Raw genomic sequence first — 113,485 nt, 5'->3', positions numbered from 1 at the left:
ATCAACGCGCCGACCTGGGTGAACGCGGTGATCAACGCGATGGGCGCGGTGCTGTTCCTGCTCGTGCTGTACGTCGCCTTCCGCAGCCCGCGCGGCAAGGAGCTGCTGAACCCCGAGGACGAGGCGAAGCTCCGGACCCTGCTCGACAAGCAGGGCGAGCGGGACTCCCTCGGCTACTTCGCGCTGCGCCGGGACAAGGCCGTGATCTTCTCCCCCAGCGGCAAGGCGGCCGTCACCTACCGGGTGATCGGCGGGGTGTCGCTCGCCTCGGGCGACCCGATCGGCGACCCGGAGGCCTGGCCGGGGGCGATCGACGCCTGGCTCGCCGAGGCCCGCGAGCACGCCTGGGCGCCGGCCGTCATGGGTGCCTCCGAGGAGGCCGGCGTGATCTACGCCCGGCACGGGCTGGACGCGCTGGAGCTGGGTGACGAGGCGATCGTCGAGCTGGACGAGTTCTCGCTGGAGGGCCGGGCCATGCGGGTCGTCCGGCAGGCGTACAACCGGGTCAAGCGGGCCGGGTACACCGTGCGGATCCGCCGCCACGAGGACATCTCCGAGGCGGAGATGGAGCGGCTGGTGGCCAAGGCCGACGAGTGGCGCGACGGCGCGACCGAGCGCGGCTTCTCGATGGCGCTCGGCCGCCTCGGCGACCCGGCCGACGGCCGCTGCGTGATGCTGGAGTGCCACGACGGCGACGGCGAGCTCAAGGCGCTGCTGAGCTTCGTGCCGTGGGGCCCGGACGGGCTCTCGCTGGACCTGATGCGCCGGGCCCGGGACACCGAGAACGGCCTGGTCGAGTTCATGGTGATCGAACTCCTCCAGCGCGCCGACGAGGTGGGGCTCAAGCGGGTTTCGTTGAACTTCGCGATGTTCCGTTCCGTTTTCGAGCGCGGTTCGCGGCTCGGGGCCGGCCCGGTGCTGCGGCTGTGGCGCTCGGTGCTCGGTTTCTTCTCGCGCTGGTGGCAGATCGAGTCGCTGTACCGCGCCAACGCCAAGTACCGGCCGATCTGGGAACCGCGTTACCTGCTCTTCGAGAAGAGCAGCGAGATTCCGCGGATCGGCATCGCGAGCGCCCGTGCCGAGGGCTTCATCGTCGCGCCGAGCATGCCCGCCCTCTTCCGGCGCCGGCACTCCGGGTCCGCCGTGGTGGCGCCCCGGGTGCCCGTGGGCGCGCAGCAGGGCGAGGAGTAGTCCTCCGCCCGCTCTCCGCCGGGGGCGGGGGGCGGCGGACGGCCGGATGGGGGTGCCCTAGGGGGGATCCCCTCCCCCCTGAGGATGACCCTTATCCCCATCCATGCCGATGTGGATTTGTTAAGAGGCTTCTAATGTTGAGGTAGCTGAGAAAAGACTCAACGGTTCGGGGATTCGGGAGAGGACGGCTGTGATTCACAGGACCCACGCGGGGGGCGTGCGAAAGGGGCCGCTGGCGACAGCCAGAGCGGCCGCTGTCGCCGAGTGGGGGACGTTGTTCGTGACGGTCCGCGACCAGGTGGTGCGCAAGAAGTTCGCCGCCGTTCCGCTGGCCACCACGGCGACGTTTCTGATCCTGCTGTTCAGCATCGTGCAGCACCTGCCCGGCGGCGAGCGCTTCGTCAACCACATCGGTGTGGTGAAGGCCGCGCTGCCGCTGGACGTCTCCCTGCTGCGCACCCCGCTGTCGCTGTACGTCCCGGCGCTGGACCTGCCGGTCTGGGGGGCGCTGGCCCAGGTCTTCCTGGTCTTCGGCATCGCCGAGATCGTGCTCGGCCGTCGGATGACGCTGGTGGTGGCCTACGCCTGCACCCTGGCGGGCACGCTGTTCGCCCGGTTCGGCGTGGCGATCGGGCCGGACCACCTGTTCGGCTTCCCGAAGTGGGTCGCCTACGTGCGGGACACCGGGCCGTCGGCCGCGGTGGTGGCGCTGGCGATCTGCATCGCGTTCCGCTGCCGGGCCTGGTTCACCGCCGGGCTGGTGGTGGTCCTGATGGTCGGCGAGGCGGTCGTCCTGCCGAACCTGGCCGGTCTGGAGCACGTCGTCGCGGTGATCACCGCGCTGCTGATCGCCGTCTCGGTCGAGGTGTTCGGCGACTTCTGGCCGCGGGTGCTGGCCGGGGTCGGGGCCGCCACCTCGGTGGCGACGGCGGCCTCCCGCGAGGTCGCGGTGGAGGCCCGGCGGCGGACCTCGGCGGGCGCCGTCATCCCGTAGGGAGCACGGTTGCGGCCTTGAGCGGCCGGGTACCGGGCAGCGCGCCCGGTGCCCGGCCGCTCAGGCTTTCCGGGGGCCGTGGGGCAGCGGGAGCTCGAACCAGACGACCTTGCCGACCGCCTTGCGGGCGGTGCCCCAGCGCTCGGCGAGCTTGGTCACCAGGGTGAGGCCGCGGCCGGTCTCGCCGAGCTGCTCGGCGGGCTCCAGCGAGGGCAGGTTGTGGTTGTCGTCGCTGACCTCGACCAGGAGCTTGTCCACCCGGATCAGCTGCAGCCGGACCCGGTCCCTGGCCACCCGGACGGCGTTCGTCACCAGCTCGCTGACCAGCAGCTCGGTGGTGTCGCTGAGCGCCTCCAGGTGCCAGGCGGCCAGCTGCTCGCGGACCAGGGCGCGGGCCCGGCGGACCTCGCGGTGGTCGACGGTGAGGTCCCAGGTGGCCACCTCGGACGGGGCGACCCCGTCGAAGCGGGCCACCAGGAGGGCGACGTCGTCCTTGCGGTCGTCCGAGTGCAGGCGCTCCAGCACGACGTCGCAGGCCTGCTCGGGGCTCTGCCGCGGGTCGATCAGGTTGCCGCAGAGCGCGGCCAGGCCCGCTCCTATGTCGCCGCCCCTGACCTCGACCAGCCCGTCGGTGCAGAGCACCAGCATCGAGCCGTCCGACACGTCGATGGTCTTGGCGACGAACGGCACCCCGCCGACCCCGATCGGCGCGCCGGCCGGGATCTCCAGCAGCTCGCCGGTGCCGTCCGGGTGCACCAGGACCGGCGGGACGTGGCCGGCGCTGGCCAGCTCGCAGGTCCGGTTGATCGGGTCGTAGACCGCGTACAGGCAGGTGGCGAGGTGGTCGTCGCCGAGCTTGTGGGCCAGGTTGTCGAGGTGGCGCAGCAGCTGGCCGGGCGGCAGGTCGAGGGCGGCGAGGGTCTGCATCGCGGTGCGGAAGCGGCCCATCGCGGCGGCCGAGTGCAGGCCGTGGCCCATCACGTCGCCGACCACCAGGGCGACCCGGCTGCCGGGCAGCTGGATGGCGTCGAACCAGTCGCCGCCGACCTCGGCCTTCGGGTCGCCGGGCAGGTAGCGGTGGGCGATCTGCACGCCGGGGATCTGCGGCGGGCGGGTCGGGATCATCGAGCGCTGCAGCGTGGTGGCGACCCGGGACTCGGCGCGGTGCAGCCTGGCGTTGTCGAGCGACAGGGCGGCGCGGACGGCCAGCTCCTTGAGGGTCGCGGCGTCGCTCTCGTCGAAGGGGGTGCGGTCGGGCAGCCGGAGCAGCTTGAGGATGCCGAGCACGGTGCCCCGGGCGGAGAGCGGGACGACCAGCATCGAGCGGCCGGAGACCACCGGGGCCAGCCGGACGCCGCCGAGCGCGATGGCGTAGTCGACCGCGACGTCGTCGCTGACCACCGGGACGAGGACCGGCTGGTTCAGCTGGAGGGCCATCCCGGGCGGGGTGCGGCGGGGCATGCTGACCAGCGCGCCCTCGGACAGGACGTGGTCCCAGGCACCGCCGGTCTCGTTGTAGACCAGGGCGACCCGGCGGAGCATCGTGTCGTCGTCCGGCCGGGCGGCGGGCAGCTCCGAGTCGGAGATCAGCCCGTCCACGAGGTCCACGCAGGCGAAGTCGGCGACCCGGGGGACCAGCACCTGGCAGAGCTCGTGGGCGGTGAAGCCGAGGTCCAGGGTGGTGCCGACCTTGCCGCCGACCTCGTTCAGCAGGGCCAGCTGCTCGCCGGCGTGGCCGTTGGTCAGGAACGGGCCGAGGCGGCCGCCGTGGGGCGGGCCGTCGGCCCCGGCGGGGGCCGGGACGGCGGACGCGGTGGTGTCCGGGGCGGTGCCCGGGGACTGGTCGCCGCGGGCGCTCCGCCCGACCGGGGCCGGGGCGAGGGCCTGGTGCCCGTTGGCGGACGATTCGACGGCGGCCGGCTCGATGGCGGCGCCTCCTCCGGTGGGGGACGGGACGGACAGGGCGGCCGGCCTGGCGGCGGGCCGTTCGGCGCAGTCGCGCTGGCCGGGCAGCGGGCCGGCCGGGCGGCCGCGGACGGTCCGGGACGCGCCGGCCTGCTCGGGCTGCGGCGGCGGGCCCACCCGGGCGGCGCGCTGCTGGGCGGTGGGGTAGCGGCGGCCGATCCCGGCGGCGGCGTGCGCGGCGCCGCACTGCGGGTCCGAGGGCAGCACCGGGAGCACGGTGGCCGCGTCCAGCCGCAGGGCGGGCAGCCCGGCGAGCTCCAGCGCCGCCACCAGCGGTGCGCGGTGGGCGGCGGGCAGGAGCCGGGCCAGCGCCGACGCCGCGGCGGAACCGGCGGGTGCTCCGCCGGGCGGGGTGAGCGCGGCGACCAGCCCGTGGAAGCCGCCCCGGGCGGCGGGGGCGGGCGCGAACGGCAGCAGCCGCTCGCCCAGCGCGAGGCGCGGTCCCGAGGTGCGCAGCGGGCGGGCGTCCGCGGCCAGGGCGAGCAGGCCGCCGGACGGGCCGGGCAGCGGGTAGGCCCACCACAGCACGTCGCGCAGGCGGTCCTCGCGGTCGGTGACGGGCATCTGGCCGGCCCAGGGCCGGCCGTCGGCGGTCAGCGCGGCCAGGGTGTCGAGGGCGTCGCAGCGGCGGCGGGCGCAGGTGGCGCCAGCGGATCCGCGGGGCTCCATGGCGGGCAGCAGGCCCGAGGCGGGGCGGTCGCGGGCGACCTCGGCCCGGTGCCCGAAGAGCTCCTCGGCGGCCCGGCTCCACTGGGCGATCCGTCCGGCCCGGTCGACCAGGACGAGGGCGAGCCGGACCAGGGCGGCGACACCCGCCGGGTGGCCTCCCGGAACGGCCTCGGCGCCCGCCGGACGCGGTGTGGAGTTGGGCTCGTCCACCATGGATTCGGTCTGCTCCCGCCTGGCCGCCACGCCTGGAGGCGGCCGTCTCTCCGGAGGAAGGCACGCTGTGCGGATACCAGCGAAGCACGGACCGGGCCGGGCTCGATAGCGAAACGGGGAGATTCATCAGGATCGGTTGCACGCCGCTTGCCTCGCGCCGGTTCGTACCCCCCTTCCGCCCGGTTGACGCTTCCCGCGCGGGGGTAGGGTGGCAGGCCGGGCCGCCCGGCGGCCGAACGCAGTAGGGACGAGACAGAGGCGAGAAGTGACCGCGCAGATCCCCGTCCGCTGGACGGACCCGGAGCAGCAGGAGCTGGAGGAGCGGGTCGCCGCCGCCGAACTCGCCTGGCTGAGCATGGACGTCGACGTGCAGACGCTGCGGGTCGAGATCGACAACTTCGCGCTGATCCACCATCAGCTGCTCGGCCCGCTCTACGCCCGGCTCGACGAGCTGGACGCCCTGGTCGCGGAGGCCGTCGCGGCCACGACCGGGCGCCCCGAGGACGTCCGGCGGGCCGCCGAGGCCAGGCAGCAGGTCGAGGAACTCCCCGACCTGGACGCGCTGTTCGACTCCGTCCAGGCGGTCCGCGAGGAGCGCGGCGGCGAGGAGGAGGCCGTCCCGCCGCCGCCCGCCGCCCCGGCCAAGGTCCGCCCCGGACGGGAGGCCCAGCGGATCTACCGCGACCTCGTGCGCCGCGCCCACCCCGACCTCACCACCGACCCGGCCGAGCAGGAGCGCCGGGCCGCGTTCCTCGTCCGGGTCAACGAGGCCTACGCGTTCGGCGACGCCGGCGCGCTGGCCGGCCTGGCCGCCGAGTGGTCCACCGCGCCCGAGGCGGCCCCCGCGCCGGACGCGCCGGACCGGCTGGAGTGGCTGCGCCGCCGACTGGAATGGCTCACCGCGAAGATCGCCGAGACCGCCGCCGAGCAGGTCCGGCTGGAGCGCACCCCGATGGGGGAGCTCCTCGCGCTCGCGCCGCAGGACCCGGACGGGCTGCTGGAGCAGCTCGCCGAGGAGCTGCTGGCCAAGGCCGCGGACCGGCAGGCCGAGCTGGCCCGGCTGCTCGGCGATCCCCGGCCCCCGGTGGGCGACAATGGCACGGACCCGATCGAGCCCCAGGAGACCCACACGATGTTCCCGCAGATCCCCTCCGCCGACGCCGCCTCCGTGCCCGCCGATGCCGTCCTCCTGGACGTCCGCGAGCAGGACGAGTGGGACGCGGGCCACGTGGACGGCGCCCTGCACATCCCGCTCGGGCAGGTCATCGCCCGGCTCGGCGAGCTGCCGGACGACAAGCTGTACGTGCTGTGCCGCGTCGGCGGCCGCTCGGCGCAGGTCGTCCAGTACCTGGTGCAGCAGGGCCGGGACGCGGTGAACGTGGACGGCGGCATGTACGCCTGGGAGGGCGCCGGCCGGCCCATGGTCAGCAGCACCGGCCAGGACGCGTTCGTCCTCTGAACCCCGCTCCGACCCGTACGCACCCTTTGGCCCGGTAGGGCAGGATGGGCGCGCGACCGACCCGGGACGGGCCCGGCGGCGCCCGTCCGGCAGGGGGAGTGCGCATGGCGGACAGCACGGACACACCGGCCGGCGCGCGGGTCTGGTCGCGGCCCGCGCAGCTCGTTCTGGGCCTGGCCGCCGTGGTGCTGCTCACCGGGACGGGACTGTTCCTCGGCGCGGTGTTCCTGCACGTCGCGCCCGCCAACACGGTGTCCCGGCAGTACCGGGAGCAGATCGACGGGGTGGTCTACCCCGAGTTCGAGCAGAACTGGAAGCTCTTCGCGCCCAACCCGCTCCAGCAGAACGTCAGCCTGGACGCCCGGGTGCGGACCGTCGCCGGCGGCGGCGCCACCGAGACCCACGACTGGCTCGGGCTGACCGCCCGGGACATCGCCGCGATAAGGGGCAACCCGGCGCCCAGCCACGTCGACCAGAACCTGCTGCGGCGGGCCTGGGACTTCTACGACGGCTCGCACAACCCGCAGGACGAGACGCTGACCAACAGCCGGGGCAAGCTCGCCGAGGAGTACCTGAAGCGCATAGCGCTCCAGCGGATCGGCCGGAGCGTGGACGGCGAGCGGATCCTGGAGATCCAGTTCCGGGTGACCTCGGCGACCGTCCCGCCGCCGTCCTGGAGCGGGGAGGCCCCGCCGCCCGAGCCGAAGACGCGGGAGCTGCCCTGGTGGCCGGTGGACGACGCGGACTTCCGGGGGCTCGGGTGAACGAGGTGTCGCAGCCGGAGGTCTCGCCGTCGGGGGTCTCGCCGTCCGGTGTCGAACAGCCGCGGGAGGTCTCGCCGCCCGGTGTCGAACAGCCGCGGTTGGACGGGATCCCGCGCCAGGGCGGGCAGCAGGTCGTTGCCGTGTCCGCACCCGAGTCCGTGCCCGCGCCGGCCCCGGGTCCGCTCGCACGCGTCGGCCGGGCGCTGGAGGCGTTCACCGGGCGGGTGCTCGGCCGCCACCAGGCGGCCGTGGTGCGGATCGGCTTCGGGCTGGTCTGGCTCGCCTACCTGCTGCGCGAGTGGCCGAACCGGCGGGTGCTGTACGGCGACCGGTCGCCCTGGTCCCTGGACCTCGCCCGGCAGCTCCTCGCCGACAACGGGGCCTTCACCGTGCTGCCCTGGTTCGACGGGCGGCTCTGGTTCGAGGCGGTCTACCACCTGGCGGTGCTCGCCGCCCTCGCCGTGGTGCTCGGCTGGCGGACCCGGGCGAGTACGGTGCTCTTCCTGGTCACCGTGCTGTCGCTGCAGAACCGGGACGTCTTCCTCGGCGACGGCGGCGACAACGTCGTCCACCTGATGGCCGTCTACCTGGTCTTCACCCGCTGCGCCGAGGTGTGGTCGCTCGACGCCCGGCGGGGCCGTCCCGGGTGGGGCGGCGTCGTGCTCTGGGCCGTCCTCGGGGCCGTGCTGGCGGTCTGTCAGCTCGGTGGCTTCTCCGGGGACAGCCTGACCTGGACCTCCGCCGCGTTCCCGTACCTCGGGTGGGCACCGCTGTTCTGGGGGCTCTGGGCGGTGGCCGGGCTCTGGTGGGCGCTCGGCCGGCTGCGGCCGGACGGCGAGGTGCGGGCGGTGCTCGACGGGCTCGCGAACACGGTGCACAACTGCGCGATGCTGGTGATCGCCGCCGAGGTGGTGCTGATCTACGCGACGGCCGGCTGGTACAAGGTGCAGGGCACGCGCTGGCAGGACGGCACCGCGCTGTACTACCCGCTCCACCTGGACTACTTCGCGCCCTGGCCGGCGCTGTCCGCGCTGGTCGGCTCGGCGCTGGTGCCGGTGTTCCTGATCTCCTACGGCACGGTGATCGTGCAGGTCGCGTTCCCGTTCACGCTGCTCGACCGGCGGGTCAAGAACGTCCTGCTGGCGATCATGATGGCCGAGCACCTCGGGATCGCGGTGGTGCTCGGGCTTCCGGTGTTCTCGCTCGCGATGGTCGCGGCGGACGCGGTGTTCCTGCCGACCGGCGCGCTGCTCTGGGCGGAGCGGCAGGTGCGGCGGGTGCGGCGGGTGCGGCCGGTCCGGCGGGGCGGTGCGGTCCCGCGGGAGCGGGAGCGAGAGCCGGTGGGAGCGGACGAGCCGCTCTAGGATGGCGCTATGTCCTGGTTCGCCGCGCTACGTGACACCGCGCGGACCGGACTCACCCTCGACCGGGCGCTGACCGACCCCAAACGGGCGGCGCGCGGGGCCGTCGCCGTGGGGCTCGTGCTGTTCCCGACCCTCGCGCTCGGCGGGCCCTCGCTCGCGACCTCGGCCGCGATGGGCGCGTTCATCGCCGGGACGGCCACCTTCCAGCGCAGCTTCCGGCCCCGGGCCAGCCTCGCCGTCGCCGCCGGGATCGGGCTCGGCACCAGCACCTTCCTCGGGTACCTGGCCGTCGGCGTCTTCGGGCTGTTCCCGGCGCTGCTCGCGGTGTGGGCCTTCGCCGCCGGACTCGCCTGGGCGATCGGGCCGACCGCCGGGGTGGTCGCGGCCAACACCGTCTCGGTGATGCTGATCGTCGTCCAGCTCCCGGTCGGCGTGCTCGCCGCGCTCGGCCACGGACTCGTCGCGGCCCTCGGCGGCGTCGTCCAGGCCGCCGTCATCACCCTGTGGCCGATCGGCAGTTGGACCGCCCAGCGGGCGGCACTCGCCGACACCTACGCCGAACTGGGCGACTACGCACGGCGGTTGCGGCAGGACCCGACCGCGCACATCGACCCCGCGCCGTTCATGACCGCCCGGCACGCCGCCGCCCTCACCCCCTGGCAGGACCGCCACCGGCCGCCCGAACTGCGCGGCCTGCGCGGCATCGCCGAACGCATCCGCCCCACCCTCGCCGCGCTCGCCGACCCCAAGGTCGGCGCGCCGGCGGAAGGGCCGCAGCGCGACCGCGCCCGGGAGGTCCTCGCCGCGTCCGCCGAGGCCATGGACGCCCTCGCCCGGGCCATCAGGACCGGTGATCCCGTCCGCCTCTCCCGCACCGCGCCCGTCTACGCGCTCGCCGCACCCGTCCCGCTGGCCGCACCCGAGGCGGACGGGCGGCTGCGGGGTGCGGCCAAGCGCTCGGCCCGGCGGCTCGGCGGGCTGCTGCGCAAGGCCGCCGACACGCTGGACCGCGGCGACGTGGACACCGTCACGGTGCCCGTCGTCGGGGCCGGCGGCGCCCTGCACAAGCCGCCGCTGTTCCGGATGCTGCCCGCCGCGCTGCGGGCGGTGCGGCGGCAGGTCCGGCCGCGATCGGCGGTCTTCCAGCACGCCGTCCGGCTCACCGGGGTCGTCACGGCCGCGTACCTGCTGGCGCGGGCCGCCGGGTTCGAGCACGGCCACTGGGCGCCGATGACCGCCGCGATGGTCATGCGGCCCGACTTCGCCCAGACCTACAGCCGGGGCGTCGCCCGGCTCGCCGGGACGGTCGTCGGGGTCGCCGTCTCGACCCTCATGGTCCAGCTGGCGCACCCGGGCGAGTGGGTGCTCGCGGCGCTGGCGGTGCTCTGCATCGGCGGGGCCTACCTGACGCTGCGGACCGGGTACGCGCTGATGACCGTCGGCATCTCGTCGTACGTCGTCTTCCTGCTCGGACTGCAGCCGGGCGACCCGCTGACGACCGCCTTCGAACGGGTCGGGCTGACCCTGCTCGGCGGATCCGTCGCGCTCGTCACGTACGCGCTCTTCCCGACCTGGCAGACCGCCCGGCTCGGCGAGCGGCTCGCCGAGTGGCTGGCCGCCGCCGGGCGGTACGCGGCGGCGGTGATCGACGGCTACGAGGACCCGGCGGCGCCGCGCGGACGGGACGTGCGGACGGCGCTGCTGGACTCCCGGGAAGCGCGCTCCGAACTGCTCCAGGCGATGGAACGGGCCGACGCCGAACCGGGACGGCACGCGTCCGGACTGCCCGGGGTGAGCCGGCGCCGGATCGACCGGGCCAGGGCCGCGGTCGGACGCCTCGGGCGGGCGGCCGTCCTGCTGGAGGCCCACCTGCCGGCCGGCGACGCCGAGCCGGTGCCGGGGGCGGCCGGGTTCGCCGAGGAGCTGCGGCTCGGGACGGCGCTCGCGGCGGGGGCGCTGCTGACCGGGCGGCCGGTGGACTTCGGGGCGGTGCGGGGGGCGCAGGCGCAGTTGGAGAAGCGGCTGGCGGAGGTGCCGGAGGGGGTGCAGCGGGATGTGCTGTGGGCAGGGGTGCGGTTGCTGATGCAGGCGTTGAAGGAGCTGGAGCGGGCTTTGCGGGGGCGGGAGGACGTTCGGGGGGTGGACGCGGGTGGCGGTGAGCCCGCGGACGGCGGGGTGGAAGCATGAACGCCATGAACGGCATGAACGGCGTGGACAACGTGGACGACGTGGTGCGCGGCTGGCGGGCGGTGGAGCGGGAGCCGGGGACGGTCCTGCTGGACGGGTTCCACCCGCTGAAGCACGCGCTGCGCTTCGGCGGGGAGGTCCGGCAGGTGCTGACCGCGGACCGGGCCGCGCTGCTGGCGCTCGCCGCCGAGCTGGCCGAGGACGTCGGGCCGGCGTTGGCCGGGCTCGCGGTGGAGGTGCCGGAGACCGCGCTGCGGACGCTGGCGCCCCGGCTGCACCCGACCGGGGTGATCGCGCTGGCGGTGCGGCCGTCCGCCGGGGCGAACCGGGCCGCGCTCGGGCACCGGCCCCGCCGCGCGCCGGTCGTGCTGCTGGAGAACCCGCGCAACCTGGGCAACGTCGGCGCGGTGATCCGGCTCGCGGCGGGCTTCGGCGCCACCGGGGTCGTCACCACCGGCGACCTCGACCCCTGGCACCCGACCGTCGTGCGCGGCAGCGCGGGCCTGCACTTCGCGACCGCGGTCGAGCGGCTGGCCCTGCCGGAGCTGCCCGCCGGGCCGCTCTACGTGCTGGACCCCGAGGGCGCGGACATCCGCACGCTGGCGTTCCCGGACGACGCGCTGCTGGCGTTCGGCACCGAGCGGCACGGCGTCTCGGCGGAGCTCAAGGCGCGTGCGGACCACCTGGTCGCGGTGCCGATGCAGCCGGGGGTGTCCAGCTTCAACCTCGCGACGAGCGTCGCGATGGGGCTCTTCCACTGGATGTCGGGGCGCCCGCCCGGCCGCGGCTGAGCGGGCGGGCGCCGGGGCGTCAGGAGAACAGCCGCCGCCACGTCTCCGGGCCCGGGTAGCCGTCGGCGTCGGTGCCGCTCCAGCCCTGGGCCTGCTGGAAGGACTGGACGTTGGCGCGGTCGCCCTCGCCCCACTGCGGGCCGGGGCCGATGGTGTAGGCGGCGCCGAAGCCCTTGCGGACGAGCTGCTCGCCGAGCTGACGGACGGAGTCGTTGTTCGCGCCGGGCCCGAACCGGTCGGCGCCCGGGTACGCGGGTGCGCCGCTCGCGGGCGGGGGCGGGGGTGGCAGTGGGGCGCCGGCGTCGATGTTCCGGCCCTTGCCGTTGACCAGGTAGTCCCAGGTGTCCTTGCCCGGGATGCCGTCGGCCTCGCCGCCGCGCCAGCCCTGGGCGAGCTGGAAGGCCTCGGTGGCCTTGCGGTCGGCCTCGCCCCACTGCGGGCCCGGGCCCTCGGAGTAGAACCGGGTGCCACCGCGCTGCACGAGCATCCGGCCGAGCTCGGTGACGTACGCGTTGTTCGCGCCGGGGCCGAACTTGTCGGCGCCGGGGAAGGCCGTCGAGGGGGTGCCGTCGTTGCTGCCGCCGGAGAGGCCGGTGTAGCGGTACGGGACGTACGAGCCGGGGTTGTTCCAGTACGCGTACGGCGTGCTGCGCTTCGTCGTGCCGGGGGCGGTCTGCTCGTAGGCGACGTAGCGGGTGCGGGTGGAGTCGGTCCAGCCGCCGAAGATCGTCGCGTGCGAACCGGCCTGCGGGTTGGCCGGGTTGTTGTAGATCAGGACGTCGCCGGGCTGGAGGTCGGCCTTGCCGATCCGCTCGGCGAAGTTCGGCAGGGTCCAGGTGGTCTGGCTGCCGTCCAGGCCCCAGGCCATCGAGACGAAGCCGGAGCAGTCCTGCCGGTAGCCGTCCGACCAGTAGCGGCCCATGCCGTACGGCACCCGCTGGTCGACCCAGCTCTGCGCGCGCTGGATGATCCGGGCCCTCGTCACCGGCTGGGCGGAGGTGCGCGGGGTGGTGTCGGTGCCGCCGTCGTCCTCGCCGTAGAGGCTGCTGACCTCGCCCTGCGGGTTCTGCGGGGTGGCGCTGCTGCCGCCGCCCGGGTTGGGCGCGGGGGCGGCGACCGCCGCCGTCGCCGCGGCCGCGCCGCCGCCCATCGCGGTGCCGACGGCGGCCACCAGGACCGCCGCCCGGCGGCGGACGCTGCGGGCCGCGGCGTGCCCGCCCTCGTGCACTGGTGCGGCGTGCAGCCGGGCGCGGCGGCGGGCGTTGCAGCCCCCGCATATGCAGTCGTCGCCGGGTTCGACCTCGACGAACTCCAGCAGCGGGGACGGGTCGGCGCCGGTCATGGTCCACCTCTTCCTGGTCGGTCTGACGGTGTGGCAGGACTGACCTTCCCGGGCCGGTTCCGCGTGGTACCGGGACCAAGGTCCCAAAGCGGGCGGGCCGCGGCGCGGCGGGCTGGGCCGCGCGGGTGACGGCCGTTCGGCGGCCTGGGCGTGGCGGGGGTGGAGGGGAGACGGTAGTGCCGGCACCGGAGCTGACGGCGGCTCGGCCGGTCGGCGGGGTCAGTCGGCGGCTCGGTCGGCGGGGTGCGGGTTGGCCGGGGAGTACTCGGGGTCGGTCCAGGCCAGCGGGGTGGCGTCGGCGAGTTCGACGACGCCGGTGACGGCCAGTTCGACCATCCGCTGGGCGCCGGGCACGCCCGCGCGGGCCCCGGGGGACCAGTCGGTGCGGGCCTCGCCGGTGACGAGCAGGGCGCCGCCGGTCTCCCAGTCGGGCAGGAGGAGGCCGGCCCGCGGGTCGAGCTCCAGGTTCCCGAGCGTCATGAACATGCTGTTGCCCTGGTACTCCGGCCAGACCAGCCGGTCGGGGGCCGCGGCCCGCAGGAAGCCGGGGAAGCCGCCCCGGTGGGACGCGTCCACGCTGCCGTCCGGGCCGACGGTGGCGACAAAGAACGTGTCGGTGGTGGCGGCGGTCAGCCGCTGAGCGGTGGAGAGCGCCGGCCCGGCGGACACGGCGCGCGGGGCGCCGGCGGACGGGCGGTCGAGCGGGGTGCGGCGCTGGATGTACTTCGGGCAGTTGGAGACGACCTGGTCGGCGGTGATCACCAGGCCGTCCCGGCGGTCCGGCACCGAGCGGCCGTTGAGCCGCATCCGGCGCCGTCCGGCCGGGTCGAGGGCGATGGTGCCGACCCGGGCGGGGCCGGCCAGGGCGGCGGCCAGCGGGTCGTCCCCGGCGGGGCGCGCGGCGACCGTCATGGTCCGCTCGTCGCCGGCCTGGAGGAAGCCCGGGGCACCGGCGAGCTGGGTGGCCCAGACCCGGCCGTCCGGGTCGGCGGCGCCGACCACGAGCGTCCGGCGCTCGGTGAGGAAGCGGGCGGCGACCGGCGGGATGGTGCCGCGGATCGCCCGGCCGGCGTGGTCGGCGCGCTCCCGCACGCCGGCCAGCGCCTGGGCGGCGAGCTCGCCGGGGTGGTAGGGCGTGACGGGGGTGGTCACGGCGGCCTCCGGCCTAGAAGAAGCCGCAGGTCGGGGCGTCCGCCGTGGGCGCTGCGGCGCCCGTCGCGGCGACTCCGGTGCGGGCGTAGATCTCCAGCCGGATGCCGTCGGGGTCGGTGAAGAAGATGCCGCCGGAGTCCGAGCCCTCGCCGTGCGGCACGACCCCGTCGTACGCGAACTCGGCGCCGAGCTCGCGCAGTCGGTGCTCGGTGGCGCGGACCTCGTCGAGGCTCTCGACCTCGAAGGACAGGTGGTGCAGGCCGGGGGAGGCGGTGGCGAAGGTGCCGGTGCTCTGCTGCCAGAGGGTGACCACCAGGCGGCCGTCGCGGCCCATCAGGGCGTAGCGGCGCTCGGCGTCGGTGCCCTCGTGCGTCACCTGGACGCCGAGGACGGCGCGGTAGAACGCGATCGAGCGCTCCAGGTCGGTGACGTTGAGGCCGACGTGGCCCGTCTTCAGGGTGTGGATCAGGGCGGGGCTGGACATGCCTGGACGCTCCCGTGGCTGGGTGGTCCGGAGGGGCTCGTGCCTAACCGGTACTCATGAAGTTAGTGGTTAGGTGATGGAGCGTCAACCAGTATCAGGGCATGCAGGGGTTAGGTGGTGGCGGCATGAGGGCGCGGCGGTGTGAGGGCGCGAGGGCGCGAGGGCGCGACTGAGCGGGAAGGGGGGAACGGGAGTGGGGAGCCGCGCGGCGGCTACTCCCACTCCCACCGGATGCCGATGTGGCCCGGCTGCTGGTCCGGGGAGAGCACGTGGGCGCTCGCGGAGGCGCCGATCCACAGCTGCTCGCGGCGGCTGTCGACGTCCTCGCCCGGGTCGCGGTCGTACCGCTCGCAGTGCACCGGGACGGCCGCGGGGTCGAAGTGGACCTGGAGCACGTACTCGCGCACCTGGGTCGCGAAGCGGCGGCTGTACTCCAGCGTCGGGCCGCCGGGCGGGATCTCCACCTCGTACTCGAAGACCGTGCTGTCGCCCAGGCCGAGCGGGCGGTCCAGCATGATCTCGCCGACGGTCAGCCCGGCCTCCGGGCGGCGGCGGACGCGGCCGAGCCGGCCGTGCCGGACCGAGGTGATCTCGGGGCAGCCGGTGGCCTCCTCGTCGGCCTTGTGCACGACCAGGCAGCGGCCGACGCCGGCGACGGTGGCGCGGACCACCTGGCGCATCCGCAGCAGGTTGCCGCGGCGATGGGCGTCGACGTAGTACGAGTCGTGGATGCTCAGCCGCTCCAGCTCGCCGGCCGGCGGGGCGTCCAGCTCGGCGAAGATGTCGGCGATCTCCTGCTCGCCGGGCCAGACGTCCTCCAGCCCGAGGTGGCAGGTGTTGGCGGCGGCGGCCCAGCGGCCGCGCGGGCGCGGCGGGCCGAGCAGCGAGGACAGCGAGCTGTGCGGCAGGCCGAGCAGTTCCTCCAGCAGGTGGACGGCGCGCAGCGAGCTGGCCCGCTCGGGCTGGCTGCGGCCGCGCCGCCAGTAACTCAGCGTCGTGACGCTGACCCTGACGCCGCGTTGGGTGAGCGCCGCCCGGATCCGGTCCAGGCTGAGGCCGCTGGCCTCGATCGCCAGGTGCAGGGTGTCCGCGAAGCCACCCGCGGTGGCGGGCCGGCCGGCGGCCGGCGATCCGGCGGGCGGCAGGGCCGCCGGTACCGGCGCGGGCGCGAGTACGGGCGGGCCGGTGCGCTCCGGGCGCTCTTCGACCAGCCGGAGTCGCGCGGCGTCCTGGGGCTGCTGTGCGGCCATGCGGTAACCCTCCCCACCAGGTGAGTTCGGCGGGACCGGGTCGGCGCCGGGGCGCGCCGCCAGCGGCTTCACCGAGCTTTGGGGAACCCTATGCACGGTCGAGAGGCTACGTCATCCGTCGTGCGTATGACAGTGGTCACGGGAGGTGAACCGCAGGGTTAGCGATCTTGAAACATTGCGGAAACACGCATCGTCCCAGGTGGTGACGTATAACACACCGCCGGGGCGGGCCCTGACGGCGCCGCCCCGGCGGGGTCTCGGTTACCAGAAGGTGATCAGCCGACGTTCAGGGCGACGTCGTCGATCACGAAGCTGGTCTGGTTCGAGCCGTCCTCGGTGCCGGTGAACTTGAGGGTCACGGTCTGGCCGGCGAAGGAGGTCAGGTCGACGGTGCGCTGCACGTAGCCGGCGGCCGCGTCCACGTTGGACCAGGTCTTCAGCGTGGTCGAGTTCGCCTGCAGGGTCAGCGTGTCGTACGCGGTGCTGCCGCTCTCGGCGGTGTCGATGTGCAGCCAGAACGTCAGCGACGCGGACGTGCAGCCGGCCGGGATCGAGACGGTCTGCGACAGGGTGTCGGTGTGCGAGCTGCCGTAGCCGTCCAGCCAGGCCTTCCAGCTGCCGCCGTGGGCCGGCTGCGAGCTGCTGTTGTCGACCACGCCGCTCGACGTCGTCCACGGGGCCGCGGTGCCGGACTCGAAGCCGCCGTTGCCGATCAGCTGGGCCGCGGTGCAGCCGCCGGTCGGGGGCGGGGTCGGGGTGCCGCCGCCGCCGAGCAGGGCGGTGGTCAGGGCGTCCGCGACCGGGGAGCCCCAGCCGGTGACCTGGTCGTAGCCGGTCTTGGCCGGGAAGTCCTGGTTCGAGCCGGTCTTCACGTCGTGGAACGTGCTGCCGTAGCTGCTGCTGTTGGCGACGGCGTACAGGCGCGGGCTGGCCTCACCGAGGGCGGACTGCCCGGCCGCCTTGGCCTTCTGGTTGAACTGGGCGGCGTAGCCGGACCACAGCGGGGCGGCCGCGCTGGTGCCGCCGTAGACCTGCCAGGCGCCGGCGGTGTAGATCGCGAAGCCGCTCGCCGGGTCGGCGTTGGAGGCGACGTCCGGGACGGTGCGCATGGTGCCGTTGACGCCGGTGCCGGTCTGCCAGGTCGGCTTGCTGAAGACGGTGGACACGCCGCCGCCGGCGGTGCTCCAGGCGCTCTCCGAGGAGTAGGCGTTGCCGGAGACCTTGAGGTTGGTGCCGCCGACACCGGTCTGGTGCGGGCTGGAGGCCGGGAAGTCGACGGCCTTGACGGTCGAGCCGCTGGTCGAGCGGGTGCAGTCGCGCGAGCCGTCGTCGCCGGAGGCGGAGAAGATCGAGATGCCCTGCGCGGCGGCCTGCTTGAAGGCGTTGTCGACGGCGGTCATCGAGGCGGCCGTGGTGTCCGGCTCGCAGGAGCCCCAGGAGATCGAGATGACCGAGGCCTTGTTGTCGGCCACGATCTTGTTGGCCATGTCGATCTCGCCCTGGTCCGAGTTCGGGGCCTCGTAGATCAGCTGGGTCGCCTTGGGGGCGGCACCGCGGACGATCTCGCTGTCCAGCTCGACCTCGCCCTGGCCCTGGCCGGGGGCGGAGTCGTAGTTGGCGCCGTCGACCGAGACCGTGGAGACGGCCGGGCCGGAGAGGCCGTACTGGCTGTCGTAGGTGGTCAGGTCCGAGGACGTGTAGCCGTCGAACTCCCAGAGGGCGACGGTGACGCCGGTGCCGTCGGCGCCGGTCTTGTCCAGGTTGTAGGCGCCGTCGTACTGGGCCGGGCCCACGCCGTTCGGGGTGGCCGAGGCCGCGTTCGGGGTGACGGCGTGCGGGGTCGCCAGGCGGTTCTTGCGGACCGCGTGGTTGTCCAGGCCGTGCACGCCCTGGACGACGTCGGCGAGGTCGGCCGGGACGGAGGCGGCCGCGTCGTTCGCGTAGAACGCGCGCTGCAGCTGCGGGTCGACGTAGGAGCTCTCGTGGGTGCCGAAGGCCTGCGAGACCTGGTCGTTGGTACCGCGGGCGCTGACGACCTGGCGGTTGGCGCTCACCTCGGTGACCGTCAGGCCCTGGCCGGCGAGGTAGGCCTTGACCTGGTCGACGGCGGCCTGGGTCGGGCCGAACCGCTGGTTGAACTGCTCCGGCGTCAGGTAGTGGCCGTACTCCGGGGTGCCCGGGGTGGTGACCGCCGCGAGGAAGCGCTCCAGCTCGTCGGCGTTGCGGAGCTTCAGGCTGACGGCGACCGAGATCTGCTGCTCGGCGGGCACGTCGCCCTTCTTCTCCGAGTGGGCCACCGCGGGGTTCACGGTGTTCGGCAGCTCGATGCGGGGAGCGGCGTGGGGGGTGGACGCGGCCTGCGCGGTCGTGACGCCGAGCGAGACGGCGGTCAGCGGCAGCACGGCTATGGCGGCCGCGAGGGCGAGGGTGCGGGGGCGCAACGGATCCTCCTCTGGCCGGATGTGGGGTCCGGCAAGGGGCACTTGACGCTCTGGGGTAGAACGCTGGCTAGAACATGACAGAACAACTCCGGGGATTGGCTCATGGTCAGGCAATTCGTTGCTAAAAAACAGTCAAGTGTGGAACGCCGGAACGGCAGGTGTTTCATACAGTGAATGATCGGAAATTCGGCGGTGGTCCACACCAGTTGGGGCTTCCGAGACGGCCGTAGAATCGCGTGGAGCCGAGGGAGAACGATGACTGACGTGAAGGCGGACCCGAGGGACCCCCGCCCGCTGATCGGCGAGCCGCTGGCGCTCGACCTGCTCAACACGCGCTGGGCCGGCACCCCCCTCAACGACCTGCTCGGCGAGCCCGACGGGTACGGGATCTGGCTCTCCTCCGCCGGGCTGGGCGAGCGCTGCGAGGCCGACGCCGCCGGGCTGGCCGCGGTGCTCAGGGCCCGTGAGGTGCTCGGGGCCGCGGTGCGGTCGCTCAGTGAGAACGGGGAGTTGGGCGGGGCCGCGCGGGCCGGGCTGGACGAGGTGCTCGCCCACGGACGGATCCGGCGGACGGCCGGCGCGGGCGGCGCGGAGGACCGGATCGAGGTCGACGAGCCGCAGTGGCTGGCGGCCTGGCTCGCGGTGGACGACTTCCTCGGGCTGGTCGCGCAGGGGGCGCACCGGGTGCGGCAGTGTGCGCACGACGCCTGCATCCTGCACTTCTTCGACGCGTCGCAGAACGGGCGGCGGCGGTGGTGCCGGATGGCCGTGTGCGGGAACCGGGCGAAGGCGGCCCGGCACTACGTGAAGGCGAAGGGCTAGCGCGGCGTTCTCCCGCGCCCCGTACGGGGCGCGGGAGAACGAAGGGTCCTCAGTTCGTCGTCGGGGCGCCGAGGTGGGCGGTGAGGGCCTCGGTGACGTCGCGGTGGCCCGGGTCGACGGCGGCCCAGGCGGCGTAGCCGTCGGGGCGGATCAGCAGGACGGTGTCGCGCAGCTTGCCGTGCGGGTCGGCGGGGGCGGTGGTGACGAGCCGGCCGGCCCAGGGGGTGGCGGCGCTCTGGACGTCGTTGCTGACCAGGACGAACTTCCCGGCGCGCAGCGCCTCGTAGAGCCGCTCGGGTGCGGCGGGCTCGTCGTCGCGGGGCTTCTCGATCGCGGTCAGCCGCAGGTCGGGGACGCGCTTGCCGACCAGCGGGTGGGCGTCCTTCGGGGCGGGGTAGGCGATGTCGATCCCGGAGACCAGCCGGGCGCCGCGCTCGGTGACCGGGTCGAGGTGGCCGCCGAGCGCGGTGAGCGCGCCGCGCAGGGCGCGGGTGGGCGCGGACTCGGCGAGGGCGAGCCGGATCAGGGCGCCGGAGGTGCGCAGGACCATCTTCCCGACCGGGTGGCGCTCGGTCTGGTAGCTGTCGAGCAGCGCGTCGGTGGCGTGGCCGCGCAGCACGGCGGCGAGCTTCCAGGAGAGGTTGGCGGCGTCCTGGAGGCCGGTGTTCATGCCCTGGCCGCCGGCCGGCGAGTGGCAGTGCGCGGCGTCGCCGGCCAGGAAGACCCGGCCGGAGCGGTAGTTGGGCACCTGGCGCTCGTCGCTGTGGAAGGTGGAGGCCCAGCGGGCCTCGTGCATGCCGAAGTCCTCGCCGATGGCGGCCTCGGTGATGGCGGCGATCCGCTCCAGCGAGGGGGTGGTGCCGTCCGGGACGCGCTCGGTGCGGTCCCAGGCGATGACGCGGTGGTAGCCGTCGCCGAAGGGGGCGAGGAAGGCGAAGCCCGCGCTGCCGGCGCCGACGGTGATGGTGTTCTCGGGCTCGCGCTCCAGCCGGACGTCGGCGAGCAGGACGGAGTCGACCACGGACTCGCCGGGGTACGGGACGCCGAGCAGCTCGCGGACGGTGGAGCGGACGCCGTCGGTGCCGACCGCGTAGCGGGCGCGGTGGGTGGTGCCGTCGGCGGTCTCCAGCGTGACGCCCTCGGCGTCCTGCCGCAGGCCGGTGACCTCGCTGCCGCGCACGATCGTCGCGCCGGCCCCGACCGCGCGCTCGTGCAGCAGCCGTTCGACGTTGTACTGCGGGGTGATCAGGACGAACGGGAAGCGGGTCGGCAGGTTGCCGAGCTCGACGCCGAAGCGGTTGAACATCTTCAGCGAGGTGAGCGGCCGGCCGGTGGCGATGAGGTCGTCGGCGAGGCCGCGGGCGTCGAGCATTTCGAGCGTGCGGGCGTGCACGGCGAAGGCCCGGGTGAGGTTGGACTCGGCGCCGCGCTTCTCCAGGAGGGTGACGGCGAGGCCGGCGGCGGCGAGGTCGCCGGCCAGCAGCAGGCCGGTCGGTCCGGCGCCGACGATCAGGACGTCGGTGACGGTCTGCTTCGCGGTCATGTGTCAGCTCCCGGTGGTCGGAGGGCGGTTGGACGCGTCGTTCGGCGTCCCTCCAGCCTCCATCATCCCCCGGCCCGGGCGCGGGGTGTGAACCGCCGGGCCCCGGCGGTCGGTGACCGCCGGGGCCCGGTGACGTGCCGGAAGGCTCAGCCCTGCCGGCGGATCTCCACCGTGCGGAACCGGTTGGCGACGAACGCGCCGTCGCAGTAGGCGGCGTTGGCGGCCGGGTTGGCGCCGGTGCCGTGCAGGTCGGAGAAGGCGGCGGTCTGGTTGGGGAAGACGCCGCCGGTCAGGTTGAGCGAGAGCGAGACGCCGGCGTCCAGCACGGCCTCCACCAGCAGGGCCTCGACCTCGGGGGAGGTGGTGTAGCCGGTGGCCGTCATCGCGCCCTTCTCGCGGACGGTGGTGCGCAGCAGCTCGACCGCGGCGGCGGTGGACTCGACGGCGACGGCGAAGGAGACCGGGCCGAAGCACTCGCTGCGGAAGACCGCGCGGTCGTCCGGCTTGTCGGCGTCGAGCTTGACCAGGGCGGGGGTGCGCACGGTCGCGCCGGGGAACTCGGCGCAGACGACCGCGCGCGGGGCGAGGACGAGTTCGCCGTACTCGCCGCCGGCCGCGGCGGCCGAGCGCTGGAGCACGCCGGGGTTGACGACGGCGCCGAGGACGGCGGCGGCGCGGGCGTCGTCGGACAGCAGGCCCTCGATCGCGCCGGCGAGGTCGGCGACGACCTGGTCGAAGGACTTGTCGCCCTGGTCGGTGCCGATGCCGCCGCGCGGGATCAGCAGGTTCTGCGGGGTGGTGCACATCTGGCCGCTGTAGAGCGAGAGCGCGAAGGCCAGGTTGCCGAGCATGCCCTTGTAGTCGTCGGTGGAGTCGATGACGACGGCGTTGACGCCGGCCTTCTCGGTGTAGACCAGGGCCTGCCTGGCGTGCTCCTCCAGCCAGTCGCCGAAGGCGGTGGAGCCGGTGTAGTCGATCATCCGGATCTCGGGGCGGACGGCGAGGTCCTTGGCGACGGTGCCGCCCTCGTGCTCGGCGGCCAGGCAGACCAGGTTCGCGTCGTAGCCGGCCTCGGCGAGCACCTCGCGGGCGATCGCGACGGTCAGCGCGAGCGGCAGGACGGCCCGCGGGTGCGGCTTGACGAGCACCGGGTTGCCGGTGGCCAGCGAGGCGAACAGGCCGGGGTAGCCGTTCCAGGTGGGGAAGGTGTTGCAGCCGATCAGCAGCGCGAGGCCGCGCGGGACGACGGTGAACTCCTTGCTCATCACCAGCGGGTCGCGCTTGCCCTGGGGCTTGGTCCAGCCGGCCTGCCGGGGCAGCCGGGTCTGCTCGGCGTAGGCGTAGGCGACGGCCTCCAGGCCGCGGTCCTGGGCGTGCGGGCCGCCGGCCTGGAAGGCCATGCCGTAGGCCTGGCCGGTGGTGTGCATGACGGCCTGGGCGAACTCGTGCGAGCGGGCGTTGATCCGCTGCAGGATCTCCATGCAGACGGCGGCGCGCTCCAGCGGGCTCGCGGCGGCCCAGGCGGGGCGGGCGGCGCTCAGCGCGGCGATCAGCGCGTCCGGCCCGGCGTGCGGGTAGGTGATGCCCAGCTCCACGCCGTACGGGGAGGTCTCGCCGCCCACCAGGTCGCCGTCGGTGGGGTGGCCGTCGAGGGCGAACGGGGCGCCGAGCAGCGCGTCGAACGCCGCCTTGCCGTCCGCGGGGCCGCTCTCGCCGTACGCCTTCGGGAACTCGGGGTAGGGCGACCAGTAGTCGCGCTTGGCGGCGGCGTCGAGCGCGGCGTCCAGGGTGGCCTGGTGGCGCGCGACCAGCTCGCTGACGAGGGGGTGGGTGACCGCGGACATCTGTTCGCTCCTCAGAGAGCCTCGGGGAGGAAGACGGGACACGTCACAGAGTAACCGAACGATCGGTCGGCTCAAGAGGGGGAAGGGATTTGGTTCCGGAGAAGAGAACGGGGGCGCGTCCGTGGCGGACGCGCCCCCGGAAGCGGGGAGGACGGGCGGTCTACGGCACGCCGAGCTCGAAGATGACGTACCCGGCGTACCAGCCGGACGCCGCCGCCGCGGTGCCCAGCACCGTCGCCAGCACCGGCCAGCTCAGCTTGCGCATGCCGATGGCGAGCGCGATGAACAGCGGGAACGCGGGCAGCAGGTAGCGCGAGACGTTCCCGAAGATGCCCAGGCTGCCGAGCACCGAGACGATCGTGGCGAGGGTGTAGGCGGTGAGCACCAGCGGCGGGCGCAGCCGGACCAGCAGCACGATCAGGGCCGGCAGGGTCAGCACGATCAGGGTCGCGAAGAGGTCCGGCAGGGCGAAGGCGAACGGGTAGTCGTTGCGGCCGAGCATCACGCCGCGGATCGCGTGGAAGGTGCCCTGGCCCCAGTCGAAGTAGTGCAGCCAGGCGTCGTGCTGGAGGCGGAAGTAACCGCCCCACTCGCCGGTCCGCCACCCCACCCAGCCGACGTAGCCGAGCAGGCCGAGCGGGGCGAGCAGCATCGCGGCGAGCGGGCGCAGGACACCGCTCTCCCGCCGCCACAGCTCGACCAGCGCGGCCAGGCCGACGGCGCCGATCAGGGCGGCCGCGGTCGGGCGGTTGAGGCCGGCGAACAGGGTGATCACGCCGGCCGCGACCCACTGCCTGGTCATCACGCAGTAACAGGCCCAGGCGGCCAGGGCGACGAACGTCGAGTCCGAGTAGAGCGCCCACTCGGCGCCGGAGCCGGGGGCGACGGCCCAGATGCCCGCCGCGATCACGCCCGCGCGGGGGCCGGCCAGCCGGTCCACCACGGCGTAGATGCCGGCGGCGGCGAACAGCGAGGCGACCACCGACACCAGCATCCCGGCGCCGTACAGGCCGAGGCCGGTGACGTCCGAGGTCAGCCGCATCAGGCCCGGGTAGAGCGGGAAGAACGCGGCCGAGTTCTGCTCGATGCTGAAGCCGACCTGGCCGCCGGGGACCGGCACCAGCGCCGGGTGGTAGCCGAACTGCGCCACCTGCTGGTACCACCAGCCGTCCCAGCTGGCGAGGACGTCCCAGGGGTTGGCACCGCCGCCGAAGCGGGGGTGCTTCCTGGCGTACTCCCCGGAGAACGACAGCAGCTTCATGAAGACGGTGAAGCCGATCAGCTTGAGCACCGCGTAGCACCACACGGCGGGCCCGAAGCGGACGGCCAGGGCGCGGGCGCGTCCCTGCCAGCCGGCGGCGGGTGCGGCCGGTTCGTCGTTGCGCTGTTCTGGCACGTCGGACTCGACTGCCGGTATTGCGGTCATCGGACTGGACCCACCCTGCTGGCCGTGGACGATCGTCCGGAGATTCTAGGGCCTGGCGCCCACCTCCCGTCGTGCCCGAAGGGCGCCTGGCGGCGTTGGGGTGCGTGGATCGCAAGGCGGAGGAGGGAGGCGATGCGGAGCATCGGGCGACCGACGACAACGCGGTGAGGCGCGTGCCCCGGCGCCGCCAGGCAGGCGGGAGGTGGGCGCCAGGCGCTAGGGGCCTGTGCCCATCCTCCTGGTGCGGACCAACGAGGCGGCTGCGGCCGGGCGGAGACCCGATCGCGTGGGGCCGGGTGGGGCCGGGGATACTCGGGGGATGGCCGATCACACCACGCGTCCCGCCTACACCGTCGAGTCGCTGCTCGCCGTGACCGTCGACGTGTTCAACGAGCGCGGGTACGACGGCACCTCGATGGAGGACCTCTCGCGGGCCGCGGGGATCTCCAAGTCCTCGATCTACCACCACGTCCGCGGCAAGGAGGAGCTGCTGCGGCTCGCGGTCGGCCGGGCGCTGGACGGGCTGTTCGCGATCCTGGCCGAGCCGGCCGCGGTCACGGGTCCGGCCGTGGTGCGGCTGGAGCACGTGGTGCGGCGCACGGCCGAGGTGCTGCTGGCGGAGCTGCCGTACGTCACCCTGCTGCTGCGGGTGCGCGGCAACACGGCCACCGAGCAGTGGGCGCTGGAGCGCCGCCGGGAGTTCGACCACCAGGTCGCCGAGCTGCTGCGGGCGGCCGTCGCGGACGGCTCGCTGCGCGCGGACGTCGAGCCGCGGCTGGCCACCCGGCTGCTGTTCGGCATGATCAACTCGATCGTCGAGTGGTACCGCCCCGGCCTCAAGGCCGCGGACGGCGTGGCCGACGCCGTCGTCCACCTGGCCTTCGACGGGCTCCGCGCGCGGTAGCCCACTGGGGCGTGTCTGTCGGGTCAGGCCGGGTGCCGCGACGCCAGGGCACGCCCTAGTCCGGCGGAACCTGGTCGGTCTCCTCGAACACCAGCATCGTTCGTGTGCCGAGCACCTGTGGGATGGACTGGATGCGGTTGAGCACGAGCTCCCGCAGGGCGTGGTTGTCGGCGGTGTGCACCAGCAGGAGGACGTCGAAGTCGCCGCCGACGAGGGCGATGTGCGCGACGCCCGGCAGCTCCAGCAGCTGCTCCCGCACCGTGCGCCAGGAGTTCTGGACGATCTTCAGCGTGATGTACGCGGACGCGCCCTGACCGGCCCGTTCGTGGTCGACCCTGGCCGTGAAGCCGCGGATGACGCCGTCCTCGACCATCCTGGAGATCCGGGCGTACGCGTTCGCCCGGGACACGTGCACCCGCTCGGCGACCGAGCGGATCGAGGCGCGACCGTCCTGCTGCAGCAGCCGCAGGATCGACCGGTCGACACGGTCGAGTCTGGACATCTGTTCAGCCGACATGACCCCCCACCCTCACCGATTGGACGCACTGCCACCAGTCGACCTCCGCTCAGGCCGAATGTCCACCACCTTGTCACGCTTCTGGTCAAGATGAACAGACGACCGAACAATCGGTAGGGAGCCCCCACCACCCCCGGAGGTGCCCGAGATGACCGTTCTCGACCACAGACACTCCACGGCGGTGCCCGGCTGGATGCCCGGGGCCACCGCCCCCCGCACCGACCCGGCCCCGTTGCTGCCGGACGCCTCCCCCGTCCGCGTGCTCGGCACGCCGGCGCTGGAGAAGCAGGACCCCGCCCTGCTGCGCGAGCTCTACCGCCGGCTCGTGATCGGCCGCCGCTACAACCAGCAGGCCACCACCCTGACCAAGCAGGGCCGGCTCGCGGTCTACCCGGCGTCGGCCGGCCAGGAGGCCTGCCAGATCGCCGCCGCGCTGGCGCTCGGCGAGCAGGACTGGCTGTTCCCCAGCTACCGCGACACCCTCGCCGTGGTCTCCCGCGGCGTCGACCCGCTGGAGGCGCTGACCCTCCTGCGCGGCAACGCCCACACCGGGTACGACCCGCGCGCCACCCGCACCGCCCCGCTCTGCACCCCGCTCGCCACCCAGGCCCCGCACGCCGTCGGCCTGGCGCACGCCGCCCGGCTGCGCGGCGAGCCGGTGGTCGCGCTCGCCATGCTCGGCGACGGCGGCACCAGCGAGGGCGACTTCCACGAGGCGCTGAACTTCGCCGCCGTGCTGCGCGCCCCCGTGGTCTTCCTGGTGCAGAACAACGGCTACGCGATCTCCGTCCCGCTCACCGCGCAGTCCGCCGCGCCCAGCCTGGCGCACAAGGCCGTCGGCTACGGCATGCCGGGCCGCCTGGTGGACGGCAACGACGCGCCCGCCGTGCACGGCGTGCTGGCCGAGGCCGTCGAGCGGGCCCGCACCGGCGGCGGCCCGACCCTCGTCGAGGCGCTGACCTACCGGATCGACGCGCACACCAACGCGGACGACGCCACCCGCTACCGCACCGACGACGAGGTGGCGGCCTGGCGCGAGCACGACCCGATCCTGCTGTTGGACCGCGCCATGCGCGAGCTCGGGATCCTGGACGACGAGCTGGTCCGGCGGGCGGCCGACGAGGCGGAGGAGCTGGCGGCCCGGATGCGGGCCGAGTTCCACGCCGACGCCGAGCTGGACCCGATGGCGCTGTTCGCCCACGTCTATGCCGAGCCGACCCCGCAACTGCGCGAGCAGGCCGCCCAGTTGTCCGCCGAGCTGGCCGCCGAGGCCGAGGTGCAGCACTGATGAACTCCGCCCACCCGTCGCCCGCCCCCACCCTTGGCCGAGCTGCTGCGCAGCGCACCTCTGGCCCGCGCACCGCCTCCATGGCGCAGGCGCTCAACACCGCGCTGCGGGACGCCATGCGCGACGACCCGGCGGTGCACGTGCTCGGCGAGGACGTCGGCGCGCTCGGCGGCGTCTTCCGGATCACCGACGGGCTGACCGCCGAATTCGGCCCGGACCGCTGCCTGGACACCCCGCTGGCCGAGGCCGGCATCCTCGGCACCGCCATCGGCATGGCGATGTACGGGCTGCGCCCGGTCGTCGAGATGCAGTTCGACGCCTTCGCCTACCCGGCGCTGGAGCAGCTGTTCTCGCACGTCGCGAAGATGCGCAACCGCACGGCGGGCAGGCTCCCGCTGCCGATCACCGTCCGCATCCCGTACGGCGGCGGCATCGGCGGGGTCGAGCACCACAGCGACGCCTCCGAGGCGTACTACACCAGCACGCCCGGCCTGCACGTCGTCACGCCCGGGACGGTGGCCGACGCCTACGGGCTGCTGCGCGCCTCGATCGCCTCGGACGACCCGGTCGTGTTCCTGGAGCCCAAGCGGCTCTACTGGGGCAAGGACGGGTTCGACCCGACCGCGCCGGTGGAGCCGATCGGCCGGGCCGTGCTGCGGCGCACCGGCACCTCGGCCGTCCTGATCACGTACGGGCCCTCGCTGCCGGTCTGCCTGGAGGCGGCCGAGGCGGCGAAGGCCGAGGGCTGGGACCTCGCGGTGCTGGACCTGCGCACCCTGGTGCCGTTCGACGACGAGACGGTCGCCCGCGTGGTGCGCTCGGTCGGCCGGGCCGTCGTGGTGCACGAGGCGAGCGGCTTCGGCGGCACCGGCGCGGAGATCGCCGCCCGGGTCACCGAGCGCTGCTTCCACCACCTGGCCGCGCCGGTGCTGCGGGTGACCGGCTTCGACATCCCGTACCCGCCGCCGATGCTGGAGCACCACCACCTCCCCGGGGTGGACCGGATCCTGGACGCGGTCGCCCGGCTGCAGTGGGAGGACTGAGGATGATGCCCGTCGTGCGCGAGTTCACCCTGCCCGATCTCGGTGAGGGACTGACCGGGGCGGAGGTGGTGCGCTGGATGGTCGAGGTCGGCGAGGTGATCGCCGTCGACCAGCCGGTGGTGGAGGTGGAGACCGCCAAGGCCGTGGTGGAGGTGCCCTGCCCGTACGGCGGGGTGGTCACCGCGCGGTACGGCGAGCCGGGCGAGGAGATCGCCGTGGGCGCGCCGCTGGTCACCGTCGCGGTGGCCGCCGCGGGCGGGCCGGCGGACGCTCCCGTCGCCGCGCCGTCCGCCGAGGTGGAGCGCCCGCTGGTCGGGTACGGGGTGGCGGAGTCCCGGGGCGCACGGCGTCGCCGGGTGGGGGCTTCCTCGGCTCCGGCTCCGGCTCCCGTTCCCGTCCCCGTTGCCCCTGTGGTGGTCGCCGCGGCGCCCGCCGTGGTGCCGGTGATCTCGCCGCTGGTGCGGCGGCTGGCCCGGGAGCAGGGGGTCGACCTCGCGGCGGTCGCGGGCAGCGGGCCGGACGGGCTGATCGTGCGGGCGGACGTCGAGCGGGCGGTCGCGGCCAAGGTCGCCGCTCCGGTCGCCGCTCCCGCCGCGGTCGCCTCCGCCGCGGTCGAGGGCGTCGTCCCGCTGCGCGGGCTGCGCAAGGCGGTGGCGGAGAAGCTCAGCCGCAGCCACCGGGAGATCCCCGCCGCGACCTGCTGGGTGGACGCTGACGCCACCGAACTGATGTCGCTGCGACGGCAGTTGAACGCCACGCCCGGTCCGAAGGTGAGCGTGCTGGCGCTGCTCGCCCGGATCTGCACGGTCGCGCTGGCGCGCTTTCCCGAGCTCAACTCCAGTGTGACGGAGGACGGTTCGGGCATCATCCGGCACTCGGTGGTGCACCTTGGCTTCGCCGCGCAGGGCGAGCGCGGGCTCGTCGTCCCGGTGGTGCGGGACGCGCACGCGCGGAGCACCGAGCAACTCGGCGAGGAGCTCGCCCGGTTGACCGAGTCGGCCCGGAACGGCTCGCTGACCCCGGCCGAACTGACCGGTGGCACCTTCACGCTGAACAACTACGGCGTGTTCGGCGTGGACGGCTCCACCCCGATCCTCAACCACCCCGAGGCGGCGATGCTCGGCGTCGGCCGGATCGTCGCCAAACCGTGGGTGCACGAGGGGCAGTTGGCGGTGCGCGAGGTGACGCAGCTGTCCTTCACCTTCGACCACCGGGTCTGCGACGGCGGCACGGCGGGCGGGTTCCTGCGGTTCGTCGCGGACTGCGTGGAGCGGCCCGGGATGTTGCTGCGGCAGCTCTGACCGGGCCCTTCTCGAACCGCGGTCGCCCTGAATAGACGGGGGAGCCACTCAGGGCGACCGTGGAATGAGTGACACTAGCGCGTTCCCGGGCCGGGCGTCCGGGCTTCGCGTGATTTGTCGGATGAGCACTTCGGGCGTGCCACGCTGCCTAGGCGTCAACAGGGACAAGCCAGGTGGTGGCGTAGGCCGGCCGGAGGCGAAACGATTCTCTTGGGTACTCGAAACGTTGCGGTGAAGCCCCGCAGAACACTTCTGGTCCGCACCGGGCACGGCTCGGCGGGGGTCTCCTCCGTCCCGGGCCTGCCGGAACTCCCCCCGGACCACCCGGCCCCCGGACGGGCGCAGGCCCCCGTGCCTCCCCCGATGCCGCTCGACCCGCCGGACCTCCCGCCTGTGGAGGCGCCGACGGCCGTCCTGCCGGTGCTGCCGGACCTGGTCACCGGGCCCGTGCGGCCGGCGAGCCCCGAGCCTGCGGCCCCGCTCGCCGCGCCGCCCGCGGCCCCGCCCGCCGCCCCGCCGTTCCGGCCGCTGTTCGCCGACGCTCCCGGCCTCAACTGGGCCGGACCCGGAGACAGTTGGAGCCAGGCCTGGGCCGTGCAGGCCCTCGCCGAGGGCGGTCCGGCGCCCGCCGCGCTCGCCGGCGGCACCTGCTCGGCCGCCGAACTACCGCCCACCGCACGGGACATCGAGCTGATCCGGGCCAGTCTGGCGGTCGTCGAGCCGGTCGCCGACCGGGCCACCGCGCACTTCTACGCGCTGATCTTCCTGCACCACCCCGAGGTCCGCGCCCTCTTCCCGGCCGCCATGGACGTCCAGCGCGACCGCCTCTTCCGCGCCCTGCTGGCCGCCGCCCGCGGTGCCGACGACCCGGCGGCCCTGCGCGCCCACCTGAGCGCGCTCGGCCGCGGCCACCGCCGCTACGGCACGCTGACCGGCCACTACGGCCCGGTCGGGGAGTGCCTGGTGCAGGCCCTGGCCAGGTACGCGGGCAGCCGCTGGGACGCCGCGACCGAGCTGGCCTGGCGCCGGGTCTACCGCCTGGTCTCGTCGATCATGATCGAGGCCGCGGAGGAGGCCGCCCGCACCTCGCCGCCGTGGTGGCACGGCGAGGTGGTGCGGCACGAGCGCCGCACCCGGGACGTCGCGGTGATCACCGTCCGCCCGGACCAGGCCTACCCGTTCCGCGCCGGGCAGTACACGAGCCTGGAGACGCCCTGGTGGCCGCGGGTGTGGCGGCACTACTCGTTCGCCTCGGCGCCGCGGCCGGACGGGCTGCTGACCTTCCACGTCAAGGCCGTCCAGGCGGGCTGGGTGAGCAACGCGCTCGTCCACCGCGCGGCGCCGGGGGACGTCCTGCGGCTCGGCCCGGCGGCCGGGGCGATGACCGTCGACCACGGCTGCGGCACCGACCTGCTCTGCCTCGGCGGCGGCACCGGCATCGCGCCGATCCGGGCGATGGTCGAGGAGGTCGCCGAGCACGGCGGTCCCGGCCGCCGCGTCGACGTGTTCTACGGGGCCCGCAGGCCCGCCGAGTTGTACGACCTGGACGGGCTGCGCGAACTGGCCGGGCGGTGCCCGTGGCTCACCGTGCGCCCGGTGGTCTCCGGCACCGGCCCCGCCGGGGGCGCGCTGGCCGGTGAACTCCCCGAGGTGGTGGGCCGGTTCGGACCGTGGGCGGGCCGGGAAGCGGTGCTCAGCGGGCCCGCCGCGATGGTCCGCCGGAGCGTCGGGGCGCTGGTGCGCGCCGGGGTGCCGGTGGAGCGGATCCGGCACGACCTGGTGGGGGACCTGGCCGCGGGCTGAGGCGCCGCCGGCCGGGCTCAGCCGAGGTCGGGGGCGAGCAGGGCGCGGATGCCCTCGATGTTGGCCGCCAGGTAGGCCCGCAGCCGGGGCGGGACGACGTTGACCGACGTGACGCCCTCGCGCGTGAACGGCAGCCGGACCACCTCGTACTCGCCGTTCGGGTCGTCCACCTCGGGCCCGTGCCGGCGGCTGAGGTCCATCGAGGCGAGCCGGCACACGAAGAAGTGCTGCACCTTGACCCCGTGGGGGTGGAGCAGCGTGCCGTCGTCGTGGTGCGTGTGGCTGATGGTGTCGACGAACGCGGGCACGACGTCGACGACCTTGCCGCCGAGCTCCTCGTCCACCTCGCGGTGCAGCGCCTCGACCACCGTCCGGTCGCCGCGCTCCACCCCGCCGCCGGGAGTGATCCAGTACGGGTGCGGGGAGCCGGGGCGGACCCGGCGGATCACGACGAGGCTGGCCGGGCCGTGCGGGTCCGCCGGGTCCAGCTCCAGCAGGATCGCCCGGGCGGTGCGCTTGACGACCGGGCGGGGTGGCGGGGTGCGGTTGTCGGGACCCATGGCCACCTCCGGGACGCGAGCGTTGTGCGGGAGTCTGCCGCAGCCGGGCCGGGACGAAACGCCGACCCGCCGGGGTGCCTCCGATCGGGGCGCGGCGGCCCGGGGCGGCCGGAGAAGGGGGAGGGCCCGTCCCCGGTGAACCACCCGGGTACGGGCCCTTCCCACGACGCGGCGGCCGCTGCGCTCAGTCGTCGTCCAGGGCCAGGTGCAGGCCCCACGAGACCAGGCTGATGATCAGCGAGCCCAGCAGCGCCGGCACGAAGCCGGTGACGTGGAAGTCGAGGCTGAGCCGCCCCGACGCCCACGAGGTCAGCAACAGCATCAGGGCGTTGATCACGAAGGTGATCAGGCCCAGGGTCAGGATGAACAGCGGGAACGAGAACAGCTTGACGACCGGCTTGACCAGCCAGTTGACCACGCCGAAGACCAGCGCGACGGCCACCACGGTGATCGCCTTGTGCTGCCAGTCGGTGTTGGCGTCGGTGAGTTGGATGCCGGTGACGATCCAGGCGGCGACCCAGATGGCCACCGCGTTGATCAGCGTTTTGAGAACGAAACCCTTCATGGCGACCAGCCTGGCAGGCCGCCGGGGGCGCAGGGAAGCTCCCGCCGGGCATGTTGGTGTTGAATGCCGGTGGTCCCGGAGGTGGACGGAGAAGGGAAGACGGCACCGGTGAAGCTGTTCCGGCTGGACGAACTCGACGCCGAACGCGCGGCCAACGACGGCGCGTACCTGCGGTTCCTGCGCGAACCGCGGATGTCCGCCGGGCTGTACGCGCTCTCCCCCGGCGCCACCGACCCGCAGACCGCGCACGACCAGGACGAGATCTACCAGGTGATCAGCGGCCGGGCCGAGCTGACCGTGGGCGGCGAGACCGCGACCGTCGGGCGCGGCACCGTCGTGTACGTGCCGGCCGGGACGCCGCACCGCTTCCACCACGTCACGGAGGAGCTGCGGGTCCTGGTGGTCTTCTCGCCCCCGGAGGACTGACCGGCAGGCTTTAGGGTCGGACGCATGCGTCTCACCGAAGAGCTCTGGTCGGCCATCGAGCCGGTCTACGCCGAGATCCTGGCCCACCCCTTCATCGGCGGCCTCACCGACGGCACCCTGCCGCGCGAGGCCTTCCGCCACTTCGTCGTGCAGGACTCGCACTACCTGCGCGACTACGCCCGCGCGCTCGCCGTCTGCGCCGCCAAGGCGCCCGGCGAGGAGGACGTGCGGGCGTTCGCCGCCGACGCGGTCGGCGCGATCGCGGCGGAGCAGGGCATGCACGCCGAGTTCATGACGGCCTTCGGGGCCAGTGCCGAACAGGCCGCCGAGGAAGCGGTGCTGCCGACCACCCGGGCCTACACCAGCTACCTGCTCGCGACCGTCTACGGCGGCTCCTTCGCGGAGGCGCTCGGCGCGGTGCTGCCCTGCTACTGGATCTACGCCCGGGTCGGCGAGGCACTGCTCGCCCAGGGCTCGCCGGATCCGCTCTACGCCAAGTGGATCGCCACCTACGGCGACGAGGCGTTCCAGTCGGTGGTGCGGCGCGTGCTGGCGCTCGCGGACCGGATCGGCGAGGAGCTCTCCCCCGTCGAGCGCCGCCGGGTGGTCGAGCACTTCACGACGACCTCGCGCTACGAGTGGATGTTCTGGGACGCCGCGTGGCGCGGTGAGCGCTGGCCGGTCTGACGCTTCCGGGGCGGTTCACCAGGGTCATCCCCGGGGGCCGGGGTCGGGGTGATCTCGGGGTTCTCTCCGGGCCGTTGGGCCTCGTTCCGGCACTGGCGCCCCCGTACGATCGACGTATCGAAAGCAAGCGGGATGCGGCACCGAAGGGGCGGCCGGCCCGAGGGGAGAGAAGGAACGGACATGGCTGAGCTCTGGAAGTCGCTGCCCTCCTGGGTGCGCAACATCGTCGTGCCGGTGCTGGTCCTGGTGCTGGCCTGGAACGTCGTGACCTTCGTGTTCGGCGTGGTCGGCGCGCTGCTGGGCCTGCTGATCAAGCTGCTGGTCGTGGTCGGCATCGGGGCGGCCGTGGTCATCCTGGTGAAGAAGGCGGCGAAGCTCTGACGACGCTCCGGCGTCGACGCCGAGGCCCGGCACCCCGTCGTGGGGGTGCCGGGCCTCGGCCGTCGCGGTGCGGGACCGCGCCGGGTCACTCCTCGATGCGGACCTGCTGCACCACCGGCGCCTTGGCGTCGGCCGGCGCGTCGGCCGGGGCCTCCTTCATGGTGCTCAGCAACTGGCGGGCCAGGCCGAGGCCGGTGCCGCCCATGGTGAGCGCCTTCGCGAACATCTCGCCCATGCCGTCCGCGCCGTTGAGCAGCACCATGTGCTCGACGTTGCCGAAGGACTCGGCCGCGGCCCGGACGATCTCCGGCCACTTCTCCGCCAACTCCTGCGCCACGACGGCGTCCTGGTTCTCGGCGAGGGCCGCGGCGCGGGCCCGGATGCCCTCGGCGTTGGCCAGCCCGAGCGCCCGGGCCGCCTCGGCGTCCGCCAGACCGCGGGCCTCGACGGCCGCGGCCTCCGCCTGACCGGTGGCCCTGGTCGCCTCGGCGGCGGCCAGGCCGCGCAGCTTGGTGGCCTCCGCCTCGGCCGCCGCGGCGATCTTCACCTGGCTGGCGTCGGCCGCCGCCCGCAGCTCGGTCTCCCGGGCGTGCGCCTGGGCCGAGGAGATCCGGGCGTCGCGGTCGGCGTCGGCCTTGGTGCGGGTCTCGTACGCCTTGGCGTCGGCCGGCTTGCGGACGTCGATCTGGAGCTGCTGCTCCTTGCGCTGGGCCTCCAGCTCGGCGACCTTCGTCTCCTGGACGACGACCTCCTGGCGGGCGGCCGCCTCGGCGAGCGGTCCGGCCTGCCGGGCGCGGGCGCTCGCGGTGTCCATCTCGGCCTGGTAGGAGGCCTGCTGGATCTCGCTGTTGCGGGTGGCCTCGGCCTTGCGGGCGAACGCCTCCTGCTCCGCCTCGGTGGCCTCGCGGTCGGCGGCGGCGGCCGCGATGCGGGCGTCGCGCTGGACGGCCGCGGCGTGCGGGGCGGCGAGGTTGCGGATGTACCCGGTCGGGTCCAGGATCTCCTGGATCTGCAGCGAGTCGATGATCAGACCGAGCTTCTCCATCTCGGCGCCCGAGGCGGCCCGGGTCTCGCCGGTCAGCCGATCGCGGTCGCGGATCATGTCCTCGACCGTCAGCCCGCCGACGATGGAGCGCAGGTGACCGGCGAACACGTTGTGCACCCGCTGGCCCATCATCTTCTGCTGGTCCAGGAAACGCCGGGCGGCGTTGGCGATCGACACCGAGTCGTCGCCGACCTTGAAGATGACGACACCCTTGACGTGCACCGGGATGCCCTGCTGCGTCACGCACTCGACGTCCAGCTCGGCCTCGTTGAGGTCCAGCGACAGGCGGCGCACCGCCTGCATGCCCGGGACGACGAAGGTGCCCCGCCCGGTGACGATCCGGAAGCCCAGGCCGTCCCCGTGCTTCGACCCGGAGATGATCAGTGCCTCGTTCGGCTCGGCGACCCGCCACATGAGCTTGAACAGGATGATCACAACGATGATGGAGGCCACCACGGCCCCCGCGACGACGCCGATAACCATCGGCCGACTCCCCCTTCAAGGCACACCGCTCCGTGGCTGCGCGTGGTTGTGCAGGAGTGCGCGGACGCGGTGGCAGCGGAGATTCTGCGCCTGTTCGTGCGCGTGCGCCAGTAGGTGACGTCGTGACTTCGTCCCGGTCCTGTCACGGGCCCCGTGACGAGGGAGGATCGTCCGTCAGAGCGGCGACACGAACACCGTGCGCGGCGCCTGGTACTCGACCACGATCACCTGCGTGCCCGTCGGCAGCGGATCCCCCGGCACCGCCAGGTACGCCAGGAACGCCTCCGTCCCCTGCCGCTCGGGCACGTGCACCAGCACCTCCCCGACCAGGCCCGCGCCGACCTTCCCCGTGACCCGTCCCGTCAGTCCGATCATGGGCTTCAGTCTGCGCCCGCCGCCCGCCCACCGGAAGCCCTCTGGACCTGCGGCGATCCTCTCGCTACGGTGTTGGGCGTCATGTGCAGGCAACACCGCCTGCGGACGCGGGAGCTCGGAGCACCGGGCTGAGAGGGCGCTGAACGGTCCGTCGACGGACGGCCGGGACGCTGCGCCGACCGCAGGAACCTGGACCGGGTAATGCCGGCGTAGGGAGTGAAGGTCAGATGACCACGTTCGACGCACAGCCGCAGTCTGCCCAGAGCGCCCCCAGCAGCGAGCGCACCGGCTACCCGACCCCGGCCTGGCGCAAGGCCCACCGCGAGGGATCCCGCCCCGATCTGCGGGTCCCGTTCCGCGAGGTGGTGCTCACCAACGGCAAGACCGTTCCGCTGTACGACACCTCCGGCCCGTACACCGACCCCGCCTACGAGCCCGACGTGCGCCGCGGCCTGCCCGCCCTGCGCGACGCGTGGATCCGCCAGCGCGGCGACGTCGAGGAGTACGACGGCCGCGAGGCCCGCCCCGAGGACGACGGCATCAAGCACACCTCGCCGCGCGGCGGGAACCTGCGCAACCTCGACGCCGTCTTCCCCGGCCGCCCCCGCCGCCCGCTGCGCGGCCGCGGCGGCGCCGCCGTGACCCAACTCGCCTACGCCAAGCGCGGGATCGTCACGCCGGAGATGGAGTTCGTCGCCCTGCGCGAGGGCCTGGCCCCCGAGTTCGTGCGCGACGAGGTGGCCCGCGGCCGGGCCGTCATCCCGGTGAACGTGAACCACCCCGAGGTGGAGCCGGCGATCATCGGCACCAACTTCCTGGTGAAGATCAACGCCAACATCGGCAACTCCGCCGTCACCTCCTCGATCGAGGAGGAGGTGGAGAAGATGACCTGGGCCACCCGTTGGGGCGCCGACACCGTCATGGACCTCTCCACCGGCCGCAACATCCACACCACCCGCGAGTGGATCCTGCGCAACTCCCCCGTGCCGATCGGCACCGTGCCGCTGTACCAGGCCCTGGAGAAGGTCGACGGCAGGGCCGAGGAGCTGAGCTGGGAGGTCTACCGGGACACCATCATCGAGCAGTGCGAGCAGGGCGTCGACTACATGACCGTCCACGCCGGCGTGCTGCTGCGGTACGTCCCGCTGACCGCCCGCCGCAAGACCGGCATCGTCTCGCGCGGCGGATCGATCATGGCCGCGTGGTGCCTCGCGCACCACAAGGAGAACTTCCTCTACACGAACTTCGAGGAGCTCTGCGACATCCTCGCCGCCTACGACGTCACCTTCTCGCTCGGTGACGGCCTGCGGCCCGGCTCCATCGCCGACGCCAACGACGAGGCGCAGTTCGCCGAGCTGCAGACCCTCGGCGAGCTCGGCCGGATCGCCCGCGAGCGCGACGTCCAGGTGATGATCGAGGGCCCGGGCCACGTCCCGATGCACAAGATCAAGGAGAACATGGATCTCCAGAAGGAGATCTGCGACGAGGCGCCGTTCTACACGCTCGGCCCCCTCACCACGGACGTCGCCCCCGGCTACGACCACATCACCTCCGGCATCGGCGCCGCGATGATCGCCTGGTGGGGCACCGCGATGCTCTGCTACGTGACGCCCAAGGAGCACCTGGGCCTGCCCAACCGGGACGACGTCAAGACCGGCGTGATCACCTACAAGATCGCCGCCCACGCCGCCGACCTCGCCAAGGGCCACCCCGGCGCCCAGGCCTGGGACGACGCCCTCTCCGACGCCCGCTTCGAGTTCCGCTGGGAGGACCAGTTCAACCTGGCCCTCGACCCGGAGACCGCGCGCGACTTCCACGACGAGACCCTCCCCGCCAAGCCGGCCAAGACCGCGCACTTCTGCTCGATGTGCGGCCCGAAGTTCTGCTCCATGAAGATCTCGCAGAAGATCCGCGACGAGCACGGCGACGGCTCCACGGCCGTCGGCACCGAGTTCGACGCCGAGGCGCTGGCCGGCATGCAGGCCATGTCCGAGGAGTTCAAGGCCCACGGCAACAAGGTCTACCTGCCGATGGCGGACTGACCGCCGCCGCCCCAGAGCCGGCCCGCGTTCCTCCGGGGGGAGAGCGCGGGCCGTTTTCCTTTCCACCCGGCGGCCTCGGACGGGTTCCGGCCTTTGCCGCCACGCCGTCGTGCGTCCGGGGGAAATCGGAGGCACCCTGGGGGGAAGGCCGACCAAGGAGGCAGCGATGGGCAGCCCGATCAAGGGGACCGATCCGAGCGACGAGACGAACCGGGACGCCAAGGCGTCCCCGCGGCAGCTGTACAGCGGTGGCGAGCGGCCCTTCGACCCCGAGGACCTGGTCATGGCGTCCGGGCAGGACGTCACGCCCGAGCGCCTCGCGTGGGCCAGGCGGCAGATCGACGAGAAGGGCGCGGCGGCGCTCGAACGCTACCTGCCGTAGCGGCCGCTCCGGGGTCCTGCGCGCTGCCCCGGGCGTGGCCCGGGGCAGCGGTGCGTCAGCCGACCTCGTCGGGGCCGGTGAAGCCCGGCGGGGTGTAGCCGGGGGTGCTGAAGTCGGGCGGGGTGAAGGCGGCGGGGCGGGAGGCGCGGCCCTCGGGGTCGGTGAGGCCGTCGGGGCCCGGGCCGGTGAAGCCCGGCGGGGTGTAGCCGGGGCTGGTGAAGTCCGGGCGCTGGGCGGGGACGGCCGGGAGGCCGGCGTGCAGGTAGGGGAGGAGGCCGCGGTCGCGCAGGGCGGTGCGCCAGGCGCGGCGGGCGGCGGCGAGCTCGGCGGCGAGGTCGGGGTCGGTGCCCGCGGGGGCGCCGGAGCCGTCGCGTAACGCGGTGAGGACGAGCCCGACGAGGCCGACGGTCATCGCGACGATCCCGGCCGCGAGCGCGATCCAGCCCGCGGTGAGCAGGGAGCGGGCGAGGACGAGCCCGGGGTCGGCGGCGCGCAGGGCGTACCCGAGGAGCAGCAGGACCAGCGCCGCGGCCCAGGCCAGGATCGGGGTGAGCACGGTGAGGACCGGGAAGAGCCCGGCGCCGCCGTCGGCGGAGCGCAGCTGGGAGAGCAGGCCGGGGGCGGCCGGCTCGGCGCCCTCGGCGGGCGGGGGCGTGCTGCGCAGGCTCTCGCGCAGCCCGGTGTAGTGCTCGTACTCGGTGGCGGCCGCGGCGGCGATGGCGTCGGCGTCGCGCAGGGCGCGGGCGCGCAGCTGGTCGGCGGTGAGTGCGCCGGGCGCGCGGAGGGCGGTGCGGACGGTGCCGTCGCGGAGGGCTTCGGCGAGGAGGCGCTCGTACTCCGGGCGGTCCTCGGCGAGCAGCGGCGGGGGGTTGGTCATGGGGACCCCGTTCATGCGGACCCCGGTTCGCTCCGCCTCGCGGGCTGGGTGGGCCCGCAGGGGCGCCGAATCGGGCGCGGAGGCGGGCCGCCGGACGGGCGGCCGCTCGTGGTGTGCCTCATGGTAGGGGCGGGTGCGCCCGCGCTGACAGTCCGATTCCGGAATTTCGCGCCCCGGGCCGCGCGCGTGCGACGGCCCGGGCGCCGGGAACACCCGTGCGACGGGTGGGCCGGCGGGTGACGTCAGTTGACGGGCAGTCGGGCGATGAGCAGGCGCCCTTCCATGGTGACGCCGCCGTCCATGGCGACCGCTAGGTCGTCGGCGTACACGTACGGCCCGGGGATGTGCGGCGGGGCGCCGTCGTCGGCGTGCACCGCGCCGGTGAGGTACGGGATCGGGCTGTGGCCGTGCACGATCCGGCTGCCGCCGTAGGTGTCGAGGAGCTCGTGGACGGCCGTCGGGCCGGCGTCGCCGCGGAAGGCGAAGCGCTTGGTGAAGCGGCGGAAGCAGTCCCACCACTCGTCCACGCCCTCGTCGGCGAGCAGGCTGTGCACCGCGTCGTTGACGTCGGGGATGGACTCGCCGTACTCCAGGTAGGCGGTGGTGTCGGAGTGCAGCAGCAGGTGGCCGTCCTCGATGGCGATGGCCGGCAGCCGGGAGAGCCAGCTGATGTGGTGCGCCTGGAGCCGGTCGAGGTCGTGCTGCTGGCCGCCGTTGAGCCGCCAGGCGGCGAGGAAGGAGGCGGTGCCGGCGGTGGACTGGACGGGTTCGTCCCCGTACCTGGCGGCGCCGAGGAAGAGCAGTTCGTGATTGCCCATCAGGGCCCGGCAGTAGCCGCCCGCGGCGGCAGCCTCGGCGGCGAGCTGCATGACGAGGTCGATGACGCCGATGCCGTCGGGGCCGCGGTCGGTGAAGTCGCCGAGGAACCAGATCCGGGAGCGGCCGGCGCACCAGTGGCCGTCGGCGTCGATGATGCCCTGGTGGCGGAGTTCGGCGACGAGTTCTTCCAGGTAGCCGTGGACGTCGCCGACGACGTAGAGCGGGCCGGGCGGCTCGTCCGGGCCGGGGGCCGGGTACGGGTAGCTGGGCACGGGCTCGGGCAGCGGCGGGCCGAGCTCGATGGTCGGCGGGTCGTCGCGGCCGGGGAACTGGTCGGCCGGCCGGTCGGGGTGTCCGTCGGCCAGGGGGTCGGGCACCGCGTCGGGGAACTGGAGGGCCGGCGAGGGCCGGTCGGGCAGGGTCGGCTCGTAGCCGGGGTGGTCCTGGTGGTTGAACGCCGGCGCCTGCCCGGGGGCGTGCATCGTGTGTCCGTGCGCCTGGCTGTCGGCGGGCCAGTGCTGTTCGAGGTAGCGGGCGCCGCCGTAGCCGCTGTAGGTCTCCGCTTCGTACGGCGTCCCGGCGTAGCCGGCGGGTTCGGGCTCGTAGTAGGTGCCGTACGGCAGCACGTCGAGGTCCGGCTGGTGGCGGGGGCCTGAGGAGGGGTGTTCAGGCCCGGGGAAGCGGTCCTCGGGTGTCATTCGCCCATCATAGGAAGACCACTCTCCCGGCGTCGTCACCTGGTGGGTATCCAATCCTCCGGAGCGTCAGCCGGGCCGTCCCGCAAGGTCCGTTTTGTCCCGGCTCGGTATGGTCTAGACCTCGCCCGGGGGTCGGGGAGGACTGACGGTGGTGCGCGGACTGCGGCGCTGCGAGGAGGCCCGGACGATCAGCTCGGTGGGCATCAGGGTGCCGGGCGGCGGGCCGGTTCCGGCGGTGCGGAAGCGGGGCGGGAAGAGCCGGGCGATGTCGACGCCCGTCCCGGAGTCGACGCCCTCGATGGCGTCGATGAGGAGGTTGACGACGGTCGTGCCGATCCGGCGGGGCTTCAGTGAGAGCGTGGTGATCGGGGGCTCGGTGGCGGCGTAGACGTCGCTCTCGCTGCAGCAGACCAGCAGGAGGTCGTCGGGCACCCGCAGCCCGTAGCGGCGGGCGGCGGCGAGCAGGTCGGTGCCGTTGGGGTCGAACAGGCCGTAGACGGCGTCGGGGCGGTCGGGGCGGGCGAGCAGCCGGTCGGCGGCGACGGCGCCGGCGGCCGGGTCGTGCGCGGGGTAGGCCTCGTACACCGGCTCCTGGCCGACCTTGGCGCACCAGCCGAGGTAGGCCTCGGTGGAGAGCCGGGTGTAGGTGTCGGTGCTGGTCCCGGTGAGCAGGCCGATCCGGCGGGCGCCGGCTTCGGAGAGGTGGTCGAGGATGCCGAGCACGGCGGCCTCGTGGTCGTTGTCGACCCAGGCCGTGACCGGGCAGTTGCCGGGCTTGCCGTCGCTGACCACCGGGACGCCGGACCGGTAGAGCTCGCTGACCAGCGGGTCCTGGTCGGGCGGGTCGATCACCACGGTGCCGTCCAGGGCGATGTTGCCCCAGACGTCGTGCCGGGAGGACGCGGGCAGCACCACCAGCGCGTAGCCGCGGCCGAGGGCGGCGCTGGTGGCGGCGCGGGCCATCTCGGCGAAGTACGCGAACTCCGTGAAGGTGAACGGCTCCTCGCCGTAGGTCGTGACGGTCAGCCCGATCAGGCCGGACCGTCCGGTGCGCAGGGTGCGGGCGGCCGCGGAGGGGCGGTAGCCGAGGCGCTCGGCGACCTCGCGCACCCGGCTGCGGGTCTCGTCGGGCAGGCGGCCCTTTCCGTTCAGCGCGTCGGAGACGGTGGTGATCGACACTCCGGCGGCTGCTGCCACATCCCGGATGCCGGCCCGCTCCAGACGCCGTGAGGTGGTGGGTCGCCGACCGCTCTGGTTGGCTGCTGCTGTCATGGCGGACCGATCGTATGGCTCCTGACAAGGTCCTGTGACCGGCGCATCGGGAGCCTTTGGAGATACGTTTCTCCACGAGTGAGCCGGGGCGCGCCCCTTCGATACCGGCCCAAAACCTGGCGTCTTACCTCTGACATGTGCCAAAGGAACCCGGCAGAATGGCTGATCTGCACCGGTGGGCCGACCGGCCAACTCACTCCTACGGGTGAGCGCGGTCGGTATGGTGCAAGGCACCCGACCGGGGTGGTCCGGGCGTGTGCACCGGAGGACCCGCACCGGAGGACGCACACCCGGACATCGCGCGTCCACCCGACGCGGAGATCGAGAAGATCGAGAAGGAGCAGGACCGTGAGCGACACGTCAGCGCAGGGCCCGCGGCTGCGGCCGACCCTGGACGGCATCCCCACCTACAAGCCCGGCAAGCCGGCCGGCGCCGACGCCTACAAGCTGTCCTCCAACGAGAACCCGTACGGGCCGCTGCCCGGCGTCCTGGCCGCGGCGGTCGAGGCGGCCGGGTCGTTCAACCGTTACCCGGACATGGCGGTCAACGAGCTCACCGAGGAGCTGGCCAAGCGCTTCGGCGTGCCGGCCGAGCACATCGCCACCGGCACCGGCTCGGTCGGCGTCGCCCAGTCGCTGATCCTCGCCACGGCGGGCCCGGGCGACGAGGTGATCTTCGCCTGGCGCTCCTTCGAGGCGTACCCGATCATCACCCAGGTCGCCGGCGCCACCCCCGTCCCGGTCCCGATCACCGCCGGCGGCGACCACGACCTGGACGCGATGCTCGCCGCGATCACGCCGAACACCCGGCTGATCTTCGTGTGCAACCCGAACAACCCGACCGGCAACGTGATCCACCGCGCCGAGCTGGAGCGCTTCATCGACGCGGTGCCCGGCGACGTGCTGGTCGTCGTCGACGAGGCCTACATCGAGTTCATCCGCGACCCCGAGGTGCCCAACGGCATCGACCTCTACCGGGACCGCCCGAACGTCTGCGTCCTGCGCACCTTCTCCAAGGCGTACGGCCTCGCGGGCCTGCGCGTCGGCTTCGCGATCGCCCACGAGCCGGTGGCGACCGCGCTGCGCAAGACCGCCGTCCCGTTCGGCGTGAACCAGCTCGCGCAGGACGCCGCCGTCGCCTCGCTGCACGCCGAGGACGCGCTCAAGGTGCGGGTGGACGCGCTCGTGGAGGAGCGCGCCCGGGTGGTGGCCGGACTGCGCGCCCAGGGCTGGGACCTCCCGGACTCGCAGGCCAACTTCGTGTGGCTGCCGCTCGGCGCGCGCTCGGCGGACTTCGCCGCCGCGGCCGCCGCGGCCGGTGTGATCGTCCGGCCGTTCCCCGAGGGCGTGCGGGTGTCGATCGGTGAGGCCGAGGGCAACACGATCTTCCTCGCGGTGGCCGAGGAGTTCCGCAAGACGCTCTGACGTCCGCGTCCGTACGCAGGGGCGTTCCGCACGCGCGGTGCGCCCCTGCGGCGTTCGGGAGGCGTTCGGGAGGCGTTCCGGAGGTGCTCACGAGGTGCTCGAGGGGTGCTCCGGGCGCTTTGGGGAGGCCCGGATGCCGCCGGCGTGGTGCCGGGCGCTGCCGGATGCCTGGGGATCGCTGGGAGCGGGCTGGGAGTTCGGCCAACGGCCGCCCACGCGGCTGCCAAGCGGCCCGCGCGAACGGGCCGGTGCGAGCGGAATGTCCGGATCCACCCGTTCAGCCTTCTCCCAGCCCGCGCCCAGGCCGACGCAAGAGCGCCCGGCGAAGCTGTCCGCCATGAAGGTGCTCCCACGACGGCGAGGCGCCGTCCTCGTCAACTCCGCCCTGGGCGTGGCCCTGCTGGCCTGCGCCGCGCTGGCGTACACCACGGTGAACAGCGGGCCGAGCGCGGCCGCCGGACAGCCGAAGGCCCGGACCGCGACGGTGGCCAAGGGGACGGTCCTGGCCACCGTGTCCGGAACCGGCACGCTGGTGTCGCCCACCGACGCCGCCCAGGACTTCACCACCGGTGGCCGGCTCACGGCCGTCAAGGTCGCGGTCGGGGACACCGTGAAGAAGGGCCAGGTGCTGGCCACCGTCGACACCACCGCCGCCCAGCAGCAGGTGGACGCGGCCAACGCGGCGCTCACCACGGCCGACGCCAACCTCACCAAGGCCCAGGCCGGTGTCACCACCACGACCGTCGAGCCGCTGCCCCAGACCGGCGCTCCCGCCGCCCCGAGCCCCAGCCCCAGCGCCGGTGCCGGGGGCGGCGGCCGCGGAACGGGCGGGAACACCGCGCCCGTTCCGCAGACCACCACCGTCACCACCACCAAGGTGGACGACGCGGCCGTCGCCTCGGCCGAGCAGCAGGTCGCCACCGCGCAGACCAACGTGGCCAACGCCCAGGCGGCGCTGGCCGGCACGACCCTCACCGCGTCGGTGGACGGCACCGTCGCGTCCGTCTCCGCCAAGGTCGGCGACACCGTCGGCGGGGGATCGTCCGCCACCACCTCGGGATCGACCAAGTCGACCGGGACGAGTGCGAGTTCGAGCAGCGGCACGCCGAGCGGCTTCATCGTCCTGACCAACCCCACCGGGATGCAGGTCACCGCCAACTTCTCCGAGCTCGACTCGCTCAAGCTCAAGAAGGGCGAGGCGGCCACCGTCGCGCTGAACGCGCAGTCCGACACCAAGCTCAACGCGACCGTCCTGTCGGTCAGTTCGCTGCCCAGCAGCAGTGGCGGCGGCAGCGCGGGCTCGTCGGCCGTCCAGTACGCGGCGACGCTCCAGATCACCGGTGACACCAGCACCCTGCGCACCGGCCTCAGCGCGACCGTCTCGGTGGTCACGGGCGAGGCCGACAACGCGCTCTCGCTGCCCACCTCCGCGCTCGTCGGCACCGGCAGCAGCCGGACGGCGAACGTGATGCAGGCCGACGGCTCCACCCAGCGGATGAGCGTCACGGTCGGCGTCGAGGGCGACAGCACCGTGCAGGTGCTCACCGGGCTCAAGGAGGGCGACAAGGTCGAACTCCCCACCACCAGCGCGGGGAACGGCTTCCCGAACGGCTCCTTCCCGGGGCAGGGCGGCCAGGGCGGTCGCGGCGGTGCGGCCGGCTTCGGCGGTGGTGGTGGCGGCTTCGGCGGCGGCGGTGGCGGCAACGCCGGCGGCGCGGGTCGCGGCGGCAAGGGCTGAGCATGCGTCACGTCATCGACAAGCGGGTGCCTGCGGGCCCCCCGCCACCCGTCATCCGGATCCGCCGGCTCACCAAGGCCTACGGCCACGGCGACGCCACCGTGCACGCGCTGCGCGGCCCGGCCGACCCGGCCACCGGCACGCCGCTCGGCGTCGCGCTGGACATCGACCAGGGCGACTACGTCGCGGTCATGGGCAATTCCGGCTCCGGCAAGTCGACCCTCATGAACATCCTCGGCTGCCTCGACGTCCCCACCGCCGGCAGCTACCAGCTGGACGGCATCGACGTCGGGCACCTCGACGAGGGGCAGCTCTCGCTCGTCCGCAACCGCAAGATCGGCTTCATCTTCCAGTCGTTCAACCTGGTGCCGCGCACCACCGCCCTCGCCCAGGTCGAGCTGCCGCTCGCCTACGCGGGCGTGCGCGCCGCCGAACGGCGCCGCCGGGCGATGGCCGCGCTGTCGCTGGTCGGGCTCGCCGAGCGGGCCGGCCACCGGCCCAACGAGCTCTCCGGCGGCCAGCAGCAGCGCGTCGCCGTGGCCCGGGCACTGGTCACCGCACCCGCGATGCTGCTCGCCGACGAACCGACCGGCAACCTGGACAGCCGTGCCACCGAGGACGTGCTGGCCATCATCGACCGGCTCAACGCCACCGGCCGCACCGTCGTCCTGATCACCCACGAGGACGAGGTCGCCCGGCACGCCAAGCGGGTGCTGCGGCTCGTCGACGGCCAGATCGTCAGCGACGTCCGGCAGGCCCGCGTGGACGGTCCGCCGCCGCTCTTCGACGGCCCTCCGCTCGTCGTGGGGGTGCCGGCGTGATCCTCTGGCAGATGCTCCGCTTCGCGGTCGGCGGCCTCGCCGCCAACAAGGTGCGCTCGGCGCTCACCATGCTCGGCGTGCTGATCGGCGTCGCCTCGGTGATCCTGCTGCTGGCCGTCGGCAACGGCTCGTCGGTCGCGGTCAAGGACTCGATCACCTCGCTCGGCACCAACTCCCTCACCGTCAGCTCCGGTTCGGCGAACGGCGGCTCGCGCGCCACCTCGTCGGTCAAGAAGCTGACCGTCGCCGACGCCAAGGCGCTCGCGACGGAGGCGGACCCGGCCGCGGTCAAGTCCGTCGCGCCCGTCGTCACCACCAGCGCCACCGCGCTGTACGGGAACGTCTCGTACAGCCCCGGCTCGGTCGTCGGCACCTACCCGGCGTACTTCGAGACCTCCAACCAGAAGGTCGCGCACGGCGAGTACTTCACCAACGACGACGTCCTCGGCTCGCGCAAGGTCGCGGTGCTCGGCGCCACCACCGCCAAGCAGCTCTTCGACACCGAGGACCCGGTGGGCAAGAAGATCACCGTCGGCGGCACGCCCTTCACGGTGGTCGGCGTGCTCCAGGCCAAGGGCGGCAGCGGCTTCACCGACCCGGACGACGTCCTGATCGCGCCGCTGCCCACCGTGCAGAACGCCTTCACCGGCTTCGGCCCGGTCAACCAGATCCTCGTCCAGGCCGCCTCGGCGGACAGCACGACGGCGGCCCAGTCCGAGATCACCCGGGTGCTGCTCGCCGCCCACGCGATCACCGACCCGGCCAAGGCCGACTTCCGGATCACCAACCAGGCCTCGCTGCTCACCGCCCGCGAGAGCACGACCAAGACGTTCACCGTGCTGCTCGGCGCGGTGGCCGCGATCTCGCTGCTGGTCGGCGGGATCGGGATCACCAACATCATGCTGGTGACGGTGACCGAGCGGACCAGGGAGATCGGCATCCGCAAGGCGCTCGGCGCCCCCCGCGCGGTGATCCTCGGGCAGTTCCTCACCGAGTCCACGCTGCTGTCGGTGATCGGCGCCGGGCTGGGGGTCGCGGCCGGGATCGCCGGCTCGCACTTCAGCATCGTCGGCATCAAGCCGGTGGTGATCCCCGAGTCGGTGCTCGGCGCGTTCGGCATCGCCGTCGCCATCGGGCTCTTCTTCGGCAGCTACCCCGCCAACCGGGCCGCCTCGCTGCGGCCGATCGACGCCCTCCGGCACGAGTAGGACACGACCATGACCGAGATCAACGACCCGGCCGAACAGGTCGCCCTCCTCGCCACCCCGCCGGACGCCCGGGACGTCGCCGGCGAGCTCGCGGCGCCGCCGCGCCGGCCGCTGCCCTGGCTCTCGCTGCTCCTCGCGGGCGGCGTGATCGCCACGGCCGCGTTCGCGGGCGGGGTCTGGTACCAGCAGAACAACGGGACGACCTCCGCCGCGCCCCGGGCCTCGGCCGCCGGCGCGTCGCAGCGTGCCGCGGCGGGCGGGCAGGGCGGCTACGGCGGCCAGGGCGGCACCGGCTCCCGCAGGGGCGGTGGCCAGGGCGGCCAGGGGCAGGGCGGACAGCCCGGCTTCACGCGCGGCACGGTGAAGGCGGTGGACGGCACGACCGTCTACCTGACCGACGCCAACGGCAACACCGTCAAGGTCACCACCGGCGACGCGACGAAGGTCCAGCTCAACAAGGACGGCAAGGTCGCGGACCTGCAGCCCGGCCAGAGCGTGACCGTCGTCGGCACCCCCGACGCCAACGGTGGCTACACCGCCAGCCAGCTCGTCGAAGGCGCCGCCGGCGCGGGCGGCGGCTTCGGCGGCGGTGGCGGCAACCGCACCCCGTCCGGCGGCTGACCCGGCCCGCCGCGAGGCCCTCGCCCGTCATCGGGCGGGGGCCTTCGCGCGCCCTACTGCTCGCGGTCGTCGGCGGTTTCATCCTGAGCGTCGCGACGACGCCGAGCGCGACGGTGAGAACGTCACCCGGATGCGGCCGTCGAGCATGGTCTCGGTCCGACGAGAGCGAGGTCATCCTCCGCGCCACCCCCCCAGAAGCTCGCCGACCTCCTCCAGCGCGCCAAGGCCGACGAGCTCACCCCCTGGCGAATCGCTCCTGCGGCCCCTTGCTCCCGATCCGTGGGACGCTCGACGGCGAGTCGGTCGCCGTCTACGCGAGCGTGCTGGCACCGGGTGACGTCGACCACCCTTCGATCTCCACCACGGTGCACCTGTTCCAGGAATGGGTTCCCAAAGCGCACGAGGTCCGGCTGACCGCCGTTGCTGGACAGCTGTTCGCCGCCGAGATCCACGCCGACTCGACGGCTGCCCACGTTGATTGGCGCAGCGACTACGACAGCCTGACGTATCGCGTCTGCGATCCGCCGGACGCGGTGGCGAGTGGGGTCCTGAGCATGCTCGACGAACTCGCCCTTCCCTACGGCGCTTCGACTTCGTCGTTTCCCCCTCCGGCGATTGGACGTTCCTTGAGGTGAACCGCAACGGGCAGTACGGGTTCATCGAGCAGGCGACCGGGCTGCCCATCACGGCCGCCATCTGCGACTACCTGGAAGGGGCCGAGCGAGGATGACCATTGCGCTCTACAGCGATGCGCAACTTCTGCGGGCGCGCATCGACTTGGCCTCGGAGATCGAGCGGGGCACTGCTGTGCTGTCGTCGCGGGTGGTCGAGGCGTTCCTCAATGTGCCCCGGCATCCGTTCGTGCCCGTGTTCTTCCGGGAGGACGGTGGTGTTCACCTCCCCTGGCGGGGAGCGGACGGTGCCTGGCTGCGCGAGGTGTACGGGGACCAGGTGCTGGTGACCGAGGTCGACGGTGTGCACGCCGAGGATGCCGGACCGGACGGGCTGCGCGGGGTGGCGACCTCCTCGTCCACCAGCCCGCCGTCTTCATGCCCCTGCGCTCCGCCGACGAGCCCGGCCCGCCGGCTCCCGAGCCGGGGGCCGGGGGGCGGACTACTGCGACCGGCTCCCGTGTCCTGGACGACCACGGGTTCTCGTTCTGGGCGGGTCTCCACCTCGGCCCCACGGTCGTCCGGTGCGGCAGCACCCTCCACGACCCGGCGGACGGCTCGGTCGCCTACGTGCAGGACGACACCGTCCTCGTCAGCGGTCCCCGTGACCTCTGGCAGCTGATCGAGGCCGCGCACAGGTCCTGGCTCGACCACAACCGCCCCCGCCGCGAATGGTTCACCGTTGAGGCGGGGCCGGAGGGACTGCTCGTCGGCTACACCGCTCCGGACGGCTCTTCGACGCGATGGAGCAGTTGAGTTCTCTCGGATCAGAGCGCAGGAAGTCGGCCCAGCCGACTTCCTGCGCTGCGGTCCTTCCTCTGCGTCGCCTCGCGCACGCCTGCGCGAGGCGACGCTTCCCCGCAATGAGGGGCTGTCCTGCCTTCGTCGGTGACAGCGCACGACCGGCACCCTGGGAGTGGACGATGGAGGCCCGCCTGAACCCCTTTGCCGGCCCGGTCATGGGGACGGTCTTCAAGTACCTCGCCGCGGCAGTTCGAGCTGATCGCGGAGTCGACCCTGCCGCGTGCGACGCAGGAGCCACCTCTCCGGCCGGCGGCGTTTGCGTACTCGCCGGTACGCACACCACCCAGCCCTTCGTCGTAGGCCTGTCGGCCAAAAACCGACCGATAAGGTGTTAATCCAACATTCATCCATGCCGCATAGCCTCCGGGGGCTAGCCTCATGCTGAACGCCATCGTCCGACCGGGAGGCGAAACCCCCGTGCAAGGCACTGTGACCACGCCAGGCGGCTCCGCCGTGGCCGGCGGGCCGGGTGAGGCCTTCCTCCTCGTCGTCGACGACGAGCCCAACATCCGCGAACTGCTCTCCGCCTCCCTGCGGTTCTCCGGTTTCCGGGTCGCCTCCGCCGCGACTGGCACCGAGGCCCTGCGGCTGATCGCCCACGAGCGTCCCGACCTCGTCGTCCTCGACGTCATGCTTCCCGACCTCGACGGCTTCACCGTCGTCGAGAAGCTGCGCGAGCAGACCAGCCGCGGCCAGATCGCCGGGCCCGCCCACGGCCACCCCGGCGACCACCTCCCGGTGCTCTTCCTCACCGCCAAGGACGGCGTCGGCGACAAGGTCCAGGGCCTCGCCGCGGGCGCCGACGACTACGTCACCAAGCCGTTCAGCCTCGAAGAGCTGATCGCCCGGATCCGCGCCATCCTGCGCCGGGCCGGCGGCCCCGCCGAGGACGGCCGGCTGATCGTCGCCGACCTCAGCCTCGACCCCGTCGCCCACGAGGTCACCCGCGGCGGCATCCCGGTCTCGCTCTCCCCGACCGAGTTCAAGCTGCTGCACTACCTGATGGCCAACGTCGGCCGGGTCGTCTCCAAGGCCCAGATCCTCGACCACGTGTGGGCCTACGACTTCGGCGGCGACCTCTCCATCGTCGAGTCCTACATCTCCTACCTGCGCCGCAAGCTCGACTCCGGCCCCGCCCACGGCCCCAAGCTGATCCACACCGTGCGCGGCATCGGCTACGCCCTGCGCCGGCCCCCGCAGGGCTGACCGGACCCGCCCGCCCGTGCCGATCCGTCCCGTGCTGCCCCGCTTCACCTCCCGGCTCTCGCTGCGTGCCCGGCTGCTCGTGCTCGTGCTCGCCCTCGTCACCACCGGTCTCGTGGTCAGCGACACCATCGTGCTCGGCACCGTCCGGGTGCAGCTGGTCGAGCAGCTCGACCAGCAGCTCCAGCGCTTCGGGCTGCCGATGTCCCACCGGTCGCCGGGCAAGCTCAGCCCGCCCGACGCCGGGGGGCGGCTGCCCGTCAACGGGCGGCGCGGGCAGGGCCTGCCCAGCCAGTACCTGGTGCAGTACCTCACCTCCGACGGCAAGGTGCAGGGCGTCATGCGCCAGCCGGTCTCCGACAGCGACCCGGCGCCCCAGCTGGCCGGCCTCGACCCGGCCGCCACCGCCCCCGACGTGCCCTTCGACCTGCCCGACCAGCGCGGTCACCGCAGCTGGCGGGTGCTCGTCCTGCCGCTCCAGCCGGCCAAGACGCCCGGCGCCGGGACGGTCGCCAGCCCCTACGCGTCGCCGCTCGTCACCCCGACCTACCTGATGGTGGCCGTCTCCCGCGAGGACATCGACGCGACCATCGGCAAGCTCCGCACCTCCTTCCTCGCCATCGGCGGCGCCGTGTTCGTCATCATCGCCGCCCTCGGCTTCTTCGCCGTCCGCACCGGGCTGCGCCCGTTGCGGCGCATCGAGGCCGGCGCGGCCCGGATCGCGGCCGGCGAGCTCTCCCACCGCATGCCCGGGCCCTCCCGCCGCACCGAGGTCGGGCGGTTGTCCATCGCGCTCAACGGGATGCTCACCCAGATCGAGGCCGCGTTCGCCGCGCGCGCCGAATCCGAGGCCCGCATGCGGCGGTTCATCGCCGACGCCTCGCACGAACTGCGCACCCCGCTGGCCGGCATCCGCGGCTTCACCGAGCTGTACCGGATGGGCGCGCTGCCCACCGAGGAGGACGTGCGGCGCACCATGACCCGGATCGAGAGCGAGGCCGTGCGCATGGGCGCCCTCGTCGAGGACCTCCTGGTGCTCGCCCGGCTCGACGAGGAACGCCCGCTCGACCTCGCCCCGATGGACCTGCGCACCCTCGCCGCCGACGCCCTGCACGACCTCACCGCCCTCGACCCGACCCGCCCGGTCGCCCTCACCGGCCCGGCCGGGACGGGCGCCCCCGGCGCGGCCCCCGTCCTCGGCGACGAGGCGCGGCTGCGCCAGGTCGTCACCAACCTGGTCGGCAACGCCGTCAAGCACACGCCGCCCGGCACCCCCGTCCGGATAGGCGTCGGCGGCGGGCCGGGCGGCGTCTGCCTCCTGGAGGTCGCCGACGCCGGCCCGGGCCTGACCGAGGACCAGGCCCTCCAGGTATTCGAGCGCTTCTACCGCGTCGACGCCTCCCGCAGCCGCCACGACGGCGGCGGCGCCGGCCTCGGCCTCGCCATCGCCACCGCCCTCACCCACGCGCACGGCGGCACGCTGACCCTCGAAACCTCCCCGGGCGCCGGCGCCACCTTCCGCGTCGAACTCCCGACGACCACGGCCTCCTGACCCCGATCGGGTGAATACGACCCGATCACCCGATCGGCGGGCAGGATCCGTGCCACGGTTCGGACCATGAACCCCGAGGCCGAGGAAAGCGTGATGAGCCCCGAAGAACGGCTCTGGGACGTCTGGAAACGCTTCAGAGTCCCGGAGCACGTCAGGGCCGAGATCATCGACGATGACGACCACGGCGGCGCGGTGACGATCCTCACCGACCCGGATGTCGAACGCCGGGCCTACAACCGTTCCGCGCGGGTCCCGTACGGCAAGGAAGCCGTGATCGAGGAGGGCCCGGCCAAGGGGTTCGTCATCGGGCCGGAGATCACCGGGGAGCGGCGTGGCTGAGGCGGGGGTGTCGTTCCGGCGGGACTTGGCCGAGTGGCGGGTGGGGCTGGTCGCGTGGCGGCTGCTGGTGTTGCAGGCGGCGCATCCGGTGGTCGGGGCGGGGATGGACGAGCACTCGACGTACCACGCGCATCCGTGGCGGCGGGTGGAGCACACGCTGGGGAGCGGGCGGCGGCTGTTCTACCAGGACGCCGACGCGCTCCGGCGCGAGGTCGCGCGGCTGGAGCGGGCGCACAAGCGGATCCGCGGGACGGACGCGGACGGGCGTGCGTACGACGCGAAGGATGCGGCGACCAGGGCGTGGGTGCTGCTGACGCTCTTCGAATCGGTCGTCACCATGCGGGAGTTGGGCGGAGATCCGTACGACCGTGGCGAACTCGACCAGGTGTATCGCGAGTTCGTCGAAGTCGTTGCCGCCTTCGGGCTTCCGGCGGGTGAACTCCCGCAGTCGGCAGCCGACTTGCCCGGATACTTCGTCAAAGTCGCCAGAGAGCGGCTGGAGTTCACCGAGTCGGCGCGCTACCTGCTGTTCGACATCCTGCGCGAGGCGCCCCGGCCGCGCCGGCTCCGGTTCCTCGGGGACGCGGGCTGGCGTGCCGTGCGGGCGGTGGTGGCCCGGGTGGTGACGGCGCTGACGATCGCCGACCTGCCGCCCGTCGTCCGGGAGCGCTTCGGCCTGGTCCGCACCCGCCGTGCCGCCCTGCTGTCCCGGCTGCTGCACCACGGCGCCGGGGGCGTCCTGCGCCGGCTGCCGGACCGCCTGCGCTACCGCTCGCCGGAGCAGCGCCCGCCGTCCCGCTGGCGCCCGACGCGGCGGGACACCCGTCGGCCCCGGCTGGACCGGTTCTTCCGCGAGGTGCTCGACCAGACCGGCGACGGCCGGCTCACGGTGCACGACCTGCGGGCGATGGCCCACAACGTGTGCTGGCAGCTGGAGCTCGACGACGCCGGCGAGGCCGCCGTCCACACGGCCTTCGAGGGCTGGTGGGAGCAGCTGCGCGAGAGCATGGACGCCGACGGCGACGGTGAGGTGAGCCGGGAGGAGTTCGTTGCCGCCACCATCGCCGGCTGCGACCGCGACCCGGCCTACCTGGAGGCCGGCCTGCTGCCCGCGCTGCGCGCCGTCTTCACCGCCGCCGACACCGACGGAAACGGTCACCTGGACGCCGACGAGTACCGCGCCGTCTTCGGCGGCCCGCGCGTCCACCCGGCCGAACTCTCCCACGGCTTCCGCCAGCTGGACACCGACGGGGACGGCCGGATCACCCTGGACGAGTTCCTGCGCGGCTTCACCGCCTTCTTCACGGCCCGCGCCCCCTCCACCCCCGGCACCTGGCTGCTCGGCCGTCCGTAGCGTCGGGAGGTAGGGCGCCCCGGAGTTCCGGGGCGCCCTTTCACGCTGTCCGCCCCGCCCCGGGGCCGGTGGGGCGGCCGTGTCAAGTGCCGGGGCGTCCAAGACGATCACCGGATCCGCCCGGGCGTTCGTTGTCGCTGCCGCTCGGGGCTCCGCAGACTGTGCGCACCGCCTTGCAGGCCTTCGCCCTGGTCAAACCCAACCCCGCGTGAGGACCCCCCGTAAGGATGATGGATACTGGCCCTTGTGAACGTGTTCACGTTCACAAGCGGACAAGCTTGCGTGGTTAGGCAGCGGTCTACGGCTAAAGAAGAAGTTTGTCCTGAATGTGCCCGAAAGGGCAGGTTGGAGAGAGGGCGACGTGGAACTGGCAATCGCTCACGAAACCATCGCCAGATGGCAATTCGGCATCACCACCGTCTACCACTTCCTCTTCGTCCCGCTCACCATCAGCCTGGCCGCCGTCGTGGCCGGACTGGAGACCGCCTGGGTGCGGACGAACAAGGAGAAGTACTTCCACGCCACGAAGTTCTGGGGGAAGCTCTTCCTGATCAACATCGCGATGGGCGTGGTCACCGGCATCGTCCAGGAGTTCCAGTTCGGGATGAACTGGTCGGACTACTCCCGGTTCGTGGGCGACGTCTTCGGGGCCCCGCTCGCGATGGAGGCGCTGATCGCCTTCTTCTTCGAGTCCACGTTCATCGGCCTGTGGATCTTCGGCTGGGACAAGCTGCCGAAGAAGATCCACTGCGCGTGCATGTGGATGGTCGCCCTCGGCACCGTGCTCTCCGCCTACTTCATCCTCGCCGCCAACTCCTGGATGCAGCACCCGGTCGGCTACGCGATCGACCCGGTCACCGGCAAGGCGCAGCTCACCGACATCACCGAGGTGCTGTTCCAGAACACCACCCTCACCGTCGTCGCGCACACCCTGACCGCCGCCTTCCTCACCGGCGCGGCCTTCATGGTCGGCATCGCCTCCTTCCACCTCTGGAAGGCCAAGCGGCTGTTTGAGAAGAGTGGAGGGGCGGAGACCGCCGACCCCAAGAAGACCGCCGTGATGCGCACGTCGCTGCGGCTCGGCCTGGTGCTGGCCGTCGTCTTCGGCCTGGGCACCGCGATCAGCGGCGACTCGCTGGGCAAGGTGATGTTCGAGCAGCAGCCGATGAAGATGGCCGCCGCCGAGGCGCTGTGGGACACCCAGTCGCCGGCGCCGTTCTCGGTCTTCGCGATCGGTGACGTCAGCAAGGGCCACAACTCGGTCGAGCTGGAGATCCCGGGGATACTCTCCTTCCTCGCGCACAGCGACTTCAGCTCCTCCGTCCCCGGCATCAACGACACCGCGGCCGCCGAGGCCGCCAAGTACGGCGGCGATCCGAAGGACTACATCCCGAGCATCTTCATGACCTTCTGGGGCTTCCGCCTCATGATCGGCTTCGGGATGACCTCCTTCGCGGCCGGTCTGGTCGGACTCTGGACCACCCGGCGCAAGCTCTTCCTGCACCCCGAGTTCCGCACCGGCGACACCGAGGTGCCGCGGCTGATGCTCACCCCGAAGCGCGAACTGGGCCCGCTGCTGACCAAGTGGAGCTGGCGGATCGGCATCCTGACCATGGGCTTCCCGCTGATCGCCAACAGCTTCGGCTGGATCTTCACCGAGATGGGCCGCCAGCCCTGGGCCGTGTTCGGCCTGATGACCACGGCCAGTGCGGTCTCCCCCAACGTGGGCGTCGGCACCCAGATCGGGGCCCTGGTCACCTTCACCACGCTGTACGCGATCCTCGCCGTCATCGAGGTCCGGCTGCTGGTCAAGTACGCCAAGGCCGGTCCGGTGGTGTCCGAGCAGCCGCCGACCGTGGACCCGTCCCTGCGCGGACCGTCCGCGGACGAGGACGCCGACAAGCCGCTCGCGTTCGCCTACTGAGCACCACAGGGGATCTGACATGCAACTCCACGACGTCTGGTTCGTCCTGATCGCCGTCCTGTGGATCGGCTACTTCTTCCTGGAGGGCTTCGACTTCGGGATCGGCGTGCTCACCAAGCCGCTGGCCAGGACCACCGCCGAGCGGCGGGTGCTGATCAACACGATCGGCCCGGTGTGGGACGGCAACGAGGTCTGGCTGCTGACCGCAGGCGGCGCGACCTTCGCGGCCTTCCCCGACTGGTACGCGACGCTGTTCAGCGGCTTCTACATCCCGCTGCTGGCCATCCTGGTCTGCCTGATCGTGCGCGGCGTGGCCTTCGAGTACCGGGCCAAGCGCGACGGCGAGTGCTGGCAGCGGAACTGGGAGGAGGCCATCTTCTGGACCTCGCTGATCCCGGCCTTCCTGTGGGGCGTGGCCTTCGCCAACATCGTGCGCGGCGTGGACATCGACGCGCAGAAGAACTACGTCGGCACCCTCTGGGACCTCCTCAACCCGTACGCGCTGCTCGGCGGCCTGGTGACGCTCGGCCTCTTCACCTTCCACGGCGCGGTGTTCGCCGCGCTGAAGACGGTCGGCGAGATCCGGCTGCGGGCGCGCCGGGCCGCGCTCCTGGCCGGGACGGTGACTGCGGTGCTGGCCCTCGCCTTCCTGTCTTGGACCCAGGCCGACAGCGGCAACGGCCGGAGCCTGGTGGCCCTGGTGGTCGCCGTGGCGGCCTTGGCCGGCTCCCTGGTCGCCAACCAACGCGGCCGCGAGGGCTGGGCGTTCATCCTCTCGGGGGCGACGATCGTGGCGGCGGTGGCGATGCTGTTCCTGGCGCTCTTCCCGAACGTCATGCCGTCGACGCTGCACCCCGAGTGGAGCCTGACCGTCACCAACGCCGCGTCCTCGCCGTACACGCTGAAGCTGATGACGATCGTCGCGGCCGTGTTCACCCCGCTCGTGCTGCTCTACCAGGGCTGGACGTACTGGGTGTTCCGCAAGCGCATCGGCGTCCAGCACATCCCGGCCGGGCACTGACATGAAGCCGGTCGACCCGCGACTGCTCGGGCACGCCCGCACCACCCGGGCCTTCCTCGCCGGATCCGTGCTCCTCGGCGCGGCGGGCGCCGTCCTGGTGGTCGCGCAGGCGAGCCTGCTCGCCGAGATCGTCGTGCGCGGCTTCCGGCACGGGGCGACGCCCGGCGAGCTCACCACCCCGCTGGTGCTGCTCGCGCTGACCGCCGTCGGGCGGGGGCTGGTCGGCTGGCTCACCGAGCTCACCGCGCACCGGTCCGTCGCCCGGGTGAAGTCCACCCTGCGGCGCCGGCTGCTCGACCACGCCACCGCGCTCGGCCCGGCCTACCTGGCGGGCCGGCGCACCGGCGAGCTCACCACCCTCGCGACCCGCGGCGTCGACGCCCTCGACGACTACTTCGCGCGCTACCTCCCGCAGTTGGCGCTCGCGGTGGCCGTGCCGGCGATCGTGCTGCTGCGGATCGCGGGGGCCGACCTCACCTCGGCCGCGATCATCGCCGGGACGCTGCCGCTGATCCCGCTGTTCATGGTGCTGATCGGGATGGCCACCCAGTCCCGGATGGACCGGCAGTGGCAGACCCTGGCCCGGCTCTCGCACCACTTCCTCGACGTGGTGGCCGGCCTGCCCACCCTCAAGGTGTTCAACCGGGCGCGGGCACAGGCCGCCACGATCGCCCGCATCACCGCCGACTACCGCCGGGCGACCCTGCGCACCCTGCGGATCGCGTTCATCTCCTCGTTCGCGCTGGAACTGCTCTCCACGCTGTCGGTCGCGCTGGTCGCGGTGTCCATCGGGTTCCGGCTGGTGGACGGCACGCTCGACCTGGAGACGGGGCTGCTGGTCCTCATCCTCGCCCCCGAGGTGTACTTCCCGATCCGCCAGGTCGGCGCGCTCTACCACTCCAGCGTGGAGGGGCTGACGGCGGCGGACGAGATCTTCGAGGTGCTGGAGACGCCGCTGCCCGCCGCCGGGGTCGTCCCGGCCCCCGCGCTCGCCGGCGCGACGGTGACGGCGGACGGCCTGGTCGTGCGGCACCCCGGGCGGACGGAGCCCGCGCTGGACGGCGCCGGGCTGACGCTGCGTCAGGGCGCCACCGTCGCCCTGACCGGACCGAGCGGGGCCGGCAAGTCCACCCTGGTGTCCGTCCTGCTCGGCCTGACCGCGCCGGACGCCGGCACCGTCCGGATCACCGCCGCCGACGGCCGCGCGTACGACCTGGCCGAGCTCGACCCGGCCACCTGGCAGCGGCAGATCGCCTGGGTGCCGCAGCACCCGCACCTGTTCGCCGGGACGGTCGCCGAGAACCTGCGCCTGCACCGGCCGCAGGCGAGCGACGACGAGCTGTGGACGGCGCTGCGCTCCGCCCACGCGCTGGACTTCGTGACGGACCTGGACGCCGTCCTCGGCGAGGACGGCGCCGGGCTCTCCGCCGGGCAGCGGCAGCGGATCGCGCTCGCCCGCGTGCTGCTCGCCGACGACCGCCCGCTGGTGCTGCTCGACGAGCCGACCGCCAACCTGGACGGCGCCTCCGAGGCGGCCGTCGTGGAGGCCGTCCGGGCGCTCGCCGAGGACCCGGCGCGCACGGTCCTGGTGGTCGCCCACCGGCCGGCGCTGCTGGCCGTCGCGGACGAGCGGGTGCGGCTGGCGGGCGCCGCCGCTCCGGCCGCCGCCGCGGTCGAGCTCCTGCCCCACAGCGGACGCCCGGTGGCCGCGACCGCCGTCGAGGACGAGACCCCGGCCGGCACCGCCGCGCCCCGGCTCGCGCTGTCGATCCTGCTCGGCGCGCTCGCCCTCGGCTGCGCCGTCGCCCTCATGGCCACGTCGGGCTACCTCATCTCGTACGCCTCCGAGATGCCGCCGGTGCTCTACCTGATGATGGCCGTCACCTCCGTCCGCGCGTTCGGCATCGGCCGCAGCGTCTTCCGGTACGCCGAACGGCTCGTCTCGCACGACGCCGTGCTGCGCACCCTCGGCACGCTGCGCGCCGCCGTCTACCGGCGGCTCACCGCGCTCGCCCCGGCCGCACTGCCCGCGTTCCGGCGCGGCGACCTGCTCTCCCGGCTGGTCGCCGACGTCGACGCGATCCAGGACCACTACCTGCGCTGGCGGCTGCCGGCCGCCGTCGCCGGCGTCGTGTCGCTCGCCGCGGCCGTCGCGATGGGCGCCTTCCTGCCCGCCGCCGGTGTCGTCCTCGGCGTCGGGCTGCTGCTCGCGGGCGCCGTGGTGCCCGCGCTGGCCGCCCGCTGGTCGGCCGGTGCCGAGCGGCGGCAGGCCCCGGCGCGGGGACGGCTCACCACCGCCGTCGTCGACGCCTTCTCCGGCACCGCCGAACTCACCGTCGCCGGTGCGCTGCCCGGCCGGCTCGCCGCCGTCCGCAGCGCCGACGCGGCGCTGACCGGGCTGGCCGCCCGCTCGGCCGCCACCACCGCGCTCGGCACCGGGCTGATCACGCTGCTCGCCGGGCTGACGGTGACCGCCGCCGCGGCCGTCGGCCTGCGCGGTGTGCACACCGGGGCGCTGGCGCCGGTCTGCCTGGCCGTCGTCGTGCTCACCCCGCTCGCCGCGTTCGAGGCCGTCACCGGGATGCCGCTCGCCGTCCAGGCCCGCCAGCGCAGCCGCGCCGCGCGGGCCCGGCTGGACGAAGTGCTGGACGCGGAGCCCGCGGTCACCGAGCCGGTCGAGGCGGCGGCGCTGCCCGCGCAGCCGCTGCCGATCGCCGTGCGCGGCCTGGCGGTCCGCTACCCCGGACGGGCCGAGGACGCCCTGTCCGGGGTGGACCTCGATCTCGCGCCCGGGCGCCGGATCGCCGTCGTCGGCCCGTCCGGCTCCGGCAAGACCACGCTCGCCCAGGCGCTGCTGCGCTTCCTGGAGCCGGCTGCGGGCGGCGTCACCTTCGCCGCCGGCCGTCCACAGGCTGTGGACAGCCGTGCGCTCCCGGGCGACGACGTCCGCCGGGTGATCGGCCTCTGCGCGCAGGACGCCCACGTCTTCGACAGCTCGCTCCGGGAGAACCTGCGCCTCGCCCGGCCGGGCGCCGACGAGGACGAACTGCGCGCCGCCCTGGCCGGCGCCCGGCTGCTCGACTGGACGGACGGCCTGCCGGACGGCCTCGACACCATGGTCGGCGAGCACGGCGCCCGCCTCTCCGGCGGCCAGCGCCGGCGCCTCGCGCTCGCCCGGGCCCTGCTCGCCGACTTCCCGGTGCTCGTCCTCGACGAGCCCGCCGAACACCTCGACCTGCCCACCGCCGACGCGCTCACCGCCGACCTGCTCGCCGCCACCGCCGGCCGCACCACCGTCCTGATCACCCACCGGCTGGCCGGGCTGGACGACGACACCGTGGACGAGGTGCTGGTGCTGGACGGCGGCCGGGTGGCCGAGCGGGGCCGCTGGTCGGAGCTGCTCGCGGACGGCGACGGGCGGCTGCACGCGATGTGGCGGCGGGAGCGGGAGGCGGACGGCCTGCTGGAGGCGGACGGCCCGCTGGTGGCCCGGTAGCCGCTCCGTCGCGCCGTCCTTCGGATGAAAACCGTACAAACTAGGCTCATCTTCATGGACCCCACGCCAGACCTCCCCGCCGCCGCCCCGGAGCCCACCCCCCACCGGGTGCCCGAGATCGCCTCGCTCGGCCTGGACACCCTGGTCACCGAGGTCGCGGAACGCCTCCAGTCGGCCGCCGCCGTCACCGACCGGATGCAGCGGCTGCTGGAGGCCGTCGTCTCCATCGGCGCCGGACTCGACCTGCACGCCACCCTGCACCGCATCGCCACCGGCGCCGCCGAACTCGTCGACGCCCGGTACGCGGCCCTCGGCGTGATCGCCCCCGGCGGGCACGGCCTGGCCGACTTCATCCACGTCGGCATCGACGACGCGACCGCCGCCGAGATCGGCGAACTGCCCGCCGGGCGCGGCATCCTCGGCGCGCTCATCGACCGCCCCGAACCGCTGCGCCTGGCCGACCTCGGCAGCGACCCGCGCTCCTCCGGGTTCCCGCCGCACCACCCGCAGATGAAGACCTTCCTCGGCGAGCCGATCCGGGTCCGCGACGAGGTGTTCGGCAACCTCTACCTGACGGAGAAGAAGGGCGGCGGCGCCTTCACCCCCGAGGACGAGCAGGTGGTGAACGCGCTCGCCGCCGCGGCCGGCGTCGCCATCGAGAACTCCCGCCTGTACGAGGAGGGCCGGCGCCGCGAGCGCTGGATCGCCGGCGCCGCCGCCGTCACCACGGCGCTGCTCTCCACCGACGAGGCCGAGGTCGCGCTGACCGTCGCCGCCGAGCAGGTGCGGGAGCTGGCGGACGCCTCGCTCGGCATGATCCTGCTGCCGACCGCCGCCGACGGCGAGGACGTCTCCCAGATGCGCGTCGCCCACGCGTCCGGCGAGGCGGCCGAGTTCGTCCGCGGCGAGCTGCTGCCCAAGGACAGCTTCGCCACCCGGCTGCTCGCCGGCGAGAGCGTGTACCTCGACGACATGTCGAGCGACCCGACCGTGGTCATCCGGCTCGCCCGCAGCTTCGGCCCGTCCATGGCCGTCCCGATGGTCGCCGCCGGCCGGGTCCTCGGCGGGCTCTGCGTCTGGCGTGCGCGCGGCGCGCTGCCCTTCACCGACAGCGAGAAGCAGCTCGCCGAGACCTTCGCCTCGCAGGCCGCGCTCGCCCTGCGGCTCGCCGAGGGCCAGCGCGACCAGCAGCGCCTCGCCGTCTTCCAGGACCGCGACCGGATCGCCCGCGACCTGCACGACCTCGTGATCCAGCGGCTGTTCGCCACCGGGATGATCCTGGAGAGCGCCGCCCGCCGCTCCGTCGTGCCCGAGGTGAAGGTCGGCATCGGCAAGGCCGTCGACGAACTCGACGCCACCATCCAGGAGGTCCGCACCACCATCTACGCGCTCCAGCACGACAACCACGGCGACGTCCCCGACACCCTGCGCACCCGGGTCCTGCGCGAGGCCAGCCAGGCCGCGGCGGCGCTCGGCTTCAAGCCCGCGGTGAGCTTCGTCGGGCCGGTGGAGAGCCTCGTCGGCGACAAGACCGGGCGTCAACTGCTGGCCGCACTGCGGGAGATGCTCTCCAACACGGCCCGCCACGCCCGGGCCTCCCGGGTCGGCGTGGAGATCGACGCCACCGTCCACCTCGACGACGCCGGGCACCCGGTCGGCGGCGACCCGGAGTCGCTCGACCGCGGCGGCCGGCCCGGCGTGCTGCTCACCGTCACCGACGACGGCGTCGGCATCCCCGCGGGCGGCCGGCGCAGCGGCCTGCTCAACCTCACCCGCCGCGCCGAGGCCCTCGGTGGCGACGCGTGGCACGAGGGCGGCCCGTACGGGAAGGGCACGAGGGTCTGCTGGACGTCCCGGCTCTGAGCGTCGAAGCGGGCCCGGAACACGAACGGTTCGGGGACGACGGGGGGAGGCCCGGTGGTGGATTGGTGAAAGCTGAACAAGGGAGAACTTCCCGACCAACGGCGTAAGTTGTCGGCGTCCGCCCCTTCCGGCGTGTCCGTGTGCACACATAGCTTTGCTCCGTCTCGGAGGGGAACCGGACGGGGGGAGCAGTGGACGCGTCGGGCCGTGGTCACGCCGCAGCAGGACCAGCGAGCCGAGGGGGGTTCCGCACCGAGCGGGCGCCGGACGGGCGCTACCGCTGGCAGCTCAAGGCGCCGAACGGGCGGGTGGTCGCCATCACCCCGGCCGCGTTCGAGACGGTCGGCGAGGCCGAGCGCGGCTTCGACGGGCTGCGCGCCGGCGCCGCCGAACTCACCGCGCGCATCACCCACGTCCGGGACGGCATCGGATGGATCTGGGTCGTCCCCGGCTCCCGCAGCCTCCCCGAGGTGCGCTCCAGCCGGGCCTACGAGCGGTACGCCACCTGCCAGAACGCGTTCCGCCGCTTCGTCGTGCTGCTCGCCAAGCAGCCGGCGCGTGAGTTGTCGGCGCGCGAGTTCTCGGCGCGCGAGTTGCCCGGGCGTGAGCCGCCCACAGGGGAACTGCCTGGGCGTGAACTGCCTGGGCGTGAACTGCCGGGGCGGACCGCGTCACTGAGACGCACCGATGGCCGCTGAGCGGCGCGGTCCCCGGCTGCTCGTCGTGCCGGCGGCCGACCGCTGCGTCGGCTGGGCGCTGCGCGCGGCCAACGGGCGGCCGCTCGGCGTGGGCGTCCGGACGTACCGCAACGAGGACGAACTCGCCGACGCCGTAAGAGAACTGCTGATCGAGAGAGCGGTGCTGCGGTGCTCGGTCGGACAGTCCGAGGGGCGCCAGTGGGTCTGGGCCGCCTACCTGCCGGTGCGCACCACCCGGCCGGGGGCGGCCGATTCCGTTCCGGTGGCGCGCAGCGCGCGCGGGTACCTGCGGCGCGACCAGTGCCAGGCGGGGATCGACGGGTTCCTGGCCGGACTCCACCGGCTGGGGCAGGAGGTGCGGCGGTCGGGGCCGGACGGCATCTGGTCGCTGTAGCGCGCCGTCCGTCCGTGCTGTTCCGGTGAAGCGCAGGTATCCGGCAACCCCCCGAGCCGCCACCTGGAGAAGAACGTCCAGGCCCGCTGAGCTGCTTGTTTCCGCACTGTTGCGGACCGGCTGACCAGTCGCTAAACCTCGCCGAACCGACGAATCGACATTCTGGGGCCGGTCTCGACCACCCTTCCGGCGCAACCGCCCCGGCGGACAGGATCTGCACTGCCGGACGGGCCGCAGCGGAGGCGGCCACCGGCCCCGAACTCCCCCCGGGAGTACGGGATTCACGCGATGGACGTCTCTCCCACCGGAGGAAGAGGAACATGCGTAAGACCGCTGCCAAGCTGCTCACCGCCGCCGCCCTGGCGACCTCGGTCGCCACCGTCTTCAGCGGCACCGCGGTGGCCGACCCGGCCGCCGGTGTCACCCCGGCCGCCCAGGACATCGTGGGTGCCGGCTCGGACACCACCCAGGCCGTGCTGAACCAGCTCTCCACCGCCTACAACGCGACGCTGACGGACCCGAACGCGCCGCGGCTGTACAGCTGGGACGCGATCGGCTCCTCGCCGATCACCCCCAAGACCGGTGCCGGCACGATCACCCGCCCGAACGGCTCCGGCGCCGGCATCAACGCGCTGAACGCCAACACCAGCACGACCCTCGACTTCGCCCGCTCCTCGCGCGGCCCGGTCAGCGGCTCGACCGGCGACCCGGCCACCGACGACTTCGTCGCGATGGCCAAGGACGCGGTGGCCTGGGCGGCCCCGAACAACGGCCACGCCCCGGCGAACCTGACCACGCAGAACCTCAAGGACATCTACACCTGCAACGTCACCAACTGGACCCAGATCGACCCCACGCTGACCAACGCGACCATCAAGCCGTTCCTGCCGCAGAAGGACTCCGGCACCCGGGCCTTCTTCCTGAAGGCGATCGGCAGCGGCACCTCGGTCACCCCGGGCAGCTGCGTCATCCAGGGCACCCAGGAGAACCAGGGCAGCGACCCGGCCCTCGCCGACCTCGACGCCGTGGTCCCCTACTCCGTGGCCCACTACATCGGCCAGGTCTACTTCAACCAGGGCAGCGGCGCCGACGTCCAGGGCCCGCTGACCATCCGTTCGGTCGACGGCACCGCGCCGGTCGACGTCCCGAACCAGAAGATCAGCGACGCCTTCGCCGCCTCCTCCTACGCGCGCGTGGTCTACAACGTCATCCGTGACGCCGAGTGGACCGGCTCGGACGCGCACGCCACCGCGCTGCAGAACATCTTCGGCAACGGCGGCTTCATCTGCAGCAGCGCCGGTGCGACCGTCCTGCAGAGCTACGGCTTCCTGCCGCTGCAGGGCTTCGACTGCGGCAGCTCCATCCACTCCTGACCAACCCCGCACCATCCGGCGGCCACGGGCTTCGCGCCCGTGGCCGCCGCCCCTGATGAGAGGGACGGGACCATGCGCAGGACTCCGGCTCCGCTGTTCACGGCGGCCGTCGTCGCGGCACTCGCCGCGGGCGTCAGCGCCCCGGCCGCCGCCGATCCAGCGCCCGGGGTGATCCCGGGCGCCCAGGACATCGTGTGTACGGCGCCGCAGGGCGCGTCCGACGTGCTGAACCAGCTCAGCGGCGACTACAACGCCTCGCTGACCGACCCCGGCGCTCCGCGCTGGTACGTCTGGGGCCCGCAGGGACCGTCGCCGATCACGGCGAAGGCGGGAGCGAACCCGATCACCCGGCCGAGCAACACCACCGGGGGACTGAGAGCTCTCGACTTGCCGGGCAGCGGCGTCGACTGCGCCGGCGCCGCCCGCGACCCGCAGAGCGGCGACCAGGTGAGCGACGACTTCGTGGCGTTCGCCAAGGAGGCGGTCGCGGTGGCCGGAGGATCACGGGTGCCGGCGAACCTGACGACGCAGAACCTCAGGGACCTCTACACCTGCAACGTCACCAACTGGCATCAGATCGACCCGGCGTACTCCGACTCCACGGCCAAGCCCTTCCTCCCGGCGTACGACTCCAACGTCAGGGCCTTCTTCCTGAAGACCATCGGTGGCGGCAGTCCGGTCACCCCGGGTAGCTGCGTCATCCAGGGCACCCAGGAGAACCAGGGATCCGACCCGGCGCTGAGCGATCCCGACGCGATCGTCCCGTACTCGGTCAGCCACTACATCTGGCAAGTGCTCTACGGCCGCGGCGGCGGCTCGGACGTTCCCGGCCCGTTGACCCTGCGCAGCATCGACGGTGTCGCGCCCGTCGACACGGCGAACCGGAGGATCGGCGACGCGTTCGCCGGGACCGTCTACAGCCACATCCTCTACAACGTCGTCCGGGACGCCGACTGGACCGCGACCGACGCGCACGCCACCGCGCTGCAGAACATCTTCGGCCCCACCGGCTGGATCTGCACCAGCCCGACGGCGGCCGGCGACCTGCAGAGCTTCGGCCTCCTGCCGCTACAGGGCTTCGACTGCGGCAGCTCCATCCACTCCTGACCGGCTCCTCTCCGCACCAGTGGAACCCACCTCTCCCAAGGAGTTCACCATGTCAAGAACCCGTGTCCGGCTCGCCGCCACCGGTGCCGCCGTCGTCCTCGCCGTGACCGGCCTGAGCGGCGCCGCCGCGGCCGACACCACCGTCACGACCACGCCGCCCACCGGGCAGGCCGTCGTGACCTCCGACCTGACGTTCCTCCAGAACGCGGTGACCAACGGCATCGTGATCGTCCCGCTCCCGCCGGCGACCCCGGCCTACGCTGACACCACCGGCCTCACCACGACCTTCCCGGTCTCGGGCGGCGTCGCGAACATCCCGGCGTTCAACGGTGACATCCAGTTCGGCGGCGACCTGCTGTTCGTCAACATCGCCACGGGCAAGACCGTGATCTTCAAGCAGCTCGACCTCGTGATCAACAAGGGCAGGTTCTTCGCCGTGCCGGACGGCGCGACGGCCCCGGTGGCCCTGCTGGACCCGGCGGGCCGGGTCTCGGTCGGCCGCAACGGCACCGCCCAGACGCTCGACACCACCGGTCTGAAGGTGGACGCGGCCGCCGCGCAGTACCTCGACACCAACCTCGGCACGACCTTCTTCACGGCCGGCCAGTCGATCGGTTCGCTCGCGGTGACCTACACGCCCGGCAGCTGACGTCTCGGCCCGGTGGACGCCACCGGGGCAGCTCGGCGGGTCCGCGCTCCGGCGCGGGCCCGCCCGCCTTGGGAGCGGCCAACTCCGTTACAGGGGAGTCGCGTTGTGGCCTCGTACATCTGGCCGACCGGATCCGGCCATGTCCGGCTGGCCGAATGGTACGCACCGGAGCCATCCGGCCCAGCGCCATCGACGCCCCGCGCCGCCCACCGGCGGCTCGCACCCACCGGAGGTCCCCGCCATGAGAATCCGCGAACCCGACCCGGGAGGCCGAGGGTGGTGGCGCCGGCGACTGCCGGCCCTGGCGCTCGTCTGGGCCGTGGTGGCGGCACTCGCGGTGGTCCCGGTGGGCCTGGGAGCGGTGCCCGAGGCGCGGGCGGACTCCGCGAAGACGGTGCAGGGACCGAAGGTCTGGATCCCGGAGAAGAAGGGGTACGGGCCCGAGGGGAGCGTGACGGTCTCCCAGACGGAGAACCTGACCAACCAGGTGCTACAGGTCTCCTGGAGCGGGTTCACGCCGACCCGGTCCGTCACCGGCAAGCCGGTGATCAAGGCGATCAAGGATTCCGAGGACATCGCCTACGCGGTGCGGATCTACGAGTGCAAGGGCGAGAACCCCCTCATCACGGACTGCTACGGAAGCACGCTCTACGGAGGGGAGGCTTCGCTCGGCTTCGAGCAGAAGGCGCGTCCCTCGGGTCTGGAAGCGCCCGAACTCCGGTCCAACATGGTGATCGCCGCGACCGGCCAGGACGGCTCCGGCGCGGCCTCCATCGAGGTCTGGAACAAGCAGCAGAGCGTCGGACTCGGGTGTGACGCGGCGAACCCCTGCTCCCTCGTGGTCGAGCCGAACTACGGCGGCGACCCGATCGACTACTACAAGCTCCGCAAGGGCCAGGCCGACTGCGAAGACCACCGGATGGACGTCGGCTCGCAGATCTTCAAGGCCGCGACGGACTCCACCCTGCGCCCCGGCATGGAGAACTGGAAGACCAGGAACCGCAGCAGCGAGCAGTGCGCCTGGGGCCATCACGTGGTCGTCCCCCTGCACTTCGCCCCCACCCCGGACGACTGCGCGGCGGCCGCCGCCGACCTCCGGGCCCAGGGCCTGGAGATGGCGAACCGCGCCATGCAGCAGTGGCGGTCCGGTCTGTGCCTCGGCAGCTCCCCGCTGACCGTCCAGTACGCCTCGGCCGGCGGTGAACCGCAGGCGCGGACGGCGTTCTTCGGCGGGACCACCGACGTCGCGCTCACGGCCAGGCCGGACCAGTCGCCGCCGGCCCGGCCGTACGTCTACGCGCCCCTGACCACGACCGGCATCTCCGTGGTGTTCGCGATCGACGACAGGACGACCGGGCGCCAGATCCGCGACCTGCGGCTGAACGCCCGGCTGCTGGCCAAGCTCCTGACCCAGTCCTACGACTCGCCGGGCGATCCGATCAAGTCGGTGGCGGGCAACCCGACGTGCCTGTTCACGGACCCGGAGTTCATCAAGCTGAACCCGCAGACGGAAGCGAACGGAATCCACTGGCCGACCAACTGCGGCGGGATCCTGACCGTCTTCCCGTCCGTCGCCGGCGGTACCACCGACCTCACCTACCAGGTGACCTCGTGGATCGCGAGCGACCCCGAGGCGGCCCGTTTCCTCGACGGCGAGCCCGATCCGTGGGGCATGCGGATCGACACCTTCTACCTGCGGCCGCAGTTCCCCGGGTACCCCGTCGAGGCCTTCCAGCCGCAGGACTTCACCGGCCCGGGCGTGTCGACCACCACCGTGGACCTCGCCCACTGGAAGCAGTACGAGTGGAACCCCTCCCTGCTCGGCCTGAGCCGGGTGGCCCGCAACATCCTGGAGGGCAAGCCGACCTGCCAGCAGCCGAACTCCGAATCGGACGGCCGGCACCTGGACTGCCCCGTCCAGGCCCCGGGTGAACGGGCCCTGCTCGCCATCATGGACGCCGGCCAGGCCAAGGCGTTCTCGATGCCCGAGGCGGCCCTGCTCAACCCGGCGGGCGCCTTCGTCGCCCCCGAGCGGTCCGGCTTCCAGGCCGCCGTCGCCGACATGACGGTCGATGCCGCCACCGGCGTGCAGCAGCTGCCCTACGGCGCCGCGGACACCGCGTACTCGCGGGACCAGAAGGCCTACCCGCTGACCACCGTGCAGTACGCGATGGTCCCGACGAGCGGAGTGCCGGAGGCCAAGGCCGGTGCGATCGCGAACTTCCTCAAGTCGGTCACCAACGGCGGCCAGGTGTACGGCATCGAGCCCGGCCAGCTCGCCCCGGGCTTCCTCGCCCTGACCGCCGCCCAGCGCGCCCAGGCCCAGGACGCGGCCGCGCACGTGGCCGCGCAGGACGGCAAGCTGCCCGGGAACCAGGCCGCCCCGCCGAACCCGCCGGCCGTCGCGGGCGGCACCTCCGGGGGCGGCGCCACCTCCGCCCCGGCGGGCGGCAGCGGAGGCTCCACCCCGGTGAGCGACAACGGCTCGGCGGGCGGCACCGCCCCCGACGGCACCGGGACGGGCTCCGGCCGGAACGGCACCGCCACCGACGGGTCCACCGCGGCCGGTACGGGCGCCGGTGCGCCCGCTGCCGCGGCACCGCCGGCCGCGGGTGCCAAGCCCACTGGGACGCCGACCGCCAAGGGCCCGCTGTCCGCCGCCCCGGTGGCGGCCGGCACCCCGCTGGCCGACCGATCGGGCCTGGCGCGGCTGCTGCTGCCCGTCGCCCTGATCGCCGGCCTGGTGCTGGTGGTCGGCGGGCCGGCCGCGCTGCTCCTCGGCGGCACCCCGGCCGGCGACAAGGCGGTGGCCGCAGTGCGCCGGGGCTGGTCGCGGCTGCGCCGCAGGCCCTGACGCCGACGCGGCGAACGACTCGGCGGGGCCGCCGTCCCGGCCCCGCCGAGCCCCTTCCGGCGGGCGCACGCTCCCTGCCCGTTCCCCCACAGCCGTTCCATGCAGCCGTTCCCACGCAGCCGTCCCCGAGCACGGAGAGCAGACCATGACAGCCGCCGCCGAGCCCGCGGCACCGTACGCCGGGGCACCGGGCCAGCCCGACCGCGGGCCGGACGAGGACGTCCCGCGCATCATCACCGCCCCCGCGACCGCCGGCGACCGGGTGTTCCGCGGCGTGCTGCGGCTCGCCGGGCTCTCGGTCTTCGCGATCATGGGGCTGATCGCCTTCTTCCTCGTGCTGCGCGGCGCCGACGCGCTGCGCATCGTCGGCTGGTCCTTCCTGACCGAGCGGAAGTGGCAGACCGGCGCGCACAGCTTCGGCATCGCGGCGGTGCTCCCGGACGGTCTGCTGATCGCCGTCATCGCGCTGACGATCGCCGTCCCGGTGGCGCTCAGCACCGCGATCTTCATCTCCGAGTACGCGCCCCTGCGGCTGCGTGCACTGCTGATCACCCTGGTCGACCTGATGGCGGCCATCCCCAGCATCGTCTACGGCCTCTGGGGGCTGTTCTTCCTCCAGCCGCGCATCCTCGGCCTGGTGCGCTGGATGGCCAACCACCTCGGTGACGTGCTCCCGTTCCTGAAGGTGCGCACCGGCGACGTCGGACCGTCCTACACCTCCTCGACCTTCATCGCGGGCGTGGTGGTGTCGCTGATGATCATTCCGATCGTCACCTCGCTCTCCCGCGAGGTGTTCTCCCAGGCGCCGCAGGGCGAGCGGGAGGGCGCCTACGCACTGGGCTCGACGCGCTGGGGGATGGTCCGGACCGTGGTGCTGCCGTTCGGACGCGGCGGTGTGATCGGCGCGGTGATGCTGGGCTTCGGCCGCGCGATGGGCGAGACGATCGCCGTCGCGCTGATCATCTCGCCGAGCTTCCAGACCATCACGCACGTCCTCGAGAACGGCGCCAACTCGATCCCGGCGCTGATCGCACTGCGGTTCGGCGAGTCGGACTCGCTGTCGCTCTCCGCGCTGATGGCGGCCGGTCTGGTGCTGTTCGCGCTCACCCTGCTGGTCAACGTGGCGGCCGGCTTCGTGATCAACCGGTCCCGTTCCGGCTCCGCGACGGCGGACTGACCATGACGAACCCCGAAGGGACGATCCGATGACCACGCTCGACCTGCCGCCGGTCGCGGCGTCCGGGCCCGCAGCCGCTCCCGCGCCCGACGGACGGCCGCGACCCGAGAAGCGGGTGAAGCTCGGCGGCATCACCCGGGACGACGTCTTCACCCTGGCCGGCGCGTCGGCCGGCTCGCTGGGCCTGGACTGGATGCTGTACGAGCGGGTCCTGCCGTTCAGCGGCGTGCTCGGCTTCCTGATCTGCTGGTACGTGCTCTTCCTGGCCGGCTACTACGCGCTCGGCCGTCTCCAGTGGGGTCCGATGATGGTGCGCGACCGCTTGGTGGCGGTGGTCGCCTGGAGCGCCGGGCTGCTCATCGTCGGACTGATCGCCGACCAGATCGGCTACGTGACGAGCCGTGGGATGGACGCGGCGCAGCACCTCAACTTCTTCACCGAGTCGATGGAGAGCACCGGCCCGCTCAGCCCGATCACCTCCGGCGGTGCGCTCAACGCGATCGTCGGATCGCTCGAACAGCTGGGCCTGGCGACGTTGTTCGCGGTGCCGCTGGGGATCGGCGCGGCCGTCTTCATGTCCGAGGTCGGCGGCCGGATGGCCCGGCCCGTACGGACGCTGGTCGAGGCGATGACGGCGCTGCCGTCGATCGTCGCCGGCCTGTTCGTCTTCGGCGTCGTGATCCTCACCTTCGGGTTCGAGAAGAGTGGCTTCGCCGCCTCCCTGGCGCTGACCGTGATGATGATGCCGATCGTCACCCGGGCCGCCGAAGTGGTCATCCGGTTGGTGCCGGGCACCCTGCGCGAGGCCTCGTACGCGCTCGGCGGCAGCCAGTGGCGGACGGTGTGGAACGTCGTGCTGCCCACCGCCCGCCCAGGACTGGTGACGGCCGTCGTGCTCGGGATGGCGCGCGGCGTCGGTGAGACCTCGCCGGTGCTGCTGACCGCCGGCTTCACCGCACAGTTCAACGGCAACCCGTTCGAAGGGCACCAGGTGTCGCTGCCGCTGTACATCTGGAACTACGTCAAACAGCCCTACGACCCCATGATCGCGCGGGGCTTCGCCGCCGGTCTGACCCTGATGGGCGTGGTGCTGGTCCTGTTCGTCACCGCGCGTCTGCTCGGTGGCCGCCGGCCCGGTCAGCTGACCGGGGCCCAGAAGCGCCGGATCAGCCGGGACGCGCGCCGCGCCGAGGCCGCCGCGCTGGCCGCCGTCTCCCGTCCGGTCGTCGCCGTGCCGAGGAGTCGCTGATGTCGCACTCAACCAACCGCTGTACCAGAGGAGTTCTCATGTCGTGGGAGGCCGCAAGGCGCCCCGTGGCCCGCACGGTGGCCGTACTGCTGTCCCTCCTGCTCGCCTCGGGGACCATGCTGGCGCGCAGCACTCCGGCGCACGCGGGCGTGGTGCTGAGCGGCGAGGGTTCCAGCTGGGCCGCACCGGCCCTGGACCAGTGGCGCCAGGACGTCCGGACGCAGGGCATCGGCATCGACTTCGCCGCGACCGGCTCGGCGAACGGCCGCGCCTCGTGGCGCAACAACCAGACCGACTTCACCGCCTCGGACGTGCCGTTCCGCTCCAAGGAGGACACCGGCCTGAACGAGGCGGGCCGGCGCGGCGGCGGCGGTGGCGCCGAACAGCCGACGTACGGCTACTCGTACGTGCCGATCACCGCGGGCGGCACCACCTTCATGTACAACCTGCAGATCGGCGGGAAGCAGGTCCGTGACCTGCGGCTCTCCCCGCAGACCATCGTGGACATCTTCACCAACAAGATCACCAACTGGAACGATTCGAAGATCACCCAGGACTACGGCAGACAGCTGCCCAGCCTGAAGATCTTCCCGGTCGTCCGCTCCGACGGCTCGGGCGCCACCGCGCAGTTCACCCGCTGGATGTCGCACACCTACGGCGCCCAGTGGGACGACTACTGCAAGGCGGTCAACTCCGTCAGCTGCGGTGAGTACACCGAGTTCTTCCCGGCGTCCAGCCCGATGGTCGCGCAGAGCAGCTCCGACACCGTCGCCAGCTACATCATGGCGCCCACCAACCAGGGCACCATCGGCTACGACGAGTACGCGTTCGCCAAGAAGGCCAACTGGCCCGTGGTGAAGGTGCTCAACAAGGCCGGCTACTTCTCGCTGCCGACCGCCTCCAACGTGGCGGTGTCGCTCACCGCGGCGAAGATCCGGGGCGTCGACGACGACACCCCGGAGTCCGACCCCAATTACCTCCAGCAGAACCTCGACGGCGTCTACACCATGGACGACCCGCGCGCGTACCCGATCTCCAGCTACAGCTACCTGATCGTGCCGCGCTCCGACTTCCTCAAGCCGCTGCCCCGGTTCAACGACGACAAGGGCGCCGCCCTCAGCCGGTTCCTCGACTACGTGCTGTGCGAGGGACAGGGCGAAGCCGATCAGCTCGGCTACTCGCCGATCCCGTACGGCCTGGTCAAGGGCGGGCTGAAGCAGAGCAAGCACATCCCGGGCAACGCCAGCAAGGTCAACGCGGACAGCCTGGCGGGCTGCGCCAACCCGACCATCAACCAGGCCGGCGAGCTGACGCTCCTCAAGAACGCCCCGATGCCCAGCCCCTGCGACAAGCAGGGTCAGGCGCTCGACTGCACCGTGCAGAACGGCCAGGCGGTCAGCGGCGGTTCGGGCCCGGGCGGCGGCCCGGGCGGCAGCGGCGGCGGCGCGGCCGGCGGCACCGGCGGTACGGGCAGCGGCGGCGGCACCGGCAAGGCCGGAAACAAGGGCACGGGCGGTGGTGGCACCGCGGGCGGCGCCGGCGGTGCGGCGGCGGCCGGCGGCACCGGCGACCCGAACGCGCAGGGGGCGGCCGCCGACCCGAACGCGGCCGCCGGCACCCCCGGCGACCAGCCCGTCGACGACGTCGTCGACCCGCAGACCGGCCAGGTGGTGGCCCGCGGCCGCGGCGGTGCCGGGGAGGTCGCGGCGAACGTGGTCGACGTGGCCGGAAAGCCGGACGACTGGATGCTCAGCACGCTCACCGCGATCGAGCTGATCGCCGTCGTCCTCGTCCCGCCGCTGCTCGGCCGCCGGCTGCTGCGCCGCCGCACGTCGGGCGGCGCGTCGTGACGGCCCCCGTGCTGGAGAAGCCGGCCGCCCCCGCCCCTGGCGTTCCGGAGCCGGCCGGTCCGGCCGGGCGGCCCGCGGTGACGCCGGGGCGGCGATGGTTCCTCCAGGCGGCCTGGGCGGTCAGCCTGCTGGCCGCGCTGGTCCTGGGCTTCGTCGGCTTCCTGTTCACGCTCTCGGACATCCAGGAGCGGCACTACCAGTCCACCGCGCACAAGACCTTCCGGGACCAGCTCGCCCGCGCGGTCGCCCCGACCGGCTCCGCGCCGGACGGCGAACCGGTGGCGCTGCTGGACATCCCGGCGATCGGCCTGCACCAGGCCGTCGTCGTCGAGGGCACCACCGGCCGGGACCTCATGCGCGGGCCCGGCCACCGGCGGGACACCGCGCTGCCCGGCCAGAGCGGGGTGGCGGTGGTCTTCGGCCGCGGGGCCACCTTCGGGGCGCCGTTCGCCGAACTGTCCAAGCTGCGGGTCGGCGACCGGATCGAGACGATCACCGGGCAGGGCACGGCCAGCTACACCGTCAACGCGTACGGCGACGGCGACGCCCCGATCACCGACCCGGCCCGCGACCGGCTCGTCCTGGTCACCGGGGACTCCGACTGGATCCCCGGCTCCACCGTGATGATCGGCGCCCGGCTGGACGGCGACCCCCAGCAGAACCCGGGCGGCCGGCCCGCCACCGTCCCGTACGACAAGGCGCTGGCCGCGGACAAGGGCGCGCTGGCCACGCTGCAGCTATGGTCGCTCGGCCTGCTCGGCGCGGTGGTCGCCGCCCTGCTGCTGGCCCGGTACTGGCGCCGCTCGACCGCTTACCTGAGCCTCGCACCGGTGGTCGGCGCGGCGCTCTGGGCGGTCTACGAGAACGCCGCCGCCCTGCTGCCCAACCTCTACTGACGCGCGCCCGGAGGACCGTACCGATGACGGATGCACCGATGACCGACCACCCGCCGACCCCGGCCCGGCCGGCCGACGCGCCGCACCCGGCGGCGGACCCGGCCGCCGACACGCTCACCCTGCCGCCCGTCCAGCCGGTGCCGCGGTACGGCACCGGGGCCGGCGGCGGGGCGCTCGCCGCCCTGGAGACCCGGGACGTCTCCGCCTGGTTCGGCTCGCGCAAGGTGCTGGAGCGGGTCTCGCTGGCGATGCCGGCCGGCGAGGTCACCGCGCTGATCGGCCCGTCGGGCTGCGGCAAGTCCACCTACCTGCGGATCCTCAACCGGATGCACGAGATGGTGCGCGGCGCCGCGCTGGCCGGCGAGGTCCTGCTGGACGGCGAGGACGTCTACCACCTCGACCGGCGGCCGGCCGAGGTGCGCCGCCGGATCGGCATGGTGTTCCAGCGGCCCAACCCGTTCCCGGCGATGTCCGTCCAGGACAACGTCGCGAGCGGGCTCAAGCTGGCCGGGATCAAGGTGTCCAAGGAGGAGCGCCGGCACCTCGTGGAGACCAGCCTGCGCCGGGCCGGGCTCTGGGACGAGGTGGCCACCCGGCTGCACACGCCCGGCGGCGCGCTCTCCGGCGGTCAGCAGCAACGCCTGTGCATCGCACGGTCGTTGGCCGTGTCGCCGGACATCCTGCTGATGGACGAGCCGTGCTCGGCGCTCGACCCGACCTCCACCCGGCGGGTCGAGGAGACCATCGCCGAGCTGCGCGGGCGGCTCACCATCGTGATCGTCACCCACAACATGCAGCAGGCCCAGCGGGTCTCGCAGACCTGCGCGTTCTTCCTGGCCACCCACGACACCCCGGGCCGGATCGTCGAGGCCGGGCCGACCGAGCAGGTCTTCGGCAGCCCGCGCGACCGGCGCACCTCGGACTACGTCAACGGCCGCTTCGGCTGAGGGAGCCCGAGGATCCGCTCCAGCACCGCCGCGACGCCGTCCTGCTCGTTGCTCACGGTGTGCAGCGCCACCGCCGCCAGCACCTGCGGGTGCGCGTTGGCGACGGCGTACGCGGTGCCGGCCCAGTCCAGCATCTCCAGGTCGTTCGGCATGTCGCCGAAGGCGACCACCTCGGTGCGGTCGATGCCGTGCCCGGCGCACCAGCGGGCCAGCGTGCTGGCCTTGGTGACGCCGGGCGCGCTGATCTCCAGCAGCGGGATCGGCGCGGAGCGGGTGATCTCGGCCAGGTGCCCGCCGGCCTCGCGGGCCTCGCCCAGCAGCTTGTCCGGGTCGAGGTCCGGGTGCTTGGCCAGCAGCTTGAACAGGCCGCGCACCGGCCCGTCCGGCCCCAGCAGCAGCTCGGCCGGGCCGATCGGGTGGTCCACGTCCTCGCCCCACATCGGCACCTCGTACCCGGGCTCGCGGGCGAACCCGGCCGGGTACTCGAAGGCGAAGGACGTGCCGGGCAGCTTGGCGCGCAGGATCTCGACCACGGCCAGCGCGGTCTCCTCCGGCAGCGGGAAGGACTCCAGCAGCTCGCCGCGCCGCACGTCGACGACCGCGCCGCCGTTGGAGCAGATCGCCACCCCGTGCCCGCCGATGTGCGGGCTGACCTGCTGCATCCAGCGCGGCGGGCGCCCGGTCACGAACACCACCCGCACCCCGGCCGCCTCGGCCGCGGCGAGGGCGGCGGCGGTGCGGTCGGTGACGGTGCCGCCGCTGCACAGCAGGGTGCCGTCCAGGTCGGTGGCGATCAGGCGGGGGGCGCGGGGTTCGGTCACCGGTCCATCTTCGCCCATCGGCGGGGTGCCGGTCATCGGCGGGACCGCCACCCGTCCTCCGACCCCGGTCGGCCTTCTTTCGGCCCCGGAAGCGCCGTTTCCGGCCGATTCGCCCGGGGCGGGGGTGTCCGGCTTCCGCCCTCCGGGCAGGACCCGCATGGCCGAGCAGACCGCCTCCCCGTCGGCAGGAAGAGCCATGCCCACTCGCCAGCTCCGGGACGAGACGCTCCCGACCGCCCCTCCCGCGGCCCGCGCCGCGCCGCGCGAGCCCGTCCTCCTCGGCGACGTGCTGTTCCACGCCCTCGCCGAGATCGCCCGCCGGGGAGCCCCGGACGGGCCCGCCGGGCCGGAGCCGAAGCTCCCCGCCCAGCGCACCCGTCCGCACCCGTGATCCGGCCGTCGGTCCCCTGAGCCGCTAGCCCTCGCCGAGCTGGGCGAGGCCCTCGGCGGCGATCTCCTCGAAGACGGCGAGGTCGTTCTCGAAGATCGAGCCCGGCACCGGCCAGTGGATCACCAGCTCGGTGATGCCCAGCTCGCGGTAGGTGCCCGCCCAGTCGACGAAGGCGCCCAGCGACTGCAGGGGCTTCTCCGCCGTCGAGCCCTGGAGCAGCACCTTCTCCAGTGTCGCGACGTCCCGGCCGGCGGCCTCGCAGGCCGTGGTGAGCTTCGCGATCTGCCGCGCGATGACCTCGGGCGCCTGCTCCACCGGCACGTCCGCCGGCCCGCGCGGGTCGCCGTACGTGACCCAGCCCTGCCCGTGCTCGGCGGCCAGCCTCAGCCCGCGGGGGCCGGTCGCGGCCACGTAGAACGGGACGCGCGGCGTCTGCACGCAGCCGGGGATGTTCCGCGCCTCGACGGCCGAGTAGTACGTGCCGGCCTCGGTCGTGGCGTCCTCGCGCAGCAGCTTGTCCAGCAGCGGCAGGAACTCGCCGAAGCGGTCCGCCCGCTCCTTCGGCGACCACGCCTCCTGGCCCATCGCCGTCGCGTCGTAGCCGACGCCGCCGGCGCCGATGCCGAGCGTCAGCCGCCCGCCGGACACGTCGTCCAGCGTGATCAGCTCCTTGGCCAGCGTCACCGGGTGCCGGAAGTTCGGCGAGGTGACGAGGGTGCCGAGGCGCAGCCGCTCGGTGGCCGTCGCGGCCGCGGTCAGGGTCGGGACGGACCCGAACCACGGCTCGTCCCGGAACGACCGCCAGGAGAGGTGGTCGTACGTGTACGCGGCGTGGAAACCGAGCTCCTCGGCCCGCCGCCAGATCTTCTGCCCCTCGCCCCACCGGTGGATGGGGAGGATCACGGTGCTCAGTCGCATGGGTCCGACCCTACGTCGCCCGTGCGCCGGTGTCCGGTGGCGCAGGGGGCGCCCAGGGGCGCGGGGGTGCAGGTGCGGGTGTGCGTGGAGCGACGGTGGGAGGCGCTAGTCTGTCGGCCGCACCGATAACCTGATCATGCGTCACACGGGGGTTAGTCGTCATGCTCGTTTCCAGGAAACTGCTCTCCGCCGCCCTGGTTGCCACGGCCGCGTTCGGCCTGGCCGCCTGCGGCCCGGACAACTCGTCCGACCAGGCCGGCGGCGGCTCCAGCACCGCCGCCGCCGCGCCCACCGGCGCGCCCGCCACCGCCGCGCCCACCGCCGCGCCCACCGGTGCGGCCACCGGCGCCGCCTCGCCGACCGGGAAGGCCAAGCCCACCGGCAAGCCGTCCGCCGGCGCGACCGACGCAGGCCCGGAGGGCATCTGCACCCACGACCCGCTGCCGGCCGGGCAGAAGTGGATCGTCCCGGTGAAGGGCACCAACGGGACCACCCTGGTCTACAAGGACACCAAGGACGCCTGCGGGGTCGACGACGTCGCCCTCGAACCGACCGGGCCCGACAAGACCGCGCAGTTCGCGCCCGCCTTCAAGGCCCAGCTGCGGTCGGTGGTGAAGCCGCCGATGGACGCCAACGCGGAGACCCTCGCCAAGCACGTCAACGAGTGCATCGCGACGCCGGGCAGCGACAAGGGCGTCTACCCCTGCCAGAACAACGTCTTCAAGGTGACGCTCGACGCCTCCGGCAAGGTCGTCGAGATGTGGGAGAAGGCGGTTTCCTGAGGCGCGGCCGCCCGCGCCGGTAGCGGGTGGCGCAGGGCGAACGGGGCGGATCGGCGGTCGACGCCGGTCCGCCCATTGCGTTTGGATCACGGCGTGCCCGATTCATCGGGAATTGGGAGGGAACGTGGTGATGATTTTGTTGGCGGATTTCTCACCGGCCTCTCATACTTCCTGCTGAGACGCGTGCCGGACGGTCCGGAGAGCCGCTGGGGGGCGGTGTGCGAGGGGCCCGCGCGCGACATTCCACGTTTCCCTGGGGGAGTTCCTTGTCCGCGCCCGAAAACGAGCACCCCGCAGAGCAGCCGGTAGCTGCTCAACCTGCTGTTCCCGGTGCCGAGTTGCCCGCCGCGCCGATGGCCGAGCCGATTGCCTCGCCGATGGCCGAGCTGACGGCCGAGCCGATGGCCGAGCCCGTCGTCGGGGCGCCCGCCGAGGCGCCCGCGCGCCGACTGCCGCGCGCCGTCGGCATCGCGCTCGCCACCGCCGGGCTGCTCGCCGTCACGGCGACCAGCGCCGCCGTGACCGTCGCGGTCGGCAAGCCGGACGCCCGCCCGGCCGCCGCCGCACCCGCGCCGACGGCCGCCGCGTCCGCGTCCGGGACGGCCTCCGCGAGTCCGACGCCCACCGCCGTGCCGCTTCCGACGCCGACCGCCGTCCCGACCACGCCCAAGCCGGCCAGCACCGTCAAGGGCGCCGTCAGCGGCGGCAGGCACGACGGCGATCTGCGCTACTTCCTGCTCCCGATCCCCGACGGCGGCGAGTCGTACGGGCCCGTGGACGGGGCGAAGCTGAGCGACGACGACGTCGCCGAACTGTTCGGCAAGCAGGACGGGATCATGGGCATCCTCGGCTCGTACGGGTACAAGGAGGGCGCCACCCGGATGTACCGCACCGCCGACGGCAAGGCCGAAGTCACCGTCACCCTCCTGCACTTCGGCTCCACCGCGATGGCGACCGAGTTCGTCAAGGGCTACACCGTCAAGTCGCAGGACCCGATCGACATCGACGGCGACCCGAACGCCCACGGCTACGTCCACAAGCCCAAGCAGCAGGCCTACACCGGCTCGATGACCGGCATCTCCAGCCAGGGCGACGTCCAGTACACGATCGACGTCGAGGTGAAGGGGACGCCGGACAAGGCGCTGCTCAGCGAGCTGATGAAGCGGCAGCGCGAGTGGCTCGCCTCCGGCGGCTGAGCCCGTACCGCCGCCCGCCCGCCGTCGTCCTTCCTTCTCCTGGAGCCACTTCGTGACCACCGAACCCGTGGAGCCGTCGCCCGGCGACGCTCCTCCGCAGCCCGCGGCCCCCGCCGCGCCGCCTGCCCCGCCGGTGCCGCCGCAGCCCGTCGCCGCGTCGGACGCCATCGCTCCCGAGGCCGTCGCTCCCGACGCCGTCGTGACCGGGCCGCCCGGTGCCTTCGTGCCCGACCTCCTGGCCGTCGGTCCCGAGCCCGCGCCGCGCGTCCCGCGCCGGCCCCGGCCGGTGCTGCTGGCCGTGTGCGGCCTGGTGCTCGGCGTCCTCGGCGGTGGCGGCGTGGGCTACGCCATCCAGGCGCAGCGCCCGCCGACGCCGCTCCCGCCGCTGCAGGTCGCACTGCCGTCCTACCCGGCCGCGACGGTCGACCCGACCGCCTTCGCCGCCGAGCAGCCGCAGCCGCTCGCCATCGACGGCGACCTGCGCAAGCTCCTCCTCACCGCGCCGGAGGGCAGCAAGCCCTGGGGCGAGAACCCGGACAAGCCCTCCTGGGTGTCGGCCGGCGACCTCGCCGAGCACACCGGCGACGCGGTCCGCGAGTTCAAGGACCTGAACTCGCGCGGTTTCCGGCGCGCGGTGGAGGTCGACTGGCAGAAGGACGACGTCAAGTACCGCGTGTCGTTGATCCAGTACGCGCCCGAGCACGCCGGCGAGGCGAAGTCGCGCGCCACCGTCTTTCGCACGCAGCCCTTCGAGAAGGGCGCCAACGGCGGTTACAAGGTGTTCGACCAGCCCAATTACTGGTCGGACAGCAAGGATCCGTACTACTACGGCCACGCCGTGGCCCAGCGCGGCACCGTCGTGATGGAGGTCGAGATCTTCGGTGCCAAGCCGGTGACGTCGAACGCCGTGGAGGACCTCGCCAAGCAGCAGTGGGAGCGGCTGATATGAGCGACAGCACCGTGACCGGGGCTGAGACCCCCGAGCAGCCGCACACCATCCCCGTGCAGCCCGCCGCCGAGCAGCTCGCCCCGGAACAGCAGCCCGCCGCCGGGCGGTTCGCGCCCGGGCCGTTCACGCCCGAGCAGCCGGCCCCCGTCGCCCCGCGCCCCCGCCCGGCCTCCGGCCGCCTGTTGCGCGCGGGTGCCGCCACGGTCGCCGCGGCGCTGGTCGGCGTGGTCATCGGCATCGGCATCATCAAGACGCAGTACGACGACCCCGCCCCGGTCGCCGCCGGCCCGTCCGCCGCGCCGGCGCCGACCGCGACCGCCACGCCGTTCGGCGCCAGGTCCAACGGCAACCACTTCGGTTCGCTGCGCGACCTGCTGCTGCCCGTCCCGGCCGGTTTCGAACTCGGCCCGGACGAGGGCGGCTACGGCAACGACGACGAGATCGGCGCCGAGCGGCTCAGCGCCGAACTGGACGAGGAGCTCCAGCAGATCCCCAAGGACAAGCGGGACAAGCTCCGCGCCTACTGGGAGGGCCTGCACGTCAAGGCTACCGGTGTGCGGACGTACCGGGCCCAGGGCGACGACCTGGTGGCCGGCCTGAAGCTGCGCCAGTTCAACCAGCAGGAGGTGCAGAAGCTCAACGAGTACACGGCGGTCTTCAGCGACACCGGCCTGTTCCGGCTCGGCCCGGAGATCCCCGGCCACCCGGAGGCGCACTGCTACCTGATGCCGGCGCCGCCGTCCGCCCCGCTCGACTACCTGGAGTGCTCGGCCGCCGAGGGCGACCTCCTCGTGGTCATGAACGTCGAGGGCGTCGCGCCGCTGCCCAAGGACAAGATCGTCGCCCTCTTCACCGCGCAGCTCGACCGCCTCGCCCGCCCGGGAGCGTCCGTATGACCGACCACGTCACCTCGCAGGACCCCGCGGGCACCCCCGTCCCCCCGCCCGCGCCGACCGCTCCGCCCGCGCCCGTGCCGACCGCTCCGCCCGCGCCCGTGCCGACCGCTCCGCCCGCGCCCGTGCCGACCGCCCCGCCCGAGCCCGCGGCGCCGGCCGGCCCGGCGCTCTCCGAGGTGGAGCTGGTGCCGCCCCCGCCGGCCGCGCCCGAGACGCCCGAGAAGCGCGAGGCCCGCCTCGCCCGCCGGACCCGCCGCCGCAAGGCGGTGGTGCGCTGGGCCGCCGCCACCCTGGTGTGCGCGCTCGCCGGCACCGGGACGGCGATGGCCCTGACCGTTCCCGAGCGCACGGACATCCCGGGCCTGGCGACCAAGAGCGACGGCCGCTACACCTTCCCCGCGCTCGCGTTGCCGCCGCAGCCCCCGGCGAAGGGCCCGTCGGTGCGCAAGGAGCCGCACCGCGCGGACCTCCGCAACCTCGTGCTGCCCGCGCCCAAGGAGGCCGGCGGTCCGCTCGGGCTGGTCGTCTTCCCGAGCCCGACCGCGACGCCCTCGGCGTCCGGCTCGGCGAGCCCGTCCGCCACCGCGTCCGCGAGCCCGTCCGCGAGCGGGTCCCCGTCCGGGACGGCGAGCCCGGCGGCCTCCGCCAAGGCCAGCGCGGCCACCGCCGACTGGGCCCCCTGCGACGCCGTCCTCGACGAGCAGCAGAACCCGGACGACCTGCGCGCCCTGCTGCTGCAGAACGCGTGCCGCGCGGCCGCCGTCCGGGAGTGGACGGCCTCCGACGGCACCCGCACCCAGATCCGGCTGCTGCGCTTCGGCTCCTCCTTCGAGGGCGGGGAGGTCTTCTCGGCCCTGCGCGCGAACAGCCTGCCGAAGGCCCTGCCCGGGGCGAAGGCCGGCTCGCACGACGGCTGGGACGCCCTCCCGAACGTCGACCTCGCGGTCAAGGAGTCCTCGGTGCAGGGCGCCAAGGGCGACCCGACGGCCCGCGTGGCGTACCTCGGGGCGAGCAACGTCCTCGCCGTCATCACGATGACCAACCCGAAGGGCGTGCCGGTCGCGCCGTTCCGCCAGGTGGCCACCCTGCAGTCCGACCTGCTGAACTGACGGAACGTCATGCGAACGCCGGGCCGACCGCGTCACGACCGGTCGGCCCGGCCGCTTCCGTCCGACCCCTAGGGGAGAGCCCGCCGGCGTCATACCGCAGCATCATCCGCGGTTCGTCATTCCAGCTCATGGTCCTTGCGGCGCGGGCCCGTTACGTTGGGGGCGTGTCCACTCCTGTCATCAAGACGGACGACCTCTCCAAGAGGTTCCCCCGGGTAACGGCGCTCGACCGGCTCACCGTCGAGGTGCACCCGGGGGTCGTCGGCCTGGTCGGCGCCAACGGGGCGGGCAAGTCCACCCTCATCAAGATCCTGCTCGGGCTCGCCCCGGCGACCTCCGGCACCGGCCGGGTCCTCGGCCTGGACATCGCCACCCAGGGCCCGGAGATCCGCGAGCGCGTCGGCTACATGCCGGAGCACGACTGCCTGCCGCCCGACGTGTCGGCCACCGAGTTCGTGGTGCACATGGCCCGGATGGCCGGACTGCCCGCCGCCGCGGCCCGCGAGCGCACCGCGGACACCCTCCGCCACGTCGGCCTGTACGAGGAGCGCTACCGCCCGATGGGCGGCTACTCGACCGGCATGAAGCAGCGGGTCAAGCTGGCCCAGGCACTCGTGCACGACCCGAAGCTGGTGCTGCTGGACGAGCCGACCAACGGCCTCGACCCGGCCGGCCGGGACGAGATGCTGGCACTGATCCGCCGCGTCCACCGGGACTTCGGCATCTCGGTGCTGGTCACCACCCACCTGCTCGGCGAGCTGGAGCGCACCTGCGACCACCTGGTCGTCATCGACGGTGGCAAGCTGCTGCGCTCCTCCTCCACCGCCTCCTTCACCGAGGCGACGGCCCTGCTCGCGCTCGAAGTCACCGACCACCCGGATGACCTGGTGCGCGACCCCGGCGCCGCCGTCCTCGAACGCCTCACCGCCGCGGGCCTGTCCGCCACCCCGGACGGCTCGCACGTGCTCCTCGTCCGGCTGGCCGGCGACGACACCTACGACACCATCCGCGACACCGTCGCGGACCTCGGCCTCGGCCTGGTCCGGCTGGAACAGCGCCGGCACCGGGTCGCCGAACTCTTCACGGACGAGTCCAAGGGAGGTCCGGACGATGCCTCCTGAGAGCAGGCCCGCCGACGCCGGCGTCATCCACGACATCGGCTACCGCGGCTACGCCGGCCCCCGCCTCGGCCGGGCCTACGCGACCCGCTCGCTGTTCACCCAGAGCCTGCGCGCCGCGTACGGCCTCGGGCGCTCCGGCAAGTCCAAGGTGCTGCCGATGCTGGTGCTCGGCGTGCTCACCGTGCCCGCCGTCATCATGGTCGCGATCGCGCTGTTCACCAACGCCGCGCAGCTGCCGCTGGACTACCCGCGCTACCTGTCGGCCTTCGGCCTGATCGTCTCGATCTTCCTGGCCTCGCAGACGCCGGTGCTCCTCTCCCGGGACCTCAGGTACCACACCGTCCCGCTGTACTTCTCCCGCCCGATCACCCGCGGCGACTACGTGCGGGCCAAGTTCGCGGCGATGTTCTGCGCCCAGTTCCTGCTGATGGCGGCACCCCTGGTGGTGCTCTACGTCGGCGCGCTGCTGGGCCGGCTGGACTTCGCGCACAACACCGAGCACTTCCTGATCGGCCTGGTGGCCGCCGTGCTGTACGCGCTCGTGCCGACCTCGGTCGCGCTGGTGATCGCCGCCGCCACCCCGCGCCGCGGCTTCGGGGTGGCCGGGATCATGGGCTACCTCGCGGTCAGCTCGGTGGTCGTGGCGATCCTGACCCGGATCGGCACCGGCTTCGAGGTCACCGTCCCGGACTCCGCCCAGTGGGCCGCGCTGCTGTCGCCGAACGACCTGGTGGAGAGCCTGACCAACCAGCTCTTCGACGTCGGCGGCCCGGTCGGCCGGATGCACGCCCCCGGGGCGCTCGGCGCCGCCGTGTTCCTCGTCGTCGCCGCCGGGATGGCGGCCGGGGCGTACGGGCTGCTGCTGCGCCGCTACCGCAGCGTCTGATCCACCCGCGGCGTCCGACGACCGCAGAGCCCAGGAGGGGCACGCAATGGCCACCATCACCATCGACAAGGTCTCGCGCTGGTTCGGCAACGTGGTCGCCGTCAACGACATCAGCATGGCCATCGGCCCGGGGATCACCGGTCTGCTCGGCCCGAACGGCGCGGGCAAGTCCACCCTCATCCACATGATGAGCGGCTTCCTCGCGCCCTCCACCGGCACGGTCACCCTGGACGGCTCGCCGATCTGGCGCAACCAGGAGGTGTACCGGAAGATCGGGCTGGTCCCCGAGCGGGAGTCGATGTACGACTACCTGACCGGCTGGGAGTTCGTGCTGGCCAACGCCGAGCTGCACGGCCTGCCCGATCCGGGCGCCGCCGCCCGCCGCGCCCTCGGCCTGGTCGAGATGGAGTACGCCCAGGACCGCAGGACCGGCACCTACTCCAAGGGCATGAAGCAGCGGGTCAAGATGGCCTCCGCGCTCGTCCACGACCCGGCCGTGCTGCTGCTCGACGAGCCGTTCAACGGCATGGACCCGCGCCAGCGGCTCCAGCTGATGGACCTGCTGCGCCGGTTCGGCGCGGACGGCCGGACCGTCCTGTTCTCCTCGCACATCCTGGAGGAGGTCGAGCAACTCGCCCGGCACATCGAGGTCGTGGTGGCCGGCCGGCACGCTGCCTCGGGCGACTTCCGCCGGATCCGCCGCCTGATGACCGACCGCCCGCACCGCTACCTGGTCCGCTCCAGCGACGACCGCCGGCTGGCCGCCGCCCTGATCGCCGACGGCTCCACCGCGGGCATCGAGGTGGACGAGCGCGAACGGGCCCTGCGGATCCAGGCGGTGAACTTCCAGGGCTTCACGACGCTGCTGCCCCGGGTCGCCCGGCAGGCAGGCATCACCCTGTACACCGTCGCCCCGGCGGACGAGTCGCTGGAGAGCGTGTTCTCCTACCTCGTCTCCGCCTGACCTCAGCACGCCATCGGGAAAGGCCGACCATGAATCCGACCGTCGCCAGGCTGACGCTGCGCGGCCTGCTGGGCCGCCGCCGCGGCGCCCTGCTGCTGGTGGTCCCCGCCCTGCTGCTGCTCGTCTCGGCGCTCGCGAGCGGGTCCAGCGGGGACGGGCACGACCTGACCGTCAAGATCCTCGGCCAGCTCGGCCTCGGCACCCTGGTGCCGATCCTCGGGCTGGTCGTCGGCACCGGCGTGATCGCCACCGAGATCGACGACGGCTCGATCGTCTACCTGCTCGCCAAGCCGCTGCCGCGCTGGGAGATCGTCACCACCAAGCTGTTCGTCGCGATCGGCACCACGTGGGTGTTCGCCGCCGTCCCGACCATGCTCGCGGGCTTGATGCTGTACGGCACGAAGGACGGCGTCACGCTCGGCTACACCGTCGCGGCGCTGGTCGCGGGGGCCGCGTACAGCGCGATCTTCCTGCTGCTCGGCGTCGTCACCCGGCACGCGGTGGTCGCCGGACTCGGCTACGCGCTGGTGTGGGAGTCGCTGGTCGGCAACTTCGTGGCGGGCGCCCGCACGCTGAGCGTCCAGCAGTGGGCCCGGTCGGTCGCCGAGACGGTGGCGGGGGACACCGCGATCGGCGCGGACGTCTCCTTCGGGGTGGCCGTGCCGCTGCTGCTGGTGGTCACCGTCGCCGCGACCGTGCTGGCCGCGGTGCGGCTGGCCGGGCTGACCCTGGCCGGCGAGGACTGAGCCGGCCGGGGGCCGGCCCGTACGTCCGAACGGGTGGTCAGAGCGTCCGGTTGCGGCCCGCGCCCCAGCCGGCCGCGCCGACCACGGCGACCAGGACGAGCATCAGCGCGAGCGTCGCGCTCCACCCGCCGGTCAGCTGGTGCAGCGCACCCGCGCCGACCGGACCGGCCGCCGCGACGAGGTAGCCGATCGCCTGGGACATGCCGCCCAGCTGGGCGGCGCCGGCCGCGCTGCCGGTGCGCAGCACGATGAACGCCAGGCCCAGGCCGAGCGAACCGCCCTGCGCGACACCGAGGATCGCCGCCGCGACCCAGGCACCCGACACCGGCGCGACCAGCAGCACGGCGATGCCGAGGCCGTTCAGCCCGGCCATGGCCACGGCGAGGGCGCGCTGGCTGGTCATCCGGCCGGCGATCAGCGGCACCAGGAAGGCGCCGACCACCTGCAGCAGGTTGGAGAAGGCGAAGACCAGGCCGGCCTGGCCGCGGTCCATCCCGTGCTCGGCCAGGATGGTCGGCATCCACGCCACCAGGGTGTAGACCAGCAGCGACGAGATGCCCATGAACAGGCTGATCTGCCAGGCCAGTCCGGACCGCCAGATGCCCTCGATCGGCTTGCTCGCGCCGGCCCGTCCGGCGGCCGGGGCCGCGCCGGCCGCCGCCCGCTCCTCGCGCGAGCGCAGCACCTGCGGCAGCCAGGCCACCGCCGCCACCAGCGCGAGCAGCGACCAGGCGCCCAGCGAGGCCTCCCAGCCGCCGCCCAGCGCGTGCTCCAGCGGCACCGAGAGCCCGGCCGCGAGGGTCGCGCCGACCAGCATCGTGGTCGAGTAGACGCCGGTCATCGCCGCCGCCCGCTCCGGGAACTCCCGCTTGACCAGGCCCGGCATGGAGACGTTCAGCACCGCGATCGCCACGCCGATGACCACGCAGCCCGCGTACAGCGCCACCACCGAGGGCAGCACCCGCAGCAGCACGCCCGCGCCGAGCACCAGCACCGCGCCGAGCACGACGCGCTCGGTGCCGAAGCGCCGGGTCAGCCGGGGGGTGAGCGGCGCGCCGACGCCCTGGAACAGCACCGGCACGGTGGTGATCAGGCCGCTCGCGGTCGTGGACAGCCCGAAGGTGCGCTGGATCTCGCCGACCATCGGGGAGATCGCCGCGAGGCAGGCGCGCATGTTCAGCGCGACCAGCAGGATGCCGGTCAGCAGCAGGGCCGGGTGGGCCAGCCGGGACCGGACGGGGAGCGGGGCGGAGGAGGTGACAACCGGCTGCTGGGCACGGGTGACGGCCATGGGGGTGCTGTTCTTTCGGGGGTGAGAGACGGTGCGGACGGCGGAAGGGCGCGTGGGCCCTGCCCCCGGCCTTACTTCCGGGCCGCGATGGCCGCGATGAGCTGCTCGACGGCCGCGATCGGCTCGGCGAGCAGCGCCCGACACGCCGCCTCGGCGCGGTCCGGGTCGCCGCTCTCGATCGCGTCCACCAGGGCCGCGTGGGTGGCGACGACCACCTCGGGCATGTCGTGGTCGCCGAAGGCCGTCCGCATCGACTCGCGCACCGAGGCGCCGAAGTAGCGGTAGACCTCGGCCAGCGCGGGGTTGTGCGCGGCCTCGACGACGGCGGTGTGGAACTCCAGGTCGTGCTCGACGGTGGCCTCGCGGCCGGTCCGCTCCGGGCTCGCCGCGATCACCTCGGCCTCGCGGGCCAGCGCGGCCCGCATCCGGGCGATGTCCTCGGGGGTGTGCCGCAGGGCCGCCAGGCGCGCGCCCTCGGTCTCCAGCGCCGCGCGGACCTCCAGGACGTCCCGGATGCCCGAGCGCTGGACACCGCGCAGGACGGCCGCCGGGTCGCTGGTGCTGCGGACGAAGGTGCCCTCGCCCTGCCGGGAGACCAGCATGCCGGCGTGCACCAGCACCCGGATCGCCTCCCGGACGGTGTTGCGGCCGACCTGCAGCCGCTCGGCGAGCTCGTGCTCGGTGGGGATCTTCGAACCCACCGGCCAGGCGCCGCCCGCGAGTTGCTCGCGCAGCTGGTCGATGGCGGTGTCCACGAGGGAGCGCCGTCCGGCCGCCTGCAGGCTGTTGCCGTCGCTGGTCATGCCGGTGCTCCCTCCGCTGCTCTTCACCATCGGTCGTCGGTCATCCTACAACCGCTTGCCCGGTCATCCTACAACTGGGGGTGAAGGTTCGGCGACGGGTCCGGGACGGGGAGGGCCCCGGCCGCTCAGCGGGCCGGGTAGAGGCGCTCCAGGACGACGGCCACGCCGTCCTCGTCGTTGCTCGCGGTGACCTCGTCGGCCACGGCCAGGAGCTCCTCGTGGGCGTTGGCCATCGCGACGCCGTGCGCGGCCCAGCCGAACATCGGCACGTCGTTGGGCATGTCGCCGAAGGCGATGGTGTCGGCGGCGCGCACCCCGAGGCGACGGGCGGCGACGGCCAGCCCGGTGGCCTTGGACAGGCCGAGCGGCAGCAGCTCGACCACGCCGGCGCCGGCCATGACGACGCCGACCAGGTCCCCGGCGACGCGGCGGGCGGCCTCGGCGAGGGCGTCGTCGGTCAGGCCGGGGTGCTGGATGTAGAGCTTGCTGATCGGGGTGGTGAGCAGTTCGTCCCGCTCGACCCGGACCACCGGCAGGTCGGAGCCGATCAGCAGCTCGTAGCCGGGCCCGGCGAGGACCTGGCCGTCCAGCCCGTCCTGGTTGGCGGCCACCGCCAGCGGGCCGGTCTCGGCCTCGATCTTGGTGATGGCGAGCGCGGCGAGCCGGCGGTCCAGGGTGAGCGAGGTGAGCAGCTTGTGCGCGCCGGCGTCGTAGACCTGGGCGCCCTGGCCGCAGACCGCTATCCCGGTGTAGCCGATCTCGTCGAACACCGGCCGGGCCCAGACGGCGGAGCGGCCGGTGACGACGATGTGCAGCGCGCCCGCGCCGGTGGCCGTGGCCAGGGCGGCGCGGGTGCGCGCGGAGACGGTCTCCTCGCCGGTCAGCAGGGTGCCGTCGAGGTCGGTGGCGACCAGCCGGAAGGGCAGGCCGCCACCGCGCGGGGCGTCGTCGCCGAGGGAGACGGGGCTTGGGCTGGTGGTGCTCATGGGCCGTGCGTCTCCCGGGAGTTGCCGGTGGTGCGGGCTACTTGGCGACCGGTTCGAGGACGGTGCGCCCACCGAGGAACGGCCGCAGCGCCTCCGGCACGACCACCGAGCCGTCGGCCTGCTGGTGGTTCTCCAGGATCGCCACGATGGTGCGCGGGACGGCGACCAGCGTGCCGTTCAGGGTGGCGAGCGGGCGGGTCTTGCCCTCCTCGCGCATCCGGATGGCCAGTCGGCGGGACTGGTACTCGGTGGTGTTGGAGGTCGAGGTGACCTCGCGGTACTTGCCCTGGGTGGGGATCCAGGCCTCGATGTCGAACTTGCGGGCCGCCGAGGCGCCGAGGTCGCCGGAGGCGACGTCGATCACCCGGTAGGGCAGCTCCAGCGCGTTGAGGAAGTCCTTCTCCCACTGGAGCAGGCGGCGGTGCTCGTTCTCGGCGTCCTCGGGAGTGGTGTAGACGAACATCTCCACCTTCTCGAACTGGTGGACGCGGATGATGCCGCGGGTGTCCTTGCCGTAGGTGCCGGCCTCGCGGCGGAAGCAGGACGAGTAGCCGGCGTAGCGCAGCGGCAGCTTCTCGGCCTCGATGATCTCGTCCATGTGGTACGCCGCGAGCGGGACCTCGCTGGTGCCGACGAGGTAACGGTCCTCCTCCTTGAGGTGGTACACGTTCTCGGCGGCCTGGCCCAGGAAGCCGGTGCCGTCCATGGCGGCCGGGCGGACCAGGGTCGGGGTGATCATCGGGATGAAGCCGGCCGCGGTCGCCTGCGCGAAGGCCATGTTGACCAGGGCGAGCTCCAGCAGCGCGCCGACGCCGGTCAGGTAGTACGAGCGGGCACCGGCGACCTTGGCGCCGCGCTCGGTGTCGATCGCGCCCAGGATCTGGCCGAGCTCGACGTGGTCGCGGGGCTCGAAGCCCTCGGCGGCGAAGTCGCGCGGGGTGCCGATCTCCTCCAGGGTGACGAAGTCCTCCTCGCCGCCGACCGGGGCGGCCGGGTCGATGAGGTTCGCCAGCGAGCGGAGCAGGCGGTCGGCCTCCTCCTTGGCGGCGCCCTGTTCGGCGTCCGCGGCCTTGACCTCGGCGGCCAGGTCCTTGGTGCGCTGCAGCAGGGCGGCCTTCTCGTCGCCCTTGGCCTGGGCGACCTGCTTGCCCAGCAGTCGCTGCTCGCTGCGCAGTTCGTCGAAACGGGTGCCCGAGGACCGGCGCCGCTCGTCGGCGGAGAGGAGGGCGTCGACCAGGTCGACGTCCTCGCCACGGACGCGCTGCGAGGCGCGCACTCGGTCAGGGTCCTCACGGAGCAGGCGAAGGTCAATCACGCGCCCAAGCCTACCGGGCGGGGGCTCGTCCACCGGTACCGGTTTTCCCCTGGGGATAACTCCGCTCCGCCTGTGGATAACTCCTGTGGGGAACCCGCCGGACGTGAGTTATCCACAGGTGTGGGGCCGAGGCTGTGGATCCTTGTGGAACGCAGCCCTCCGGGCGGTCGAACCAAGGAATTGAGGTTTCAAACCTCATTCGACCTTCTCGGGCGAGGGAATTGAAGCACTGGAACGGGTGATTTGCTGGCAGGCGGGTGACTCTGGTCCGATTAGTCAACTCTGCGAAGCAAACCGATGATCTGACCGTTCTGCGCAGTGGCTATACCGGTTTGTCGACTCATCCCCAGGCCTGTGGATAACTTTCGGCTGTGGATAGCGGGTGGCCCTGTGGACAGCGGGTTCCGGGTCCGGACGCGCCTGTGGACGACGGGTGCGGTCACCCGCCCCGCCCGGAGGGTCCGGGCGAAAACGGTCGGAAAAGGTCAGAAAGACAAAGGGTGTCGCTCAGATGTCGCCGCGGCCGTCGAGGGCGCGCGAGAGCCAGTCGGCCGCCGCCGCGAAATCCTCGTCCGAGGTCCCGGGCCGCCGGTGCGAGGACTCCTGCCGGTCGGCGCGGGGATAGGAGCCGAGGAAACGCACCTGCGGGCAGATCCGCTTGAGGCCCATCAGCGCCTCGCCCACCCGCCGCTCGGACAGGTGGCCCTCGCAGTCGATGAGGAAGCAGTAGCTGCCCAGCCCCTCGCCGGTCGGCCGGGACTCGATCCGCATCAGGTTGATCCCGCGCACCGCGAACTCCTGGAGCAGCTCCAGCAGCGCACCGGGGTGGTCGTCCGGCAGCCAGGCCACCATCGAGGTCTTGTCCGCCCCGGTCGGCGACGAGACCCGCCCCGGCTTGCCGACCAGGACGAACCGGGTGGTCGCGTTCTGCGCGTCGGCGATCTCCTTGACCAGCGGGTCCAGCCCGTAGATCGGCGCCGCGAACTCGCCCGCGAACGCGCCGTCGTAGCGGCCCTCGGCCACCAGCCGGGCGCCGTCCGCGTTGGACGCGGCCGCCTCCCACCGCGCGTCCGGCAGGTTGGCCGCCATCCAGCGCCGCACCTGCGGCTGGGCCACCGGGTGGCTGGTGACGGTCTTGACCTCCGACAGCTCCGTGCCGGGGCGCACCAGCAGCGCGAAGGAGATCGGCAGCAGCACCTCACGGTAGATCATGAGCGGTGTGCCGGAGGCGAGTTCGTCGCTGGTCGCGGTGACGGCGCCCTCGACGGAGTTCTCGATCGGCACGAAGGCGCCGGAGGCCTCGCCGCCGCGCACCGCGTCCAGCACCAGCGGCACCGAGGCCAGCGGCACCAGCTCCCGGGTCGCCGCCTCGGGCAGGGTGCGCAGGGCCGCCTCGGTGAAGGTGCCCGCCGGGCCGAGGTAGGTGTAGCGGGTGGCCGACATGCCGTCTCCGTCTCGTCAGGTCGAAGTAGCCACCATAGCCACTCCGTTCCCCGCCCAGGAAAGCGTTCCGATGGGCGGGATCCGCCGCCGCCGTCCAGCAGTTCGGCGGTCGCGCCGCCCGGCGCCGGCGGCGGGCGGTGGGTTCAGGCGTCCAGCAGCTGCTGCCCCACGTACCCGCCCTGCGGGGCGCCGGGCGGCACGACGTACAGGCCGCTCGCCTCGTGCCGCAGGAAGCGGGAGAGGCCGTCGCCGCGGGACAGTTTGCGCTGCACCGGGGTGAAGCCCTTGCGCGGGTCGGCCTGGAAGGCGAGGAAGAGCAGTCCGGCGTCCGGCGAACCGTCCGCCAACAGGCCGTCGTGGTACGAGAATCCGCGCCGCAGCATGGCCGCGCCGCCGTTGGAGGCCGGTGCGGCGACCCGGATGTGCGCGTCGGAGGGGATCGCCAGGGCGCCGTCCCCGTCCTGGGCGGACAGGTCCACCGCGGCGTGCTCCCCGGCCCCGGCGGGCGTGCCGAGCGGCGCGCCGTCCGACTTGCGCCGCCCGATCACCCGCTCCTGGCGGTCCACCGGCAGCGCCTCCCAGTGGTCGAGCAGCATCCGGATCCGCCGGAACACCAGGTAGGAGCCGCCGGCCGTCCAGGCCGGCTGGTCGCCCCCGGCGGCGGCGAACACCTTGGCGGCGAAGCCGTCGTCGGCGGGCTTCGGATTGTTGCTGCCGTCGATCTGGCCCATCAGGTTGCGGCCGGTCATCGGGTGCGGGGTGGCGCCCGGGGTGCGGGCGAAGCCGCCGCACTGCCAGCGCAGCGAGGCCGTCCCGGCCGCCTGGCGCTGGAGCACCCGCAGGGCGTGCACGGCCACGAGGGCGTCGTCGGCGCCGATCTGGACGAACAGGTCGCCGTCGCCGTGTGCCGGGTCGAGCGCGTCGCCGGGGAAGGCGGGCAGCGGTTCGAGGGCGGCCGGTCGGTGGTCGGCCAGCCCGGCCTTGTCGAACAGGGCGGCCCCGAAGCCGAAGGTGAGCGTCAGCGAGCAGGGGCCGGCGTCCAGCGCGATCTGGTTCTCGAACTCCTCGGCCGGCTCCCCGGCGGTCAGCCGGGCCGCCGTGCGCGACCAGCGCCGGAGCAGGCCGCGCAGCCCGTCCCGCCCGGCGCCGTCGGCCAGGTCGAAGGCGGCGAGCTGGACCCGGGCCTGCTGCGGTTCGAGGATGCCGGCCTGGTGCTCGCCGAAGAACGGGACCCGGGCCGCGCCGAGCGCCGGGCCGCCGCCCGGCCCGCCGCCGGCGGCCGGGCGCTCCAGGGCCACCGCCCCGGCGACCCCGGCGCCGGCGCCGACGACCAGCCCCGCGCCGGCGGTGCCGAGCAGGGCGCGCCGGGTGAAGCCGGTCCGTGCGGTGGCGCTGCCGGTGGTGCTGCCGGTGGTGCTGTCGGTCATGCTCAGCCGATCTTCAGGGACTTCGTCGGGGTGGTCTGGTCGATGTCGGAGGAGCGGATCTGCACCGACACCACCCACTCCCCGGCCAGCGGCAGCTGCGCGGTGCCGCTCCAGCGGCCGGTGCCCTCGGGGGTCAGCGGCACGGGCAGCGGGCCGAGGTCGCGGTCCGGCAGGGTGAAGGCGAGCTGCACCTCGGGGACGTCCACCGGCTTGCCGTCGGTGCCGTCCAGCGCGAGCTTCACCTCGTTGGAGCCGGTTCCCGCCGGGTTGACGGTCACCGTCGCGGTGCCCTTGGCGTTCGGGGTGCGGCCCTTGGTGTCGTACGGGAGCTTGAGCTCCACGGTGCGGCCCGGCTGGGTCTGCGCGGGAGCGACCCCGCCGGCCGCCGGCGCCGCGGCGCCCCCGGCCCGGACCTCGCCCGCGACCCGCCCGGGCGGGGAGTTGGTGAGCATCGTGGTGACCACCAGCACGGCCACCGCGACCGCCGCCTCGACCAGCACCGAGCGGCGCAGCCCGGCCCGGGTCGGGGTCAGGCCGCGCGCCCGGCCGGCGCTCGCCACGGCGGCCCGCTGGCGCTCCAGCTGGGCCCGGCGGACCGGGTCCTCGGAGTGCGCCGCGACGGCCACCGGCTCCGGCAGTTCGGCCGGTTCGACCTCGGCGGCCTCGGCCGGGGCCGAGCGCAGCCGGGCCAGCCAGGAGCGGGAGATCCAGGCGACGCCGAGCATCGCGACCACGCAGCCGGTCTTCACCAGCAGCAGCCGCCCGTACTCGGTGCCGGTCAGTGCGCCCCAGCTGCCGAGGCCGCGCCAGGACTGGTAGACGCCGGTGACGACGAGCACCGCGACCGAGCCGAACGCGATCTTGGAGAAGCGGTCGACGACCTCCGCGCCGACGCCCTCGCGCAGCGCGACCAGCAGCGAGGCGAGGCCCCCCAGCCAGAACGCCATCGCGATCAGGTGCAGCAGGCCGAGCGGCAGCGCCAGCCAGACCTGGATGCCCACCGAGGCGTGGTCCGCGCCGACCCAGGTCGCCGCGAGGGCGACCGCCAGCACCAGCCCGCCGACGCCGAGCCCGATCCGGGCCTCGCGCTGCGGGCGCCGGGCGGCGCGCCGCTCCAGCTCGCGCAGTTCGGCGGCCTCGGCGTTCTCGGCGGCCCCGGGGGCCCCGGCGCTCGAGTCGTCGCCTCCGTCGCCGTGCTCGTCCTCGCCCTCCGGCCCCGGCTGCCCCAACTGGCCGACCAGCAGCGACAGGAACACCCCGCTCGCCGCGAGCAGCAGCAGCCGGGCGGCCAGCGCGGTGCCGATCCGCTCGTCCAGCGTGGTGCGCACCAGCGACAGGTCGAGGGCCTGCCCGATCCCCGAGCCGCGCTCGTACGGCCCGCGCAGCATCAGCACCGCGACGGTGGACACCAGCAGCGCCACCCAGCCGGTCATCAGCAGCCGCTGCACCGAGCGCCGGGCCACCCCGGCGGGCCAGCAGATCAGGGTGAACGCGGCGGCGCCGGCGAGCAGTGCGAACGCGACGTACGCGACGGTGCGCCCGGTGCCGTACAGCGCGGCGACCACGCCGTCCGCCTTGGCGCCCTGGAGCGCGGTGGCGGACACCGAGGTGTCCGAGGGCGCGCCGATGGAGAAGGTGAACGCGCCGCCGACGGGGTGGGAGTCCTCCGAGACGGCCCGCCAGGCCACCGTGTACGTGCCGTTGGCGAGGCCGGGGTTGAGCCCGACCCGGGCCGTGTCGGTCCTGCCGTCGGCGTGCCCCGGGTTACCGGTGTCGACCGCCTTGCCGGCCGGGTCGAGCACCCGGACCGAGTCGCCGGAGAGCGACACGCCCTCGCTGAAGGTCAGCGTGACCGCCTGCGGGGCGGTGGCGAGCACCGAGTTCTGGTGCGGGTCGGTGGATTCCAGGGTGGCGTGCGCGGAGGCCGGGACGGCGCCGGCGAGCATCAGCGCGAACAGCGCGCCGAGCAGGCCGAGCAGGCCGGCGATGCGGCGGGGGGCGGTGCGCGGGGCTGCGATCCGGCGGTGCGAGGCCTTCTCCATGCTGGCGGACCCTAACTCTGGCCGGGACGGTAGGTGAGCTCCTTGACCGGCACCTTGACGGAGATGGTGCCGGATTTGGCGAAGGTCAGGTCGAGCTCCAGCTCGTCCCCGAGGGCCGGGGCCTTCTGCCAACCCATGATCATGAGATGGGTGCCGCCCCGGGTGAACTGCAGCGCCCCGTGCGCGGGCACGTCCAGGCGGTCGACCTGCTCCATGGTCGACGCCGTCGACTGGTGCATGGTGACCGATCCGGCGCCCGGGCTGGTCACCTTGACCAGCTGGTCCTCGCCGCCGTCGTTGCGCACGGTCAGGTAGCCGGCCGCCATCCCGCCCGCCGGGGGCAGCGGGATGTAGGAGTCGGCGACGCTCAGCCTGGCCGCCCCGCCGGCGGCACCGTCCTGGCCGCCCGCCCCGCAGGCGGCCAGGAAGGCGCCGCCGCCCAGGGCCGTCGCCAGCACCGCGCCGGTGAGCGCGGTCCGGCGGAAGCCGAGCATCGTCATGCCGCGACCCCCTTGGCGAGCAGCGGCAGGTCGTGCTGGTAGGTCTTCACCTCGGTGCCGCTCATGTACAGCACGTGCGCCTTGTCGTCCGAGGGGAGGAAGGCCAGCACCTGCGCGCCGTGGGTGGAGGTCACGGTGCCGTCGGCGTTGACCACCGGGTCCTCGATCATGATGCCGAGCGACCTGGCGGCGGTCTTGACCTTCTCCAGGTCGCCGGTGAGGCCTATGAAGTCGCTGCCCATCGAGTCGAGCCAGGTGCGCAGCACCTTGGGCGTGTCGCGCTGCGGGTCGGTGGAGACGAACACGACGTCGATCTTCTGCCGCTCCTCGGGGGAGAGGCCCTTCATGGCGACGCCGATGTCGCCCATGGTGGTCGGGCAGACGTCCGGGCAGCTGGTGTAGCCGAAGAACAGCAGCAGGCTCTTGCCGCTGGTGCGCTGGCGCAGGTCGAAGGGCTGGCCGGAGGTGTCGGTCAGCGTCAGGTCCGGCTTCTCGAAGTTCTTGGCGAGCTTGGTGCCCTCGTACGGCGTCGCGTCCTTCTGCTGCGTCACCTTGGCGGCGGTCGAGCCGCCGCCGGAGGACCCGCAGGCGGTCAGCGTGAGGGCGGCGGCCAGGGCGACGGCGGCCGCGCCGGCCAGGCGGGTGGTGCGGGTGGTGCGGGGCATGCGGGTTCCGATCGTGCGCGGTGGTCCGCCGGCGGGGCCGCTCCCGGGGTGCGGGAGCGGCCCCGCCGGCGCGGGGGTCAGGAGGCGGTGCCGCTCTTGCGGCGCAGGCCGATCACGCCGACGGCGGTGCCGATCACGCCGACGACGATGCCGACGACGCCGAGCACCCGGGCGGTGGAGTCGCTGCTCTTCTTGTCGCCGTCCGAGGCCTGGGCCTGGTCGGCGCTGTCGCCGTGCCCGTGGCCGCCCGCGGCCGGGGAGGCGGTGGCGGAGACGCCGTGGCCGTCGTCGCCGGCGGCCTTGGTGAGCTTCAGGACGGGCGCGGGGTGGGCCGGCTCGGGCTGGCCGGCCTGGGACTCGTCGATCCAGCGGACGACGTCGCCGTTGTCGTAGGTCTGCAGGGCCTTGAAGGCCATGCTGTCGGCGTCGGACGGCAGCGGGCCGAGCGAGACGCGGAACTCCTGGAACTGCCCGGGGGCGATCTTGGTGCCGGCGTCGGCGGTCCAGGTGATCCTGGAGACGGCCTCGTTGACGTCGGCGCCGTGCACCTTGATCGGCTTGTCGAGCTTGGCCTTCTCGACGGTCGCGGTCCAGCCCGGCATCGGCAGCGTCCGGACCGAGGCGAGCGGGTGGTCCAGCGGGAGGTTGACCTCCAGCTTCACGGTGCTCGCCGAGTCGCTCTCGTTCGGCACCCGGAAGTCGACGGCCGTGTAACCGCCCTGGGCGGCCGAGCCCGGGTTCACGGTGACGTGCGCGAAGGCCGGTCCGGCCAGCACCACGACGGAAGTGGCGGCGACGGCGAGGGCGGCGGCGATGCGGCGGGTGGGAAGGGAACGCATGGGTTCGGGGTCTCCGTTCGGAGCTCGGCGGACCGGCCCGCCGGGATCAGGCCCGGTCGGGGTCCGCGCGTGGGGACGTGTGGGGGTGGAACGGCGCACGGACCGCCGCGACGTGAACGCGGGTGCGGCCCGGCGACCTGCGCACGCCCGGTGCCCGGCAGGAACGGGGCACCAGGGGGCTGGTCAGTACGCGAACACCCCGGCCGGCGGCCCGCGCCGCACCACGCTGTGCCGCAGCACGGCACCCCCGGGCAGCGGGTGCTCCCCGCCCCGGACACCGAACCGGCGGGCCGGGCCCGCCGCCCCGAGCAGACCCCGCAGCAGCGCCGCGACCAGCGCGAACGCCGACCGCAGGGGCGCCGCCCAGTGCTCGCGCGCGGCCGTCGCGGCCACCCGCACCAGCCGCCACAGCGCCGCCTCGCCGCGCCGCAGCCACCAGCCGGCCACCAGGGCCGCGGCCAGGTGGCCCGCCAGCATCGCCGGCGTCATGCCGAACACGCCGCCCTGCCACCACGGCACGGCCGGGAACGCGGCCGGGTCCAGCCCGGCCGACGACACCAGCTGCTCGGCCGTCGGACCGCCCGGCAGCCCGGTCAGCGTGCCCGGGTGCGCCTCGTTGCAGATCAGCCGGCCGGCCACCTGCGGCAGGGTCAGCGGGCCGGAAGCGCCGTGGTGCATCCCGGCCATCGACGCGGCGCCGGAGTCGCCGACGAGGGCGCCGAAGCCGTGGAAGAGGCAGTGCAGACCCAGCTGGCCCGCGCCCAGTGCACCGGCGATGGCCGCCAGCGAACGCTCCCGCCCGCCGAACGCCACCGCGAGCACCAGCACCGCCGCGAAGCCCGTCGCGAGGGCGGGCGGGGCGACGTCGCCGCCGCCCGTCAGGGCGTGCCCGGCGGCCGCGATCAGGGTGCAGACGAGGGCGAACGGAACGGCCCTGGCAAGCCGCAGGTCCCAGGCGGCGGCCCCCACCGGCGCGTCCGGTGCGGGGGCGCCCGGGTGCGGGGCGGCGGCGAGGGCAGTCATGGCCGGGCCATCATCTCATCGCCTACCACGCCACCGGGGGCAGGGTGGGAAATGCCTACGAATCCCCCGTCCGGCCGAGGCGCGTGCGCTCGCGTGTGCGCCGCTCGGCACAGACCACCGCGCCAGTCCATCCGCCGAACGGGCGGTCGCGGACCTCCGTCACGGTTCACCGGCGGAACGGCCGGAGATACCTAGTTGTATGTGGAGCCGCAGCCAGGAGGGACCTCCCGTGGACATCTGGTGGACTCTGCACCTCAAGCGCGACCCGGCCAGCGTCCCGCTGGCCCGGCGCATCCTGCTCGGTGCCATGGCGACGGCGGGCGTCGACCCGCAGATCGCCGACGACCTCGGCGTCGCGCTCAGCGAGGCCTGCGCCAACGCCGTCGAGCACGGCGCCGGCGGGCGGCCCGACGAGGGCTTCCAGGTCACCGCGTCGATCTGCGGCGACCGCCTGCGGATCGAGGTCACCGACTCCGGCCCGGGCCTGCCCGCGCCGACCGCGGCCCCCTCGCCGCTGCCCCGGCGCCGCCCGCCGGCCCCGCCCCAGGCGCAGGCCCACCCGGCCCCGCGCCGCTCCCGCCGCGGGCGCGCGACCGTCCCCGCCCGGGTGCTGACCGGGCACCGCCCGCGCCGCGACGGCCGCCCCTACGACACCCACGTCCTGCCCTGTCGCCCCCAGCCCCCGACGCTGCGTCCGGTGGACCTCGACACCCTCCCCGACCTCACCGCCGAATCCGGCCGGGGCCTCTTCCTCATCCACGCGCTCACCGACCACGTCCAGCTCCGCAACCACCCCCTGCGGGGGGCGATCGTGAGCTTCGACAAGATCCTCAAGTGGCAGGACGGCGCGCTGCTCCAGGCCGCGTCGTAGTCGCCCCCGGGATCAGTCCTCTTCGACCGCGGTGGTGCGGCGGCGGGTGAGCAGCAGGAGGGCGGCGCCCAGCGCGATGGTGGCGGCGCCGGTGACCGCGATGGGGGTGGAGCCGGTGCCGCCGCCGGTGTCGGCGAGCCGGTCGGCGGTGCGGGCCGGGCTCGGTGCGGCGGCCGGGGCGGTCGTGCCGGAGGCGCCGGCCGGGGCGTGGTCGGTCACCGCGAAGGTGCCGCCGGTGCTCGCGGTCAGCTGGGGGCAGGTGTACTTCTTCGCCGGGGCCGAACCGATCGGCAGCACCTCGGACCTGGCCGCGAACGCGAAGCGGTAGTCCCCGGGTGCCGCGCCCGCTCCGGCCGTCACCCGCACCTGGAGGGTCAGCTTCTGGCCGTGCTCGATCCCGTAGGTGCCGGTGTTCGTCCCCGTGAGCGGCTTCCAGTCGCCGCCGGGCGCGCGCAGCTTGACGTCGAGCCCGGTGGCCGCGCCGTCCTTGCCGGCCAGCGTGAAGGTCGTGGCCAGCTCACGGACCGTGGCGCTGCTGGTGTTGTCGAAGGTCACCGAGAGCTCGCCGGGTGCTCCGCCGGTCACCACGGCGCCGCCGGCCGGGCCGGCGGCGGTGGCCGGCATCGGGGCGGCCATCGGGCCCTCGGGGCAGTTGTAGGGCCACGGCGAGCCGGTGGCCGTCGGGGTCGCGGCGGCGGTGGGCGTGCCGGTCGCAGTGGGCGTCGCCGCCGGAGCGGTGGCGGGCGCGGTCGGTTCCCCGGTGGCCGGGGCGGTCGGGCCCGCCGAGGTCGTGGGGGCCGGGTCGGCGAGGGCCGGGGCGGCGCCGGCGGCGACCGTGCCGGTGGTGAGCACGAGCAGGGCGCAGGCGGCGGGCAGCCGGGGGGAACGCATGGTCGGGGCTCCAGCGGTGGGGTCGGGTGTCGCTACTCCGGCTGGGAAGACCACCGGGAGGCGGGAACGGTTGTCCCCGCCCCCCGGTGAATTGGTCAGCTGTTCGTGCCGGCCTTGCGACGGCGCAGGAAGAACAGGGTGCCGGCGCCCGCGACGAGCACCGCGGCACCGCCGACGGCGATCGGCAGGGTGGTGGACGAGGCACCGGTCTCGGCCAGGTGCGGGCCCGCGGCGGCCGGGGCGGACGGCGACGCGGAGGCGGCGGTGGCCGGGGTGGTGGCGGCCGGGGCGGCGCCGGCCGGGGCGGTGGCGGCACCCGCCTCGGCGACCTGGAAGTTGCCCTCGAAATCGGCGAGGAACTGGGTGCAGGCGTTCGGCTTGGTGTTGGCCGGGGTGGGGACCTTGTCGTTGTCGAACGCGTCCGAGCCGGCCTCGTAGTTGCCGCCGTACTTGCCGGCCGGGGCCTTGGCGTTGGCGGCGATCCGCAGCTGGACGGTGAACTTCTCGCCCTTGGCCAGCTTGAAGTCCTGCATCTGCAGGACGCGGTCCTTGTCGGTCAGCTGCTTCCAGCCGCCGGCGGTCTTCAGCTGGACGGTGAAGAACTCCGGGCTCCAGTCGACCGGGCGCTCCTGCATCTCGTCGGTGAGGTAGAGCGAGTTGTGAACGACCGGCAGGTCGACGCCGCTGTTGTTCTCCCAGGTCAGGCTGACCTCGGCGGCCGGGCCGCCCTTGACCAGGGTGGTGCCGTACAGGCCGGTGCCGGTGACCTTGAGGAGCCCGCTCTGGTAGACGCCGCCGTTGCAGCGGTCGCTGTTGGTCGGCGTCGGGTTGGGCAGGCCGGTCGGCTTGGTGGTCGGCGCGCCCGTGGGGGCGGTCGGCGCCGGGGTGCCCGGGGTGCCCGGGGTGGCCGTCGAGGTGGAGGTCTCGGTGGCGGTCGGGGTCGGCGTGATGCCGACGGCGCTCGCGGTGGCGGTGCCAACCGTGGCGCCGAGCGAGAGCGCCACGAGGGTGGACGCGGCCAGGAGGCGGGAAGAGCGCACGGTCAATGCTCCAGCTTTGGGTGAATTCTGTCCGTTTTCAGGCGACTTGGGGCGGCGACGGCGGGGCGTCGGCGGTGGTCGCGCCCGCGAACCATACCGGCCGGTGGTGGCCTGATCTCGATCAGGGGCTGTCGAAATACGATCGATATAAAGGGACGCTCGGTGCGGCCCGTGGTCCGGCCCGGGTCCGCCCCGGTTGCCGGGCCGTTCGGGGGGTCGGACGATGGGGGCATGATGCACCAGATGCGAGCCGAGTACGGCGCCGGCGGTCCGTCGGACGGGGTGCGGCTGTGGCACGTGGTCCGGGGTGCCGAGCAGGTCGCGATGTGCGGCCGGGAGCTGGAGGCGGGGGCGCCGGTCCGGGACGCGGTGGACTGGGGGAAGACCCCCGAACTCTGCTGCCACACCTGCGGGGCGTACTTCCTGCGCGAGTCGCCGTACCTGGGCGCCGAGCACCAGTAGCGCCCCCGGCGCGCGGGCTACCGTGATCGGCATGGAGGAACCCCTTGTCCGGCCCCGGTCGCTGACCCGCGAGGCCGCCGAACTGCGCGCCGGTGACCCGCCGTTGACCGAGTACGTCGAGCGGCTGTGCGCCCGCGTCGAGCGGATCGACCCGCTGATCCACGCCTTCGTCCCCGAGCCGGGGCGCCACCACCGGCTGCACGAGGAGGCCCGCGCGCTGGCCCGCAGGTACCCCGGGCCGGCCGGGCGGCCGCCGCTGTACGGGGTGGCGGTCGGGATCAAGGACATCATCCACGTGGACGGCCTGCCCACCCACGCCGGATCCGCCCTGCCGCCGGGCGTGCTCGCCGGGCCGCAGGCCGTCGTCGTGGACCGGCTGCGGGCGGCCGGGGCGCTCGTGGCGGGCAAGACGGTGACGGCCGAGTTCGCGGCCACCGCGCCGGGGCCGACCCGCAATCCGCACCACCCGGACCACACCCCGGGCGGGTCGAGCAGCGGTTCGGCGGCGGCGGTCGCGGCCGGGCTGGTGACGCTCGCGGTGGGGACGCAGACGGTCGGCTCGGTGATCCGGCCCGCCGCGTACTGCGGGGTGGTGGGCTTCCGGCCGACGTACGGGCGGATCCCGATGGCGGGGGTGATCCCGAACGCGCCGTCCTTCGACACGCTGGGCGTGTTCGCCGCGGACGTGGCCGGGGCGGCCCTGGCGGCCGGACTGCTCTGCGACGGCTGGGAGCGGGCCGGGGCGGGCGCCGTCCGGAGGCCGCCGGTGCTCGGCGTGCCGGACCGCCGGTACCTGGAGCGGGCCGACGCGGAGGCGCTGCGGGCGTACGACGCGCAGGTGGAGCGGTTCGAGGCGGCCGGGATGACGGTGCGGCGGCTGGGCTTCGGGATCGGGTTCGAGGAGATCGCCCGGCAGTTGCGGACGGTCAACCGCTTCGAGCTGGCCCGCAGCCACGCCGACTGGTTCGCCCGCTTCGGCTCCCTCTACCGCCCGGAGACGGTCGCGAGCATCCGGCAGGGCCAGGCCGTCGCGCCGGAGGACCACGAGGCCGCGCTGCGGGCGCGCGAGCACCTGCGCGAGCTGGTCGCCGGGTCGATGCGCGAGCACGCGGTGGACCTCTGGCTGGCGCCGTCCGCCACCGGCGGGGCGCCGAAGGGCCTGCACGGCACGGGGGACGGGGTGATGTCGCTGCCGTGGAGCCACCTGGGCCTGCCCGCCGTGAGCCTGCCCGCCGGACGGACGGCGGACGGGCTGCCGCTGGGCCTCCAACTCGTGGGCGCGGCAGGGCGGGACGAATCTCTGCTGTCCTTCGCCGCCTTCCTGGAAACGGAGTTGGCGAAGCGCCCGCTCTAGGTGGTGTCGGCCGGTCCGGGCCTTATGCGGCAGTGGAACGGGACTTGACGCATCGTCTGGAGTGCGAGCCGTTCGCCGGAGTCGAGAACCCGTGGCAGCGCGCCTCGACGCCGCTCACCGTCCGGGAAGAGTCCGAAAGAGATCGACGCCCGGATCCCCGTCGTGCACGATGAGGGCGACACCGCGGTCGGCCCCGACCACGCCCACCGGCTCAAGGCCGCCCACGGCGACCGCCCCGGCCTGCTGCTCACCCGGGGCCGGGCCACCGCAGGATCGTCACCGAACCCACCGTCATCGACCAAGCCGTCGGCTGCGTGGCCGCCGGCCAGGAGAGTGCGATCCGATGGAACTGACAGCGCTGTACGCCCGCTCGGTGGAACTGGCCGCCGAGGTCGTCGACACCGTCATGCCGGAGCACCTGGAGCTGGCGACGCCGTGCGGGGACTGGAACCTGCGCCGGCTGATGGAACACGTGGTCGGCCAGCACCAGGGCTTCGCCGCCGCCGCGCGCGGCGCCGGGCCGGACCTCGCGCTGTGGGCCGACGCCCCGGTGGGCGACGACCCGGCGGGCGCCTTCCGGCGCACGGCGGAGGACCTCAAGGAGGCGTTCGCCGAGGCCGCCGCGGCGGACCGGAAGCTGTGGCTGCCCGAGATCCGCGACGGCGGCCCGTTCCCGCTGGAGCTGGCGGTGGGCTTCCAGCTCGTCGACACGCTGGTGCACGGCTGGGACGTCGCGGCCGCCCTCGGCGCGCCGTCCGGCCTCGCCGCGGCCGTCGACGCCGACCCGGTGCTGGCCGGGGCGCTGGTGTCGGTGTCCGAGCTGGTCCCGGCCGGGCCGGAGAGCCGCGGGCCGGACCGCGCGTTCCGCGAGCGCCTCCGGCAGGACGGCGCATACGGGCCGTTCGAGCGCGCGCTGGCGCTGCTCGGCCGCGACCCGGCCTGGACGCCCTGAGCCGGCGGGGCCCCGGACCCCGCCGGGCGGTCAGCCGCGCGGCCGCTCGGGCCCGCGGTCCTCGTCGGGGAATCGCGGCCCGCCGATCAGGAAGAGCAGTGCGGCGGTCGGGAAGCCGAGCCCGGCCGCCAGCACCACGATGAACTGCCAGAACATGTCCCGCTCCTCGTCGATCGGGAGCCGTCGGGGGCGGGGCCGCCGGAACCGTCAGTCCCGGGTGCGGCCCGCCACCCGAAGGTGGACCGCAAACCCGACCGGCCCTGATTGGCCGAATTGTCCACTCGGTATCCGACGGTATGGCCGGATTGCCCCGGCTGCCACCGGACGCCGGTCACCCCGAGGGCCCCGGCTCGCGCCACACCGGCGCAAGGGTCTGGGCGCGGGCCGGGGGAGGCGGCCACACTGTCGGGATGCAGCTACAGCTCGCAGGGGAAGCACGGCGGCCCGGCCGCGAGAGCGAGGACTTCGCGGCGGCTTCGCCGGAAGCGCTGGTACTGCTGGACGGTGCGAGCTCACCGGCCGGCCTGGAGTCCGGCTGCCGGCACGGGACGGCCTGGTACGTCCGCCGGCTGGGCGTGCACCTGCTCGCCCGGCTCACCGACCGGGTGGACCGCTCGATCGCCGAGTGCCTGGCCGACGCCATCGTCGAGACGGCCGCGCTGCACGGCGGCCGGTGCGACCTGGCCCACCCGAACACGCCCGCCGCGATGGTCGTCGCCGCGCGGCGGCACGGCGAGTCGCTGGAGTACCTGGTGCTCGGCGACTCGCTGCTGGTGCTGGAGTTCAAGGACGGCCCGCCGCGGGTGATCGGGGACAACCAGCGCTTCCCCGGCGGCGAGGGCCTGCGCCGGCAGATCTGGCAGACCGTGCCCGGCTCCACCGAGCGGGCCGCGCTGCACATGGAGTACGCGCTCGCCGTCCGCGCCGCGCGCAACACCGGGAACGGCCCGTGGATCGCCGCGGCCAGTCCGCGCGCGGCCGGGCACGCCGAGACGGGCTTCGTCCGGCTGGAGCGCCTGCGGGCGCTGGCGGCGCTGACCGACGGCGCCTCGCGCTACACCGAGCGCTTCGGCCTGGGCAGCTGGGCGGACGCCCTGCGGCTGCTCGCCGAGTCGGGACCGGGGGAGCTGATCGCCCAGGTCCGCGAGGTCGAGCGGGCGGACGCCGCGTGCGAGCGGTGGCCGCGCGGCAAGGCGCAGGACGACGCCTCGGCCGTCTACGCGCTGCTGTAGGCGACCGAGGCGTCCGGGTCCGCGGGTCCGGTCAGTCGACCGGGTGGCCGAAGCTGCCGGACTGGAAGTCCCGCATGGCCTGCTCCAGCTCGCGGTGGCTGTTCATGACGAACGGCCCGTACCAGGCGACCGGCTCCCGGATCGGCTGCCCGCCCAGGAGGATGACGTCCAGGTTGGGGTGCCGGGAGTCCTGCTTGGCGTCGGCGGCGATGGTGATCGTGTCGCCCTCGCCGAACACCGCGGCCTGTCCGCTGCGGATCGGCCGGCGCTCGGCGCCGATCGTGCCGTCGCCGTTCAGGACGTACGCCAGCGCGTTGAAGTCCTGCTTCCACGGCAGGGTGATCTGAGCGCCCGGGGTGACGGTGGCGTGCAGCAGGGTGATCGGGGTGTGGGTGACGCCCGGCCCCTGGTGCCCGCCCAGCTCGCCCGCGATCAGCCGCAGGATCGAGCCGCCGTCCGGGGTGGAGAGCAGCTTGACGTGGCCGCCGTGGATGTCCTGGTAGCGCGGGGCGGTCATCTTGTCGGACGCCGGGAGGTTGACCCACAGCTGGATGCCGTGGAACAGGCCGCCGGACAGCACCAGCGACTCCGGCGGGGTCTCGATGTGCAGGATGCCGGAGCCGGCCGTCATCCACTGGGTGTCGCCGCCGCCGAGGTGGCCACCGCCGCCGTGCGAGTCCTTGTGGATGAACTCGCCGTCGATCAGGTAGGTGACGGTCTCGAAGCCGCGGTGCGGGTGCCAGGGCGTGCCCTTGGGCTCGCCGGCGGCGTACTCCACCTCGCCCATCTGGTCCATCATGATGAACGGGTCGAGGTACTTGGTGTTGATCTTGGCGAAGGCGCGGCGCACCGGGAAGCCCTCGCCCTCGAAGCCCTCGGGCGCGGTGACCACGGTGAGGACGGGCCGTGCACTGGTGGCGGCGGGGTCGGGGGTGGCGACGCGCGGGAGGGTCAGCGGGTTCTCGACGGTCACGGCGGGCATGTCGGCCTCCTTCGGGGGGTTCCTCTGGCCTACGTCCACGAGAGTAGTTCAATTCTCAACAAGTAGCAAGTTGAAAGTTGAACTATGTGGGTGTGGCGGAGTTCGGCTCCTGCTTCGGACGTCCCGCTCCAGGCTGTCTCAGCCGTACATGCGGCGCATGGTGAAGTCCACCATCTGCTCCACGGCCTTCGCGTCGAAGACCATCCGGTGCTCGCCCTCCATGTCCAGTGCGAAGCCGTAGCCGGTCGGCAGGAGGTCCAGGACCTCGGCGCCGGTCACGGTGAAGTGCTTGGAGTCCTTGCCGGCGTAGCGGCGCAGCTCCTTCAGCGAGCTGAACATCGGGATCACCGGCGTGGGCGTGTTGTGCAGCGCCAGGAAGCCGGGGCGCTCACCGCGCGGGCAGTGCACCTTGGAGGTGATGAAGATGGCCTGGAAGTCCTCGACGGCCATCGACCCGGTGGTGAAGGCCCGGACGGCGTCCGCGAGGGACGGCGGGGACGGTTCCGGGTAGAGCGACTGCTGGGACGCCTGGGACTGCGCGCCGTAGGCGTCGGCGCCGGGCATGCCGTTCATGCCCGGCTGCGGACCCGCCTGCTGCTGGTAGGGGTCGCCCGGGTATGCGTTCTGGTCATATCCGTACACACGGACAGGCTAGCGGGAGCGCACCCGCCCGTGCTGGCGTCGATCCTGACAAGGAGTCGTCGTCCCGCCTTGTGGGACGTGACCACGTTCATAGCGGATTCACCGCCGGGGGCTTGCCCAAGTTACCGCTGGGTAGCATCATGATGCCTACTGGTGGGTACGGGACGCCCGAACGCGGCGGTCACCCGGAAGCGACGAACCGGAGAAAACGGCCATGGGTCACTACAAGTCCAACCTGCGGGACGTGGAGTTCAACCTCTTCGAGGTGTTCGGCCGCGACCAGGTGTACGGCACCGGACCGTTCGCCGACATGGACGTCGAGACCGCGAAGAACATCCTGAGCGAGATCGCGCGCCTCGCCGAGAACGACCTCGCCGCGTCCTTCGTCGACGCCGACCGCAACCCGCCGGTCTTCGACCCGGAGACCAACACCGCCCCGGTCCCGGCCACGTTCAAGAAGAGCTACCAGACCTTCATGGACGCCGAGTGGTGGCGCCTGGGCATCCCGGAGTCCATCGGCGGCCAGGTCACCCCGAACTCGCTGATCTGGGCCTTCGCCGAGCAGATCCTCGGCTCGAACCCGGCCATCTGGATGTACTCCTCCGGCCCGGCCTTCGCCGGCGTCATCGCCGAGGAGGGCACCGAGGAGCAGCTGGAGGTCGCCAAGCGGATGACCGACCGCCTGTGGGGCTCCACCATGGTCCTCACCGAGCCCGACGCGGGCTCCGACGTGGGCGCCGGCCGCACGAAGGCGATCCGGCAGGAGGACGGCTCCTGGCACATCGAGGGCGTCAAGCGCTTCATCACCTCGGGCGAGCACGACATGTCCGAGAACATCATCCACATGGTGCTGGCCCGCCCCGAGGGCGGTAAGCCGGGCACCAAGGGCCTCGGTCTGTTCATCGTCCCGAAGTTCGACTTCGACTGGGAGACCGGCGAGCTCGGCGAGCGCAACGGCGTCTACGCCACCAACGTCGAGCACAAGATGGGCCTCAAGGCCTCGAACACCTGCGAGATGACCTTCGGTGCCAAGCACCCGGCCAAGGGCTGGCTGCTCGGCGAGAAGGTCGACGGCATCCGCCAGATGTTCAAGATCATCGAGTTCGCCCGCATGATGGTCGGCACGAAGGCCATCGCCACCCTCTCCACCGGCTACCTGAACGCCCTGGAGTACGCCAAGGAGCGCGTGCAGGGCGCCGACATCTCGCAGTTCCTGGACAAGACCGCCCCGCGCGTCACCATCACCCACCACCCGGACGTGCGCCGCTCGCTGCTGACCCAGAAGGCCTACGCCGAGGGCATGCGCGCGCTGGTCCTGTTCACCGCGTCCACCCAGGACGACATGATGGCCGCCAAGCTGCGCGGTGAGCACGACGAGGCCGCCGAGCGCCTGAACGACCTGCTCCTGCCGATCGTCAAGGGCTACGGCTCGGAGAAGTCCTACGAGCAGCTCGCCCAGTCCCTGCAGACCTTCGGTGGCTCCGGCTACCTGCAGGAGTACCCGATCGAGCAGTACATCCGCGACGCCAAGATCGACACCCTCTACGAGGGCACCACGGCGATCCAGGGCCAGGACTTCTTCTTCCGCAAGATCGTCAAGGACGGCGGCCAGGCCCTCACCGCGCTGTCCGAGCAGATCCAGAAGTTCCTCGCCTCGGCCGAGGGCGGCGACGCCCTGGCCGCCGAGCGCGAGCTGCTCGCCAAGGCCGCCGGCGACCTGGAGGGCATCGTCGGCAAGCTGCTGGCCGACCTCTCCTCGGTCGAGCAGGACGTCAAGAACATGTACAAGGTGGGCCTCAACACCACCCGCCTGCTGATGGTCTCCGGCGACGTCGTGGTCGGCTGGCTGCTGCTGCGCCAGGCCGCGGTGGCCCTGGCCAAGCTGGAGGCCGGCGCCTCGGAGAAGGACGTCCCGTTCTACCAGGGCAAGGTCGCGGCGGCCCGCTTCTTCGCCAAGAACGTCCTGCCGACCGTCGCCCCGCAGCGCCTGATCGCCGAGGGCATCGACAACGAGATCATGGACCTGGCGGAGGAGGCCTTCTAAGGCCCTCGCGCTACCCGAACCACCTGGCGAAACCCTCATGGCGAAGGGCCCGACCCACTCGGTCGGGCCCTTCGCCATTCCCCGCTCACCCGCTCCGCAGGGCCTTCAGCGGGTCCGTGCGGGCCGCCCGGAGCGCCGGGTACAGGCCGGCCAGGAGACCCACCAGCGTGCCGATCAGCGGGGCCGGCAGGGTGGCGGCGGGCTGGAGCACGGCGGTCCAGCCGCGGGCGGCGGCGACCCCGACCACCGTCACCACGCCGAGGCTCGTGCCGACCAGGCCGCCCAGGGTGCCCAGCGCGGTCGACTCGGTGAGGAACTGGGCCGCGACGTGGCCGGTACGCGCGCCCAGCGAGCGGCGCAGCCCGATCTCCTCCGTCCGCTCCAGCACGGCCACCAGCGTCGTGTTGGCGATGCCGACCGCGCCGACCAGCAGGCAGATGCCGGCCAGGCCGAGGAACAGACCGGTCAGGTCGGAGGTCACGCCGTCCCGCAGGCCGTGCGGGTCCGGCGGCGGCACGACGGTGAACGCCTGCGGGGCGTCCGGCCGCAGGGCGAGCGGGATCTGCGCGGCCACCACCGGCGCCGCGCCGACCCTGGTCGCCACCAGGGCCTGGACGCCGCGGTCCGGCTGCGGGGCCGGGTCGCCGTAGCGCTCCAGCGCCGTACTGGCGGGGATCACCAGGCCGAGCAGGGCGCCCGGCTGCCGCCGGACGTCCGCGTAGACGCCGATCACCGTGTACGGGACGGCGTCGATGAACACCGCGGGCCGGGCGTCCAGCCGGCTCACCCCGAGGCGCCGCGCCGCGGCCTCGCTCAGCAGCACCACCGGCTGCGCCGTCCGCTGGACGAACGGGTCCATGGTGACGCCGGCCGTCAGCGTCGGCTCCATCGCGGCGACGGCGCCCGGTGTGGCCGCGAACACGGACAGGCCGGCGCCCTCGTCCGGGCCGTCCGGGCGGGCGGAGACCGCCGGGGCGCCGGGGAGCGGCCACCAGACGCCGCCGGCCCGGACGCCGTCGATCGCGGCGAGGCGCCGGTCGGTGTCCGCGGGGAAGTCGCTCGGCGGGTTGGTGCCGGGGGCGGCGCCGTCGGTGCGCGGGTGGCCGGTCACCGTGACGGTGGTCGCCGCGGTCAGGCTGAACCGGGCGCCGATCTGGCCGGCGGCCGTCGCGGTGAGGCCGAGCACGGCGACGAACGCGCCGATGCCCAGCACCGTGCCCAGCATCGTCAGCGCCGAGCGGGCGGGGCGCTGCAGGACGCCGGCGAGCGCCTCGGCGAGGAGGTCGCGCGGGCTCAGCCGGGAGGGCGGCCCGGGCAGTGCGGGGCGGCGCCTCACGGGGCCGCCGCCCCGGCCTCGGCCAGCACGCCGTCGCGGATGGCCACCCGGCGGTCGGCGCGCGCGGCGACGGCCGGGTCGTGGGTGATCACCACCAGCGTGTAGCCCTGGGCGTGCAGGGCGTCGAACCGCTCCAGGACGGTCTCCGTGCCGGCCGAGTCCAGGTTCCCGGTCGGCTCGTCGCACAGCAGCAGGCTCGGCCGGTTCACCAGGGCGCGGGCGATCGCCACCCGCTGGCGCTCGCCGCCGGACATCGTGCCGGGCAGCGCCTCCGTGCGGTGGCCGAGCCCGACCAGGCGCAGCGCCTCCAGGGCGGCGGCGCGGCGGGCCCGCGGCGGGGTGCGGTTGTAGACCTGGGCGAGGGCGACGTTCTCTGCCGCGGTGCGGTGCGCCAGCAGGTGGAAGGACTGGAAGACGAAGCCGATCCGGCGCCCGCGCAGCGTCGAGCGGTCCCGGTCGCGCAGGCCGCCGGTGTCGATGCCGTCCAGCTCGTAGCGGCCGGTGGTGGGGGTGTCGAGCAGGCCGAGCAGGTGCAGCAGCGTGGACTTGCCGGAGCCGGACGGGCCGGTGACGGCGAGGTACTCGCCGCGGCGGACGGTCAGGTCGCAGGGGCGCAGGGCGACCACCGGCGGGTGGCCGGGGTGGGTGCGGCCCACGCCGGAGAGGGCGATGACCGGGGGCCCGGGGGTCACTTCCCGACCACCACCCGGTCGCCGGGGCGCAGTCCGGCGCCGTCCGCCGGGGTCACGGCCACCATGCCGTCGGCGGAGACGCCGGTGTTCACGGGGACGGCGGTCCGGCTGCCGGCCGCGTCGACCCTGGTGACGGACGTCCGTCCGGCGGCGTCGGTCGAGACGGCGGCCACCGGGACGGCGGTGACGGGGGCGCTCGCCGCGTCCCGGCGGATCGTGAGGCGGACGTTCTTCCCGTTCAGGGCGGGTGGGAGCGGGCCGCTCGGGGTGATCGTGACGGGGACGTAACTCGGCGTTCCGGCCGCGTTGTTGGGTGGTGCCCCGGCGGCGCCGCCCGTCGCGCCGCCGACCGTGCCCGGCCCGCCCGGGGGTGCGCCGCCGGGTGCCGCCGCTCCGCCGCCGAGGGTGATCACCCTGCCGGCCGGGGGCGTGGTCGTCGGGGCGCCGACCTCGGTGACCGTGCCGGACACGGTGGTGCCGGTGTCCTCGGCGAGGATCTCCGCGGCCATGCCCGGCTTGACGCCCGCCGCCTGGCCCGGTGTCAGCTGGCCGGTGACGTCCAGGCCGCCGCTGGTCAGCGACAGCAGCGTGCCGGCGGCGGGCGAGCCCACCGACCCGTTGACGGCGGTGACGGCGGCCGGGAGCACGGGCAGGAACAGCACGTGGGCGGCGGGCACCATCGGGCCGTTCACCGCCCTGGCCTTCTCCAGTGCGACCTGGTCGGCGGCCAACTGCTTCCTGGCGGCGGCCAGTTGCTGGTCGATGTCGACGTCGATGTCGGGGCCCGGTGCCGGGGGTGTGGCGGGTGTTGCGGGAGTGGCGGCCGGGGCGGGTGCCTGGGTGGCGCCGGCCCGTTTCCGCGCGGTGAGGCCGTCCACCGTCCGGCGGTCGGCGTCCACCGCCTTCTGCGCCGTGTCCACAGCCTGCTGGGTGGTGGCGCCGGTGGTCGGCACCGGGTAGCCGAGCCCGCGGTAGAACGCCGTCACCGCCGCCGCCGTCCCCGGGCCGAACGTCCCCTTGTCGTCGTCGCCGATCGGGTGCCCCAACCCCGACAGCGCGTCCTGGAGTTCGGCGACGTCCGGGCCGGTGGCGCCCGGCTTGACGTCCCGGTACGCGGGCACCGGCCCCGGCAGCGCGAACAGCGGCTGCCCGGACACCTCCGCGAGCAGCCGACCCGCCGCCGCGGTGTCCCCGGTCCTGACCCCGAGCTTCGACACGAACAGCCGGGTGATCTCCGGCGACGCGGCCGACGGCACCACGTCGTACTGCGCCGGCGGGTACACCACCGCCCGCGCCGTCACCGACCTCGTCAGCACCTGGCTCACCACGGGCGCGGTGAGCAGGCTCTCCGGCGGCGGCGCCGTCCGGGCCGCGCGTTCGGCCGGCGACTTCACGAACGCCGCGGCCCCCAGCCCGCCGACCGCCACCAGCGCCGCCGCCACCGCCACCCCCACCAGCACCCGCCTGCGCCGGGCACCCCGGGACGGCCCGGCCGGCGGATCGGCGACCTCGTCGTCGGCGCCCCCGGCGGTCATCGTCGTTGTGGTCAACGCGCCCCTCCCCACGGTGACTTCACTGCACCGAAGTATCGTCGACCGGACGCCGCCGCGGTCCGGAATCGGCCGCCCGGCCGGTCCGTCGCGCCACCGCCGGCGCCCGCGGCCCCCGGCGGGCGGATGACCGTCTGCGACCAGGGGCGTTCACTGGGTGAAAGGTGCTGGGGGCGACGGTACTTCACGGTTGTGTCTGTGTTTCGCATCCGTTGTGAGGTTGCGAGTGCCCTGTCCGTGTACGGGCATATGCTCAGGGTGCGAAGCCGACCCCCATTCGGCTCCGACCCTCCATCGACTCAGGAGCAGTATGTCGCCCGCCGCCCGACAGGCGTTCTTCGACCGGACGCACACCGATGATCTGATCGCGTTCCTCGGAACCTCGCCTTCCCCGTACCACGCGGTCGCGAGCGCCGCCGAGCGGCTGGAGAAGGCGGGCTTCCGGCAGGTCGCCGAGACGGACGCGTGGGACGCCGCGGCCGGTGGGCGCTACGTCATCCGCGGCGGCGCGCTCATCGCCTGGTACCTGCCCGAGGGCGCCGGGCCCGAGACGCCCTTCCGCGTGGTCGGGACGCACACCGACTCGCCGAACCTGCGGGTCAAGCCGGTGCCGGACACCGGCTCGGCCGGCTGGCGGCAGGTCGCGGTGGAGATCTACGGCGGCGTCCCGCTGAACACCTGGCTCGACCGGGACCTCGGCCTGTCCGGCCGGCTGGCCCTGAAGGACGGCAGCTGGCGCCTGGTGCAGCTGGACGAGCCGCTGCTGCGCGTGCCGCAGCTGGCGATCCACCTGGACCGCCAGGTCAACGACGGCATGAAGCTCGACAAGCAGCGCCACCTCACCCCGATCTGGGGCCTCGGCCCGGTCGACGAGGGCGGCCTGATCTCCTACGTCGCCCAGCGGGCCGGCCTGGAGCCGGCCGACGTGGTCGGCTGGGATCTCATGACGCACGACGTGCAGCCCGCCTCCTACCTCGGCCGCGACCGCGAGCTGCTGGCCGGCCCGCGCCTGGACAACCTGCTGTCCGTGCACGCGGCCACCGCGGCGCTCGCCGCCGTCGCCACCGCCGAGGGCGCCGCCGACCTGCCGTACATCCCGGTGCTGGCCGCCTTCGACCACGAGGAGACCGGCAGCGAGTCGGACACCGGCGCGCAGAGCCCGCTGCTCGGCAACGTCCTGGACCGCACCGTCTACGCGCGCGGCGGCTCCCCGGAGGACCGCGCCCGGGCGCTGGCCGGCACCGTCTGCCTCTCCTCGGACATGGGCCACGCGATCCACCCGAACTACACCGAGCGGCACGAGCCGGGCCACCACCCGATGCCGAACGGCGGCCCGATCCTCAAGGTCAACGTCAACAACCGCTACGCGACCGACGGCGTCGGCCGGGCCGTGTTCGCGGCGGCCTGCGAGCGGGCCGGCGTGCCGTGGCAGTCCTTCGTCTCCAACAACGCCATGCCCTGCGGCACGACGATCGGCCCGATCACCGCGGCCCGCCTCGGCATCAGGACGGTCGACTGCGGCATCGCGGCGCTGTCCATGCACTCGGCGCGCGAGCTGTGCGGTGCGGACGACCCGTACCTGCTGGCCGGCGCGATCAAGGCCTTCCTGGAGGGCTGACGCGCCCGGACGTGGGGGGGGGGGGGGGGGGGGGCGGCCCCCGGGGGCCGGGGCCCCGCGGGCGGGGGCGCCGCCGCACGCCGCGCCCCCCCCCCGGGCCCGG

The 113,485-nt window shown here is 73.8% G+C and carries 99 protein-coding genes and 1 riboswitch (1 of these 100 only partly in view); of the genes, 61 read left to right on the top strand and 38 right to left on the bottom strand.

Annotation, left to right across the window (positions count from 1 at the left end; all coding sequences use genetic code 11):
• On the top strand, positions 1-1,191 hold the 3' portion of the coding sequence (locus tag ACFVSN_RS15430; protein ID WP_380439723.1) for a phosphatidylglycerol lysyltransferase domain-containing protein. 639 nt of this gene lie to the left of the window's left edge; the window shows 1,191 of its 1,830 coding nt (coding positions 640-1,830); its start codon lies off the left edge, out of view; its stop codon occupies positions 1,189-1,191.
• Positions 1,192-1,471: 280 nt separating this feature from the next.
• Complete coding sequence (locus tag ACFVSN_RS15425) at positions 1,472-2,185, top strand: hypothetical protein (RefSeq protein WP_380497454.1); 714 nt, start codon at positions 1,472-1,474, stop codon at positions 2,183-2,185.
• A 60-nt stretch (positions 2,186-2,245) separates the two neighbouring features.
• Here the strand turns inward: ACFVSN_RS15425 and ACFVSN_RS15420 are convergent, their stop codons facing one another.
• Entirely contained in the window at positions 2,246-5,032 is a 2,787-nt protein-coding gene (locus ACFVSN_RS15420) for a SpoIIE family protein phosphatase (RefSeq protein ID WP_387955424.1), read from the bottom strand.
• Between the two features lie 265 nt (positions 5,033-5,297).
• Here ACFVSN_RS15420 and ACFVSN_RS15415 point away from each other — a divergent pair, with 265 nt between their 5' ends.
• The 5 genes from ACFVSN_RS15415 to ACFVSN_RS15395 all read left to right on the top strand — a co-directional run bounded on the left by ACFVSN_RS15415 (position 5,298) and on the right by ACFVSN_RS15395 (position 11,597).
• Positions 5,298-6,491 carry a rhodanese-like domain-containing protein gene (locus tag ACFVSN_RS15415; RefSeq protein ID WP_380439719.1) on the top strand — a complete coding sequence of 398 codons (1,194 nt, stop codon included), beginning with the start codon at positions 5,298-5,300 and terminating at the stop codon, positions 6,489-6,491.
• Positions 6,492-6,595: 104 nt separating this feature from the next.
• Entirely contained in the window at positions 6,596-7,255 is a 660-nt protein-coding gene (locus ACFVSN_RS15410) for a DUF5819 family protein (RefSeq protein ID WP_387955422.1), read from the top strand.
• A 5-nt stretch (positions 7,256-7,260) separates the two neighbouring features.
• Positions 7,261-8,619: an HTTM domain-containing protein gene (locus tag ACFVSN_RS15405; protein ID WP_387955420.1), complete on the top strand. Its 1,359-nt coding sequence runs from the start codon at positions 7,261-7,263 to the stop codon at positions 8,617-8,619.
• Positions 8,620-8,628: 9 nt separating this feature from the next.
• Complete coding sequence (locus ACFVSN_RS15400; RefSeq protein WP_387955418.1) at positions 8,629-10,806, top strand: FUSC family protein; 2,178 nt, start codon at positions 8,629-8,631, stop codon at positions 10,804-10,806.
• Entirely contained in the window at positions 10,803-11,597 is a 795-nt protein-coding gene (locus ACFVSN_RS15395) for a TrmH family RNA methyltransferase (RefSeq protein ID WP_387955416.1), read from the top strand. Before ACFVSN_RS15400 ends, ACFVSN_RS15395 begins: the two co-directional genes overlap by 4 nt.
• Positions 11,598-11,616: 19 nt before the next feature.
• Here the strand turns inward: ACFVSN_RS15395 and ACFVSN_RS15390 are convergent, their stop codons facing one another.
• The 5 genes from ACFVSN_RS15390 to ACFVSN_RS15370 form a co-directional block, all read right to left on the bottom strand.
• Positions 11,617-12,939 (bottom strand): peptidoglycan-binding protein, encoded by a 1,323-nt coding sequence (locus ACFVSN_RS15390; RefSeq protein ID WP_387955414.1) that lies wholly within the window; start codon positions 12,937-12,939, stop codon positions 11,617-11,619.
• Between the two features lie 219 nt (positions 12,940-13,158).
• Positions 13,159-14,091: a pyridoxamine 5'-phosphate oxidase family protein gene (locus ACFVSN_RS15385; RefSeq protein ID WP_387955412.1), complete on the bottom strand. Its 933-nt coding sequence runs from the start codon at positions 14,089-14,091 to the stop codon at positions 13,159-13,161.
• Between the two features lie 13 nt (positions 14,092-14,104).
• The gene (locus tag ACFVSN_RS15380) at positions 14,105-14,575 is read right to left on the bottom strand and encodes a VOC family protein (RefSeq protein WP_387595477.1); all 471 of its coding nucleotides are present in this window, start codon (positions 14,573-14,575) and stop codon (positions 14,105-14,107) included.
• 212 nt (positions 14,576-14,787) lie between these two features.
• A complete protein-coding gene (locus ACFVSN_RS15375) occupies positions 14,788-15,825 on the bottom strand; it encodes a hypothetical protein (RefSeq protein WP_380439703.1) in 1,038 nt (345 codons plus the stop codon).
• Between the two features lie 275 nt (positions 15,826-16,100).
• Positions 16,101-18,266, bottom strand: coding sequence for a protease pro-enzyme activation domain-containing protein (locus tag ACFVSN_RS15370; protein WP_380497466.1), 2,166 nt, complete (start codon positions 18,264-18,266; stop codon positions 16,101-16,103).
• A gap of 255 nt (positions 18,267-18,521) precedes the next feature.
• On the opposite strand from ACFVSN_RS15370, the gene ACFVSN_RS15365 reads away from it, so the two are divergent.
• Positions 18,522-19,088 (top strand): CGNR zinc finger domain-containing protein, encoded by a 567-nt coding sequence (locus ACFVSN_RS15365; RefSeq protein WP_387955410.1) that lies wholly within the window; start codon positions 18,522-18,524, stop codon positions 19,086-19,088.
• A 49-nt stretch (positions 19,089-19,137) separates the two neighbouring features.
• Here ACFVSN_RS15365 and ACFVSN_RS15360 read toward each other — a convergent pair whose 3' ends face one another.
• The 3 genes from ACFVSN_RS15360 to ACFVSN_RS15350 form a co-directional block, all read right to left on the bottom strand.
• Positions 19,138-20,631, bottom strand: coding sequence for an FAD-dependent monooxygenase (locus tag ACFVSN_RS15360; protein ID WP_387955408.1), 1,494 nt, complete (start codon positions 20,629-20,631; stop codon positions 19,138-19,140).
• A 146-nt stretch (positions 20,632-20,777) separates the two neighbouring features.
• Positions 20,778-22,475, bottom strand: a complete 1,698-nt coding sequence (gene paaN, locus ACFVSN_RS15355; RefSeq protein ID WP_380503710.1) for a phenylacetic acid degradation protein PaaN — start codon at positions 22,473-22,475, stop codon at positions 20,778-20,780.
• 160 nt (positions 22,476-22,635) lie between these two features.
• The gene (locus ACFVSN_RS15350; RefSeq protein ID WP_387955406.1) at positions 22,636-23,901 is read right to left on the bottom strand and encodes a glycosyltransferase family 39 protein; all 1,266 of its coding nucleotides are present in this window, start codon (positions 23,899-23,901) and stop codon (positions 22,636-22,638) included.
• A 319-nt stretch (positions 23,902-24,220) separates the two neighbouring features.
• Between ACFVSN_RS15350 and ACFVSN_RS15345 the strand changes: the two genes are divergently transcribed.
• Positions 24,221-24,805 (top strand): TetR/AcrR family transcriptional regulator, encoded by a 585-nt coding sequence (locus ACFVSN_RS15345; protein WP_380439691.1) that lies wholly within the window; start codon positions 24,221-24,223, stop codon positions 24,803-24,805.
• A gap of 55 nt (positions 24,806-24,860) precedes the next feature.
• On the opposite strand, the gene ACFVSN_RS15340 is transcribed toward ACFVSN_RS15345, so the two are convergent.
• Positions 24,861-25,307, bottom strand: a complete 447-nt coding sequence (locus ACFVSN_RS15340) for an Lrp/AsnC family transcriptional regulator (RefSeq protein WP_078859968.1) — start codon at positions 25,305-25,307, stop codon at positions 24,861-24,863.
• 163 nt (positions 25,308-25,470) lie between these two features.
• Here ACFVSN_RS15340 and pdhA point away from each other — a divergent pair, with 163 nt between their 5' ends.
• From pdhA to ACFVSN_RS15320, 4 genes are all read left to right on the top strand, one after another.
• Positions 25,471-26,610, top strand: a complete 1,140-nt coding sequence (gene pdhA / locus ACFVSN_RS15335; protein WP_380439689.1) for a pyruvate dehydrogenase (acetyl-transferring) E1 component subunit alpha — start codon at positions 25,471-25,473, stop codon at positions 26,608-26,610.
• Between the two features lie 80 nt (positions 26,611-26,690).
• The gene (locus tag ACFVSN_RS15330) at positions 26,691-27,653 is read left to right on the top strand and encodes an alpha-ketoacid dehydrogenase subunit beta (protein WP_380439733.1); all 963 of its coding nucleotides are present in this window, start codon (positions 26,691-26,693) and stop codon (positions 27,651-27,653) included.
• Between the two features lie 5 nt (positions 27,654-27,658).
• The gene (locus ACFVSN_RS15325) at positions 27,659-28,954 is read left to right on the top strand and encodes a dihydrolipoamide acetyltransferase family protein (RefSeq protein ID WP_387955595.1); all 1,296 of its coding nucleotides are present in this window, start codon (positions 27,659-27,661) and stop codon (positions 28,952-28,954) included.
• A 231-nt stretch (positions 28,955-29,185) separates the two neighbouring features.
• A complete protein-coding gene (locus tag ACFVSN_RS15320) occupies positions 29,186-30,757 on the top strand; it encodes a globin domain-containing protein (RefSeq protein ID WP_387595485.1) in 1,572 nt (523 codons plus the stop codon).
• Positions 30,758-30,774: 17 nt separating this feature from the next.
• Here the strand turns inward: ACFVSN_RS15320 and ACFVSN_RS15315 are convergent, their stop codons facing one another.
• Positions 30,775-31,317 carry an NUDIX domain-containing protein gene (locus ACFVSN_RS15315; RefSeq protein WP_380439685.1) on the bottom strand — a complete coding sequence of 181 codons (543 nt, stop codon included), beginning with the start codon at positions 31,315-31,317 and terminating at the stop codon, positions 30,775-30,777.
• Between the two features lie 184 nt (positions 31,318-31,501).
• Entirely contained in the window at positions 31,502-31,882 is a 381-nt protein-coding gene (locus tag ACFVSN_RS15310; protein ID WP_380439683.1) for a phage holin family protein, read from the bottom strand.
• A gap of 108 nt (positions 31,883-31,990) precedes the next feature.
• On the opposite strand from ACFVSN_RS15310, the gene ACFVSN_RS15305 reads away from it, so the two are divergent.
• From ACFVSN_RS15305 to ACFVSN_RS15295, 3 genes are all read left to right on the top strand, one after another.
• On the top strand, positions 31,991-32,308 hold the full coding sequence (locus ACFVSN_RS15305; RefSeq protein WP_380497488.1) for a cupin domain-containing protein: 318 nt from the start codon (positions 31,991-31,993) through the stop codon (positions 32,306-32,308).
• Positions 32,309-32,332: 24 nt separating this feature from the next.
• A complete protein-coding gene (gene tenA / locus ACFVSN_RS15300) occupies positions 32,333-32,995 on the top strand; it encodes a thiaminase II (RefSeq protein ID WP_380439681.1) in 663 nt (220 codons plus the stop codon).
• A 180-nt stretch (positions 32,996-33,175) separates the two neighbouring features.
• Positions 33,176-33,376 carry a DUF5326 family protein gene (locus tag ACFVSN_RS15295; RefSeq protein WP_380439679.1) on the top strand — a complete coding sequence of 67 codons (201 nt, stop codon included), beginning with the start codon at positions 33,176-33,178 and terminating at the stop codon, positions 33,374-33,376.
• A gap of 85 nt (positions 33,377-33,461) precedes the next feature.
• On the opposite strand, the gene ACFVSN_RS15290 is transcribed toward ACFVSN_RS15295, so the two are convergent.
• Complete coding sequence (locus tag ACFVSN_RS15290; RefSeq protein WP_380439678.1) at positions 33,462-34,904, bottom strand: SPFH domain-containing protein; 1,443 nt, start codon at positions 34,902-34,904, stop codon at positions 33,462-33,464.
• Between the two features lie 174 nt (positions 34,905-35,078).
• Positions 35,079-35,279, bottom strand: coding sequence for a hypothetical protein (locus tag ACFVSN_RS15285; protein ID WP_380439676.1), 201 nt, complete (start codon positions 35,277-35,279; stop codon positions 35,079-35,081).
• Positions 35,280-35,376: 97 nt separating this feature from the next.
• A riboswitch (TPP riboswitch) is annotated at positions 35,377-35,512 on the top strand.
• Here ACFVSN_RS15285 and thiC point away from each other — a divergent pair.
• The gene (gene thiC, locus ACFVSN_RS15280; protein WP_387955403.1) at positions 35,507-37,321 is read left to right on the top strand and encodes a phosphomethylpyrimidine synthase ThiC; all 1,815 of its coding nucleotides are present in this window, start codon (positions 35,507-35,509) and stop codon (positions 37,319-37,321) included. It overlaps the preceding riboswitch by 6 nt.
• Positions 37,322-37,487: 166 nt before the next feature.
• Positions 37,488-37,703: a hypothetical protein gene (locus ACFVSN_RS15275; protein ID WP_359964259.1), complete on the top strand. Its 216-nt coding sequence runs from the start codon at positions 37,488-37,490 to the stop codon at positions 37,701-37,703.
• 55 nt (positions 37,704-37,758) lie between these two features.
• Here ACFVSN_RS15275 and ACFVSN_RS15270 read toward each other — a convergent pair whose 3' ends face one another.
• The 3 genes from ACFVSN_RS15270 to ACFVSN_RS15260 form a co-directional block, all read right to left on the bottom strand.
• Positions 37,759-38,580 carry a hypothetical protein gene (locus tag ACFVSN_RS15270; protein WP_380503719.1) on the bottom strand — a complete coding sequence of 274 codons (822 nt, stop codon included), beginning with the start codon at positions 38,578-38,580 and terminating at the stop codon, positions 37,759-37,761.
• 242 nt (positions 38,581-38,822) lie between these two features.
• Entirely contained in the window at positions 38,823-40,097 is a 1,275-nt protein-coding gene (locus ACFVSN_RS15265) for a metallophosphoesterase (protein ID WP_380439670.1), read from the bottom strand.
• A gap of 114 nt (positions 40,098-40,211) precedes the next feature.
• A complete protein-coding gene (locus tag ACFVSN_RS15260) occupies positions 40,212-41,369 on the bottom strand; it encodes a LacI family DNA-binding transcriptional regulator (protein WP_078859964.1) in 1,158 nt (385 codons plus the stop codon).
• 348 nt (positions 41,370-41,717) lie between these two features.
• Here ACFVSN_RS15260 and hisC point away from each other — a divergent pair, with 348 nt between their 5' ends.
• From hisC to ACFVSN_RS15130, 26 genes are all read left to right on the top strand, one after another.
• Positions 41,718-42,794, top strand: a complete 1,077-nt coding sequence (hisC, locus tag ACFVSN_RS15255; protein ID WP_380439666.1) for a histidinol-phosphate transaminase — start codon at positions 41,718-41,720, stop codon at positions 42,792-42,794.
• Positions 42,795-43,131: 337 nt separating this feature from the next.
• Positions 43,132-44,532 (top strand): efflux RND transporter periplasmic adaptor subunit, encoded by a 1,401-nt coding sequence (locus ACFVSN_RS15250; RefSeq protein ID WP_387955401.1) that lies wholly within the window; start codon positions 43,132-43,134, stop codon positions 44,530-44,532.
• 2 nt (positions 44,533-44,534) lie between these two features.
• Positions 44,535-45,353, top strand: coding sequence for an ABC transporter ATP-binding protein (locus tag ACFVSN_RS15245; protein ID WP_387955399.1), 819 nt, complete (start codon positions 44,535-44,537; stop codon positions 45,351-45,353).
• Positions 45,350-46,561 (top strand): ABC transporter permease, encoded by a 1,212-nt coding sequence (locus ACFVSN_RS15240; RefSeq protein ID WP_380497478.1) that lies wholly within the window; start codon positions 45,350-45,352, stop codon positions 46,559-46,561. The genes ACFVSN_RS15245 and ACFVSN_RS15240 overlap by 4 nt, the downstream gene beginning before the upstream one ends.
• Positions 46,562-46,570: 9 nt before the next feature.
• Positions 46,571-47,182: a DUF5666 domain-containing protein gene (locus ACFVSN_RS15235; RefSeq protein WP_387955396.1), complete on the top strand. Its 612-nt coding sequence runs from the start codon at positions 46,571-46,573 to the stop codon at positions 47,180-47,182.
• 266 nt (positions 47,183-47,448) lie between these two features.
• A complete protein-coding gene (locus tag ACFVSN_RS15230; RefSeq protein WP_387955394.1) occupies positions 47,449-47,817 on the top strand; it encodes a hypothetical protein in 369 nt (122 codons plus the stop codon).
• 414 nt (positions 47,818-48,231) lie between these two features.
• Complete coding sequence (locus ACFVSN_RS15225; RefSeq protein WP_387955392.1) at positions 48,232-48,609, top strand: hypothetical protein; 378 nt, start codon at positions 48,232-48,234, stop codon at positions 48,607-48,609.
• A gap of 426 nt (positions 48,610-49,035) precedes the next feature.
• The gene (locus tag ACFVSN_RS15220; RefSeq protein WP_380439654.1) at positions 49,036-49,863 is read left to right on the top strand and encodes a response regulator transcription factor; all 828 of its coding nucleotides are present in this window, start codon (positions 49,036-49,038) and stop codon (positions 49,861-49,863) included.
• Positions 49,864-49,879: 16 nt separating this feature from the next.
• Positions 49,880-51,412 carry a sensor histidine kinase gene (locus tag ACFVSN_RS15215; RefSeq protein ID WP_380497481.1) on the top strand — a complete coding sequence of 511 codons (1,533 nt, stop codon included), beginning with the start codon at positions 49,880-49,882 and terminating at the stop codon, positions 51,410-51,412.
• 66 nt (positions 51,413-51,478) lie between these two features.
• A complete protein-coding gene (locus ACFVSN_RS15210) occupies positions 51,479-51,751 on the top strand; it encodes a hypothetical protein (protein ID WP_380439650.1) in 273 nt (90 codons plus the stop codon).
• Positions 51,744-53,105, top strand: coding sequence for an oxygenase MpaB family protein (locus tag ACFVSN_RS15205; protein ID WP_387955390.1), 1,362 nt, complete (start codon positions 51,744-51,746; stop codon positions 53,103-53,105). Before ACFVSN_RS15210 ends, ACFVSN_RS15205 begins: the two co-directional genes overlap by 8 nt.
• A gap of 361 nt (positions 53,106-53,466) precedes the next feature.
• Positions 53,467-55,029 (top strand): cytochrome ubiquinol oxidase subunit I, encoded by a 1,563-nt coding sequence (locus ACFVSN_RS15200; protein ID WP_380439646.1) that lies wholly within the window; start codon positions 53,467-53,469, stop codon positions 55,027-55,029.
• A gap of 19 nt (positions 55,030-55,048) precedes the next feature.
• Positions 55,049-56,050 carry a cytochrome d ubiquinol oxidase subunit II gene (gene cydB, locus ACFVSN_RS15195; RefSeq protein WP_387955388.1) on the top strand — a complete coding sequence of 334 codons (1,002 nt, stop codon included), beginning with the start codon at positions 55,049-55,051 and terminating at the stop codon, positions 56,048-56,050.
• 1 nt (position 56,051) lies between these two features.
• Positions 56,052-59,546 carry a thiol reductant ABC exporter subunit CydD gene (gene cydD / locus ACFVSN_RS15190; protein ID WP_387955386.1) on the top strand — a complete coding sequence of 1,165 codons (3,495 nt, stop codon included), beginning with the start codon at positions 56,052-56,054 and terminating at the stop codon, positions 59,544-59,546.
• A gap of 54 nt (positions 59,547-59,600) precedes the next feature.
• Positions 59,601-61,409, top strand: coding sequence for a GAF domain-containing protein (locus ACFVSN_RS15185; protein WP_380439639.1), 1,809 nt, complete (start codon positions 59,601-59,603; stop codon positions 61,407-61,409).
• Positions 61,410-61,600: 191 nt separating this feature from the next.
• Positions 61,601-62,107, top strand: a complete 507-nt coding sequence (locus ACFVSN_RS15180) for a hypothetical protein (protein ID WP_387595520.1) — start codon at positions 61,601-61,603, stop codon at positions 62,105-62,107.
• Entirely contained in the window at positions 62,097-62,501 is a 405-nt protein-coding gene (locus ACFVSN_RS15175; protein ID WP_380439635.1) for a hypothetical protein, read from the top strand. Before ACFVSN_RS15180 ends, ACFVSN_RS15175 begins: the two co-directional genes overlap by 11 nt.
• A 320-nt stretch (positions 62,502-62,821) precedes the next feature.
• On the top strand, positions 62,822-63,874 hold the full coding sequence (locus ACFVSN_RS15170; protein ID WP_380439633.1) for a PstS family phosphate ABC transporter substrate-binding protein: 1,053 nt from the start codon (positions 62,822-62,824) through the stop codon (positions 63,872-63,874).
• 72 nt (positions 63,875-63,946) lie between these two features.
• Entirely contained in the window at positions 63,947-64,981 is a 1,035-nt protein-coding gene (locus ACFVSN_RS15165; RefSeq protein ID WP_387599694.1) for a hypothetical protein, read from the top strand.
• 49 nt (positions 64,982-65,030) lie between these two features.
• The gene (locus ACFVSN_RS15160; protein ID WP_387599691.1) at positions 65,031-65,630 is read left to right on the top strand and encodes a hypothetical protein; all 600 of its coding nucleotides are present in this window, start codon (positions 65,031-65,033) and stop codon (positions 65,628-65,630) included.
• Positions 65,631-65,871: 241 nt separating this feature from the next.
• Positions 65,872-68,484: a hypothetical protein gene (locus ACFVSN_RS15155; protein WP_387599689.1), complete on the top strand. Its 2,613-nt coding sequence runs from the start codon at positions 65,872-65,874 to the stop codon at positions 68,482-68,484.
• A gap of 145 nt (positions 68,485-68,629) precedes the next feature.
• A complete protein-coding gene (gene pstC / locus ACFVSN_RS15150; protein WP_387955384.1) occupies positions 68,630-69,661 on the top strand; it encodes a phosphate ABC transporter permease subunit PstC in 1,032 nt (343 codons plus the stop codon).
• Positions 69,662-69,689: 28 nt separating this feature from the next.
• Positions 69,690-70,910, top strand: a complete 1,221-nt coding sequence (gene pstA, locus ACFVSN_RS15145) for a phosphate ABC transporter permease PstA (RefSeq protein WP_380498823.1) — start codon at positions 69,690-69,692, stop codon at positions 70,908-70,910.
• A gap of 38 nt (positions 70,911-70,948) precedes the next feature.
• Positions 70,949-72,760 carry a substrate-binding domain-containing protein gene (locus ACFVSN_RS15140; protein WP_387599683.1) on the top strand — a complete coding sequence of 604 codons (1,812 nt, stop codon included), beginning with the start codon at positions 70,949-70,951 and terminating at the stop codon, positions 72,758-72,760.
• Entirely contained in the window at positions 72,757-73,656 is a 900-nt protein-coding gene (locus ACFVSN_RS15135; protein ID WP_387599681.1) for a sortase, read from the top strand. The genes ACFVSN_RS15140 and ACFVSN_RS15135 overlap by 4 nt, the downstream gene beginning before the upstream one ends.
• Positions 73,657-73,679: 23 nt before the next feature.
• Complete coding sequence (locus ACFVSN_RS15130; RefSeq protein WP_380439618.1) at positions 73,680-74,603, top strand: phosphate ABC transporter ATP-binding protein; 924 nt, start codon at positions 73,680-73,682, stop codon at positions 74,601-74,603.
• On the opposite strand, the gene ACFVSN_RS15125 is transcribed toward ACFVSN_RS15130, so the two are convergent.
• On the bottom strand, positions 74,579-75,460 hold the full coding sequence (locus ACFVSN_RS15125) for an HAD family hydrolase (RefSeq protein ID WP_387955594.1): 882 nt from the start codon (positions 75,458-75,460) through the stop codon (positions 74,579-74,581). The genes ACFVSN_RS15130 and ACFVSN_RS15125 overlap by 25 nt on opposite strands.
• A gap of 160 nt (positions 75,461-75,620) precedes the next feature.
• Between ACFVSN_RS15125 and ACFVSN_RS15120 the strand changes: the two genes are divergently transcribed.
• On the top strand, positions 75,621-75,815 hold the full coding sequence (locus ACFVSN_RS15120; RefSeq protein WP_380439614.1) for a hypothetical protein: 195 nt from the start codon (positions 75,621-75,623) through the stop codon (positions 75,813-75,815).
• Positions 75,816-75,839: 24 nt separating this feature from the next.
• Here the strand turns inward: ACFVSN_RS15120 and ACFVSN_RS15115 are convergent, their stop codons facing one another.
• Positions 75,840-76,733, bottom strand: coding sequence for an LLM class flavin-dependent oxidoreductase (locus ACFVSN_RS15115; protein WP_380439612.1), 894 nt, complete (start codon positions 76,731-76,733; stop codon positions 75,840-75,842).
• A 161-nt stretch (positions 76,734-76,894) separates the two neighbouring features.
• Here ACFVSN_RS15115 and ACFVSN_RS15110 point away from each other — a divergent pair, with 161 nt between their 5' ends.
• From ACFVSN_RS15110 to ACFVSN_RS15070, 9 genes are all read left to right on the top strand, one after another.
• Positions 76,895-77,515, top strand: a complete 621-nt coding sequence (locus ACFVSN_RS15110) for a hypothetical protein (RefSeq protein ID WP_387599675.1) — start codon at positions 76,895-76,897, stop codon at positions 77,513-77,515.
• A gap of 353 nt (positions 77,516-77,868) precedes the next feature.
• Positions 77,869-78,711 carry a hypothetical protein gene (locus ACFVSN_RS15105; protein ID WP_387599673.1) on the top strand — a complete coding sequence of 281 codons (843 nt, stop codon included), beginning with the start codon at positions 77,869-77,871 and terminating at the stop codon, positions 78,709-78,711.
• A 52-nt stretch (positions 78,712-78,763) separates the two neighbouring features.
• Complete coding sequence (locus ACFVSN_RS15100; RefSeq protein ID WP_380439606.1) at positions 78,764-79,660, top strand: hypothetical protein; 897 nt, start codon at positions 78,764-78,766, stop codon at positions 79,658-79,660.
• Positions 79,657-80,556 carry a hypothetical protein gene (locus tag ACFVSN_RS15095; protein WP_387599670.1) on the top strand — a complete coding sequence of 300 codons (900 nt, stop codon included), beginning with the start codon at positions 79,657-79,659 and terminating at the stop codon, positions 80,554-80,556. The genes ACFVSN_RS15100 and ACFVSN_RS15095 overlap by 4 nt, the downstream gene beginning before the upstream one ends.
• Positions 80,553-81,665 (top strand): hypothetical protein, encoded by a 1,113-nt coding sequence (locus ACFVSN_RS15090; RefSeq protein WP_387599667.1) that lies wholly within the window; start codon positions 80,553-80,555, stop codon positions 81,663-81,665. Before ACFVSN_RS15095 ends, ACFVSN_RS15090 begins: the two co-directional genes overlap by 4 nt.
• 164 nt (positions 81,666-81,829) lie before the next feature.
• The gene (locus ACFVSN_RS15085; RefSeq protein ID WP_380439602.1) at positions 81,830-82,786 is read left to right on the top strand and encodes an ABC transporter ATP-binding protein; all 957 of its coding nucleotides are present in this window, start codon (positions 81,830-81,832) and stop codon (positions 82,784-82,786) included.
• Positions 82,776-83,672 carry an ABC transporter permease gene (locus tag ACFVSN_RS15080; RefSeq protein WP_387955382.1) on the top strand — a complete coding sequence of 299 codons (897 nt, stop codon included), beginning with the start codon at positions 82,776-82,778 and terminating at the stop codon, positions 83,670-83,672. Before ACFVSN_RS15085 ends, ACFVSN_RS15080 begins: the two co-directional genes overlap by 11 nt.
• A gap of 46 nt (positions 83,673-83,718) precedes the next feature.
• Complete coding sequence (locus ACFVSN_RS15075; RefSeq protein WP_387955380.1) at positions 83,719-84,636, top strand: ABC transporter ATP-binding protein; 918 nt, start codon at positions 83,719-83,721, stop codon at positions 84,634-84,636.
• Between the two features lie 29 nt (positions 84,637-84,665).
• On the top strand, positions 84,666-85,382 hold the full coding sequence (locus ACFVSN_RS15070) for an ABC transporter permease (RefSeq protein ID WP_380503785.1): 717 nt from the start codon (positions 84,666-84,668) through the stop codon (positions 85,380-85,382).
• A 37-nt stretch (positions 85,383-85,419) separates the two neighbouring features.
• Here the strand turns inward: ACFVSN_RS15070 and ACFVSN_RS15065 are convergent, their stop codons facing one another.
• The 11 genes from ACFVSN_RS15065 to ACFVSN_RS15015 all read right to left on the bottom strand — a co-directional run bounded on the left by ACFVSN_RS15065 (position 85,420) and on the right by ACFVSN_RS15015 (position 97,716).
• Entirely contained in the window at positions 85,420-86,673 is a 1,254-nt protein-coding gene (locus ACFVSN_RS15065; protein WP_387955378.1) for a CynX/NimT family MFS transporter, read from the bottom strand.
• A 71-nt stretch (positions 86,674-86,744) separates the two neighbouring features.
• Positions 86,745-87,476 carry a FadR/GntR family transcriptional regulator gene (locus ACFVSN_RS15060; protein WP_380439592.1) on the bottom strand — a complete coding sequence of 244 codons (732 nt, stop codon included), beginning with the start codon at positions 87,474-87,476 and terminating at the stop codon, positions 86,745-86,747.
• A gap of 125 nt (positions 87,477-87,601) precedes the next feature.
• Entirely contained in the window at positions 87,602-88,462 is an 861-nt protein-coding gene (locus ACFVSN_RS15055; RefSeq protein WP_380439590.1) for an HAD family hydrolase, read from the bottom strand.
• Between the two features lie 37 nt (positions 88,463-88,499).
• Positions 88,500-89,777 (bottom strand): serine--tRNA ligase, encoded by a 1,278-nt coding sequence (gene serS / locus ACFVSN_RS15050; protein WP_359968686.1) that lies wholly within the window; start codon positions 89,775-89,777, stop codon positions 88,500-88,502.
• A 507-nt stretch (positions 89,778-90,284) separates the two neighbouring features.
• Entirely contained in the window at positions 90,285-91,220 is a 936-nt protein-coding gene (gene pheA / locus ACFVSN_RS15045) for a prephenate dehydratase (RefSeq protein ID WP_380439588.1), read from the bottom strand.
• 143 nt (positions 91,221-91,363) lie between these two features.
• Positions 91,364-92,647: an iron uptake transporter deferrochelatase/peroxidase subunit gene (gene efeB / locus ACFVSN_RS15040; RefSeq protein WP_387955376.1), complete on the bottom strand. Its 1,284-nt coding sequence runs from the start codon at positions 92,645-92,647 to the stop codon at positions 91,364-91,366.
• Positions 92,648-92,649: 2 nt separating this feature from the next.
• The gene (locus tag ACFVSN_RS15035; protein WP_387955374.1) at positions 92,650-94,689 is read right to left on the bottom strand and encodes a FixH family protein; all 2,040 of its coding nucleotides are present in this window, start codon (positions 94,687-94,689) and stop codon (positions 92,650-92,652) included.
• Positions 94,690-94,700: 11 nt separating this feature from the next.
• Positions 94,701-95,189: a copper chaperone PCu(A)C gene (locus tag ACFVSN_RS15030; protein WP_380440752.1), complete on the bottom strand. Its 489-nt coding sequence runs from the start codon at positions 95,187-95,189 to the stop codon at positions 94,701-94,703.
• A complete protein-coding gene (locus ACFVSN_RS15025) occupies positions 95,186-95,854 on the bottom strand; it encodes an SCO family protein (protein ID WP_380498804.1) in 669 nt (222 codons plus the stop codon). The genes ACFVSN_RS15030 and ACFVSN_RS15025 overlap by 4 nt, the downstream gene beginning before the upstream one ends.
• A 77-nt stretch (positions 95,855-95,931) precedes the next feature.
• Entirely contained in the window at positions 95,932-96,693 is a 762-nt protein-coding gene (locus ACFVSN_RS15020; RefSeq protein WP_380440748.1) for a YcnI family protein, read from the bottom strand.
• Positions 96,694-96,876: 183 nt separating this feature from the next.
• The gene (locus tag ACFVSN_RS15015; protein WP_387955372.1) at positions 96,877-97,716 is read right to left on the bottom strand and encodes a hypothetical protein; all 840 of its coding nucleotides are present in this window, start codon (positions 97,714-97,716) and stop codon (positions 96,877-96,879) included.
• 229 nt (positions 97,717-97,945) lie between these two features.
• Between ACFVSN_RS15015 and ACFVSN_RS15010 the strand changes: the two genes are divergently transcribed.
• Positions 97,946-98,587: an ATP-binding protein gene (locus ACFVSN_RS15010; protein ID WP_380440745.1), complete on the top strand. Its 642-nt coding sequence runs from the start codon at positions 97,946-97,948 to the stop codon at positions 98,585-98,587.
• 12 nt (positions 98,588-98,599) lie between these two features.
• Here the strand turns inward: ACFVSN_RS15010 and ACFVSN_RS15005 are convergent, their stop codons facing one another.
• Positions 98,600-99,478 (bottom strand): NEW3 domain-containing protein, encoded by an 879-nt coding sequence (locus ACFVSN_RS15005; protein WP_387955370.1) that lies wholly within the window; start codon positions 99,476-99,478, stop codon positions 98,600-98,602.
• A gap of 95 nt (positions 99,479-99,573) precedes the next feature.
• Positions 99,574-100,518 (bottom strand): LAETG motif-containing sortase-dependent surface protein, encoded by a 945-nt coding sequence (locus ACFVSN_RS15000; RefSeq protein WP_387955368.1) that lies wholly within the window; start codon positions 100,516-100,518, stop codon positions 99,574-99,576.
• A 231-nt stretch (positions 100,519-100,749) separates the two neighbouring features.
• On the opposite strand from ACFVSN_RS15000, the gene ACFVSN_RS14995 reads away from it, so the two are divergent.
• The 3 genes from ACFVSN_RS14995 to ACFVSN_RS14985 all read left to right on the top strand — a co-directional run bounded on the left by ACFVSN_RS14995 (position 100,750) and on the right by ACFVSN_RS14985 (position 103,286).
• Entirely contained in the window at positions 100,750-100,980 is a 231-nt protein-coding gene (locus ACFVSN_RS14995; protein ID WP_380440739.1) for a hypothetical protein, read from the top strand.
• 31 nt (positions 100,981-101,011) lie between these two features.
• Positions 101,012-102,334 (top strand): amidase, encoded by a 1,323-nt coding sequence (locus ACFVSN_RS14990; RefSeq protein WP_387955366.1) that lies wholly within the window; start codon positions 101,012-101,014, stop codon positions 102,332-102,334.
• Positions 102,335-102,677: 343 nt separating this feature from the next.
• Positions 102,678-103,286, top strand: coding sequence for a TIGR03086 family metal-binding protein (locus ACFVSN_RS14985; RefSeq protein WP_387955364.1), 609 nt, complete (start codon positions 102,678-102,680; stop codon positions 103,284-103,286).
• A 30-nt stretch (positions 103,287-103,316) separates the two neighbouring features.
• Here ACFVSN_RS14985 and ACFVSN_RS14980 read toward each other — a convergent pair whose 3' ends face one another.
• Positions 103,317-103,442 (bottom strand): hypothetical protein, encoded by a 126-nt coding sequence (locus ACFVSN_RS14980; RefSeq protein WP_387955363.1) that lies wholly within the window; start codon positions 103,440-103,442, stop codon positions 103,317-103,319.
• A 254-nt stretch (positions 103,443-103,696) separates the two neighbouring features.
• Here ACFVSN_RS14980 and ACFVSN_RS14975 point away from each other — a divergent pair, with 254 nt between their 5' ends.
• Positions 103,697-104,518: an integrase gene (locus ACFVSN_RS14975; RefSeq protein ID WP_380440731.1), complete on the top strand. Its 822-nt coding sequence runs from the start codon at positions 103,697-103,699 to the stop codon at positions 104,516-104,518.
• A 31-nt stretch (positions 104,519-104,549) separates the two neighbouring features.
• On the opposite strand, the gene ACFVSN_RS14970 is transcribed toward ACFVSN_RS14975, so the two are convergent.
• Entirely contained in the window at positions 104,550-105,500 is a 951-nt protein-coding gene (locus tag ACFVSN_RS14970) for a pirin family protein (protein ID WP_387955361.1), read from the bottom strand.
• Positions 105,501-105,638: 138 nt separating this feature from the next.
• Entirely contained in the window at positions 105,639-106,142 is a 504-nt protein-coding gene (locus tag ACFVSN_RS14965) for an SseB family protein (RefSeq protein WP_380440727.1), read from the bottom strand.
• A gap of 214 nt (positions 106,143-106,356) precedes the next feature.
• On the opposite strand from ACFVSN_RS14965, the gene ACFVSN_RS14960 reads away from it, so the two are divergent.
• Positions 106,357-108,186, top strand: a complete 1,830-nt coding sequence (locus tag ACFVSN_RS14960) for an acyl-CoA dehydrogenase (RefSeq protein WP_380440725.1) — start codon at positions 106,357-106,359, stop codon at positions 108,184-108,186.
• Positions 108,187-108,271: 85 nt separating this feature from the next.
• Here ACFVSN_RS14960 and ACFVSN_RS14955 read toward each other — a convergent pair whose 3' ends face one another.
• Genes ACFVSN_RS14955 through ACFVSN_RS14945 form a run of 3 tightly spaced genes read right to left on the bottom strand, consistent with a single transcriptional unit; the run spans position 108,272 to position 111,764 of the window.
• The gene (locus tag ACFVSN_RS14955; RefSeq protein ID WP_380509810.1) at positions 108,272-109,522 is read right to left on the bottom strand and encodes an ABC transporter permease; all 1,251 of its coding nucleotides are present in this window, start codon (positions 109,520-109,522) and stop codon (positions 108,272-108,274) included.
• A complete protein-coding gene (locus tag ACFVSN_RS14950) occupies positions 109,519-110,214 on the bottom strand; it encodes an ABC transporter ATP-binding protein (protein WP_380497145.1) in 696 nt (231 codons plus the stop codon). Before ACFVSN_RS14950 ends, ACFVSN_RS14955 begins: the two co-directional genes overlap by 4 nt.
• Positions 110,211-111,764: a peptidoglycan-binding protein gene (locus ACFVSN_RS14945; RefSeq protein ID WP_387955359.1), complete on the bottom strand. Its 1,554-nt coding sequence runs from the start codon at positions 111,762-111,764 to the stop codon at positions 110,211-110,213. Before ACFVSN_RS14945 ends, ACFVSN_RS14950 begins: the two co-directional genes overlap by 4 nt.
• Positions 111,765-112,074: 310 nt before the next feature.
• On the opposite strand from ACFVSN_RS14945, the gene ACFVSN_RS14940 reads away from it, so the two are divergent.
• A complete protein-coding gene (locus ACFVSN_RS14940; RefSeq protein WP_380440717.1) occupies positions 112,075-113,382 on the top strand; it encodes a M18 family aminopeptidase in 1,308 nt (435 codons plus the stop codon).
• Positions 113,383-113,485 lie beyond the last annotated feature (103 nt).

It is taken from the genome of Kitasatospora sp. NPDC057904 (assembly GCF_042887925.1).
Taxonomy (GTDB): Bacteria; Actinomycetota; Actinomycetes; order Streptomycetales; family Streptomycetaceae; genus Kitasatospora.
This window is presented reverse-complemented; position numbering and strand designations above follow the sequence as displayed.

Excerpts from the sequence above, each read along its gene's own strand:
- ACFVSN_RS15265 (WP_380439670.1), bottom strand. The coding sequence starts at position 40,097 with ATGACACCCGAGGACCGCTTCCCCGGGCCTGAACACCCCTCCTCAGGC.
- ACFVSN_RS15325 (WP_387955595.1), top strand. The coding sequence starts at position 27,659 with ATGCCCGTCGTGCGCGAGTTCACCCTGCCCGATCTCGGTGAGGGACTG.
- ACFVSN_RS15310 (WP_380439683.1), bottom strand. The coding sequence starts at position 31,882 with ATGAAGGGTTTCGTTCTCAAAACGCTGATCAACGCGGTGGCCATCTGG.
- ACFVSN_RS15270 (WP_380503719.1), bottom strand. The coding sequence starts at position 38,580 with ATGACCAACCCCCCGCCGCTGCTCGCCGAGGACCGCCCGGAGTACGAG.
- ACFVSN_RS15290 (WP_380439678.1), bottom strand. The coding sequence starts at position 34,904 with ATGGTTATCGGCGTCGTCGCGGGGGCCGTGGTGGCCTCCATCATCGTT.
- ACFVSN_RS14990 (WP_387955366.1), top strand. The coding sequence starts at position 101,012 with ATGGAGGAACCCCTTGTCCGGCCCCGGTCGCTGACCCGCGAGGCCGCC.
- paaN (WP_380503710.1), bottom strand. The coding sequence starts at position 22,475 with ATGTCCGCGGTCACCCACCCCCTCGTCAGCGAGCTGGTCGCGCGCCAC.
- ACFVSN_RS15420 (WP_387955424.1), bottom strand. The coding sequence starts at position 5,032 with ATGGTGGACGAGCCCAACTCCACACCGCGTCCGGCGGGCGCCGAGGCC.
- ACFVSN_RS15055 (WP_380439590.1), bottom strand. The coding sequence starts at position 88,462 with ATGAGCACCACCAGCCCAAGCCCCGTCTCCCTCGGCGACGACGCCCCG.
- ACFVSN_RS15380 (WP_387595477.1), bottom strand. The coding sequence starts at position 14,575 with ATGTCCAGCCCCGCCCTGATCCACACCCTGAAGACGGGCCACGTCGGC.
- ACFVSN_RS15250 (WP_387955401.1), top strand. The coding sequence starts at position 43,132 with ATGAAGGTGCTCCCACGACGGCGAGGCGCCGTCCTCGTCAACTCCGCC.
- ACFVSN_RS15375 (WP_380439703.1), bottom strand. The coding sequence starts at position 15,825 with ATGGCCGCACAGCAGCCCCAGGACGCCGCGCGACTCCGGCTGGTCGAA.
- ACFVSN_RS14985 (WP_387955364.1), top strand. The coding sequence starts at position 102,678 with ATGGAACTGACAGCGCTGTACGCCCGCTCGGTGGAACTGGCCGCCGAG.
- cydB (WP_387955388.1), top strand. The coding sequence starts at position 55,049 with ATGCAACTCCACGACGTCTGGTTCGTCCTGATCGCCGTCCTGTGGATC.
- ACFVSN_RS14940 (WP_380440717.1), top strand. The coding sequence starts at position 112,075 with ATGTCGCCCGCCGCCCGACAGGCGTTCTTCGACCGGACGCACACCGAT.
- ACFVSN_RS15220 (WP_380439654.1), top strand. The coding sequence starts at position 49,036 with ATGCTGAACGCCATCGTCCGACCGGGAGGCGAAACCCCCGTGCAAGGC.
- ACFVSN_RS15395 (WP_387955416.1), top strand. The coding sequence starts at position 10,803 with ATGAACGCCATGAACGGCATGAACGGCGTGGACAACGTGGACGACGTG.
- ACFVSN_RS15025 (WP_380498804.1), bottom strand. The coding sequence starts at position 95,854 with ATGCCCCGCACCACCCGCACCACCCGCCTGGCCGGCGCGGCCGCCGTC.
- ACFVSN_RS15330 (WP_380439733.1), top strand. The coding sequence starts at position 26,691 with ATGGCGCAGGCGCTCAACACCGCGCTGCGGGACGCCATGCGCGACGAC.
- ACFVSN_RS15410 (WP_387955422.1), top strand. The coding sequence starts at position 6,596 with ATGGCGGACAGCACGGACACACCGGCCGGCGCGCGGGTCTGGTCGCGG.
- ACFVSN_RS15315 (WP_380439685.1), bottom strand. The coding sequence starts at position 31,317 with ATGGGTCCCGACAACCGCACCCCGCCACCCCGCCCGGTCGTCAAGCGC.
- ACFVSN_RS15285 (WP_380439676.1), bottom strand. The coding sequence starts at position 35,279 with ATGATCGGACTGACGGGACGGGTCACGGGGAAGGTCGGCGCGGGCCTG.
- ACFVSN_RS15235 (WP_387955396.1), top strand. The coding sequence starts at position 46,571 with ATGACCGAGATCAACGACCCGGCCGAACAGGTCGCCCTCCTCGCCACC.
- ACFVSN_RS15295 (WP_380439679.1), top strand. The coding sequence starts at position 33,176 with ATGGCTGAGCTCTGGAAGTCGCTGCCCTCCTGGGTGCGCAACATCGTC.
- pdhA (WP_380439689.1), top strand. The coding sequence starts at position 25,471 with ATGACCGTTCTCGACCACAGACACTCCACGGCGGTGCCCGGCTGGATG.
- pstA (WP_380498823.1), top strand. The coding sequence starts at position 69,690 with ATGACCACGCTCGACCTGCCGCCGGTCGCGGCGTCCGGGCCCGCAGCC.
- ACFVSN_RS15065 (WP_387955378.1), bottom strand. The coding sequence starts at position 86,673 with ATGGCCGTCACCCGTGCCCAGCAGCCGGTTGTCACCTCCTCCGCCCCG.
- ACFVSN_RS15095 (WP_387599670.1), top strand. The coding sequence starts at position 79,657 with ATGAGCGACAGCACCGTGACCGGGGCTGAGACCCCCGAGCAGCCGCAC.
- ACFVSN_RS15345 (WP_380439691.1), top strand. The coding sequence starts at position 24,221 with ATGGCCGATCACACCACGCGTCCCGCCTACACCGTCGAGTCGCTGCTC.
- ACFVSN_RS15110 (WP_387599675.1), top strand. The coding sequence starts at position 76,895 with ATGCTCGTTTCCAGGAAACTGCTCTCCGCCGCCCTGGTTGCCACGGCC.
- thiC (WP_387955403.1), top strand. The coding sequence starts at position 35,507 with ATGACCACGTTCGACGCACAGCCGCAGTCTGCCCAGAGCGCCCCCAGC.
- ACFVSN_RS15140 (WP_387599683.1), top strand. The coding sequence starts at position 70,949 with ATGTCGTGGGAGGCCGCAAGGCGCCCCGTGGCCCGCACGGTGGCCGTA.
- ACFVSN_RS15170 (WP_380439633.1), top strand. The coding sequence starts at position 62,822 with ATGCGTAAGACCGCTGCCAAGCTGCTCACCGCCGCCGCCCTGGCGACC.
- ACFVSN_RS15120 (WP_380439614.1), top strand. The coding sequence starts at position 75,621 with ATGCCCACTCGCCAGCTCCGGGACGAGACGCTCCCGACCGCCCCTCCC.
- ACFVSN_RS15080 (WP_387955382.1), top strand. The coding sequence starts at position 82,776 with ATGCCTCCTGAGAGCAGGCCCGCCGACGCCGGCGTCATCCACGACATC.
- ACFVSN_RS15155 (WP_387599689.1), top strand. The coding sequence starts at position 65,872 with ATGAGAATCCGCGAACCCGACCCGGGAGGCCGAGGGTGGTGGCGCCGG.
- efeB (WP_387955376.1), bottom strand. The coding sequence starts at position 92,647 with ATGACCGACAGCACCACCGGCAGCACCACCGGCAGCGCCACCGCACGG.
- pheA (WP_380439588.1), bottom strand. The coding sequence starts at position 91,220 with ATGTCGGCCACCCGCTACACCTACCTCGGCCCGGCGGGCACCTTCACC.
- ACFVSN_RS15070 (WP_380503785.1), top strand. The coding sequence starts at position 84,666 with ATGAATCCGACCGTCGCCAGGCTGACGCTGCGCGGCCTGCTGGGCCGC.
- ACFVSN_RS15160 (WP_387599691.1), top strand. The coding sequence starts at position 65,031 with ATGTCAAGAACCCGTGTCCGGCTCGCCGCCACCGGTGCCGCCGTCGTC.
- ACFVSN_RS15060 (WP_380439592.1), bottom strand. The coding sequence starts at position 87,476 with ATGACCAGCGACGGCAACAGCCTGCAGGCGGCCGGACGGCGCTCCCTC.
- ACFVSN_RS15015 (WP_387955372.1), bottom strand. The coding sequence starts at position 97,716 with ATGACTGCCCTCGCCGCCGCCCCGCACCCGGGCGCCCCCGCACCGGAC.
- ACFVSN_RS15245 (WP_387955399.1), top strand. The coding sequence starts at position 44,535 with ATGCGTCACGTCATCGACAAGCGGGTGCCTGCGGGCCCCCCGCCACCC.
- ACFVSN_RS14980 (WP_387955363.1), bottom strand. The coding sequence starts at position 103,442 with ATGTTCTGGCAGTTCATCGTGGTGCTGGCGGCCGGGCTCGGCTTCCCG.
- ACFVSN_RS15275 (WP_359964259.1), top strand. The coding sequence starts at position 37,488 with ATGGGCAGCCCGATCAAGGGGACCGATCCGAGCGACGAGACGAACCGG.
- ACFVSN_RS14970 (WP_387955361.1), bottom strand. The coding sequence starts at position 105,500 with ATGCCCGCCGTGACCGTCGAGAACCCGCTGACCCTCCCGCGCGTCGCC.
- ACFVSN_RS14995 (WP_380440739.1), top strand. The coding sequence starts at position 100,750 with ATGATGCACCAGATGCGAGCCGAGTACGGCGCCGGCGGTCCGTCGGAC.
- tenA (WP_380439681.1), top strand. The coding sequence starts at position 32,333 with ATGCGTCTCACCGAAGAGCTCTGGTCGGCCATCGAGCCGGTCTACGCC.
- ACFVSN_RS14975 (WP_380440731.1), top strand. The coding sequence starts at position 103,697 with ATGCAGCTACAGCTCGCAGGGGAAGCACGGCGGCCCGGCCGCGAGAGC.
- ACFVSN_RS15400 (WP_387955418.1), top strand. The coding sequence starts at position 8,629 with ATGTCCTGGTTCGCCGCGCTACGTGACACCGCGCGGACCGGACTCACC.
- ACFVSN_RS15350 (WP_387955406.1), bottom strand. The coding sequence starts at position 23,901 with ATGACCGCAATACCGGCAGTCGAGTCCGACGTGCCAGAACAGCGCAAC.
- ACFVSN_RS15035 (WP_387955374.1), bottom strand. The coding sequence starts at position 94,689 with ATGGAGAAGGCCTCGCACCGCCGGATCGCAGCCCCGCGCACCGCCCCC.
- ACFVSN_RS15365 (WP_387955410.1), top strand. The coding sequence starts at position 18,522 with ATGACTGACGTGAAGGCGGACCCGAGGGACCCCCGCCCGCTGATCGGC.
- ACFVSN_RS15130 (WP_380439618.1), top strand. The coding sequence starts at position 73,680 with ATGACGGATGCACCGATGACCGACCACCCGCCGACCCCGGCCCGGCCG.
- ACFVSN_RS15125 (WP_387955594.1), bottom strand. The coding sequence starts at position 75,460 with ATGACCGGCACCCCGCCGATGGGCGAAGATGGACCGGTGACCGAACCC.
- ACFVSN_RS15005 (WP_387955370.1), bottom strand. The coding sequence starts at position 99,478 with ATGCGTTCCCCCCGGCTGCCCGCCGCCTGCGCCCTGCTCGTGCTCACC.
- ACFVSN_RS15225 (WP_387955392.1), top strand. The coding sequence starts at position 48,232 with ATGCCCCTGCGCTCCGCCGACGAGCCCGGCCCGCCGGCTCCCGAGCCG.
- ACFVSN_RS15020 (WP_380440748.1), bottom strand. The coding sequence starts at position 96,693 with ATGCGTTCCCTTCCCACCCGCCGCATCGCCGCCGCCCTCGCCGTCGCC.
- ACFVSN_RS15165 (WP_387599694.1), top strand. The coding sequence starts at position 63,947 with ATGCGCAGGACTCCGGCTCCGCTGTTCACGGCGGCCGTCGTCGCGGCA.
- ACFVSN_RS15390 (WP_387955414.1), bottom strand. The coding sequence starts at position 12,939 with ATGACCGGCGCCGACCCGTCCCCGCTGCTGGAGTTCGTCGAGGTCGAA.
- ACFVSN_RS15030 (WP_380440752.1), bottom strand. The coding sequence starts at position 95,189 with ATGACGATGCTCGGCTTCCGCCGGACCGCGCTCACCGGCGCGGTGCTG.
- cydD (WP_387955386.1), top strand. The coding sequence starts at position 56,052 with ATGAAGCCGGTCGACCCGCGACTGCTCGGGCACGCCCGCACCACCCGG.
- ACFVSN_RS15115 (WP_380439612.1), bottom strand. The coding sequence starts at position 76,733 with ATGCGACTGAGCACCGTGATCCTCCCCATCCACCGGTGGGGCGAGGGG.
- ACFVSN_RS15175 (WP_380439635.1), top strand. The coding sequence starts at position 62,097 with ATGGCCGCTGAGCGGCGCGGTCCCCGGCTGCTCGTCGTGCCGGCGGCC.
- ACFVSN_RS15185 (WP_380439639.1), top strand. The coding sequence starts at position 59,601 with ATGGACCCCACGCCAGACCTCCCCGCCGCCGCCCCGGAGCCCACCCCC.
- ACFVSN_RS14960 (WP_380440725.1), top strand. The coding sequence starts at position 106,357 with ATGGGTCACTACAAGTCCAACCTGCGGGACGTGGAGTTCAACCTCTTC.
- ACFVSN_RS15260 (WP_078859964.1), bottom strand. The coding sequence starts at position 41,369 with ATGACAGCAGCAGCCAACCAGAGCGGTCGGCGACCCACCACCTCACGG.
- ACFVSN_RS15210 (WP_380439650.1), top strand. The coding sequence starts at position 51,479 with ATGAACCCCGAGGCCGAGGAAAGCGTGATGAGCCCCGAAGAACGGCTC.
- ACFVSN_RS15075 (WP_387955380.1), top strand. The coding sequence starts at position 83,719 with ATGGCCACCATCACCATCGACAAGGTCTCGCGCTGGTTCGGCAACGTG.
- ACFVSN_RS15090 (WP_387599667.1), top strand. The coding sequence starts at position 80,553 with ATGACCGACCACGTCACCTCGCAGGACCCCGCGGGCACCCCCGTCCCC.
- ACFVSN_RS15105 (WP_387599673.1), top strand. The coding sequence starts at position 77,869 with ATGGCCGAGCCGATTGCCTCGCCGATGGCCGAGCTGACGGCCGAGCCG.
- pstC (WP_387955384.1), top strand. The coding sequence starts at position 68,630 with ATGACAGCCGCCGCCGAGCCCGCGGCACCGTACGCCGGGGCACCGGGC.
- ACFVSN_RS15360 (WP_387955408.1), bottom strand. The coding sequence starts at position 20,631 with ATGACCGCGAAGCAGACCGTCACCGACGTCCTGATCGTCGGCGCCGGA.
- ACFVSN_RS15340 (WP_078859968.1), bottom strand. The coding sequence starts at position 25,307 with ATGTCCAGACTCGACCGTGTCGACCGGTCGATCCTGCGGCTGCTGCAG.